At 71.8% G+C, this 115,343-nt stretch carries 93 protein-coding genes and 2 pseudogenes (1 of these 95 running past the window's edge); 53 read left to right on the top strand and 42 right to left on the bottom strand.

Translation table 11 applies throughout. The annotated features are described in order from the left end of the window. The 3 genes from galK to AB0M92_RS19990 form a co-directional block, all read left to right on the top strand. Positions 1-1,118, top strand: the 3' portion of a protein-coding gene (gene galK / locus AB0M92_RS20000) for a galactokinase (protein ID WP_366103559.1). 16 nt of this gene lie to the left of the window's left edge; the window shows 1,118 of its 1,134 coding nt (coding positions 17-1,134); the start codon falls outside the window, past its left edge; it ends in the stop codon at positions 1,116-1,118. Positions 1,119-1,227: 109 nt separating this feature from the next. Then, the gene (locus AB0M92_RS19995; RefSeq protein ID WP_366103558.1) at positions 1,228-2,034 is read left to right on the top strand and encodes a DeoR/GlpR family DNA-binding transcription regulator; all 807 of its coding nucleotides are present in this window, start codon (positions 1,228-1,230) and stop codon (positions 2,032-2,034) included. A 124-nt stretch (positions 2,035-2,158) separates the two neighbouring features. Beyond that, positions 2,159-3,910: a beta-galactosidase family protein gene (locus tag AB0M92_RS19990; protein WP_366103557.1), complete on the top strand. Its 1,752-nt coding sequence runs from the start codon at positions 2,159-2,161 to the stop codon at positions 3,908-3,910. Between the two features lie 98 nt (positions 3,911-4,008). Here AB0M92_RS19990 and AB0M92_RS19985 read toward each other — a convergent pair whose 3' ends face one another. Beyond that, positions 4,009-5,463: an RICIN domain-containing protein gene (locus AB0M92_RS19985; protein WP_366103556.1), complete on the bottom strand. Its 1,455-nt coding sequence runs from the start codon at positions 5,461-5,463 to the stop codon at positions 4,009-4,011. Positions 5,464-5,972: 509 nt separating this feature from the next. Between AB0M92_RS19985 and AB0M92_RS19980 the strand changes: the two genes are divergently transcribed. From AB0M92_RS19980 to AB0M92_RS19960, 5 genes are all read left to right on the top strand, one after another. Beyond that, complete coding sequence (locus AB0M92_RS19980; protein WP_366103555.1) at positions 5,973-6,893, top strand: sugar ABC transporter permease; 921 nt, start codon at positions 5,973-5,975, stop codon at positions 6,891-6,893. A 4-nt stretch (positions 6,894-6,897) separates the two neighbouring features. After that, the gene (locus AB0M92_RS19975) at positions 6,898-7,887 is read left to right on the top strand and encodes a carbohydrate ABC transporter permease (RefSeq protein ID WP_366103554.1); all 990 of its coding nucleotides are present in this window, start codon (positions 6,898-6,900) and stop codon (positions 7,885-7,887) included. Between the two features lie 64 nt (positions 7,888-7,951). After that, complete coding sequence (locus AB0M92_RS19970; RefSeq protein ID WP_366103553.1) at positions 7,952-9,283, top strand: sugar ABC transporter substrate-binding protein; 1,332 nt, start codon at positions 7,952-7,954, stop codon at positions 9,281-9,283. Positions 9,284-9,462: 179 nt separating this feature from the next. Beyond that, complete coding sequence (locus AB0M92_RS19965) at positions 9,463-10,452, top strand: aldo/keto reductase (protein ID WP_366103552.1); 990 nt, start codon at positions 9,463-9,465, stop codon at positions 10,450-10,452. A gap of 372 nt (positions 10,453-10,824) precedes the next feature. Further along, complete coding sequence (locus AB0M92_RS19960) at positions 10,825-11,607, top strand: hypothetical protein (RefSeq protein ID WP_366103551.1); 783 nt, start codon at positions 10,825-10,827, stop codon at positions 11,605-11,607. Positions 11,608-11,763: 156 nt separating this feature from the next. On the opposite strand, the gene AB0M92_RS19955 is transcribed toward AB0M92_RS19960, so the two are convergent. Both AB0M92_RS19955 and AB0M92_RS19950 read right to left on the bottom strand, forming a co-directional pair. Next, positions 11,764-13,005, bottom strand: a complete 1,242-nt coding sequence (locus AB0M92_RS19955; RefSeq protein ID WP_366103550.1) for an SLC13 family permease — start codon at positions 13,003-13,005, stop codon at positions 11,764-11,766. Beyond that, positions 12,990-14,228 carry a CaiB/BaiF CoA-transferase family protein gene (locus AB0M92_RS19950; RefSeq protein WP_366103549.1) on the bottom strand — a complete coding sequence of 413 codons (1,239 nt, stop codon included), beginning with the start codon at positions 14,226-14,228 and terminating at the stop codon, positions 12,990-12,992. The genes AB0M92_RS19955 and AB0M92_RS19950 overlap by 16 nt, the downstream gene beginning before the upstream one ends. Positions 14,229-14,426: 198 nt before the next feature. Here AB0M92_RS19950 and AB0M92_RS19945 point away from each other — a divergent pair, with 198 nt between their 5' ends. Both AB0M92_RS19945 and AB0M92_RS19940 read left to right on the top strand, forming a co-directional pair. Beyond that, positions 14,427-15,008, top strand: coding sequence for a MaoC family dehydratase (locus AB0M92_RS19945; protein ID WP_366103547.1), 582 nt, complete (start codon positions 14,427-14,429; stop codon positions 15,006-15,008). Between the two features lie 146 nt (positions 15,009-15,154). Beyond that, positions 15,155-16,794, top strand: a pseudogene (locus AB0M92_RS19940) (IS1182 family transposase). A 630-nt stretch (positions 16,795-17,424) separates the two neighbouring features. Here the strand turns inward: AB0M92_RS19940 and AB0M92_RS19935 are convergent. The 4 genes from AB0M92_RS19935 to AB0M92_RS19920 form a co-directional block, all read right to left on the bottom strand. Beyond that, positions 17,425-18,312 carry a CoA ester lyase gene (locus AB0M92_RS19935; RefSeq protein ID WP_366103546.1) on the bottom strand — a complete coding sequence of 296 codons (888 nt, stop codon included), beginning with the start codon at positions 18,310-18,312 and terminating at the stop codon, positions 17,425-17,427. Continuing rightward, positions 18,312-18,842: an ATP-binding protein gene (locus AB0M92_RS19930; RefSeq protein ID WP_366103545.1), complete on the bottom strand. Its 531-nt coding sequence runs from the start codon at positions 18,840-18,842 to the stop codon at positions 18,312-18,314. Before AB0M92_RS19930 ends, AB0M92_RS19935 begins: the two co-directional genes overlap by 1 nt. 103 nt (positions 18,843-18,945) lie before the next feature. Next, positions 18,946-19,839: a LysR family transcriptional regulator gene (locus tag AB0M92_RS19925; protein WP_366103544.1), complete on the bottom strand. Its 894-nt coding sequence runs from the start codon at positions 19,837-19,839 to the stop codon at positions 18,946-18,948. 63 nt (positions 19,840-19,902) lie between these two features. Beyond that, positions 19,903-20,856, bottom strand: a complete 954-nt coding sequence (locus AB0M92_RS19920) for a helix-turn-helix transcriptional regulator (protein ID WP_366103543.1) — start codon at positions 20,854-20,856, stop codon at positions 19,903-19,905. A 143-nt stretch (positions 20,857-20,999) separates the two neighbouring features. Between AB0M92_RS19920 and AB0M92_RS19915 the strand changes: the two genes are divergently transcribed. From AB0M92_RS19915 to AB0M92_RS19895, 5 genes are all read left to right on the top strand, one after another. Further along, entirely contained in the window at positions 21,000-21,635 is a 636-nt protein-coding gene (locus tag AB0M92_RS19915) for a YbhB/YbcL family Raf kinase inhibitor-like protein (RefSeq protein ID WP_366103542.1), read from the top strand. 177 nt (positions 21,636-21,812) lie between these two features. Further along, complete coding sequence (locus AB0M92_RS19910; protein ID WP_366103541.1) at positions 21,813-22,313, top strand: hypothetical protein; 501 nt, start codon at positions 21,813-21,815, stop codon at positions 22,311-22,313. Between the two features lie 482 nt (positions 22,314-22,795). Beyond that, complete coding sequence (locus tag AB0M92_RS19905; protein ID WP_366103540.1) at positions 22,796-24,322, top strand: MFS transporter; 1,527 nt, start codon at positions 22,796-22,798, stop codon at positions 24,320-24,322. 22 nt (positions 24,323-24,344) lie between these two features. Next, positions 24,345-24,875: a TetR family transcriptional regulator gene (locus AB0M92_RS19900; protein WP_366103632.1), complete on the top strand. Its 531-nt coding sequence runs from the start codon at positions 24,345-24,347 to the stop codon at positions 24,873-24,875. Between the two features lie 132 nt (positions 24,876-25,007). Continuing rightward, the gene (locus AB0M92_RS19895) at positions 25,008-25,298 is read left to right on the top strand and encodes a DUF1330 domain-containing protein (protein WP_366103539.1); all 291 of its coding nucleotides are present in this window, start codon (positions 25,008-25,010) and stop codon (positions 25,296-25,298) included. 122 nt (positions 25,299-25,420) lie between these two features. On the opposite strand, the gene AB0M92_RS19890 is transcribed toward AB0M92_RS19895, so the two are convergent. Next, positions 25,421-27,004 carry a prepilin-type N-terminal cleavage/methylation domain-containing protein gene (locus tag AB0M92_RS19890; RefSeq protein WP_366103538.1) on the bottom strand — a complete coding sequence of 528 codons (1,584 nt, stop codon included), beginning with the start codon at positions 27,002-27,004 and terminating at the stop codon, positions 25,421-25,423. 68 nt (positions 27,005-27,072) lie between these two features. Beyond that, positions 27,073-27,645 carry a hypothetical protein gene (locus AB0M92_RS19885; protein WP_366103537.1) on the bottom strand — a complete coding sequence of 191 codons (573 nt, stop codon included), beginning with the start codon at positions 27,643-27,645 and terminating at the stop codon, positions 27,073-27,075. A gap of 360 nt (positions 27,646-28,005) precedes the next feature. Between AB0M92_RS19885 and AB0M92_RS19880 the strand changes: the two genes are divergently transcribed. Together AB0M92_RS19880 and AB0M92_RS19875 are read left to right on the top strand one after the other, a co-directional pair. Next, positions 28,006-29,235 (top strand): hypothetical protein, encoded by a 1,230-nt coding sequence (locus tag AB0M92_RS19880; protein ID WP_366103536.1) that lies wholly within the window; start codon positions 28,006-28,008, stop codon positions 29,233-29,235. 363 nt (positions 29,236-29,598) lie between these two features. Then, complete coding sequence (locus tag AB0M92_RS19875; protein ID WP_366103534.1) at positions 29,599-31,491, top strand: FG-GAP-like repeat-containing protein; 1,893 nt, start codon at positions 29,599-29,601, stop codon at positions 31,489-31,491. Positions 31,492-31,655: 164 nt separating this feature from the next. Here AB0M92_RS19875 and AB0M92_RS19870 read toward each other — a convergent pair whose 3' ends face one another. From AB0M92_RS19870 to AB0M92_RS19860, 3 genes are all read right to left on the bottom strand, one after another. Continuing rightward, positions 31,656-32,228: a PadR family transcriptional regulator gene (locus AB0M92_RS19870; protein WP_366103533.1), complete on the bottom strand. Its 573-nt coding sequence runs from the start codon at positions 32,226-32,228 to the stop codon at positions 31,656-31,658. Between the two features lie 187 nt (positions 32,229-32,415). Next, positions 32,416-33,243 carry a prepilin peptidase gene (locus tag AB0M92_RS19865; protein ID WP_366103532.1) on the bottom strand — a complete coding sequence of 276 codons (828 nt, stop codon included), beginning with the start codon at positions 33,241-33,243 and terminating at the stop codon, positions 32,416-32,418. Between the two features lie 254 nt (positions 33,244-33,497). Then, positions 33,498-33,848 (bottom strand): prepilin-type N-terminal cleavage/methylation domain-containing protein, encoded by a 351-nt coding sequence (locus tag AB0M92_RS19860; RefSeq protein WP_366103531.1) that lies wholly within the window; start codon positions 33,846-33,848, stop codon positions 33,498-33,500. Positions 33,849-34,235: 387 nt separating this feature from the next. On the opposite strand from AB0M92_RS19860, the gene AB0M92_RS19855 reads away from it, so the two are divergent. The 6 genes from AB0M92_RS19855 (at position 34,236) to AB0M92_RS19830 (ending at position 43,161) form a co-directional block, all read left to right on the top strand. Then, positions 34,236-35,969 (top strand): GspE/PulE family protein, encoded by a 1,734-nt coding sequence (locus tag AB0M92_RS19855; protein ID WP_366103530.1) that lies wholly within the window; start codon positions 34,236-34,238, stop codon positions 35,967-35,969. A gap of 77 nt (positions 35,970-36,046) precedes the next feature. Then, positions 36,047-37,258: a type II secretion system F family protein gene (locus AB0M92_RS19850; RefSeq protein WP_366103529.1), complete on the top strand. Its 1,212-nt coding sequence runs from the start codon at positions 36,047-36,049 to the stop codon at positions 37,256-37,258. Then, positions 37,255-37,689 carry a type II secretion system protein gene (locus AB0M92_RS19845; RefSeq protein ID WP_366103528.1) on the top strand — a complete coding sequence of 145 codons (435 nt, stop codon included), beginning with the start codon at positions 37,255-37,257 and terminating at the stop codon, positions 37,687-37,689. The genes AB0M92_RS19850 and AB0M92_RS19845 overlap by 4 nt, the downstream gene beginning before the upstream one ends. Further along, on the top strand, positions 37,686-38,210 hold the full coding sequence (locus AB0M92_RS19840) for a prepilin-type N-terminal cleavage/methylation domain-containing protein (protein ID WP_366103526.1): 525 nt from the start codon (positions 37,686-37,688) through the stop codon (positions 38,208-38,210). The genes AB0M92_RS19845 and AB0M92_RS19840 overlap by 4 nt, the downstream gene beginning before the upstream one ends. Beyond that, entirely contained in the window at positions 38,207-42,073 is a 3,867-nt protein-coding gene (locus AB0M92_RS19835) for a hypothetical protein (RefSeq protein ID WP_366103525.1), read from the top strand. Before AB0M92_RS19840 ends, AB0M92_RS19835 begins: the two co-directional genes overlap by 4 nt. Beyond that, positions 42,070-43,161: a type IV pilus twitching motility protein PilT gene (locus AB0M92_RS19830; RefSeq protein ID WP_366103524.1), complete on the top strand. Its 1,092-nt coding sequence runs from the start codon at positions 42,070-42,072 to the stop codon at positions 43,159-43,161. The genes AB0M92_RS19835 and AB0M92_RS19830 overlap by 4 nt, the downstream gene beginning before the upstream one ends. Here AB0M92_RS19830 and AB0M92_RS19825 read toward each other — a convergent pair. The 3 genes from AB0M92_RS19825 to AB0M92_RS19815 form a co-directional block, all read right to left on the bottom strand. Continuing rightward, positions 43,158-44,609, bottom strand: a complete 1,452-nt coding sequence (locus AB0M92_RS19825; protein ID WP_366103523.1) for an amidase — start codon at positions 44,607-44,609, stop codon at positions 43,158-43,160. The two genes, AB0M92_RS19830 and AB0M92_RS19825, sit on opposite strands and share 4 nt — an antisense overlap. 84 nt (positions 44,610-44,693) lie before the next feature. Continuing rightward, positions 44,694-45,311 (bottom strand): hypothetical protein, encoded by a 618-nt coding sequence (locus AB0M92_RS19820; RefSeq protein ID WP_366103522.1) that lies wholly within the window; start codon positions 45,309-45,311, stop codon positions 44,694-44,696. A gap of 246 nt (positions 45,312-45,557) precedes the next feature. Further along, complete coding sequence (locus AB0M92_RS19815) at positions 45,558-45,695, bottom strand: hypothetical protein (protein WP_366103521.1); 138 nt, start codon at positions 45,693-45,695, stop codon at positions 45,558-45,560. A gap of 182 nt (positions 45,696-45,877) precedes the next feature. On the opposite strand from AB0M92_RS19815, the gene AB0M92_RS19810 reads away from it, so the two are divergent. Continuing rightward, the gene (locus AB0M92_RS19810; RefSeq protein ID WP_366103520.1) at positions 45,878-48,442 is read left to right on the top strand and encodes a tetratricopeptide repeat protein; all 2,565 of its coding nucleotides are present in this window, start codon (positions 45,878-45,880) and stop codon (positions 48,440-48,442) included. A gap of 295 nt (positions 48,443-48,737) precedes the next feature. Next, entirely contained in the window at positions 48,738-49,778 is a 1,041-nt protein-coding gene (locus tag AB0M92_RS19805; RefSeq protein ID WP_366103519.1) for an NAD(P)-dependent alcohol dehydrogenase, read from the top strand. A 153-nt stretch (positions 49,779-49,931) separates the two neighbouring features. Here AB0M92_RS19805 and AB0M92_RS19800 read toward each other — a convergent pair whose 3' ends face one another. Both AB0M92_RS19800 and AB0M92_RS19795 read right to left on the bottom strand, forming a co-directional pair. Beyond that, a complete protein-coding gene (locus tag AB0M92_RS19800; protein ID WP_366103518.1) occupies positions 49,932-51,530 on the bottom strand; it encodes an NAD(P)/FAD-dependent oxidoreductase in 1,599 nt (532 codons plus the stop codon). A gap of 209 nt (positions 51,531-51,739) precedes the next feature. Beyond that, positions 51,740-52,279 carry an EF-hand domain-containing protein gene (locus AB0M92_RS19795; RefSeq protein ID WP_366103517.1) on the bottom strand — a complete coding sequence of 180 codons (540 nt, stop codon included), beginning with the start codon at positions 52,277-52,279 and terminating at the stop codon, positions 51,740-51,742. A gap of 878 nt (positions 52,280-53,157) precedes the next feature. On the opposite strand from AB0M92_RS19795, the gene AB0M92_RS19790 reads away from it, so the two are divergent. The 5 genes from AB0M92_RS19790 to AB0M92_RS19770 are packed head-to-tail and all read left to right on the top strand — an operon-like array spanning position 53,158 to position 57,391. Further along, on the top strand, positions 53,158-54,597 hold the full coding sequence (locus tag AB0M92_RS19790; RefSeq protein WP_366103516.1) for an ATP-binding protein: 1,440 nt from the start codon (positions 53,158-53,160) through the stop codon (positions 54,595-54,597). Between the two features lie 20 nt (positions 54,598-54,617). Continuing rightward, a complete protein-coding gene (locus AB0M92_RS19785) occupies positions 54,618-55,007 on the top strand; it encodes a roadblock/LC7 domain-containing protein (RefSeq protein WP_048478946.1) in 390 nt (129 codons plus the stop codon). Next, positions 55,004-55,360 (top strand): DUF742 domain-containing protein, encoded by a 357-nt coding sequence (locus AB0M92_RS19780; RefSeq protein ID WP_366103515.1) that lies wholly within the window; start codon positions 55,004-55,006, stop codon positions 55,358-55,360. The genes AB0M92_RS19785 and AB0M92_RS19780 overlap by 4 nt, the downstream gene beginning before the upstream one ends. After that, positions 55,341-55,964, top strand: coding sequence for an ATP/GTP-binding protein (locus AB0M92_RS19775; protein WP_366103514.1), 624 nt, complete (start codon positions 55,341-55,343; stop codon positions 55,962-55,964). The genes AB0M92_RS19780 and AB0M92_RS19775 overlap by 20 nt, the downstream gene beginning before the upstream one ends. Further along, the gene (locus AB0M92_RS19770; RefSeq protein ID WP_366103513.1) at positions 55,961-57,391 is read left to right on the top strand and encodes a cytochrome P450; all 1,431 of its coding nucleotides are present in this window, start codon (positions 55,961-55,963) and stop codon (positions 57,389-57,391) included. Before AB0M92_RS19775 ends, AB0M92_RS19770 begins: the two co-directional genes overlap by 4 nt. A gap of 119 nt (positions 57,392-57,510) precedes the next feature. Here the strand turns inward: AB0M92_RS19770 and AB0M92_RS19765 are convergent, their stop codons facing one another. Then, positions 57,511-58,533 (bottom strand): hypothetical protein, encoded by a 1,023-nt coding sequence (locus AB0M92_RS19765; RefSeq protein ID WP_366103512.1) that lies wholly within the window; start codon positions 58,531-58,533, stop codon positions 57,511-57,513. Positions 58,534-59,105: 572 nt separating this feature from the next. Between AB0M92_RS19765 and AB0M92_RS19760 the strand changes: the two genes are divergently transcribed. Further along, positions 59,106-60,962 carry a copper resistance protein CopC gene (locus AB0M92_RS19760; RefSeq protein ID WP_366103511.1) on the top strand — a complete coding sequence of 619 codons (1,857 nt, stop codon included), beginning with the start codon at positions 59,106-59,108 and terminating at the stop codon, positions 60,960-60,962. A gap of 49 nt (positions 60,963-61,011) precedes the next feature. Here the strand turns inward: AB0M92_RS19760 and AB0M92_RS19755 are convergent, their stop codons facing one another. The 5 genes from AB0M92_RS19755 to AB0M92_RS19735 all read right to left on the bottom strand — a co-directional run bounded on the left by AB0M92_RS19755 (position 61,012) and on the right by AB0M92_RS19735 (position 65,338). Next, entirely contained in the window at positions 61,012-61,746 is a 735-nt protein-coding gene (locus AB0M92_RS19755; RefSeq protein WP_366103510.1) for a DUF1775 domain-containing protein, read from the bottom strand. 149 nt (positions 61,747-61,895) lie between these two features. After that, the gene (locus AB0M92_RS19750; RefSeq protein ID WP_366103509.1) at positions 61,896-63,083 is read right to left on the bottom strand and encodes a cytochrome P450; all 1,188 of its coding nucleotides are present in this window, start codon (positions 63,081-63,083) and stop codon (positions 61,896-61,898) included. Continuing rightward, positions 63,080-64,270 carry an MAB_1171c family putative transporter gene (locus AB0M92_RS19745; protein WP_366103508.1) on the bottom strand — a complete coding sequence of 397 codons (1,191 nt, stop codon included), beginning with the start codon at positions 64,268-64,270 and terminating at the stop codon, positions 63,080-63,082. Before AB0M92_RS19745 ends, AB0M92_RS19750 begins: the two co-directional genes overlap by 4 nt. Beyond that, on the bottom strand, positions 64,267-64,794 hold the full coding sequence (locus tag AB0M92_RS19740) for a regulator component (protein ID WP_366103507.1): 528 nt from the start codon (positions 64,792-64,794) through the stop codon (positions 64,267-64,269). The genes AB0M92_RS19745 and AB0M92_RS19740 overlap by 4 nt, the downstream gene beginning before the upstream one ends. An 88-nt stretch (positions 64,795-64,882) precedes the next feature. Next, positions 64,883-65,338, bottom strand: a complete 456-nt coding sequence (locus AB0M92_RS19735) for a helix-turn-helix transcriptional regulator (protein WP_366103506.1) — start codon at positions 65,336-65,338, stop codon at positions 64,883-64,885. A 376-nt stretch (positions 65,339-65,714) separates the two neighbouring features. On the opposite strand from AB0M92_RS19735, the gene AB0M92_RS19730 reads away from it, so the two are divergent. Continuing rightward, positions 65,715-67,127, top strand: a complete 1,413-nt coding sequence (locus AB0M92_RS19730) for a diacylglycerol kinase family protein (protein ID WP_366103505.1) — start codon at positions 65,715-65,717, stop codon at positions 67,125-67,127. 94 nt (positions 67,128-67,221) lie between these two features. Then, positions 67,222-68,552: pseudogene (locus tag AB0M92_RS19725) on the top strand (MFS transporter). Between the two features lie 30 nt (positions 68,553-68,582). On the opposite strand, the gene AB0M92_RS19720 reads toward AB0M92_RS19725, so the two are convergent. Further along, positions 68,583-69,197 (bottom strand): TetR/AcrR family transcriptional regulator, encoded by a 615-nt coding sequence (locus tag AB0M92_RS19720; protein ID WP_366103631.1) that lies wholly within the window; start codon positions 69,195-69,197, stop codon positions 68,583-68,585. A 112-nt stretch (positions 69,198-69,309) separates the two neighbouring features. Between AB0M92_RS19720 and AB0M92_RS19715 the strand changes: the two genes are divergently transcribed. Next, positions 69,310-70,251: an alpha/beta fold hydrolase gene (locus AB0M92_RS19715; RefSeq protein ID WP_366103504.1), complete on the top strand. Its 942-nt coding sequence runs from the start codon at positions 69,310-69,312 to the stop codon at positions 70,249-70,251. A gap of 41 nt (positions 70,252-70,292) precedes the next feature. On the opposite strand, the gene AB0M92_RS19710 is transcribed toward AB0M92_RS19715, so the two are convergent. Then, complete coding sequence (locus AB0M92_RS19710; protein WP_366103503.1) at positions 70,293-70,982, bottom strand: NADP-dependent oxidoreductase; 690 nt, start codon at positions 70,980-70,982, stop codon at positions 70,293-70,295. 410 nt (positions 70,983-71,392) lie between these two features. Here AB0M92_RS19710 and AB0M92_RS19705 point away from each other — a divergent pair, with 410 nt between their 5' ends. From AB0M92_RS19705 to AB0M92_RS19690, 4 genes are all read left to right on the top strand, one after another. Beyond that, complete coding sequence (locus AB0M92_RS19705; protein ID WP_366103502.1) at positions 71,393-71,929, top strand: MarR family transcriptional regulator; 537 nt, start codon at positions 71,393-71,395, stop codon at positions 71,927-71,929. Positions 71,930-72,025: 96 nt separating this feature from the next. After that, a complete protein-coding gene (locus AB0M92_RS19700; protein WP_366103501.1) occupies positions 72,026-72,589 on the top strand; it encodes a 2Fe-2S iron-sulfur cluster-binding protein in 564 nt (187 codons plus the stop codon). Continuing rightward, positions 72,586-74,694, top strand: coding sequence for a xanthine dehydrogenase family protein molybdopterin-binding subunit (locus tag AB0M92_RS19695; RefSeq protein ID WP_366103500.1), 2,109 nt, complete (start codon positions 72,586-72,588; stop codon positions 74,692-74,694). Before AB0M92_RS19700 ends, AB0M92_RS19695 begins: the two co-directional genes overlap by 4 nt. Next, entirely contained in the window at positions 74,691-75,677 is a 987-nt protein-coding gene (locus AB0M92_RS19690) for a xanthine dehydrogenase family protein subunit M (RefSeq protein ID WP_366103499.1), read from the top strand. Before AB0M92_RS19695 ends, AB0M92_RS19690 begins: the two co-directional genes overlap by 4 nt. Positions 75,678-75,682: 5 nt before the next feature. On the opposite strand, the gene AB0M92_RS19685 is transcribed toward AB0M92_RS19690, so the two are convergent. Beyond that, positions 75,683-77,128, bottom strand: coding sequence for a serine/threonine-protein kinase (locus AB0M92_RS19685; protein ID WP_366103498.1), 1,446 nt, complete (start codon positions 77,126-77,128; stop codon positions 75,683-75,685). A 172-nt stretch (positions 77,129-77,300) separates the two neighbouring features. On the opposite strand from AB0M92_RS19685, the gene AB0M92_RS19680 reads away from it, so the two are divergent. The 5 genes from AB0M92_RS19680 (at position 77,301) to AB0M92_RS19660 (ending at position 85,769) form a co-directional block, all read left to right on the top strand. Next, a complete protein-coding gene (locus AB0M92_RS19680) occupies positions 77,301-79,238 on the top strand; it encodes an FHA domain-containing protein (protein ID WP_366103497.1) in 1,938 nt (645 codons plus the stop codon). A gap of 189 nt (positions 79,239-79,427) precedes the next feature. Then, positions 79,428-80,678: a cytochrome P450, cyclodipeptide synthase-associated gene (locus tag AB0M92_RS19675; protein ID WP_366103496.1), complete on the top strand. Its 1,251-nt coding sequence runs from the start codon at positions 79,428-79,430 to the stop codon at positions 80,676-80,678. Positions 80,679-80,754: 76 nt separating this feature from the next. Continuing rightward, complete coding sequence (locus AB0M92_RS19670) at positions 80,755-82,746, top strand: ATP-binding protein (protein ID WP_366103495.1); 1,992 nt, start codon at positions 80,755-80,757, stop codon at positions 82,744-82,746. Positions 82,747-82,859: 113 nt separating this feature from the next. Next, on the top strand, positions 82,860-84,371 hold the full coding sequence (locus tag AB0M92_RS19665) for an MFS transporter (protein ID WP_366103494.1): 1,512 nt from the start codon (positions 82,860-82,862) through the stop codon (positions 84,369-84,371). 33 nt (positions 84,372-84,404) lie between these two features. Next, complete coding sequence (locus AB0M92_RS19660) at positions 84,405-85,769, top strand: carotenoid oxygenase family protein (protein WP_366103493.1); 1,365 nt, start codon at positions 84,405-84,407, stop codon at positions 85,767-85,769. A 110-nt stretch (positions 85,770-85,879) separates the two neighbouring features. Here AB0M92_RS19660 and AB0M92_RS19655 read toward each other — a convergent pair whose 3' ends face one another. The 10 genes from AB0M92_RS19655 to AB0M92_RS19610 all read right to left on the bottom strand — a co-directional run bounded on the left by AB0M92_RS19655 (position 85,880) and on the right by AB0M92_RS19610 (position 98,010). Further along, positions 85,880-87,229: an AMP-binding protein gene (locus tag AB0M92_RS19655; protein WP_366103492.1), complete on the bottom strand. Its 1,350-nt coding sequence runs from the start codon at positions 87,227-87,229 to the stop codon at positions 85,880-85,882. Positions 87,230-87,427: 198 nt separating this feature from the next. Further along, positions 87,428-87,784, bottom strand: coding sequence for a UBP-type zinc finger domain-containing protein (locus AB0M92_RS19650; RefSeq protein ID WP_366103491.1), 357 nt, complete (start codon positions 87,782-87,784; stop codon positions 87,428-87,430). After that, complete coding sequence (locus AB0M92_RS19645) at positions 87,781-89,238, bottom strand: ATP-binding protein (RefSeq protein ID WP_366103490.1); 1,458 nt, start codon at positions 89,236-89,238, stop codon at positions 87,781-87,783. Before AB0M92_RS19645 ends, AB0M92_RS19650 begins: the two co-directional genes overlap by 4 nt. Further along, positions 89,235-90,911: an FAD-dependent oxidoreductase gene (locus AB0M92_RS19640; protein ID WP_366103489.1), complete on the bottom strand. Its 1,677-nt coding sequence runs from the start codon at positions 90,909-90,911 to the stop codon at positions 89,235-89,237. Before AB0M92_RS19640 ends, AB0M92_RS19645 begins: the two co-directional genes overlap by 4 nt. A 231-nt stretch (positions 90,912-91,142) precedes the next feature. Beyond that, positions 91,143-91,934, bottom strand: a complete 792-nt coding sequence (locus AB0M92_RS19635) for a class I SAM-dependent methyltransferase (protein WP_366103488.1) — start codon at positions 91,932-91,934, stop codon at positions 91,143-91,145. 54 nt (positions 91,935-91,988) lie between these two features. Further along, positions 91,989-93,188 (bottom strand): aminotransferase class V-fold PLP-dependent enzyme, encoded by a 1,200-nt coding sequence (locus AB0M92_RS19630; protein WP_366103487.1) that lies wholly within the window; start codon positions 93,186-93,188, stop codon positions 91,989-91,991. Position 93,189: 1 nt separating this feature from the next. Continuing rightward, positions 93,190-94,509: a pyridoxal-phosphate dependent enzyme gene (locus tag AB0M92_RS19625; protein ID WP_366103486.1), complete on the bottom strand. Its 1,320-nt coding sequence runs from the start codon at positions 94,507-94,509 to the stop codon at positions 93,190-93,192. Next, the gene (locus AB0M92_RS19620) at positions 94,506-95,990 is read right to left on the bottom strand and encodes a Y4yA family PLP-dependent enzyme (RefSeq protein WP_366103485.1); all 1,485 of its coding nucleotides are present in this window, start codon (positions 95,988-95,990) and stop codon (positions 94,506-94,508) included. The genes AB0M92_RS19625 and AB0M92_RS19620 overlap by 4 nt, the downstream gene beginning before the upstream one ends. 130 nt (positions 95,991-96,120) lie before the next feature. After that, on the bottom strand, positions 96,121-96,672 hold the full coding sequence (locus tag AB0M92_RS19615) for a GNAT family N-acetyltransferase (protein ID WP_366103484.1): 552 nt from the start codon (positions 96,670-96,672) through the stop codon (positions 96,121-96,123). Positions 96,673-96,786: 114 nt separating this feature from the next. Next, complete coding sequence (locus AB0M92_RS19610; RefSeq protein ID WP_366103630.1) at positions 96,787-98,010, bottom strand: MFS transporter; 1,224 nt, start codon at positions 98,008-98,010, stop codon at positions 96,787-96,789. A gap of 259 nt (positions 98,011-98,269) precedes the next feature. On the opposite strand from AB0M92_RS19610, the gene AB0M92_RS19605 reads away from it, so the two are divergent. The 6 genes from AB0M92_RS19605 to AB0M92_RS19580 are packed head-to-tail and all read left to right on the top strand — an operon-like array spanning position 98,270 to position 104,001. Further along, on the top strand, positions 98,270-99,292 hold the full coding sequence (locus AB0M92_RS19605) for an ABC transporter substrate-binding protein (protein WP_366103483.1): 1,023 nt from the start codon (positions 98,270-98,272) through the stop codon (positions 99,290-99,292). Continuing rightward, positions 99,282-100,325 (top strand): iron ABC transporter permease, encoded by a 1,044-nt coding sequence (locus AB0M92_RS19600; RefSeq protein WP_366103482.1) that lies wholly within the window; start codon positions 99,282-99,284, stop codon positions 100,323-100,325. The genes AB0M92_RS19605 and AB0M92_RS19600 overlap by 11 nt, the downstream gene beginning before the upstream one ends. Then, complete coding sequence (locus AB0M92_RS19595; protein WP_366103481.1) at positions 100,322-101,134, top strand: ABC transporter ATP-binding protein; 813 nt, start codon at positions 100,322-100,324, stop codon at positions 101,132-101,134. Before AB0M92_RS19600 ends, AB0M92_RS19595 begins: the two co-directional genes overlap by 4 nt. Positions 101,135-101,181: 47 nt before the next feature. Continuing rightward, on the top strand, positions 101,182-101,991 hold the full coding sequence (locus tag AB0M92_RS19590; protein ID WP_366103629.1) for a DUF364 domain-containing protein: 810 nt from the start codon (positions 101,182-101,184) through the stop codon (positions 101,989-101,991). Then, complete coding sequence (locus tag AB0M92_RS19585; RefSeq protein WP_366103480.1) at positions 101,988-103,001, top strand: GHMP kinase; 1,014 nt, start codon at positions 101,988-101,990, stop codon at positions 102,999-103,001. Before AB0M92_RS19590 ends, AB0M92_RS19585 begins: the two co-directional genes overlap by 4 nt. After that, on the top strand, positions 102,922-104,001 hold the full coding sequence (locus tag AB0M92_RS19580) for a pyridoxal-phosphate dependent enzyme (RefSeq protein ID WP_366103479.1): 1,080 nt from the start codon (positions 102,922-102,924) through the stop codon (positions 103,999-104,001). The genes AB0M92_RS19585 and AB0M92_RS19580 overlap by 80 nt, the downstream gene beginning before the upstream one ends. Here the strand turns inward: AB0M92_RS19580 and AB0M92_RS19575 are convergent. After that, positions 103,973-105,460 (bottom strand): SulP family inorganic anion transporter, encoded by a 1,488-nt coding sequence (locus AB0M92_RS19575; protein ID WP_366103478.1) that lies wholly within the window; start codon positions 105,458-105,460, stop codon positions 103,973-103,975. The genes AB0M92_RS19580 and AB0M92_RS19575 overlap by 29 nt on opposite strands. Before the next feature lie 222 nt (positions 105,461-105,682). Here AB0M92_RS19575 and AB0M92_RS19570 point away from each other — a divergent pair, with 222 nt between their 5' ends. Then, positions 105,683-108,118 (top strand): SpoIIE family protein phosphatase, encoded by a 2,436-nt coding sequence (locus tag AB0M92_RS19570; RefSeq protein WP_366103477.1) that lies wholly within the window; start codon positions 105,683-105,685, stop codon positions 108,116-108,118. 42 nt (positions 108,119-108,160) lie between these two features. Here AB0M92_RS19570 and katG read toward each other — a convergent pair whose 3' ends face one another. Beyond that, positions 108,161-110,350: a catalase/peroxidase HPI gene (gene katG, locus AB0M92_RS19565; RefSeq protein ID WP_366103476.1), complete on the bottom strand. Its 2,190-nt coding sequence runs from the start codon at positions 110,348-110,350 to the stop codon at positions 108,161-108,163. A gap of 255 nt (positions 110,351-110,605) precedes the next feature. Between katG and AB0M92_RS19560 the strand changes: the two genes are divergently transcribed. Next, positions 110,606-110,881: an isoamylase early set domain-containing protein gene (locus AB0M92_RS19560; protein WP_366103475.1), complete on the top strand. Its 276-nt coding sequence runs from the start codon at positions 110,606-110,608 to the stop codon at positions 110,879-110,881. A gap of 459 nt (positions 110,882-111,340) precedes the next feature. Here the strand turns inward: AB0M92_RS19560 and AB0M92_RS19555 are convergent, their stop codons facing one another. From AB0M92_RS19555 to AB0M92_RS19540, 4 genes are all read right to left on the bottom strand, one after another. Beyond that, the gene (locus AB0M92_RS19555; protein WP_366103474.1) at positions 111,341-112,336 is read right to left on the bottom strand and encodes a cation diffusion facilitator family transporter; all 996 of its coding nucleotides are present in this window, start codon (positions 112,334-112,336) and stop codon (positions 111,341-111,343) included. Positions 112,337-112,433: 97 nt separating this feature from the next. Beyond that, positions 112,434-112,943 (bottom strand): hypothetical protein, encoded by a 510-nt coding sequence (locus tag AB0M92_RS19550; protein WP_366103473.1) that lies wholly within the window; start codon positions 112,941-112,943, stop codon positions 112,434-112,436. 1 nt (position 112,944) lies between these two features. After that, on the bottom strand, positions 112,945-113,487 hold the full coding sequence (locus tag AB0M92_RS19545) for a hypothetical protein (protein ID WP_366103472.1): 543 nt from the start codon (positions 113,485-113,487) through the stop codon (positions 112,945-112,947). A gap of 61 nt (positions 113,488-113,548) precedes the next feature. Continuing rightward, the gene (locus AB0M92_RS19540; RefSeq protein WP_366103471.1) at positions 113,549-114,112 is read right to left on the bottom strand and encodes a type 1 glutamine amidotransferase domain-containing protein; all 564 of its coding nucleotides are present in this window, start codon (positions 114,110-114,112) and stop codon (positions 113,549-113,551) included. A 267-nt stretch (positions 114,113-114,379) separates the two neighbouring features. On the opposite strand from AB0M92_RS19540, the gene AB0M92_RS19535 reads away from it, so the two are divergent. After that, a complete protein-coding gene (locus tag AB0M92_RS19535; RefSeq protein WP_366103470.1) occupies positions 114,380-114,853 on the top strand; it encodes a DUF6328 family protein in 474 nt (157 codons plus the stop codon). Positions 114,854-114,960: 107 nt separating this feature from the next. Next, positions 114,961-115,230, top strand: coding sequence for a hypothetical protein (locus AB0M92_RS19530; RefSeq protein ID WP_366103469.1), 270 nt, complete (start codon positions 114,961-114,963; stop codon positions 115,228-115,230). Positions 115,231-115,343: the final 113 nt, after the last annotated feature.

Raw genomic sequence — 115,343 nt, 5'->3', positions numbered from 1 at the left:
GGCGCATCTACGGCACGGACCCGGAGGGTGTCTGGGCAGCGCCCGGCCGGGTCAACCTGATCGGTGAGCACACCGACTACAACGACGGGTTCGCGCTGCCCATCGCCATTCCCCAGCACACGCTGGTCGCGGCGCGGCGGCGCCAGGACGGCCGCCTGCGGCTGCACAGCGCCCAGGGCGACGGCCCGGTCACCGACCTCGACCTCGCCCGTCTCACCCCCGGTGCCGTCACCACCTGGGCCGCCTACCCGGCGGGGGTCGTCTGGGCGCTGCTGGAGGCCGGACACCGGATCGGGGGCGCCGACCTGCACATCGAGAGCACGGTCCCCACCGGCGCGGGCCTGTCGTCCTCCGCCGCGCTCGAATGCGCGGTCGCCTTCGCCTACAAAGATCTGTACGGGCTGGGTCTGAGCGCGCCCGCTCTCGCACTGCTCGCCCAGCGGGCGGAGAACGGATTCGCGGGCGTACCGTGCGGAGCCATGGACCAGTTGGCCTCCGCCTGTTGCGCCGCCGGCGCGGCCCTCCACCTGGACATCCGCGCCGGTGCCCACGAGCAGGTCCCGTTCGACCCGCAGGCACACGGGATGAGCCTGCTGGTCGTCGACACCCGCGTGAAGCACGACCTCGGGGACGGATCGTACGCGGCTCTGCGTACCGGGTGCGAGGAGGCCGCCCGCCGGCTCGGGCTGGCGGCACTGCGCGACCTCACGCCCGCGGACCTGCCCCGCGCCGCGCGGACCCTTCCGGCGCACCTGGTGCCGCTGGTCCGGCACGTCGTGACGGAGAACGGACGGGTCGCCGAGGCGGTTTCCCACCTTCGGGCCGGGCACGTGGCGGCGCTGGGACCGATCCTCACGGCCGGCCATGCCTCGCTGCGCGACGACTACAGGATCTCCTGTGCGGAGAGCGACCTGGTGGTGGACACGGCTCTGGCACACGGAGCGCTCGGGGCGCGCATGACCGGTGGCGGCTTCGGCGGCTCGGTCATCGTGCTCGTGCGGGAGGGCCGGTTGGAGGCCGTCCGCCGCGCCGTCACCGCTGCGTTCCGTGCGGCCGGCCACCAGGATCCGGACCTCTTCCCCGTGTCCCCGGCCGCCGGCGCCCGGCGCATCGCATGAGAACCCGGTGAGGCCCGGGCCCCGCGACGTAGACTGTCCGTTTGTGAGGAACGCCGTGCCATTTTGACGGCGCACACGGACGGCGCACAGAGAAGCGGGGACGAGAAGCGTGACCGAGGCAGCACGTCTTGCACCCCAGCGGAGGGCTGTGATCCTCGACATCGTGCGCCGCGACGGTGCCGTACGCGTGGCTGATCTCGTCGAACAGCTGGGCGTCTCCGACATGACCATCCGCCGTGACCTCGACGTGCTCGCCCGCACCGGCGCCCTGTCCAAGGTGCACGGAGGTGCCATCAGCGCATCCGCCACCACGGGTGACGAGCCGGCCTTCGAAACCAAAGCCGGTCTGGAGTCGCGGGCCAAGTCGGCGGTGGCCGAGGCGGCCTCCGCTCTCGTGAAACCGGGCAGTGTCGTCGCGATCTCCGGCGGGACCACGTCCTACGCGGTGGCCGCCCGGCTGGGGGACGTGTCCGGCCTGACGGTGGTGACCAACTCCCTGCCGGTCGCCCAGCTGCTGCGGCCCACCGGGGCCGAGCTCAGCCCCGCGGGTCCCACGCTGCTCCTGACCGGTGGCGCTCCCACGAAATCGGCCTCCTTGGTCGGGCCCCTGGCGGATCAGGCGATCCGCTCCCTCCAGGTCGACCTGCTCATCATCGGCGCCCACGGCGTCTCCGAACGCGCCGGTGCGACCACGCCGAACCTCGCCGAAGCACAGACCAACCGCGCGCTGATCGACTGTGCCCATCAGGTGGCCGTGGTCGCGGACCACACCAAGTGGGGCGTCGTGGGTCTCAGCCGGTTCATCGCCCTCTCGGAGATCGACTACTTCGTCTCCGACGACGGCCTCGACGCCGAGGCGTGCTCCGTCCTGCGCGATTCGGTGGGTCAACTGATCCTGGGTACCACTCAGCCGTAGCGCACCCAGAGCGTGGTGCACACGGGGGACTTGCCATCTCACTGATGTTTACGCAAACATTCAGGAGTTGGCGACAGTTCCATGGCGCGATCAGCGCATCCCCGTTCAGCTGAGGAGCACGCGCATGCCCCTTCTCCAGATCGAACACGACGGATTCAGGCTCGACGGCGAGCCCTTCCGCATCCTCTCCGGCGGCCTGCACTACTTCCGGGTCCATCCCGACCTCTGGCGCGACCGGCTCCACAAGGCCCGCCTCATGGGGCTCAACACGGTGGAGACGTACGTACCGTGGAACCTCCACCAGCCGCGGCCCCACGAGTTCCGCATGGACGGCGGCCTCGATCTGCCCCGCTTCCTCGATCTCGCCGCCGCCGAGGGTCTGCACGTACTCCTGCGGCCCGGCCCGTACATCTGCGCCGAATGGGAAGGCGGCGGCCTGCCCGCATGGCTCCTGGCCGATCCCGCCATGAGGCTGCGCAGCCGCGACCCGAACTTCCTCGCCGCGGTCGACGACTACTTCAGCCGGCTCCTGCCCCCGCTGCGCGACCGGTTGGCCACCCGGGGCGGGCCGGTGCTCGCCGTACAGGTGGAGAACGAATACGGGGCGTACGGAGACGACACCGCCTACCTGCAGCACCTCGCGGAGTCCCTGAGCCACCACGGGGTCGACGTACCGCTCTTCACCTGCGACCAGCCCGCCGACCTGGAGCGGGGCGCCCTGCCCGGAGTGCTCGCCACCGCCAACTTCGGGAGCCGCTCCGCGCAGCACCTCGCCGCGCTGCGCAGCGCCCGGCCCTCCGGACCACTGCTCTGCACGGAGTTCTGGATCGGCTGGTTCGACCGCTGGGGAGCGAACCACGTCGTCCGCGGCGCGGAGCAGGCGTCCCACGAGCTGGACGAGCTGCTCGCGACCGGAGCCTCCGTGAACTTCTACATGTTCCACGGCGGCACGAACTTCGGTTTCATGAACGGCGCCAACGACAAGCACACCTACCGGCCGACCGTCACCTCCTACGACTACGACGCCCCCCTCGACGAGGCCGGCGATCCGACCGAGAAGTTCGGCGCCTTCCGCAAGGTCATCGCCAAATACGCGCCGGTGCCGACGGAGTTGCCGCCCGCACGCTCCCCGAAGTTCAGCCTGGAGACGGTGGAGCTGACCGAGAGCGCCGGCCTGCTGCGGAGCGCGCCGGCCCTTGGGGACCCGGTGGTCTCCGGCCGTCCCCTGACGATGGAGGAACTCCGCCAGGACTACGGATTCGTGCTGTACGAAGCCGATCTGCCGGATGCCGGACCGGCCTTGCTCGAACTGGAGCAGGTACGGGACCGTGCGCAGGTCTTCCTCGACGGCCAGCCCGTGGGGGTACTGGAGCGGGAGGGGCACGAGCACTGCCTCACCTTCACGGTCCCGCGGCCCGGCAGCGTCCTGACCGTCCTCGTCGAGAACCAGGGGCGCGTCAACTACGGCCAGGGCATTCACGACCGCAAGGGGCTGCTCGGTGGCGTCCTGCTGAACGGGGCCCCGCTCGACGTATGGACCAGCCGTCCGCTGCCGCTCACCTCGCTCGACGACGTCCCGTTCGGCACCGGGCGGGCCACACCGACCGGACCGGCCTTCTACCGCGGCACCTTCGAGGCGGACCGGACGGCCGACACCTTCCTCCACCTCGACGGGTGGACGAAGGGCAACGCCTGGGTCAACGGGTTCGCCCTCGGACGCTATTGGTCGCGCGGCCCGCAGCGCTCGCTGTACGTACCCGGCCCGGTGCTGCACGAGGGCGTGAACGAAGTCGTCGTCCTCGAACTGCATGCACCCGGCCGCGACAGGAAGGTCGCCTTCCGGGGCGTGCCCGACCTCGGGCCGGTGGAGGACTGACCGCCCCGGCGGCCGTGTGCGGCCGGGACCCACGTCGTGGGTTCGCGCGGCCGCACCGGTGCCGGGTCGGGACGGGGCGGGACGGGTGCGGGGCGGGGTCAGACGGCTGAGCGCCGCCACTTCTGGTTGTCGCCGCCGTTGCACGTCCACTGGACGAGGGGGGCGCCGTCGTTGCGCGACTGGTTGGTGACGTCGAGGCACTTGCCGCTGTGCTGGGCGACGAGCCGCATGCCGCTCGCGTCGGCCTGGGCCGGCTTCCACCTCTGTCCGGGGGTGTCGCCGCAGGTGGTCTGGATGACCTCGGCGCCGTCGTCGGGGGACGCGTCCCGGACCGCGAGGCACTTCCCGCTGTGGCGGAGCATGATCCGCACCGTGCCGGCTCCCGCGCCCTGGAACCACACCTGCTGGTTGACGCTGCCCGTCGCGCAGGTCCACTGGATCAGGCGGGCGCCGTCGCTCACCGACCAGTCGGCGGCGTCGGCACACTTGCCGCTGTGCAGGGCGGTCAGGGTGTTCCAGTCGCCGGTGCCCCGCACGGTGCCGGCTTCCGTCGAGACGATGATCTGCGGGTAGTAGTCCATCGACAGCGTGGTCTTGGTCGGGAACTTCAACGGGAGCCAGATGTACTGCGAGTCGTTGACCGTACCGCCCATGGAGTTGCCCCAGCGGTCGCCCATGTACAGGTAGTCGGTGACACCGGACGTGCCCTCGACGGGCAGCACGAAGGCCGTCTGCGAGCCGTAGGTCCTGCTGTCTCCGAGGTCGCGCAGCGAGCTCCAGGTGCCGGTGATGCTGGAGGCCGTGCCGTACTTCTGCTGGTTGGGGGACCAGCCTGTGGCGCCGGACGTCACCAGGAAGTAGACGCCGTCCCGTTTGAACATGGCCGGCGCCTCGCGCCACTGGCCGGCCCACAGCTTCTGCACCTGGCTCTCGATGCCGGTGTAGTCCGCGGTCAGGCGGTAGACGTGGAGGTCGGCGTTCTCGTTGGCGGCCGAGATCATGTAGCCGGTGCCGTCGGTGTCCACGAAGGTGGTGATGTCACGGGACATGTGGCCGAGCGGCCGGAAGCTCCCGCGCCACGTGTAGTTCCCGTCGACCGTGGCGGAGACGGCCACGGCGGCCTGGGCCTCGCTGTAGTCGGTGGCGCTGCCCTCCTTGTGCATCCACATGACGAACTGCTGCGTGGCGCGGTTGTACATCACCTTGGGACGCTCGATGTTGGCGGTGGCCAGCTGGGGGTCCGTGGCCTGGGAGAGGACGTGGCCGCGGAACTCCCACGTACTGAGGTCGAGGGAGCGGTACGCGGAGACGTACCTGAAGCTGTTGTCGGGATTCCGGTCCTCTCCGAACCAGTAGTAGTACTCCTCCACCTTGATGACCCCGCCGCCATGGGCGTGTACGGGCCGCCCGGCGGGATCGGTGAACTGCGTCGCGTTGGTGACGGTGACGGGCGCGGGTGAGGCCGCGGCGGTTCCGAGGCCGCCGAGGAGGCTCGCGAACAGGGCTGCCACGAGGGCGAACAGGACGGTGAGACGCGGGGGGTGACGGCGCATGGGTACCTCGTTGCTGGCTGGCGGGTGGGAGAGGTGGGTGCGGGTGCGGATGGGCGTGCCCGGCCGCGGAACCGGCGGGCATACGGACGGGCGCCAGTGAAGCGGGTGTTTCACCGCTGTGATGTTTACGTAAACATCCAGTGGTTGGCTGAGAGTCTGGGAGCCGCGCCGGGGCGTGTCAAGCATGCGGACGTGAATCGCCGCAACCGGGTCCGAGCGTCGGCCCCCCGGACAACTGCGGCAGTACCGGCCCGGGTTGAGCGGGTGCCTGAGCATCGGGCTCCTCGCGCCGCCCGTCCCGATGTGGGGGCGAGCGCGGTGGCGCGGCTTATTTTTCGGCCGGCGGTGGCAAGATGCTTGACGCTCCCGAGGGGGAGTGTCACGATCGCGCTAACGATGATTACGTAAACATCTCTCATCAGGTCCTGCCCCATGAGGCCGATTCCGGCCCCGGAGGCCGTCGCTTCCCTCCGTTGCGGACCTGTAGGTCACTGACGCAAGGACCCACCATGACGCTCCTGCCGGCACCGGCAAAAGCAGTCTCTCCACCCCGTTCCCGGTCACGCGGACGTCGCAACGCCCTCGTCGGCTGGGGGTTCGCCGGACCGTTCGCGGCGGTGTTCACCCTCGTCTTCCTGGCTCCGATCGGGTACGCCTTCTACCTCAGCCTGATGCGCGACCGCCTCATCGGGGGCACCTCCTTCGTCGGCGCTGACAACTACGTACAAGCGCTGAGCGATGCGCGGTTCTGGGAGGGATCGGCCCGAGTCGGGCTCTTCCTGCTCATCCAGGTGCCGCTCATGCTGGGGATCGCGTTGCTCGTCGCGCTCGCCATCGACAGCGGCCGGCTGTACGGCAAGGCCTTCTTCAGGGTGGCCGTCTTCCTGCCCTACGCCGTTCCGGCCGTGGTGGCCAGCCTGATGTGGGGGTTCATCTACGGCGCCAGGTTCGGCCTGGTGGGCAATCTGAACGACGCCTTCGGCCTCGCCCTGCCGGATCCGCTCTCCCCGTCCCTGGTGCTCGCCTCCATAGGAAACGTCGTGACCTGGGAGTTCGTCGGCTACAACACCCTGATCTTCTATGCCGCCCTGAAGGTGGTTCCGCGCTCGCTCTACGAAGCGGCGGCCATCGACGGAGCCGGGGAGTGGCGCATCGTCACCGCGATCAAACTGCCGGCCATCCGCAGCGCAGTGGTGATCGCGACGATCTTCTCGATCATCGGCAGCTTCCAGCTCTTCAACGAGCCCAACATCATGCAGAACCTCGCTCCCAACGCCATCACGAGCGACTACACCCCGAACTTGTACACGTACTCCCTGGCGTTCGCCGGGCAACAGCACAACTACGCGGCGACCATCGCCATCGTGATGGGCGTCTTCACCGCGGTCATCGCCTACGCGGTGCAGCTCCGCGGCATGCGGAAGGGCTGAGGACATGATCACGGACCCCACCGGCGACACGATGGAGCGCACCGTCCGCGACGCGGACGCGGGTACCGCTCCCGCCGCGTCGAAGCGGACCCGGGCCGCCGCGACGTCCGGAGCGGCGTCGCCGCGGCGCCGCCGGCCCCACACCCCTCTCAACCCCCGGCCCAGCATTCCGCTGACCCTGCTGACCGGGCTGGTCCTCGCCTACACCCTCCTTCCTCTCGTGTGGCTGGTCATCAATGCGACCAAGAACCAGGAAGACCTCCTCGACTCCTTCGGCCTGTGGCTCGGCAAGGACTTCCAGCTCTGGGACAACGTCTCCCGCACGCTGACCTACGACGACGGCGCCTTCGTCCGCTGGACGCTGAACACGCTGCTGTACGTCGCCGCCGGCGCGGGCGGCGCGACGCTGCTGGCCGTCCTCGGCGGATACGCGCTGGCCGTATACGAGTTCCCCGGCCGCCGTGCCGTCTTCGCCGTCGTCATCGGTGCCGTGGCCGTGCCCGGCACGGCACTCGCCGTGCCCACCTTCCTGATGTTCAGCGGCATGGGCCTGGCCAACACCCCCTGGGCGGTGATCATCCCGTCGCTCGTCTCGCCCTTCGGGCTCTACCTGATGTGGGTGTTCACCGCGGAAGCGGTACCCACCGAACTGCTCGAAGCCGCCCGCATCGACGGCGCGGGCGAGCTGCGCATCTTCTTTCGAATCGCCCTGCCGCTGCTGATGCCGGGAACGGTGACGGTGCTGCTCTTCTCCATGGTCGCGACCTGGAACAACTACTTCCTGCCGCTGATCATGATCAAGGATCCGGACTGGTACCCCCTCACCCTCGGCCTCAACGCGTGGAGCGCCCAGGCCAGGACCGCGGGCGGCGAGCCCGTCTTCGACCTCATCATCACGGGATCCCTGCTCACCATCGTTCCGATCGTGGCGCTCTTCCTCCTGCTCCAGCGCTACTGGCAGTCAGGTCTGGCCGCCGGCAGCGTCAAGGAGTGAAGAGCCCCGGCTCCGGCCTCGCCCCGACCCCCCTCATCCGCACACCGAATCAGGAGCTCCACCGATGAGAACGAAGAACCCCCGACGGATGTTCGCCGCCGTCGCCGCGACGTACGCCCTGGCCCTCGGTGCCACGGCCTGCGGTTCGCCGGACCAGGGAACCGACGGCAGCGCCAAGGACGTGGCGTCCGCACTCGAAGCCGGCGGCAAGGTGACGGTGTGGGCCTGGGAGCCGACCTTGAAGAAGGTGGCCGCCGACTTCGAGAAGAAGTATCCGAAGGTGGACGTCGAGCTCGTCAACGCGGGGACGGGTGACAAGCAGTACACGGCCCTGCAGAATGCCATCGCCGCCGGCTCGGGAGCCCCTGACGTGGCCCAGGTCGAGTACTACGCGGTCGGCCAGTTCGCCATCGGCAAGTCCCTGGAGGACCTCTCGGGCTACGGTGCGTCCGCCCACGACCGGGCCTTCACCACCGGTCCCTGGAGCGCGGTCAAGTACGGCAAGGGAATCTACGCCCTGCCCATGGACTCCGGACCCATGGCGCTGTTCTACAACAAGAAGGTCTTCGACCAGCACGGCATAGCCGTCCCCACGACCTGGGACGAGTACGTCGAAGCGGCGCGAGCCCTGCACAAGGCGGACCCGAAGCTCTACATCACGAACGACACCGGGGACGCGGGCGCCACCACCAGCCTGATCTGGCAGGCGGGCGGGCGCCCGTACAAGGTGGAGGGGACCGAAGTCGGCATCGACTTCGGTGACACGGGCACGGCCCGGTACACGGGGACCTGGCAGAAGCTGATCGACGAGCGACTGCTCGCGCCGGTCACCTCTTGGAGCGACGAGTGGTACAAGGGTCTGTCGGACGGCAGCATCGCCACCCTGTCCACAGGGGCTTGGATGCCCGCCAACTTCGTCTCGGGTGCACCGGCCGCGTCGGGGGACTGGCGCGTCGCGCCCCTCCCGCAGTGGACGAAGGGCGCCACGGTGGGCGCGGAGAACGGCGGCAGCTCCCTCGCCGTGCCGAAGGCCTCGAAGAACAAGGCGCTGGCCTATGCCTTCATCGAATACGCGACCACGGGAGCCGGGGCCACGGCCCGCGCTTCCGAGGGCGCCTTCCCCGCCACGCGTGCGGACCTGGAATCGCAGGCCTTCCTGGACACCCCGTTCCCCTACTTCGGGGGGCAGCAGGCCAACCGGATCCTGGCCGACGCGGCCCGGAACGTCGGCACGGGCTGGTCGTACCTGCCCTACCAGGTGTACGCGAACTCCGTCTTCAACGACACCGTGGGCAAGGCGTACGTCTCCTCGACGACCCTTGCGCAAGGGCTGGAGGCCTGGCGGGCGACCAGCGCCAAGTACGGCGCCGATCAAGGGTTCACCGTGACCGAGTAGTGCGCGGGCGGCGGGGGTCGGCGGCGGACGTGCCGCGCCTCCGCCGCCTTGTCTGCCATGCCCGGTCGTACGGCATGGCAGCATGCCGGCATCCCGGCATCCCGGCATCCCGGCATTACCGCCTGTTGAATTCTGTGCAGTTACTTTCGATTCTGATGGAAACTGGGCAGAATGGGGGCATGAGTCATCAACCCCGGCATGACCGCTACGCGTCCATGACCTACCGTCGCCCCGGCCACAGCGGGGTGCGGTTGCCCGCGGTCTCGCTGGGCCTGTGGCACAACTTCGGTGACACCCGGCCGTTGGAGGTGCAGCGTGCGGTGCTGCGCCGCGCCTTCGACCGGGGCGTCACGCATTTCGACCTGGCGAACAACTACGGGCCGCCGTACGGGAGTGCGGAACGCAACTTCGGCCGCCTGTTCGCGCAGGACCTCAAGCCGTACCGGGACGAGCTGTTCATCGCGTCCAAGGCCGGCTACGACATGTGGCCGGGGCCGTACGGGGACGGCGGCAGCCGCAAATACCTGCTGGCGAGCCTGGACCAGTCGCTGCGGCGGATGGGCCTGGAGTACGTGGACGTGTTCTATTCGCACCGCTACGATCCCGAGACCCCGCTCCGGGAGACGATGGGGGCGCTGCACACGGCGGTGCGCTCCGGCCGGGCGCTGTACGCCGGCATCTCCAACTATCCCGCCGAGCGGCACCGCGAGGCGGTGGAGATCCTGCGCGATCTGGGCACGCCCCTGCTGTTGAACCAGGCCCGCTATTCGATCCTCGACCGCGCGCCGGAGGGCGGGCTGCTGGACGCCGTGGGTGACACCCGAACGGGTCTGATCGCCTATTCGCCGCTGGCGCAGGGCCTGTTGACGCATCGCTACCTGTCCGGTGAGGTGCCCGCCGGGTCGCGTATGTCCGTCGGGCACTTCCTCAAGGAGGAGGCGCTGTCCGACTCCAAACTGGAGCGGTTGCGGACGCTGGCCAGGCTGGCGGAGCGGCGCGGGCAGAGTCTGGCGCAGCTGGCGCTTTCCTGGGTGCTGCGCGACGCGCGAGTGGTGTCGGTGATCATCGGTGCGAGCGGCGTGGCCCAGCTGGACCAGAACCTCGACGCGCTGAATGCCGGGCCGCTCTCGCGGGAGGAGCTGGCGGAGATCGACGTGGTGAGTCGCTGAGCCGGCCGCGACGGTGGGCGGGAGCCGGCGGCGATGGCGGTGTTGGGCCAGCGCATCGTCGACGAGATCGAGCCGATGTGTGGCCGAAGCCGGCGGGCTCGGGCGTGCGGTGCGGGGGCATCGTCCCAGCTCGGGCCCGAAGCCGGCCGAGGAGGCGGCGCCGCGCCCCCTTGACGCCAGGCTCCCGCAACGGACAGCCTGCTTCCGGCTCGTGGTTGATATTGTTCAAATGCGTTGGAGTATGGTCGCTTCCGCCGTGCCGGCGAAGCACGCCGCTCGCTCGGTAGCCGCGCTTCTCGGCCCGGCTCGCATCACCTGAGGTCAGCCAAGTTCGAGCCTGTCGACGTCCCCCAATGCCCCAGGAGGCACCCCATGGACAAGGCCACCCACCGCACCATCGCCGTCATGGCGGCGATGATCGGCATCACGCTGGGGCTCACCGGCCCGGCGGGCGCAGCGCCCCACACGCGACCGGCCGGCAACGCGTCGGCGGGCACGTTGGTCAGCAGGACCGGCACGTCCGTCACCGTCACCGCCGCAGTGGGCGTGAGCAACACGATCTCCTTATGGCGCACCGGAGACGTGATCCGGGTGAGGGACACGGGCGACTTCGTGGTCGGCACGGGAGGCTGCACGGCGGTCGGTGCCCATGAGGCCGTCTGCCCCGGAGCCGGCGGCCTCACCGAGCTCGTCGTCGACGCGGGCGACCAGTCCGACGACATCACGTCCTCTCTCGCGACTACGGGTGCGACGCTCACGGGCGGCTCGGGCGACGACAGCCTCTACGGCGGGGACGCGAACGACACGCTGGAAGGCGGTGAAGGCGCCGACTTCCTCTCCGGTGGAGCCGGTAACGACACCCTCATCGGCTCCAGCGGCCGGGACCGGATCCTCGGAGGCGACGGAAACGACTCGATCGAGGGCCGGAACGGCTCCGACTTCATCGACGCGGGCGCGGGCAACGACGTGGTCGACGGTGGCAACGGCAACGACCAGGTGACCGCCGGCCCCGGCAACGACTTCGTCGACGGGGGGACGGGCCGGGACAGCCTCGACGCCATCGACGGGATCGGCGGCAACGACCGCATCCAGGGCGGAGCACAGACCGACACCTGCCGAGCGGACCGGGGTGACAGCGTCACCGCGTGCCCGTGACGGGTCCGCACGAAAGCCCGGGACCAGTGTCGAGGGGTCGGGGTCCGCATCGTTCGGGACCCGCAGGCCCCGGCTGAACCGGTGTCCCGCCGGGGCGAGGACGTTCCCGGGACACGAGAGGGGCCCGAGCCGCGGGGCGACGGCTCGGGCCCTCGCTCACAGCACCACGAACGCGAACCAGGCCGCGCCCGGGGCGATCACGCACACGCCCGCGCCCCAGCGCAGCAGACCGCTGTACGTCTGCGTCCGCACGGGCTCCGGTGCATTGGCCACCACCAGGGCGCCGTTGGTGGAGAACGGGCTCGCGTCGACGATGGTGGACGCCGAGGCGAGCGCGATGACCAGGCCCGTGGCGGGGATGGAGCCCGAGGCGAGGAACGGGGCCGCGAGCGGCATCAGGGCGCCGAGGATGCCGGTGGTGGAGGCGAAGGCCGACACCACGCCGCCGACGTAGCAGATCAGCAGGGCGGCCAGCAGCGGGACACCGACCGCGGCGATCGTCTCGCCGAGGGAGTCGACGACCCCGAGCTTCTGCAGCAGGGCGATGTACGTGACGATCCCGCAGACCAGCAGCACGACCGGCCAGGCGATCTCCTTCGCGGCCCGCTGGGCCGTCGTGCGGAACACGACGGCCAGGGCCGCGGCCAGCGTGAGCGCGAGCAGGCCCGTGTCCAGCGAGAGGACGGTGGTGCCCAGGACCAGCAGCACCATCGCCACCAGAGTGGCCACCTGCTCGGCACCGAGTACCGGGTCCGGTGCCGCGGTGGAGTCCGCCTCCTGTGCCAGGGCGGGCGCCGTCCCGCGTCGGCGGCCGAAGACGAGCCATGTGATGAACGCGGCGGCCAGGTTGATGCCGAAGGTGCCCCCGAACAGGGCGGCGCCGTCGACGTGCAGGTGGTTCGCGGCGAGGGACGAGTGCACGATGCCGCCCAGGATCCCCGTCGGTGCGAAGCTGCCCGCGGCGGCCCCGTTCACGGCCATCAGCCCGGCGTACAGCGGGCTCATGCCGTTGCGCACGGCGAAGGTGATGCCGATGGGTGCCACGATCGCGACCGCCGCCGGGGAGGCCGCGCCGGTGGCGCACAGCAGGGTGGCGAGCAGGAACAGCAGCCATGGCACCACCGCGACGCGGTGGCCGGCGGCCCGGACCGCGGAGTGGACCAGCCAGTCCACCGTGCCGTTGGTGCGGGCGATGCCGAACAGGAAGGTGACGGCGACGAGCACGACGAACATGTCCGCCGGAAAACCCGCCAGCACCTCCTTGGCCGGGTGGCCGAGCCACACCACTCCGAGCAGGAAGGTGGCGGCCAGTGCGAGCACGCCCATGTTGAGGCCGGTGACGGAGGCCAGGACGAAGATGGTGGCCAGGACCAGCACGCCTATCAGTTCCGTGGACATGAGGTTCTTCCTTCGGGTGAGTGCTCAAGGGGCGTGTCGATCCAGGCGAGGACCGATGCGGTGTGCTCGCCCAGTGCCGGTACGGACCGCAGCCGTGCGGGGACGCGTCCGGCCACCGTGACGGGAGGTACGAGGCCGGTCAGTTCGCCGACCGGGCTGTCGAACGAGGCCCATCGGCCCCGTGCCCGGAGCTGGGTGTGCTCGCTGAACTCGCTCATGGTGCGCTGCCGCGCGTGCGCGATGCGTGCCTCGTCCAGCCTGGCCACGAGCTCGGCGGCGCTCAGGCCCTCGGTGGTGTCCCGCACGATGGCGTCGAGTTCCTCCCGGTGGGCGACGCGTTCGGCGTTGCCCAGGAACCGGGGGTCGTCCGCGAGGCGCGGCAGGCGGAGCACGACCCGGCAGAAGGCGTCCCACTCGTGGGCGTTCTGGAGGCCGAGCATCACGCTCTGCCCGTCGTCGGTGGGGAACGGGCCGTAGGGGGCGATGGTGGCGTGGCTGGCTCCGGTACGGGCGGGGGAGGTGCCGCCGTAGCGGGTGAAGTACTCGGCGTAGCCCATCCATTCGCCCAGTGCCTCCAGCATGGAGACCTCCAGCGTGGCTCCGCGGCCGGTGCGGGTGCGCTCCAGGAGCGCCGTGAGGATGCCGGAGTAGGCGTACATGCCCGCGCAGATGTCGGCGATGGACAGGCCCACCTTGGAGGGGCTCTGCGGGGTGCCGGTGATGGAGAGCAGCCCGGCCTCCGCCTGCACCAGCAGGTCGTAGGCCTTCCGTTCGCGGTGGGGGCCGGTGCTGCCGTATCCGGAGATGTCGCAGGTGATGAGTGTGGGGCGGCTCGGGGCGAGTTGTGCGCTGCCGATGCCGAGGCGGGCGGCGGCTCCGGGAGCGAGGTTCTGGACGAGGACGTCGGCCCGGTCGACGAGCGCCCGCAGTTGCCGGTTCCCCTCGGGCGAGCGCACGTCGAGCTGGACGCTCTCCTTGCCGCGGTTGAGCCACACGAAATGGCTCGACATGCCGCGCACGGTGCGGTCGTAACCGCGGGCCAGGTCTCCGGTGCCAGGGCGTTCGATCTTGATGACACGGGCGCCGAGATCGGCCAGCTGACGGGTCGCGAACGGTGCGGCGACCGCCTGTTCGAGGGAGACGACGACGAGGCCGCGCAGTGGTTGGTCCTCCGGTCCGTCGCAAGGTTCGTCGAGGCCGTGCGGGGGATGCGGCTCGGGCATGGAGTGCCTCCGGAGGACGGTCGGGGATGTGTGGGGAAACTGTCCGCCGTCCGTGAACCGGTGTGAAATGACGAAAGGAACGCCGCCTCATGCGCGCCGTGCATGGGACGAGACGACGGCAAAGTCATGCCCGCCGCGCATGGCGCATGACGCATTCGGTCATTTCACAACTCCGCGCGGCATTCCGAAGATGAGAGCATGACGAACGAGAACCTCAGCCGCCCCGACCCCCACCACCAGTACCGCGCCCCGGCAGGAGGCTGGCAGGGCCGCTACTTCGAGGACTTCGAGGTGGGGGACGTGTACCGGCACCCCCTCGGCCGGACCGTCCTGGAGACGGACAACTCGTGGATGACGCTCCTCACGCAGAACACCGCACCCCTGCACTTCGACCGGCACTACTCGGCGCAGACGGTGTGGGGCCGGCCCCTGGTCGACTCCACCTTCACGCTGGCCCTGGTGACCGGGCAGAGCGTCACGGACGTCTCCCAGCACGTGATGGCGAACCTGGGATGGGACCGGGTGCGCCTGCCGAACCCGGTGTTCGAAGGCGACACCATCTACTCGCAGTCGGAGGTGTTGTCCGCACGGGCCTCTTCCAGCAGGCCGGACGTCGGCATCGTCCGCGTGCGCACGATCGGATTCAACCAGGACGGCGTCATCGTCATCACCTTCGAGCGGACGCTCATGGTGTACCGGCGCGGGCAAGGGCCTTCGTTCGATGCCGTGCAGCCCGTGTGGGACGAGCGCTCCAGGGCCGCGGCGGGCCTCGACGGCTGACATGCCCGTCGCGCGGAGGGGAGCGGCGGGGAAGGGGCGCGGCACACGGACTCTGTTGGTTAATGCCTGGCCCCTCCGCGTGACGTTGGCCTTCACCGCCCTGTTGTGGGTGGTGAAGGCCAATTTCGCGTCCGGGGAGGGCGTCGGTGTCGTTGCGTGTGGTGGGGTTGGGGAAGATTCCGGCGGAGACCGAGCGGGTGGCGCGGATGGTGTGTCCTCGTGGTTCTTTCGCGATGAGGTTGCGGGACGAGTTCGGCGAGGTCTTCTCGGGGGAGGCGTTCGCCGTCCTGTATCCCGAGCGGGGGCGCCCTGCGGTCGCACCCGGGGTGTTAGCCCTGGTCACGGTGTTGCAGTTCGCCGAAGGGTTGTCTGACCGGCAGGCGGCGGACGCAGTGCGCACACGGATCGACTGGAAGTACGCGATCGGCCTGGAGCTGACTGACGCCGGGTTCGACTACTCGGTACTCAGCGAGTTCCGGTCCCGGCTGCTGGCAGGAGAGAAGGCCGGCGAGGTCTTCGACCTCGTCCTGCGGCTGGCCAGGGAACGGGGCCTGCTGAAGACAGCGGGGCGGCAGCGGACCGACTCCGCGAAAGTGCTGGGGGCGATCACGGGCCTGAACCGGCTGGCACTGGTCGGGGAGAGCCTGAGGGCTGCCCTGAACGCGATCACGGCCGTGGCGCCGGAATGGCTGGCCGGCAGGGTGGATCTGGAATGGTTCGACCGCTACGGCCACCGGGTCGAGGAGGCTCGGTTGCCCAAGAGTAGGGACAAGCAGCGCGCCTGGACGGTGCAGGTCGGCGCGGACGGTATGCGGTTGATGGCCGCGGTCTTCGCGCCTGACGCGCCACGCGAGGTGAGGATGCTTGGGCCGGTGGAGACCCTTCGGCAGGTCTGGGTGAAGAACTACCAGGTCAGTGAGGGTCAGGTGTGTTGGCGGGAGGAGAAAGACCTGCCGCCGGGAAGATTTCAGCCCTGTTCGCCCTACGACCTGGATGCCCGCCGAGGTTCCAAGGCCGGTTCCGGGTGGGCCGGCTATCTGATCCAGCTGACCGAGACCTGCGAGCCGGACGCGCCGAACCTGATCACGCACGTCGCGACCACCGACGCGTCAGTCAACGACTCCAAGATGACCCAGAGCATCCAGGCAGACCTGGCCGCCCGCGGGATGCTGCCCGCCATCCACCTGGCCGACGCAAACTACATCGACGGCAGCAACATCCTCGCCGCCGAGAACTGGGTGTCGAACTGCGGGACCAATTCAGAAGAACACCACGGTCCAGGCGAAAGGAAGGTTCGCGACCGACGCCTTCAGCGTCGACTGGAACCTCCAACAGGTGACGTGTCCCAACGGGGTCACCACCGGACAGTGGTATCCACGCACCAACTCCAGCGGCATTGAAGTCGTCCGGGTCCGCTTCCGTCACACCGAGTGTCGCCCCTGCCCCGACCTGCGTTCATGCGTCGGATCGGCCACCGGCCAGCGCCGCGAGATCATGTTGCGGCAGCACGACGAACACCACGCGATCAAGCAGAACCGCGCCGCCCAGCAATCCCACGAGTGGCGCGAACGCTACAAACAGCGCAACGGCATTGAGGCCACCGTCCCAAGGAGTACGCGCCTACGGCATGCGCCGGTCCCGCTACCGCGGCCAGCCCAAGACCCACCTTCAGCACTTATTCGCTGCCGCAGGGATGAACCTCTCACGGTTCAACCACTGGGCCAGCGGCACACCACGAATCGGCACCCGCATCTCCCGCTTCGAAGCGCTGAGGCCCACCGCCTGACGGCGACGGGCCTCACCCAAGGAGCCAGGCATCAACCAACAGGGCTGCCACTGCCTGGCGAAATGACGTTGAGCAGCGCCCCAAGAGTCTCCTGGAGAGCCTCGCTGATGACGTCGACGTTGCTGGGGGAGGGAACGGCTCGGGTTGCAGCCTGGGCCGGGATCGCTGCTGACGACATCAGGGCCAGCGCCATAGCGCCGACGCTTACACACTTGATGAGTGATTTCTTCACACAGTGATCAACTATGCAGGGCTTCCAGAGTTACGCCCCTTCGGTCATCGTGCACCGGCTGGAGTAGGCCGCTACATGGGCCCCGGCAGCTCGGGCTCATCACAAGGCGCCTTGGAAGGCAAGCCGTTGCACTTCTGAGGCACACCACGAATCGGCACCCGCATCTCCCGCCTCGAAGCACTGAGGCCCACCGCCTGACGGCGACGGGCCTCACCCAAGGGGCCAGGCATTAACCAACAGAGTCACACGGCCGCGCCCCTTCGCGCACCGGCCCTCCACGGCGCGGCCGGTCATCCCCGGCGCGGCGCCGGTCATCCCGGGCGGTCACCCGTCGTACGTACCGACCGTCGATCCCCGGCCCCGCCCACAGCGGGTGCCGGGGCGCCGGGGGGACCGCCCTACGCGCCCGCCACCCCGGCGAACTCCAACAGGTCGCGGGCGTACTCCAGACGGGGCCGGTCGATCATCTCCCCGTCCACGCGGACAGCGGCGCCCTCGCTGTGGGCGGCCTGGTCAAGCACCCGACGGGCCCAGGCGAGCTGCTCCGGCGCGGGGCCGTAGGCAGCGTTCACGGCGGCCGTCTGCGCCGGGTGGATGCAGAGCTTGCCGGTGAATCCGCCCGCCCGGCTCGCGTCCGCTTCGGCGCGCACCGCGGCGAGATCGTCCAGGTGCATGGCGGGTCCGTCGATGGGACCGCGCAGCCCCGCCGCCCGGCTGGCGATCACCAGCCGGGTACGCGGGTAGGCCCACGCTTCGGGCGCGTCGCCCAGTCCGGTCTCACGGCGGAAGTCGGCGACGCCGAAGGCGAGGGCGAAGGTCGCCCTCGCCTGGGCGATGGCGAAGGCGTTCTCCATGCCGAGCGAGGTCTCGACCAGGGCGACGACGGGTGTTCCCGCCGGCAGCAGGGCAGCCGTCGCGGAGACGTGCTCGGCGTGCTCGGCCTTGGGCAGCATCACTCCGACCAGGGACGGCAGGCCGGCGACGGCCTCCAGATCGTCGCACCAGTGTTCACTGGTGCGGTCGTTGATCCTGACCCATACGGGTGCGCCGACGGCGCCGCGCCGGGTGAGCCGGTCGCGGGCGAACGCCTTGCGGCCCGGGGCGACGGCGTCCTCCAGGTCGAGTACGACCGCGTCCGCTCCGGGCCTGCCCGGGCGCGTGTTCGGGAGGCTGTCCGGGTGGCTGTCCGGGTGGCTGTCCGGGTGGCTGTCCGGGCGCGGGTAGCGCTCGGGGCGGTCCGCCGGGGTGAACAGCCACGAGCGGGCCTGCCGGGGTCCGAGGACCATCACATCCCCCCGCGGGTGCCGGGGGTGGTGAGCCGCAGGTCGGCCCGGACCGCGTGCCGTCCTTCGGACAGCGTGGTCTCGACCCGGTCGGCGAGCAGGCCGACGATCGCGAGTCCCCGACCGCATTCCCCGGTCGGCCGGTTCGCCGATGCGGACCGCCGGACGGCGGAGAGGCCGCCGAGGTCGCATACGTCGATGCGGAGCGTCGCGCCCTCCAGGGAGAGCCGCATGGCCAGCTCGGCGCGCCCGTACTGGGCCGCGTTGGCGCCCAGTTCACCGATGATCAGGACGGCGGACTCGCGGTCCGAGGCGGCCACGCCCCAGGAGCCCAGCAGGGCCGAGGCGAAGTGACGCACCTCGGAGACCATGTTCTTCTCGGCGGCCACGCAGACCACACCCTGACGGGACGCGGTGCGCGCGGGCGCCGATGTGCGGGCCGCCTCGGGAGTGCCCGCCCGGAGCGCCGGACCCGTTGCCGGGTGGCGGTTCCCGCAGGATCGCGAAGCGTCGACGGTGCTGTTGGTACCCATGACGCAATCCTCGGACCGCCGCCTCGCCCTGTGAAATGACGCGTTTCCGGCGACTTCATGCGCTTCACGCATCACCCCAGGTGACGGGGTGGTGCCGAGCGGTTCACTCCTCGCCGTGCTCCGCGGTGGAGCGGATGTAGTCGTAGAACCGAGCCACCACCTCCGCGCGCGGCCCCCCGGCCGGCACGATCACTCCGATCGTCCGGAACGCCCCGGGGTCGGTGAGCGGTACGGACACGGTGCGCCCGTGGTGAGCGGTCACGTCACCGGTGGCGGGCACCACGGCGACCCCGAGCCCGGAGGCCACGAGTGAGCGCAACGTGCTGAGCTCCGTGGACTCCATGACGATCCGCGGCGTGAAGCCCGCCGCCTCGCACAGCCGGTCGGCCACCTGGCGCAGGCCGAATTCCGGTTGCAGTGCGAGGAACGACTCGGTGGCGAGCTCGGCCACCTGCACGCGGTCGCGGGACGCGAGTTGGTGGTCGGCGGGCACGAGGAGGACCAGCCGCTCGTCCCGGAGCGGTGTCCAGTGCAGAGAGTCGTCCGCGGGGCGCGGGCTGGTGACCCCGAGGTCCAGCCGGCCGCGCCGCACCCCGTCGACGACGGCGTCCGCAGCGCTCCCTCTCAGTTCGAACGTGGTCGCGGGGGCGATCCGGTGGTACCCGGCGAGCAGTCCGGGGACCAGCCAGGTGCCGTAGGAGTGAAGGAAGCCGAGGGCGATGGTGCCGGTGTCGGGATCGATCAGCGTGGCGATGCGCTGTTCGGCGCGGTCGATCTCGCTGATGGCGCGCACGGCGTGCGCCCGGAACACCTCGCCGTACTTGTTCAGGTGAAGCCGGTTCTGGCGGCGGTCGAACAGCGGCACGCCCACCCGCTTCTCCAGGCGCGCGAGCGCCCGGGACAGGGTGGGCTGGGCGATGTTGAGGCGCTCGGCCGCGGAGGTCACGTGCTCCGACTCGGCAAGAGCCACGAACCACTGCAACTCTCTGATCTCCATGAGGCACACCCTATGTGCGGTACGGGATCCGGCCGTGGCAGCCGCCGGACACGAGGACCGTGTTCACCGCCGGCCGCCGGGCCACAGGCGCTGCGACGTCCCCGGCCGGGCGCTGCCCGGCGCGACCTCGGGGGAGTGGGCCGGCGCAGCGAGGGTGTGCAGACCGGGGCCGCTGAGGGAACCGGCGCGGTCGACCATCAGTACGCGCAGGCACCGCTCGGCGGCCGCGTCGGCCGGTGTGACGACGACCAGGCACTGTTCGGCCCCGTCCAAGGTGGCCAGGGTGTCGTAACGCACCGCCAGGTCGCCGACGGAGGGATGTCTGATCCGCTTGGCCCCGTGGGCCCGTTGCCTGACCGTGTGGTCGTCCCACCACTGCGCGAACTGCGAGCTGCCCGCACGCAGTTCCCCGATCACCTCCACCAGCCGGGGGTCCTCGTGGTGGCGCCCGAGAGTGGCTCGCAGATTGCCCACCGTCTCCCGGGCCACATGAGCCCAGTCCAGCTGCATGTCCCGCACGCGGGGCGACAGGAAGAGCATGCGGGCCACGTTGTCCGTGTCGCCGCTGCCGAAGTCCTCGCCGAACAACGCGGCGGCGGCGCTGTTGTGGGCCAGGACGTCGAGCCTGAAGTCGACGACGTAGGCGGGAAGGAGCGGGATCCCGGCCAGCAGGACGCGCAGCGACTGGCTCACCGGCAGACGCACGGGGCGGGGCCGGGGCGCCGGTACCCGGCCCCGGGCGATCACGTGCAGGTGCTCGCGTTCCACGGACGACAGGCGCAGTGCCCGCGCCAGGCCGTCGAGCACCGCCGTGCCGGGCTCGCCCGCCCGACCCTGTTCCAGCCGGACGTACCACTCCACGCTGACGGCCGCCAGCTGGGCGACCTCCTGGCGCCGCAGTCCCGGTGTGCGGCGACGCCCCAGGCTCGGCAGGCCCACGTCGTCCGGCCGCAGCCGCGCCCGCATGGCACGCAGGAACTGTGCCAGCTCCTCGTTCCGCTCTGTTCGACGATCCACCACACCCCATCATCACCCGACACCACGGCCCGCTGTCCACGGCGCAGCATGGCACCGCGGATACCACCATCCGCACGGCCTTCCAGGGTGCCCGCCCGGGTGCGGACCATCGATCCACCACTCACCGTCTCCAGGAGGAACCGATGAAGAAGTCCCTGCTCACCGGCGCTGCCGCGGCCGTCGTCGCGGGTGTCGCACTCACCGCGGGCGTGGCCTTGACCGCTCCCGAAGGACACAAGGCCGCCGGACCCGCGACCGTTCGGACGGCCTATGGCTACTCCGAGATCCGCAAGGGCGTACCCGATTCCGCGCAACGATTCACGGTGACGAGCCCCGACGTGAGCGACGGCGGGGAATTCCCGGCCGACACCTGGGCCGACGCCTTCGGCTGCACCGGAGGCGACCGGCAGATTCGGCTCTCGTGGAGGGACGCGCCGCGGACCACCCGCAGTTTCGCGATCACCATGTTCGATCCGGACGCGCCCACCGGAGCCGGATTCTGGCACTGGCTCGTCTGGGACATCCCCGCCGACCGGACCGGTGTGGACTCCGCACTGCCGGCCGGGGCGGTGGCCGGCACCGCGGACTCCGGAACGAGCGGGTATCTGGGACCCTGCCCACCGAGCGGCGACATCGCGCACCACTACGAGATCAACGTCTACGCGCTGGACGTGCCGACGCTCAACCTGGCCGCGACCACGCCGCCCACCGTCGCGGCCTTCACCATGTCCGGCCACGTCATCGGGCAGGCGCGGATCACGCCCACCGCCCGCCGCTGACCACCCCCGAACTCGCCTCCCTGAGGCAGGGGGACGGGCGCGGAGGTTCGAGGCCGCGGTGGTCGCCGCGCCCCTTCCGCGGCATGGTGCAGGGCGTCGGGGGCCTGTGCCGGGTGTGGTTCGAGGTTCAGCCGAATCGGGATGCGCTGCTCTGCGCGACAGTTGCATACTCGCCGGATGGCCTTGTTCTCCGGTCGGTTCCGGGATCCGCGCAGCAGCGAGTACGACTTCATCAGCTCGATCATGGTGCGATGCCCCGGTTGCGCGAAAGCCGCTCGTGTCGTTCCGGCGCCCGAAGACTCCGATCCCGGCGGTCGGATGCTGTTCAGGCCGCGACGTCTGGTCTGCGGTGGCTGCGGGCTGTCACGGGTGTGGAGCGGTCGTCTCGTCACGCTCTCCCGTGGAACAGCTCAACCCGCGACGGATCCGTACTTCGGCATCCCGCTGTGGCTCCAGGTTGAAACCCGGCATGGGTGGTTGTGGGCCCATAACCTCGAACATCTCGACCTGATCCGCCGTTTCGTGCAGGCGTCGCTGCGAGAGCGGGCGCCCTGGTACGACACGAGACAGAAGATGACGTTGGTGGCCCGCCTTCCGGCATGGATCAAGCGGGCGAAGAACCGGGACGAGGTCCTGCGTGCCGTCAGTCGGGTCCACGCCTCACTGGCTACCGACTGAGCTGCTCAAGAGCATGGGTACGGACGCAGGCTCGTCGCGCACGGAGCAGGGTAAGGACTGGCGCTGCTGGCCGTGACTTCGTGCACGGTGGCTTCGCCACCGGGACCTGCGCCGCCGAAATCGCAGCCGGCGCAGGCCTCACCCACAGCGTGGCGAGCCGTATCAGGAGAAGCCAGGCGAGCAGCCCCGCCTGTTCGTCTTCCTTGCCGTCGTCATCCCGCAGCCCGCAGCCCGCAGCCCGCAGCCCGCATCCCGCAGCCCGCAGATCAGAGCGGTCACCGCCCGAGGCGAGGCCGCGCCGGTGCCTGACCTCGCGGCTTCGACGCCGATACGCGCCCGAAGGCCCTTTGTGGCAGGCGGCGTCCACGGAACCGCATTGCGAGGTGAATGGCGTTCACCTATGGTGGTGAACGCCATTCACCTTCAAGGGGGGTTTCGCGGTGCCCACTGGTTCACCATCCCCATCCACCGATCGCCGCGTCATGGCCGTTCTGGCGGCGGGAGGCATCGTCACGACGCTGGTGCAGACCGCCGTCGTGCCGCTGCTGCCCCAGTTGCCTCGGCTGACCGGCGCGGCGCCGGTCGACGTCGGGTGGGTGGTCACGCTCACGTTGCTGACCGGGGCGGTCGCGACGCCGTTGCTGGGGCGGGCCGGGGACATGTACGGCAAGCGGCGGATGCTTTTGGTCGCGCTCGGTGCGCTCGCCGCCGGGTCGCTGGTGTGCTCGTTGGCCTCCACCCTCCCTTGGCTCTTGGCCGGCCGGGGGTTGCAGGGGGTGGGGGCCGCGGTGGTGCCGCTGTCGATCAGTTTCCTGCGGGGCGTGCTGCCGCCGCATCGGACGGGTTCGTCGGTGGCGCTGATGAGTTCGACGGTGGGGATCGGTGCTGCTCTCGGTCTGCCACTGGCCGCGCTGCTGGTGCAGTTCGCGGACTGGCATGCGATGTTCTGGGCGATGACCGTGCTCTCGGCGGCGGTGCTCGTGCCGGCGTGGTGGGTACTGCGGGAGGAGCCGGTTCGGTCGCCGGGGCGCTTCGACCTGATCGGGGCGTGCGGGCTGAGTGCGGGGCTGGTGCTTCTGCTGCTGGCGTTGTCCAAGGCGGGTGAGTGGGGGTGGGGCAGTCGGCGGGTCCTGGGCCTGTCGGGGGCGGCGCTGCTGATCCTGGCGGGGTGGACCGTCCAGCAGCGCCGGGTGTCGCGGCCGCTCGTGGACGTGCGGCTCGCGATGCGTCCGGCGGTTCTGCTGCCGCATGTGGCCGCGTTGTTGGCCGGGTTCGCGTTCTACGCCAACTCCCTCGTGACCGCGCAGCTCATCCAGACGCCCCGGGCCACCGGGTACGGTCTGGGACTCTCGGTGGTGGCGGCGGGTGCGTGCCTGCTGCCCAGCGGTGTGATCATGGTGTTGTGCGCCTCCTTGTCCGCCCGCCTGTCCGCCGCCCGTGGGGCCAAGGCCACGCTGACGCTGGGCACGGTGGTCATCGCGGCCGGGTACGGGCTGCGCTTCGCCGACAGTCGGCAGTTGTGGGCGGTCATCGCCGGTGCGGCCGTGGTGTCGGTCGGCACGGCGCTCGCCTACTCCGCGCTGCCCATGCTGATCATGCGGGCGGTGCCGCTGGAGCAGACCGCCGCTGCGAACGGCCTCAACGTCCTCATGCGCACCATCGGGCAGGCCCTGTGCAGCGCGGTGATCGCCACCGTGCTGGCGCAGCACACCCGCGTGTTCGCCGGCGCTTCGGGCGAGGCGGTGGCGGCGCCTACCCTGGACGGGTACCGCGTGGCCTTCGCCGCGGCGGGGGCGGTCGCGTTGCTGGCCTGTGCGGCCGCCCGCCTCATCCCGCGCCGACCGAGACCCGCGCCGTCCCCCCTCCAGGAGGCTGAACACGATGCCCGGCCCGAGCTCCGCCTCCCCCCGCAGCGGCCGCCCGCGAAAGACGTCCAGGAATCCGCCGGCACCGGCGCCGGCACCGCCGACGCCCGTCCCGGCACCGGACCGGGCGGCACGACCGCGTGACGCCGACGCGCGGCGCGCGGAGATCCTCGCCGCCGCCCGGCGCGCGTTCGCGCGCCATGCCTACGCCGACACGACCATCGGCGCCATCGCCGATGACGCGGGCGTCAGCCCGGCGCTCGTGATGAAGTACTACGGCTCCAAGGAGCACCTTTTCAACCAGGTCTTCACCTTCGACGCCGACGCCACCGCCCTGTTCGACGCCCCTTTGGACGGGCTCGCCCGGCACATGGTCCTGCACCTGCTCGCTACCCAGCGCGGCCAGACCCGCGACCCGATCCTGCGCATCGCCTTCTCCCGTCACCACCTGGAACTCGGCGGACAGGCCCGGGCCAACTTCCGCACGCAGGTCATCGACGCCCTCGCCGCCCGACTTCCGGGGCCGGACGCCGCGCTACGAGCCGAACTGGCCATCGGCGTCCTGCTCGGACTCGGGGCCCTGTACGCGACCGTCCAGGCCGACCGACTGACGGGCCTGGCTCCCGACGAAGTCGCCGATCTGTACATCCCGCTCCTGCAACCCCTGCTCGACGGCGAGGCTCCGGCGCGTCGCTGACCGGTACGTTCCGTGAACCACCCCGGTGATCTTCCGCCGGGTACGCTCGCTCGCAGCATTGAATCCGGCGTCAGAGGTGCACGCTCCGGCGTGCGTTCCCGGACGCGCGCTTTCCGAACACTGGAGGTTCTCGTGGCCAAGGGCTACTGGGTCAGCGTCTACCGCACCATTTCCGATCCCGAGAAGCTGGCTGCCTACAACGAGCTGGCCGCTGCGGCCGTCAGCGCCGGAGGCGGACGGACCCTCGCCCGCGGCGGGCGGGTCGTCGCCCACGAGGACGGCGTCGCGGAGCGCGTCATCCTGGTCGAGTTCGACAGCTTCGAACAGGCCGTCGCCGCACACGCCGGTGAGGCGTACCAGCAGGCGCTGCACGTCCTGTCCGACGCCGTCGAGCGCGACTTCCGCATCATCGAAGGCGTTTGAGGTGAGTCGGTCGCCGGTGGGGACGCCTACGTGATCACGCCGGTCCGGGCGAGGACAGGCACGCCGACCGGCTCTCCGGCCATCCGGGGAGCCGGCCTCGGTCACCTCCTAGGGGGTGACTGCTAGGCCGATCCCGTCCGAAACACCGCGACCGTCCCGTTCGCCGTATCGACCGCGTACACCTTCGCCGTGGTGTTGTTCGCGGCCAGCGCCCCGAACTGGCGAGACGTGCCGAGCGGAGCCCCCGTCAGCAGCGTGCTGCCGTCGACGATCCCGACGCCGCCCGGCGGCGGGCCGGCACCGACACCCTGTTGCGCGACGAAGATCCTGTTGAAGTTCTTCAGCGTGGTGAGCTTGTGCGCCTGGTTCCCGATGGCGGTCGACGCTCCGCAGACCGGTGCCTGCCCCGCGACCGTCGTTCCGACGATCTTGTCGATGCGGCCCCCGGTGCCGCCGCAGTTCGCACCACCGCTCACGTGGACGTAGACCGCCCCCGCCGCTGAGTTGTACACGGCGGAAAGGGTCGAGGTGGGCGTTCCCACCAGGTCGTTGATCGCTGTCGAACTGCCGTCGCCGGGATTGATGACGATCGTGGTCGCAACGCTCTTCCACGGGCCCGAGGGCTTCTCGGGGTCCGGAACGCACCTCTTGGCGAGGAGGTAGACCAGGTTGCGGCCGGGGTCGACGGCGACGCTGCCACGAGCGCTCTGTCCCACGAGGACGTTCCCGCCGCCGCTGCAGCCCGACTTCGTCGGGAACCACGTCACGACGGAGGCGGCGCGGGCCTGCGCGTCGATGCGGAAGAGGCCGATGCCCGCCGCGCGGCCGTCGCCGGTACCGAGATTCATCTTTGCGAGGTACACGGCGTGGTGCACGGGGTCAAAGGTGAAGTCCACGCCGATGCTCTGGCCCACGAGTCCCCCGTCGGGCAGAGGGATCGCGGTCGCCGACGAGCTGCCGGCCGGGATGTAGGCGACCGCCGAGTTGCTTCCGGTGCCGCCGGCGACGTAGACGTCGCCGTTCTCGGGGGAGACGGCCAGACCGCTGACGGTCGTCGTGTAGCCGCCGACGTAGGTCACTTGGTTGGCCCGGGTCGTGTCGATGACCGCGACGCCGCCCGTACCGCCGACGTAAACCTGGCCCGTGCCGGGGTTGACCGCGATGCGGCTCGGGTTCGACACGACGCCGGAAACGCTGATCGGAGGACCGATCGGGGCGTCGGTCCTGCCGTCGATCACGGTCACGTCGTTGCTGCCGCCGGCCACGACGTACACGCGATCTGCCTTCTCGTCGACCGCGAGGTCGGTCGGGTTGGTGCCCGCCGGGATCGCGTCCGCCGCGCGCTCCGTCGGTGTGGAGTTGTCGTACAGCGTGAAGGACGACTTCTCGCCCCGGCCGCACTTGTTCTCCTCGCCGACCACCACCGTGTTGTAGACCGGTTCGCCGGCCAGCAGCCCGTCGGCCTTCAGGTCATCGACCGTCCCGTAGTGTCCGCGCTTCGCGCAGTAGGACTCCTGCGCTGTGCGCAGGGTGGCCGCGTCCGCGGCGATCGCGTTCTCGCGGCCCTTGTCGCCGATGCCCCTGACGGAGAACACCACGATGAGGGAGAGTACGCCGAGGATCACGATGACCACGAGCAACTCGATGAGCGTGAAGCCGTCCTGGCGTCCGGCGCGCAAGGGGAACGGGCGATGGTCCGATGTCATGGCAGTGGGGGCTTCCTTCGATCGATGGGTCACGTTCGGCCCGAGCGCACGCGCGAGCCCTTGCCGCGTCACGGTGTTCCCCGTCGTACGGGCTTGACGTCCTTCGGTCCCGGCAGGTCCGGGCACGCGATGCCCTTCCCGTCGCCGTCAAGGCGATTCGGGTCGTCAGGCTGGAAACGCAGGACGGCCTGTGCGTCCGCCTGGCTCGCGAAGTCCGGGCAGTCGTAGGCGTCGTTGCCGTAGCGCAGGAAGTAGCGCGCGTCGAAGGACCGCTCCGGTTGCGGGCAGCCCGCGCTGCGGGTGTCGCCGGGACCGCATGCGACCTTGCGCGTGACGCCGGCAACCCGTTTGGTGTCGCGCGGTTCCGGCAGCCCGCGGCAGGCGATGCCGGCTCCGTCGTCAAGGTGGTTCGGATCGCCGGGGTCGGCCCGCAGCACCGCCTGGGCATCCGCCTGACTGGCGAAATTGATGCACTCGAAGGCGTCGCCGTGGGTGGCGTACTCCTTCGCGTCGAACACCTTGCCGTGGGGGCAGAGCGCGGTGCGCTGGGTGCCCGGCGTGCACCACGCGGGGTCGGAGTTCCGGGCCGAGGCGGCCGTACCCGACCCACCGCGCACAAGCGTCACGGCGACCAGGGCCACCGCGGCCACCCCGAGAACCAGCACACCCCACCTGATCGCGCGCGAGCGCGAGAGTCCCCTCAACCGTGCCATGTCTCGTCTCTGCCCCTCGTGCCGCCAGCCCTTCCTTGCGTCATGCAGCGGGCCGACGGCACTCGGCCGCCGGCCCGCTGCAGGCTGGATGTGTGCATTACATACAGAGCCAGCACGGTTGTCAATCATTGACTACTTGGTGGCTGGGTGAGCACCATCTAGCGTGTGCGGCACCTTCAGGCCGGGAAACCACGCAGATGCCCAGGAGTTCCCGGACATTCGCTCACTCCCACCAGCGGGGTGCCCTGTGCGGCAACCGCCGCCCATCAGATTCACGAGGAGTAGCAAATGCAACGAAAGTTCAGGCGCAGCGGGAGCCTTCCGAACCCCGGCCGCACTGCGATGCACCGGGTGCGGAGCGCGTTCGCGGTGGGTGCCCTCGCGACGGCGCTGATCGCCGCCGCGGCGCCCGCCGGGTTCGCCACGACGGGTTCGGAGGTCGGCATCGCGAACAACATGTACCCCGCGGTCAAGCAGATGAAGGGTCAGGTCGAGTCGCTCGGATCGTTCACGGCGTTCACGGCGAACGGCGCATCGCAGATCGGCGGCTTCTGGAACAAGCCGGCGATCGATACGTCCACGATGCGGGGGATCACGTCGGGGAGCCTGCGTCAGCAGCTGAAGAGCGCCGGCCCCTACACCACGTGCAATCCGTCGTCGTCGAACAACTGCGTCAACGGGCCGTTGCACATCGACGCGTTCCTGTCGGCGGACCAGGCCAACGTGGACGCCGTGATCCCGACCGCGGATGGCGGGACGTGCACGGCGAGCGGGAGCGTCGAGTGCAACGGCACCATCGACAGCAAGCACGCCGTGGCGATCGGGCACCTGGCGATCTACAGCTGCAGCGGCAGCTGGGCGGGTTCGACCAAGGGCGATGACCCGTCCAACGCCGGCAGCCCCCCGCTCGCGTTCGGCGCGGACGTCAACGGCAGCGGCAACGGCAAGGCGCAGTCGCCCCGGTGCGATGCGTCGGCGATCGCCGGCGGCGCGCCCACGACGATCTCGGGCGTGGTGAGCTGGCTCGCGACGAGCGGGCACCGGATCGCGGTGGCCGACCCGGCGTCCGCCCCGTTCGGTGCGGCGTCCAAGCAGGCCCTGATACAGAACGGGTTCACGTGGGTCGCCAGCGGGGCGGGTCAGAACGTGTTCACGGGGAGCGCGTGCGACAGCGCGGGTACGGCGTGCAAGGTGCGCCTTGAATCGGGGATCAGCCAGGTGCGCGGCGCGGTGACGGCGAACGCGGGCGGGAACACCCAGCTGGGTCTCGTCGCGAAGTCGAACATCGTGAACGTGAGCTGGACGTCGAGTTCGCTGAACGGCACCACGGGCAATGATCCCAACACGTGGACCGAACTCGATTCGAGCGCGTACTCCGGCTACGGAGACATCGAGCAGTACGGCGTCGCCCTGAGCGGCGGCAACGCCGGCGCGGCGGCCGCCTGGGAGGCCTTGTTCACCAACACCTGGGACACGGACTCCACCATCCAGTCGACCCTGGCCGCCTACGGCTACTAGGCGACCCGGAGCACTGGGCAACGGACCGCCGGCGGGCGCGGACACCGCCCGCCGACGGTCCCGGCCCGCCCTTCCGAGGCGGCTGGACCATGCGCAGCGCGTACGTCGCAGAGGTTGTCGACTGCTAACTCGCTCAGTCATCAATCGCTGACCACCAGGCCCGGTTCGCATCGGTACCGGCCGGCTCGTCACTGTGCGCTTCGGCGGTCCCACGGCCGGAGCGCCTCACCCACTCTCATTCATCCAGCCCTGAGGAGGGCCCCGCCCATGAACAGATCGACACGTCGGTGCCTTGCGCCGGACGGCCGCTCGGCCACAGTCACGCACGGCCGCCCAAGACGGGTTCCCACGCTCGTCCTCGCGGTGGCGACCGTCGTGCTGGCCGCCAGTCCGGCCTCGGCGGCCGTCAGCGATCCGACCGCCTTCGGCACCGCGGTGAACCTCGACAACGACGGCCGCGGCAGCTCCGCCGTCGCGATCGGAGATCTCGACGAAGACGGCACACCGGACCTCGTGACGGCGATCCGTGCCGAGGGCCTGGGCGTGTTCCTCGGCTCCGGCGGCGGCAGCTTCGGCGCCGTGACGAAGTACGCGGCGCCGCGCACCGTGTCGAGCGTCTTTCTCGGCACGGCAGTGATCCGCGACGTCAACGGCGACGGTCACGAGGACGTCATCAGCCAGGAATCGCGCGGCAGCGTCGCCCTGGTCTGGCTCGGCGACGGCTCCGGCGCTCTCGGCGCCGGAGCGGCGGTGCAACTCAACCCCACGCCCGGGTGCGACACCTCGGGCGACAACCCTTGTGTCGCGCGCTTCCCGACGGACGTCGCCGTGGGCGACTTCGACGGGGACGGCACGCCGGATCTCGCGACGTCCAACGCGAACACGAACAACGTCTCGGTCGTGATCGGCGACGGCGACGGGACGTTCGGCGCTGCGACGCAGTTCGCACTGGGCGGGGGTGCCGGCCCGCAGGGCATCGCGGCCGCCGATCTCGGCGGAGACGGGCACCTGGATCTCATCACGTCCAACTCGTCGACCGGCACGCTCTCCGTGCTGTCGGGTGACGGACACGGGGGCTTCGGCGCCGCGTCGAGCGTCTCGGCCGGTGTGGCGCTGCCGTCCAAGCTGCGGCTCGCCGACGTCAACGCCGACGGCAGACCGGACGCGGTCATCGTGGCGCCCGGCACGCCAGGACGCGTCGCCGTTCTGCTCGGCGACGGCACGGGCGGGTTCGGCACCGCGAGCGTGCTGTCGGCGGGGAAGAACCTCAGCTCCGCGTCGGTGTCCGACCTGAACGGTGACGGCCACGCCGACCTGCTCGTGTCCAGCACCGTCTCCAACGAGGTCGTGGTGCTTGAGGGCGACGGCACGGGTGCGTTCGCCGGCCCTCTCGCGTTCGGGCTGGGCGCCGGTAGCAACCCGCAGGCCACGGCGGCAGCCGATCTCGACGGCGACGGGCGTCCCGATGTGGTCACGGCCAACAGCAACAGCTCGGCGACTTTCGTCAACGACGCGTCGGTGCTGCTCAACACGACGAACCGGCCGCCGGCGGCCGCGAACGAGTCGTACGGCCACATCGGGGCGGACACCCCGCTCGTCGTCGGTGCTCCCGGCGTCCTCGGCAACGATACGGATCCCGACGGCAACACGCTGACGGCGTCTGTCGTGAACGGGCCGGCGCACGGCACCCTCACGCTCAACCCGGACGGCTCGTTCGCCTACCAGCCCGCCGGCGCCTACGTCGGAAACGACAGTTTCACGTACGAGGCGACTGACGGCACGGACGACTCGAACGTCGCGACCGTGACGATCGGCGTCTCGGCGGGCTGCCACGGTCTCCCCGCCACGATCACCGGCAACGGGGTCCTGAACGGCACGAGCGGCGCCGACGTGATCGTGACCGGCAACGGGAACGACAGCGTCAGCGGGAACGGCGGCAACGACACGATCTGCACGTTCGGTGGCAACGACGCCGTCTCGGCCGGAAGCGGCGACGACCACATCGACGGCGGTGACGGCAACGACGCCATCAGCGGCGGTGACGGCAGCGACGTGGTCTCCGGCGGGACCGGCAGTGATGCGCTCTCCGGCGGCGCCGGCAACGACACCGTGGTCGGCGGCGCCGACAGTGACACCCTCGCCGGCGGTAGCGGCACGGACGTCTGCGCCGGCGACGCCAACGGAGGTCCGACGCTCCCGGGCACGGATGCGATCGCGGCCGGAGGCGCCTGCGAGACCGTCATCGAGGTGCCGTAGCCGTAGCCGTAGCCGACGAGCCGGTTACGGCGGGGCGGCTGCTCACGAGACGCCGACGTGCGTCGAGGGCTCGGCGATCGTGATGACGCGATCGCCGAGCCCGTCTCGTTGGCACACGGCCGTCGGTGAGGTGGTTGCCGCGTTCAGGACGGCCGCGAGCGACGTCAGCCGGCCTTGGCGGCCGGCCGCGCCGAATCGACGTCGAGGCCGACGGTGACGTCGTCGAGGAACCGGCTCGCGGCGCGTACGTGTTCCAGCCGCCATGAGTAGATCGAGCGGACGAGACGGTCGCCGGCGTGCTCCTCCTTGGCGCGCAGCGACTCCTCGATCTCGTCGATGACGGTCCGTTGACGTTCGACCAGGCGAGCCGGGCTGGCGTCGCGACGCTGGAGCAGCAGGAGCTTGATCGTGAGGTCGGCGCGGACGTCGAACAGCTGGGTCACGGGTTCGCTGAGCCACCGGCTGACCGTCGTCTTCGCCGAGCGGGTGGCGGCGTAGATCATGCGCTGCGGTCCGCGGTCGCTTTCCTCTGCGCCGACCGGAGTGATCAGTCCGCGCTCGGCCAGCCGCGTGATCGACCGGTAGACCATGGGCCGGGAGATGTACCAGAACTCACCGATTTCTGCGCTTTCCGCGGTGAGGGCCGCGATGGCGAAGCCGTGGCTCGGCCGTTCGGCCACGAGTGCGAGCACGATCCACTCGGCCAGTGGCAGATCAGGGCGGTCAGGTTTCTCCATGGTAACCAGCCTACCAATCGGTCCGGCAGGCGGTTGTGCGATAAACCAGGCCGCGGTGCCCATGCGGCTCGCGCCGCTGTAGGTAGGCCCAGTAGCGCCGTCCCGGGTCCGCTGGTAGCCGGCAACCGGCAACCGGCCGCCGGCCGCCGGCCGCCGGCCCGCGACCGACCTCCGGCCCGGGTGGTGGTCACGGTCGGTGGCGGACGATGGTGAGCGTCGAAGTGTCCGCCGGATACGGGCTGCTCACGCTCTCGTACCAGTCGACGGCGGGAGCGCCGGCGAGGATGGCGGCGATGGCGCCGGCGGCGAGGAACAGGCCGAAGGGGAGGCGGGTCCGGCGGGTCGCTCGCCCCGCCGCCATGAGCGCGAGGCCCACCAGCAACCCGGCGAAGCTGCCGGCCAGCACCGCGAGGACGAGATACCACGGACCGAGCCAGCCAAGACCGGTGCCGAGCAGGCCGGCCAGGCGCACGTCGCCGAATCCGAGCCAGGCCGGCCGCACCTGGTGCAGGGCGAAGAAGACGGCGAATCCGCCCACTGCGCATGCCGCGCTCACCCCGAGCCGGTGCCACTGGCCGGTGGCCGCGGCGGCCGCGAGCAGGCAGGCGGCGGTGAGCCCGAGCGTCGGGTAGATCAGCCGCCGGGGGAGCAGGAACTGTTCGGCGTCGCAGGCGGCCAGGGCCAGGAGCCCCGCGGTGAAGACGAGCGCGGCCGGCAGCGTTTCCGACCGGCCGAAGCGCAGTGCCTCGGCGAAGAACAGGGTCGCGGTGAGCGCTTCGACGAGCGGATAGCGCGCGGGGATGGGAACGCGGCAGGTGCGGCAGCGCCGGCCCAGCAGGAGCCAGGACACGAGGGGGATGTTGTCGCGGGCCGCGATCGGCGTGGCGCACCCCGGACAGGCGGAGCGGGGCCGGACCACCGAGCGGCCCGCCGGCACCCGGGAGACGGCGACGTTGAGGAACGACCCCACCGCGAGCCCCAGCAGGCCGATGACGAAGGCGAGTGTGGTGGGCATGGACACAATGGCTCCTTACCGTGCGCGCCGGTCGCCACCGGCGCGATGCGAGAGGTGCAGGGCAGTACTCCAGGCCTCTGCGACCCCGCCGCGCTCGACCTCGCCATCCGCAAGGCGGTTCAGGAACGGGCCCATTCGGGCGGTGCCGCGGGTCGCGGGCCGCGGCCCGCCGGGTGGCGCTTGCGATGCCACCCGGCGGACTCGATCCTCTGACGACCGCCGTCCGCCGGCGTCCGGGTGAGGATTTCCCCGTATCAGACGCTGCTGCAGGGGTTCGTCTGGCCGGCCGGGAAGGTCTTCAGCACGACGTCGTACGTGGCGCCGGTGGAATTGACCTCGTACCAGAGGGAGGCGGAGGACAGGAACCCGCCGTTCACCAGCTCGGTCATGCTGCCGTACGTGTTGCGGTTGTCACTGGCGAAGTACGCCTCTTCCGCGGTCTGGATCGTGGACTTGTCGGTCTTGCACGCCGAACCCTGGCCCTTGTCGTTGATGCCGCGGACGGAGAAGACGACGATGGCGGACAGTATGCCGAGGATCACGATGACCACGAGGAGCTCGATCAGCGTGAAGCCGGCTTCCGCCGTCTCGTTCCGTGCACGCATGCGCTGGCGCAGCTTGCCTGGCAGGTAAGTGAACATCTTTCTCCATCTGCGGCGACCGGTGAAGCAAAACCGGGCGATAGTAACTGCTTGATTAATCAGCGGCAGACTACGTAGCAGGTACTGGACATACAAGGGGTGACCGTCGCGGAGATGGCGCGGATGGCAGTGTCGCGGCGTGCTGTAGTATCCGGCTGACTAATCAGTGGCTGACAACACCGCGGGGGTGCTCGCGACGGATGATCGGCCGCTGTTCCGGATACGCGAAAGGGGCGGGGTTCCTTGTCGAATCACCGGTTTCTCCGGCGCCGCGCGGCGCCGACGAGCCCTGTGGGCGAGGACGGCACCCTGCCCGATGGAGCACGGGGCCCGGCGCCGTCTCCGGTCCCGGTGGACGAACCGCTCCGGAACCCACCGCCCGGCGCGGCGAAGTCGTCGCCCACCGGGCAGGAGCGGCCGCGCATCGGGGAACTGCTGGTGCAGCGCGGGCTGCTCACCCCGACGCAGGTGGACGAGGCGCTCCTGCAGCAGTCGGCGTCGGGCAAGCGACTCGGCGCGCTGCTGGTCGAACTCGGCATGGTGGACGAGCGGCCCCTGATCGAGGCGCTGTCGGTCCAACTCGGCGTTCCGGTCGCAGACCTGCGCCAGAGCGAACCCGATCCCGAGGCGGCGGCCCTGGTGCCGGAGGCACTGGCCCGCTCGCTGGGCGTCGTCGCGGTGCGGCGGGCCGAGGGCGCGCTGCTGATCGCGGCGGGCGACCCGGGAGACCCGCGCGTGCTCGACGAGGTCGGCCGGGCCGTCGCGCCGGATCGGGTGCGCTTGGCGATCGCGGCTCCCTCCGACATCCGGCGCTCGATCGACAGCGCGTACCGGGCGTTGTCCGGCGTGAGCAGCCTGGTCGAGGCCTTCGAGGCGACGGAGACCGGCCGGGGCGCCGCCTCCGGGGCCAGGGTGGTGAGCGAGGACGCGCCGGTCGTGCACCTGGTCAACCTCATGCTGACCCAGGGCCTGCGCGACCGGGCGTCGGACATCCACATCGAACCGCACGGCGACCGGGTTCGGGTCCGGTACCGCATCGACGGCGCGCTGCACGACGTGCTGAGCCTGCCGGAGAACATGGGCCCGTCCGTGGTCAGCCGGATCAAGATCATGGCCAACATGAACATCGTCGACCGGCGGCGCCCGCAGGACGGGCAGATCGCCACCGAGATCGACGGCAGGCCGGTCGACATCCGGGTCGCGACCACCCCCACCATCTGGGGCGAGAAGGCGGTGCTGCGGCTGCTCGACAGCAACCGCGTGCTGTTCCGGCTGGGCGAGCTCGGCATGCCCGCCTCGACCTACGAACGGTTCTCGTCCCTGCTGCGCTCCCCGTACGGCATGGTCGCCTGCGGCGGACCGACCGGCAGCGGCAAGACGACCACCCTGTACGCCACGCTCGGTGAGCTGAACCAGAGCGAGCGCAACATCACCACCATCGAAGACCCGGTGGAGTACGTGTTCCCGTCGGTCAACCAGATCCAGATCAACGACCAGGCGGGCATCACGTTCGCGACCGGGCTGCGCTCGATCCTCCGGCAGGACCCCGACGTGATCCTGGTCGGCGAGATCCGGGACGCCGAGACGGCGCGGATCGCGGTCGAGTCCGCTCTCACCGGCCACTTCGTACTGTCGTCCATCCACGCCGCAGACGCCTGCTCCGCGCTGCACCGGTTCACCGACATGGGCATCGAACCGTTCCTGATCACTTCCACGGTCGCCGGGGTGGTCAGCCAACGACTGGTGCGGCAGATCTGCGATCAGTGCCGCGAGCCCTACCGGCCGGGCGTGGACGAACTGGCCTTCTTCGCAAAGGCCGGAGGGTCGACCGGCACCGAGTTCTGGCAGGGCCGGGGCTGCAACTTCTGTTCCCGGACCGGCTACCAGGAGCGGATCGGCGTCTTCGAACTGCTCGTGATGAGCGACGCGGTCAAGCGGCTGCTCGTCGAGAAGGCGCCGATCGGCAGCCTGCGCAAGGCCGCCCGCGAGCAGCACATGGACACCCTCCTGGACGGCGGCGTCCGTCTGGTGGAGGAGGGGGTCACCACCATCGCCGAGATCATGTCCAGCGTGTACGTGGTCTGAATCGCGCAGTCCCCGCACGACGCACCCGAACACTCACGACGCGAACCTCTGACACCGGAAACCGGGAGGGCACCGGCATGGCCACCTTCAAGTACGTCGCGCTCGGCCCGGACGGGAAACGGGCCACCGGCGTGCTCACGGGCTCCAGTGTCGACGGCGTGACCGACAGCCTGACCCGGCAGGGCTACGACGTGCAGTCGGTCAAGGCCGCGGGCCGCAACCTGCTGCAGCTCGAACTCACCGCGGAGAAGGTGAACCTGGTGGAGCTGAGCAACTTCTCCCGCCAGATGGCCGCCTTCATCAAGGCCGGAGTGCCCATCCTGGACGCCCTGGAGATCATCCGCGCCGAGACCAAGGACAAGAAGCTCGGCAAGGTGCTCGTCGACGTCATGGATTCGCTGCGGTTCGGCGAGAGCTTCGCCGTCGCGATGTCCGCCCACGGCGCGGCGCTCCCGCCGTTCTACATGTCCGTCCTGCGCTCGGCAGAGGCCACCGGTGAGCTCGACGTCGTGATGGCCCAGCTGGCCCGCTACATCGAGCGCGACGTCGAGGGCCGGCGCAGCATCCGCTCCGCCCTGACCTATCCGAGCCTGGTGATGGGTCTGGCCCTCGCGGTCGTCCTCGTCCTCGTCATCTTCGTGCTGCCCCGCTTCAAGCTGTTCTTCGACTCCTTCCACGCGCAACTGCCGCTGCCGACCAGGATCCTGCTGGGCTTCACCGACTTCGTCGCGGCCTGGTATCCGATCATCGTCGGCGCGCTCCTCGTGCTCGTCGCGGCACTGCTCGCCGCTTTGCGGACCGAGCGGGGGCGGGTACTGCGCGACCGCTTCCTGCTGGCGATGCCGGTGGTCGGCGACGTGGTCCGCTTCATGGTCATCGAACGGTTCTGCCGCATCCTGACCTCGATGATCAAGGCCGGCGTGCCCATCCCGGAGGCACTCAGCCTGGCCGGCGCGGGCGCCAACAACCGGGTGTACGAGCGGTCCATAGGGACGGCCCGGACGCAGATGCTCGAAGGCGGCGGCATCTCCCGGCCGATCGCCCGCACCGGGCTGTTCCCCGGGGCGGTCACCCAGATGATGCGCGTGGGGGAGGAGACCGGAACCCTCGACGACCAGCTCGACAACGTGTCGGAATTCTACGAGAAGGAACTGCAGCACAAACTCAAGCGGCTGACCAGCCTGTTCGAGCCGACCGTGGTGATCATGGTCGGGGTCGTCGTGGGGTTCGTGGCCGTCGCCCTCATCTCGGCGATCTACGGCGTCTACAACCAGGTCGACGTCCAATGACCGACCTGGCACGCCGCCCGCGGGGCCGCCGCGGCGAAGAGGGCGAGACCCTGGTGGAGGTCCTCGTCGCCGTCGTGCTCATGGGCGTTGCCTTCGTCACCGTCCTCGGGGGCATCGGCACCGCGATCATCGGCTCGGTCGCACAGCAGAAGGTGACCGGCGCCGACTCGGTCATCCGCAGTGCCGCCGAGAAGGTCGTCAGCGCCCCGTACGCGTCCTGCGCCGACGGTTACGAGACTCCGGCGCCGCCCGCCGGGTACACCGTGACCGTCACGATCGAGTACTGGGACGGGGCGGGGACTTTCGGGCGGTCCTGCCCGACGGCCGACACCGGAGTCCAGAAGGTGACGCTCACCGTGCGTTCGACCGGCCCGCACCCCGTCAAGGACGCCACGCTCGAAGTGGTCAAGCGGGAGTCGATGCCGTCATGACGAGGCAACGGCCGCCCGGGCGTTCGGAGTCGGGGTTCACCCTGACCGAGCTGCTGGTCACGATCGTCATCCTGGGCGTCATCGCGATACTGCTGCCCAAGGCCATCATCCTCGGACTGCGCTTCACGGCGGGCACCGAGAAACGAGTGGCCGCCACCAGCGCGTTGGGCACGCTGGGCCGCTACTTCTACGGCGACGTGCAGAGTGCGGACAGGGTGACGACCGACCCCGCATGCGGCGTTGCCGACGTGATCGTCCACCTGAGCCGGCCCGGCGCCGACGTCGTCTACACCTACGACCGGCCGACCGGCGCCCTCAACCGCGTGAAGTGCACGGACGCAGGCGTCGTCACCACGCTGCTGGGCCGGTTCGACCACGCCACATCCACCCATCCGGTGACTCTGAGCTGCGGTGCCGAGACCTCGTGCACCCCGCCCATGGAGGTAACGCTGACCGTGCAGAGCGACCCCGCCGCGCCCCCGACGGCCCTCACCGCCGTCCGACGATCGAGCCCGTCATGACCGGCCACCCGAATCCGCGCCACCCGAATCCGCGCCACTTGAGTCCGCGCCGCCTGCGCGACGACGAAGAGGGCGGGACCCTGATCCTCGCGCTGGCCTTCGTCCTCGTTTTCAGCCTGGTCACCGTGTCGCTCCTGTCCTTCGTCGGCACAGGACTGAAGGCCGCGGGCGTGTACGTCGACCAGGGCAGGCGGGGCTACAGCGCGGACGGTGCCACGCAGCTCGCGATCAAGAACTTCTCGCAGGGCAACCCGTGCGCCCCCTACACCGCCCCGCCGATCAACGGCCGGCAGATGATCGTCCACTGCGACCCCCTCAACGCGTCTCCCGCGACCGCGCGCGCCACCCAACCGCCGGACGCACTGCGCAGCCTGGGCAAGGCGCCGCAGGACGGCATCAACGTGACCACGCGCGGCCTGCGCGTGCAGGGCAGCGTGTTCTCCCACTCCAACGTCACCACCGGAGCCGGTGCCTCGATGGTGGTGTCGGGCGACGTGTCCGCCGTCGGTGACTGCTCGCGTGCCGTGTCGCAGACCCGGCTGGCCCCGACCCAGGCGCCGTACGTGCACGACTGCGCCGACGACACCCCGTCGGCTCCCGCCGACGAGGCCGTGGGCGGCGACCCGGACCACACCCCGCCCGCCACGGCCGTCCCGGTCCGGCGGAGCGTGCCCGCGTGCCCCGCCCCCGCTTCCTGGCTGGTGCGGCTGCAGCCCGGTTACTACGACGACGCCCGCGCCCTCACCCGCCTCACGGGTGGCGAATGCCCGGGCGCCGTCGTGTGGCTACAGCCGGGCATCTACTACTTCGACTTCACCTTCACCGGCGGCACGGCCGTCTGGACGGTCGACGACCCCTCGGTCAGCGTGGTCGGCGGCACGCAGGCAGGCTGGGATCCCGGGGCCCGCACCCGCCCGACCATCCCCGACCAGGGCGGTTGCGATAAGACGCGGCCCGAGGGCGTCGAGGTCATGATGGGCGGCGGCAGCCAACTCCAGGTCAACCGCGGACACGTCGAACTGTGCGCCCCGGTGACCCCGGCCGGGCAGCAGGTGGCGGTGTACGGGGTCCGGCCGCCGAAGCCGTCACACACGCTGAAGCCGACAGCGGTGGTCACGAACACCGGCTTCGCCAACCCGGGCCATGCCCTGACCAGTGGCGAACGGCCGACCCTGCCCGGATGTCCGCAGCCAACGGACACCGCGGGCTGCACGGCCGACGCCGTCCTTGAACCGACCAAGCGTCGGTCGGCCTCGATGCAGTTCGCCGGCTTCACCCCGCAGGTGCCGCCCGGCTCGCTCATCACCGGCGCGACGCTGCGCATCAGGCACGGGGACGGCGGAGATCTGACCGCCCCCGGCGCGGTGACGGTCACCACCGCCGTCGGCGCGGAAACCTGCCGCACCGACAACCTGACCCGGCACACGGCGCTCGCCGAGGATCCCCCGATCGACCTGCTGGGCGCGTGCGGGCTCGCGGACCCGGCGCGGCTCACCGGCCTGACGGTGACCTACGCCGCCACCCTGGACCCCGACGGAACCACCGCCACCGAACGCCTGGACGGCATCTGGCTGGAGGTCGCCTACCGCACGCCGACCACGTTCAAGCCGACCGCCGTGACCGCATCGAGCGGGTTCACCGCCACCGGCACCGACCCCGGCAACGCCCTGGAGATCGGTGAACAGCCGGGACCGGCGGTGGCCGGCGCCGATCTGACCAAGGCAGCCCCGTCAGCGTCGATCACCCTGGCCGGGTTCGTCCAGCTGCCCTTGCCGCCGGGGTCGACGATCGGCTCCGCCGTGCTGCGGGTGGCCCATCAGGAGACCGGTGACGCGGCGGCGCCCGGAATCGACGTCACCACCGCGGGCGGCGGTGGCCGTTGCAACGGCCAACGGCTCACCGTGCGGGCCGGCCCGGGCGAGGACCGCGTCGACCTGAAGGCCTGCGGCATCACCGACCCCGCACAGCTGACCGGCCTGACCGCGACCTACGCCGCCGGACTGAACGCGGGCGGCACCACGGGCGCCCATTTCCTGGACGGCGTGTGGCTCGAAGTCGTCTACGACCCACCACCGCCCCGGCCGGCGATGAGCGCGCAGTCGACGACGTTCGTCTCACCGACCAACGCCCAGGCGATCGACGGCGCCGACACGGCCCGCGCCACACTCGACCCGGGCACCAGGCCGAGCGCCACCATCGTCCTCGGCGGTTACGACACCCCCGCGGTGCCGTCCGGCTCGGTCCTGGACGCAGCCCTGCTGCACGTCGCGCACCGCGACGATCCCGGGGCCACCGGAGGAACGCCGCCGACGGCCGCGGTCACCCTGTCCGGGCCCGGCATGCCCCGCTCCTGCACCACTTCGCAGAAGCTCGCCGCGCGCCAGGACGCCCTGGCCACCGACACCCTGGACCTGGTCGCCACCTGCGGGCTGACCGATCCTTCCCAGCTGGCCGGCCTGGTCGTGACCTACACCGCCACCCTCGGCGCCGCAAGCACCGCCGCCACCGATCAGCTGGACGGCGTCACCCTGGAACTGGCCTACCGGGCTCCGATCTCGGTACGGCCCACCAAAATGGTCAGCACCGCGGCGCCCACCGCCGCGGCGTTCCTCAACCCGGCGAACGCGGGGGCGATCGACACCACCCCCTCGACCGCGACGCTCGCCGCGGCCACCCCGTCTGCGTCGATCCGGCTGGGCGGGTTCGCGACGCCACCCCTGCCTGCCGGGGCGGTGATCGACAAGGCCGTGCTGCGCGTATCGCACCAGGACGACGACACCACCCCGGCACCGCCCTCGCCGGCCAAGCCGCCCACGACCGCACTGACCGTCTCCGGCACCGGTACCGCCTGCGACGCGAACCACGCCCTGACCGCCCATGAAGGTGCACTCGGTGTCGACGTGGTCGACCTCGGAGCCTGCGGGGTCAGCAAGGCGGACCAGTTGTCCAAGCTCGCCGTCGACCATGCGGCGATGCTGGGAGGCGGCAGTACCGGCGCCGTCGCCCGGCTCGACGGCGTCGAGCTCGACATCGTGTTCCGGGCACCGTCCATCAGGGCCCTGTCCGGATGCCTCACCGAGGGCAACCGCTGCGCGGTGCTGAAGTCGACCGACGACGCCGACACGGCCACCGCTCACAGCCGCCTGGTGATCAACGGCACCGTCTACGCGCCGACCGCTGCCGTCGACCTGTCGATGAGCCAGGTCGGATCGCAGGTCGTCACCCGCGGCATCATCGCCCGGACGATCGCTCTCGGCATCAGCCCGACCACCGCATACCTCCGCCCGGTGATCGGAATCCCACCGGAGCCGGTGCTGTTCACGACCTACCCGTCCGTGGTCGCGAAACCGGCGTCGGTCACCGCGATGACCGGGTTCACGCCCCGGGCTCCCGGCGCACCCGTCGACGTCACGGACGCCGTCGTCCCCGGCGGTGGCCGGGCGTCCCTCACGTTCGGCGGCTACGCCCAGCCGGCACCGGCACCGGCACCGGTTGCGACCGCACCGCTCGACCACGCCGTCCTGCAGATGGCGCACCACGAGGACGGCGAGGTGCAGTCGGTGAAGATGTCGGTGGACTTCACCGGCAGCACCTGCACCGGCGTCAACTCACTGACCGTCCCGGTCCGTCTCGGCTCAGGCGGCCCGGTGACCGACCAGGTCGACCTGGCACCGTGCGGCCTGACCGCGGCCTCCCAGCTGGCGGGTCTCACCGTGACCCACACCGTCACCGCCGGGAGCGGCGGCGCGACCGAACACCTCGGCGGCATCGGGATCGCCCTGCTGTCCGGCCCGCTCGTCCAGGCCGCCGTGTCCTTCGACGGCCACGCCGGCACCGTAAAGCAGTGGAAGGTCCTGCCATGAGCGAGCACGCCACCCCGGAGGCCGCCCTGTCCGGGTCGGGTTCCGCGACCATCGAGCACCTACTCGGTGAGCTGTGGGAGCGGGGCGGCAGCGACCTGCTGCTCACCGCCGGATCGGCGCCGTTCCTCCGCGTCGACGGCGCCCTGCGACCGGTCGAGGGGGCCGCGCTGAGCGAGCCTGAGGTCGATCGCCTCGTGACCGGGGTGCTGGGCAGGGAACTCACGGACCGGTTCCGCCGGGAGAAGCAGGTGGATTTCGCGTTCAGCTGGGGGGAGAAGGCCAGGCTGCGCGGGAACGCCTTCGTGCAGCGCGGCGCGTCGGCGCTGGCGCTGCGGATCATCCCGTTCGACGTGCCGTCGTCCGAGCAGCTCGGGCTTCCCCCCGTCGTCATCGGGTGGGCGGGCATGCCTCGCGGGTTCGTGCTGGTCACCGGGCCGACCGGGTCGGGGAAGTCGACGAGCCTGGCGGCGCTCCTCGACCACGTCAACACGTACCGGTCGGTGCACATCCTCACCATCGAGGACCCGATCGAATACCTGCACCAGCACAAGCGCTCGGCGGTCAGCCAGCGCGAGGTCGGCACCGACACCGACTCGTTCCCCGCCGCGCTGCGCGCGGCCCTGCGCGAGGATCCCGACGTCCTGCTCCTCGGCGAGATGCGCGACCCGGAGAGCATCTCCGCGGCCCTGACCATCGCCGAGACCGGGCACCTGGTGTTCGCCACCCTGCACACCAACGACACGTCGCAGACGCTGGACCGCATCGTCGACGTGTTCCCGGCCGCGCAACAACCGCAGATCCGGCTGCAACTGGCGCACACCCTGGTCGGCATCCTCAACCAGACGCTCATCCCCCGGATCGGCGGGGGCCGGGTGGCCGCCTTCGAGGTGCTGGTGGGCACGCCGGCGATCCGCAACCTGATCCGCGAGGGCAAGAGCCGCCAGATCCGCAACATGATCTCGACCGGTCACCGGGACGGCATGCAGACCCTTGAGACCGGCATCAACGCCCTCGTCGCGGCAGGCGCCATCGCCTACGAGGAGGCCGTACTGAACACGGCCCACCCGGAGGACATCCAGCGGGCCTAGGCCGGTGCCTCGAAGCCGCCGATCGCTTCCTCCAGGAGTTCGGCCAGCCGCAGCGGGGTGCGGTCCTCGAACATCGGACCGAGGATCTGTACTCCCACCGGCAGACCCTCGGGGGAGCGGCCCGCCGGTACCGCGGTCGCGGGCAGTCCGGGCATGGTGGCCAGACCGGCCCAGACGAGCTGGTCCAAGTACGGGTGGCCGACGCCGTCGATGTCGAGACGGCGTCCCCTCAGGTCAGGGTCTTGGTCGTGCGGGAATGCCGGAGTGGGCGTGACGGGGCACACCAGGGCGTCGAAGTCCGCGAAGAGCTGCCGCCAGCCGTGACGGTGCACCTCGCGGCGGTCGTTCGCCCCGATCCAGTCGCGGTGGCTGAGCACCAGGCCGCGCAGCCGCGCCGCGTCGAGGCTCCGGTCGTCCGGGCCCAGCGCGGCGGCGAGGGTGCGCAGCTGCTCGTACGCCTCGTCGGGGAAGCGCATGGCGGAGCCCGAGAACAGCAACTGCGTGTAGATCAGCGCCGCTTCGGTCGGATCGGGCAGCAGCGGACTGTGCCGCTCGACGCGGGCGCCGCCGTCGGCCAGCGCGTCGGCCACCCGGTTCACGGCCGCCCGCACGGCGGCCCCGGTGGGAATGAGCGGATGCTCGTCGAGGACCAGGACCCGGAAATCGCGGAGCCGTTCGTGACGCGCCGGCGGCAGCGCCACCTGGTGCGCCACTCCGTACGTCAGCGGGTCCGGTCCGGCCATGACGTCGAGCAGGAGCGTCAGGTCGCGGGCCGTGCGCGCCATCGGCCCGACGACGGCGAGGTCGGAGTCGGCCGGCAACGCCGGCGCGTCGGGCGGGGTCATCCCGCGGCGCGCCGCCAGCCCGAGTGTCGGCTTGTGCGCGTAGACACCGCAGAAGTGGGCGGGGGTGCGCAAGGAACCGCCGATGTCGGAGCCGAGGGAGAGCGCGCCGAACCCGGACGCCAGGGCCGCCGCCGATCCCCCGGAGGAGCCGCCCGGCGTGCGACCGTGATCCCACGGGTTGTTGGTGGTGCCGTAGATGTCGTTGAAGCTCTGTACGTCCTGGAGCCCCAGGGGGACGTTCGTCTTGCCGAGCACCACCGCGCCCGCGGCCTTGATCCGCGACACCTGCACCGCGTCCTGGGCGGGCACGTGGTCGCGGTACGGCGGCATGCCCCAGGTCGTGGGCAGTCCGGCGATGTCGTAGGACTCCTTGACCGTCACCGGAATGCCCAGCAGCGGCCGGTCCTCGCCGCGGGCGCGCGCCCGGTCGGCGCCGCGCGCGGTGGCCCGGGCCCGCTCGAAGTCCGGCACGCAGATCGCGTTGACCGCCTTGTCGTCCCGCTCGATACGGGCGATCGCCTCGTCGGTCAGCTCCGCCGAGGTCACCTCGCCGGCACGCAGTGCGGCCATGAGTTCTTCGGCCGTCCGAAAGCTCCAGTCCATGGATCCGACCGTAGCGGCCCCCGGGAAGGTCCACGAGGCGCTGGGCCGCGGGGCCGGGAGGACGGATCGAAGTCCGTCAGGTTTTCAGTACAGCTTGTTCACCGCGGTCCGCAGGGTCGTCTTCCAGGCGGTCACGGGCGGCTCGCCCCAGTAGCTCGACCACAGGACCAGGGTGACCGTGTCCCCGTCGCGGCCCACGCCCCACAGGTAGTTGAAGTCGGGGCGCTCCGGGAGGTTCGCGTTGACGGTGTGCATCCCCTGGAGGGTGGCGCCCTCCTCCACGTCCACCACGCCGTGGTCGAAGGCGGTCGCGGTGATCCCGGGAGCCTGCGGGCCGTTCGCGCAGGCGGTGTAGTTCTTCCGGGCCGCGTCCGCGAACGCGATGGCCTCCGCCTCCGTGGCGAAGGCCACCACCTTCTGCTGGGCGAACGCGGTCTCCGCGGTGGTGAAGTCCCGGTTCCATACGTTGATCCCGGGCTGCTGCGCGGGCCAGCCCGCCAGACAGTCGTACGCGTCCCCCCAGCCCCGGGCGACCTGAGCGCCGCGCCAGGACTCGGTCTTGGGCAGATCGGACAGGAACAGGGTCCCCGGCCTCGGCCGCCACTGGTCGGCGCCCATGGCGGGGCCCGATGCCACTGCGACCGCCAGCACCGCACTCCCCAGCACGACGGAGCCGCCTCGCAGCCGTGTACGCACCCCCACGGTGTTCCCCTTCCCCCGGTGTGTCCCGATCGCGATGTCCCGGCCCGGAAGGGGCGGGAGTCCGTTCCAGCGTGAGGTGTCTTCGTCCGTGCGGCCGGAAGCTTCGAGCACGATGGCCTGTAGTCGTCCTTGGCTGACCTGAACCGCTGAATGAGGACAAACGGGAGTCTTGCCCTCCGGCTGACGGTGGCCGCCCACGGGCACCCGGTGGCGCCCGGGAGTCGGCCGCGCGGAGGTGGCGGACCGTCACCGGTCGCCGAGCAGCCAGTCGCACAACGAGCGCGCCGCCCCCGATGCCGCTCCGGCGGCGAGGCGGCCGACGAGGGCCAGGACGTTCTTGAGGCGGTCGGTGGTCGGCCGGTCCGCGGATCCGCTGCTCGCCATGACGGGTGCCTCCAGTGAGTGGGTCCGACGGCTGGGCGCCACCGGACGACAGGGCCATGAAGGCGCTTCCCGGGGGTTTCCGGCGAACTGCCGCGGCCGCGGCGGGGGATGACTAGCCTGGTGAGGAGGCGCGTCCGGACTTTTCCCGGACCGCGCTTCGCCGGAACCCGGGGGGAGGGTCGGTGGGAGTCGCAGGTCGGCATTCGAACGAACTCTGGAATCTGATCCAGGAGTTGCACGTGGCCGCCGGGGAGCCCTCTCCGCTGAAGCTGGCGTCCCGTCTGCACATCGGTAAGACCACGCTCTACGCCTGGCTCTCTCGCTCGGCCGTGCCGGCCAAGACGATGGACGACGTCTGGCTGCGCCTGGTGGCGGAGCTGGAACGCGAGGCGGCCCGGCAGGGACACCGTCCGCCCCGTCGTGAGGCGGCCTGCTGGAAGCGCCTGTTGTCCGCCGCGCGGGAGGAGCACCCCCGGGGCGGCCGGCCCCGTACCTCCGCCGCGGCGAGACGGATGGAGGGTCCGGTGAACCTGCCCCTTCCGCTGACCGCCGGGCTCACCGGCCGGGCCGAACCCCTGCGGGAGATCCGGGACTGGCTGGATCCGGCCGAGGACACCTCGACCGGCGGGCCTGAGCAGGAGCAGGGGCAGGAGCGGACTCGGTCGCAGGCGGAGGGCGAGTCCGTGGTCGTGGTGTCCGCCGTCGAGGGGATGGGCGGCGTCGGCAAGACCGCACTCGTCCTGGAGGCGGCGCATGTGGCGAAGCGGCGCGGGTGGTTCCCGGGAGGCATCCTCTTCGCCGATGTACGCGGATACAGTCCGGACGGTGAGCTGGAGACGGGGGCGCTCGCGGGCCGGTTCCTCGCCCTCCTGAGCGGCCGGCCCAAGGACGTACCCGCGACAGCGGAGGAGCGACTGGACGCCTGGCGCGCGATGCTGCACGATCTGGCGCGGCGGAAGCGGCCGCTCCTCCTCGTTCTGGACAACGTACGGACGACGGGACGCATCGCCGCACTGCTGCCTCCGCCGCCGCACAAGGCCCTGGTCACTTCCCGCAGGAGCCTGTCGGGTCTGCCCGCCCGGGGCGTCCGGCTGAGTCCGCTCACCCCCGCCGAGGCGGTCACCGTCCTGGAGCGCTCACTGACCGCAGGCGGTGCCCGGGACGACCGGGTCGCCACTCACCCCGAGGCGGCACGGCGGCTTGCCGATCTGTGCGGATGCCTGCCCCTGGCACTGATGATCATCGCCCGGCTGCTGTGCGACGAGCGGAGCCGGGCCCTGGAGGACCAGGCCGACGAACTCGCCGACGCCCGTACCCGGCTGGACGTGCTGGAGTACGACGACGTCGACGAGCAGGGGCGCCCGCTGGCGGTCCGGGCCGCCTTCGAGCTCTCCTACCGGCACCTCGGCGATGACCAGGCGCGGGCGTTCCGCCTGCTGGCCGCGGCCCCCGGACCGGACGTCTCCACCGCCGCGGCCGCCGCGCTGATCGGACGGCCCGACGCCCGCCGGTCCCTGAGCCGCCTCGCCTCCGCGCACCTGGTGCGTCAATCGGGCGGCGACCGTTGGTCGATGCACGACCTGGTGCGACTGTTCGCGGATGACCACGGACGTGCGCTGGCCGAGGCCGACGGACGTGAAGGCGCGGTGGCCCGGCTGCTGGACTGCTACCTCACCACCGCCACGGCGGCGCTCACGCACCTGCGTCACGGAGCGGGAGCGGACCGCGCCCGCCGCTTCCCGGACCGTCCCGCCGCACTCCGATGGCTCGACGGCGAACACCCGAACCTGGTGGCGGCCGCCCTGTGCCCGCAGGCACGGTCGCATCCGGCGGGCGTCGGCCTGGGACTTCGCCTCGCCCCCTACCTCAGCGATCGCAGGCACTTCGACGACGCGATCGCCCTGTGCACCCGGGCCGCCGAGCTGTTCCACGCAGCCGGGCACGGCCGTGGGGAGGGAAAGGCCCTGAACAACCTCGGGCTCATGTTCGGGGAGACGCGCCGGTTCCAGGAGGCCATCGCCGCCCACCGGCAGGGCCTCGCGATGTCCGAGAAGACGGGTGACCGGCACGGCCGGGCCACGGCGCTGAACAACCTCGGTCTCGCCCTCCGGGGAGCTAAGCGGTTCATGGGCGCGGCGAACGTTCACGACCAGGCGCGCGAGATCTTCGCCGGCACGGGCGACCGCCATGCCGAGGCCCAGACCCTGAACAACCTCGGCCTCGCCCTGCAGGGACTGGGCCGGCACGAGGAAGCCGTCGCCGCCCACACCGCGGCCGTACGGATGTTCGCGGAGACGGGTGACGGCCGACTGGAAGCCGCTGCCCTGACCAACCTGGGGTCGGCCCTGGGCCGTGCGGGCCGTTTCGAGGAGGCCGTCGCCGCCCACGGCAAGGACGTGGAATTCTGCCGCCGGTCCGGAGACCGGCACGGCGAGGGCCAGTCACTCCTCGCGCTGGGCCTGACCTTGCAGGCAGCCGGCGCCCTGGAGGACGCCGGGCGCGCGTACGTGTCCGCCGCGAGCGCCTTCCGGGAGACGGCCGACCCGCACCGCGAAGCGGAAGCACGGGGGAACCTCGGCACGGTGCTGGCCCGCCTGGACCGCCCGGAAGAGGCCGCCACCGCGCTCACCGAAGCCGCCGCCCTGTTCCAGGACTGCGGTGCCCGGGAGGACGAACAGCGAGCCCTGACCTACGCGTCCGACGTGAGCAAGCACGTGGGCACCGGCCACCCGCGTACGGACGGATGACGCGCCGGAGGCCACGGCGACCACTCGGCCACCTGCCGCGCGGCCGCCCCGGTCGCCGCTGACGTCCGCGATCACACCTCGCACTGTTCGCGTCACCGACCGTGGTGTGCGGATGCTCTCGCCCGCTCGGGCCGTCCCTGCGGATCCCCGTCTCTGACCTGCGGGTACGCGAGTGTCATCCCCGCAGAGGCCGCTGCGCGGAAGACATGGATGGGCCGGGCATCGACAATGAGGGGGGAGAGAAGACCGCGCTGAATCAGACCCTGGACAGCCCTGGGAAAGGGGACGCACTCCGATGACCACCGTTGCCGCCTATGCCGCACCCGCCGCCAAGGCTCCCCTGGAGCGCACGACCGTCGATCGCCGCGCCGTCGGGGAGAAGGACGTACTGATCGACATCGCCTTCGTCGGCATCTGCCACTCCGACATCCACCAGGTCCGCGAGGGCTGGGGCAAGGCGATCTTCCCGATGGTCCCCGGGCACGAGATCGCCGGCGTCGTGGCCGAAGCCGGTTCCGGCGTGACGAAGTACGCGGTCGGCGACCGGGTCGGCGTCGGCTGCATGGTCGACTCCTGCCGCGTGTGCGTGAACTGCCGCGCAGGGCTGGAGCAGTACTGCAGCGACGGCCCGGTCTGGACCTACAACGCCGTCGGCAAGGACGGACGCCCCACGTACGGCGGCTACTCGCAGAAGGTCGTCGTCGACGAGAACTACGTGGTGCGCGTCCCCGACGCCCTGCCGCTGGACGCCGCCGCCCCCCTGCTGTGCGCGGGCATCACCACGTACTCGCCGCTGCGGCACTGGAACGCCGGCCCCGGCAAGTCGGTCGCCGTCGTGGGGCTCGGAGGGCTCGGCCACATGGGCGTGAAACTCGCACACGCGCTGGGGGCCGACGTCACCGTGCTCTCCCAGAGCCTGCGCAAGAAGGACGACGGCATGCGGCTGGGGGCCGACCAGTACCACGCCACCAGCGATCCCGCCACGTTCACGGACCTCGCCGGCAGTCTCGACCTCATCCTCAACACCGTCTCCGCGCCGCTCGACTTCGGTGCGTACTTCTCGCTGCTGCGCACGGACGGGGCCATGGTCAACCTCGGCATGCCGGAAGAGACGGTGGGGATCGACCTGCAGTCGTTGTTCGGCCTCCGGCGGAGCATGAGCAGTTCGGGGATCGGCGGCATCGCCGAGACCCAGGAGATGCTGGACTTCTGCGCCGAGCACGGGGTGGCGGCGGAGATCGAGATGATCCGGGCGGACGAGATCAACGAAGCCTACGAGCGGGTCCTCGCCAGCGACGTCCGCTACCGCTTCGTCATCGACACCGCCACCATCTGAACGACCGCCGACCGCCGACCGCCGACCGCCGACCGCCGACCGCCGACCGCCGACCGCCGACCGCCGAACGGCGGGGCGGATCCCACCCGCTCGGGCCGGCCGTCGCCGCGCGGGCGGGCGGGCGGACGGTGACGGCCGGCCCGAGGTCCGTGGTCAGAACCCGCAGGACACGCGTGCGTCCTGGAAGCGCTCGGGGTGCCGCCGCCGGTACTCGACCAACGACTGGGCCACCGCAGCGCCTTCGCCCACCGCGGCGCCGACCCGCTTGACGGAACCGGAGCGTACGTCGCCCACGGCGAACACCCCGGGCAGGCTGGTCTCCATCGGCAGCGCGTCCGGGGCGGCTCCACCGCTGCCGGTCAGGACGTAGCCGCGGTCGTCGAGCTGGAGCGTGTCGCCGAGCCACTTGGTCGACGGGCGGCCGCCGATCAGGACGTACAGGCAGTGCGCGGCAACCGTGCGCTCCCCGCCCTGGCGGTCCCGCAGCGTGAGCCCGGTGAGTGTCGACCCGCCGAGGCACTCCGCCACTTCCGTGCCCAGCAGGACCTGGAGGCCCGGGGTGCGCTCGATCCGCTGCACCAGGTAGTTCGACATGGAAGCGCCGAGGTCGCCGCCGCGGACGAGCAGCGTGACGGAGCGGGCGTAGCGCGCGAAGTAGAGGGCGGCCTGGCCGGCGGAGTTGCCCGCGCCGACCATGTACACGTCCTCCCCGGCGGTCGAGGGTGCGTCGGACAGGCACGACCCGTAGTACACGCCGGAGTTGAGGAGGCGATCGACGCCGGGGGCGGTCAGGCGGTTCCAGTCCACGCCCGTGGCGACCACCACGGCGGCCGCGCTCACCGACGCCGACTCGTCGGTGCCGGCCTTGACGAAGTCGACGGTGTGGCCGCCGGTGCCGGTCGGGGTCACCCGGCCGGCCACCCGCGTGGGCTGCCACTCGACGCGGGCCCGCTGCGCCTGCTGCAGGGCGCGCTGGGCCAGATCGGCGCCCGTGAGCCCGACGGGGAATCCGAGGTAGTTCTCGATCCGCGACGTCGTGCCCGCCTGCCCGCCGGGCGCGTCGTCTTCGATCACCACCACGCTCATGCCCTCGGCGGCGGCGTACACCGCCGCGGACAGGCCGCCGGGACCGCCGCCGATCACCGCGACGTCGTAGTGGTCCTGCCCGGCCGGCCGGATGAGGCCGAGCCGCTCGGCCAGCGCACTGATCGAAGGGTCCACCATCTCGGTTCCGTCGCCCAGCCGTACGGTCACCGGGGCCTCCCGCACGTCCTCTTCGGGCAGCCACCGGAAGAGCACGCCGCTGCGTCCGAGGAAGTCGCGCACCGCGTACGCCGCGGGTGAGAAGCGGCTGCCGCGCACCTCGGCGGTGGGCAGACCCCCCTGGCAGTCGGCGCTCCACGTGCACAGGGAGTCGTCGAGCGCGTCCCGAAGGTGCTCGGCCGGGCTCTCGCCGCCCGGGGCTGCCTCGGTACGGGCGCCGGGCACGGCGCCGGAGGGCCCGGCCAGCGGCAGCCAGCGCACGCCGGGATGCGCGGCGCCGGAGTCGGGGGCCTCGTCCGCGAGGACGGCCGCGACCGGTACCTTCCGGTCGGCCAGCGCCCTCAGCGTCCGGACCACTTCTGCCGGTCCTCCGACCTGAAGCACACGGAACGAGTTCCGGTACCAGCCCTGCACCAGCGCGGCCGTCTCGTGCCGGCGGAGCGGATCGGGGTCGGAGAGAACGATGACCGGCAGTGCGGCATTGACCATCAGGGGTCCTCCAGTGGGTCTCGCGTCCCCGCTCGCGGTCGACGAGCAGGGACGTGACACGCGTCGATGCGGTTCTGTGGGTGCGGGCGGGTGCGGGCGGGTGCGGGTCGAAAGGGCGACACGGCGGCCGGCCGGTTGGCCGGGCGGGCGCGCGGCCGACCCCGGTAGGGGGTGCGGGGCACGGGGTTCCCTCTCCGTGCCCCTGCTGTTCAGAGGCGGCCGAAGAACTGGTTCCCGCGCGCCGCGTAGTTCTCGCTCGTGTAGTACTCCTTCATCGCGGAGCTGATCTCTTCGCGGCTCAACTGCCCGTCGCCGTCCAGGTCCAGCTGGTTGAAGGCCTCTTCGAAGGTCTCCCGGGGCAGGCGGAACATGCCGTGCAGCAGGTCGGTGTACTCCTCGCGGCTCAGCATGCCGTCGCCGTCGCGGTCGCCGAGCTCGGTCCAGGCGTTGCTCATGTTCCTGATCCGTTCCCAGATCCGGTTCTGGTCCGTGACGATCCGCGCCCGGAACGCCGCCCGGAACTCCGTCCGGTCGACCGCTCCGTCGGCGTTCTTGTCCATCTGGTGGAAGACGGTGTCCCACAGGTCGGCCAGCGAATTCCGCAGCCCGTCCACGGCGTCCGGGGCGCAGCCGAGCGACTCGGCGAGCTTGTCCGAGAGGCCGATGACGTCCGACTTCACGAGCCGCCCGTCGCGGTCCGAGTCGAAGACGTCGAACGCCCGCTCCAACTTGATGTCCAGAACGCTCACGACACCATCCCCTTACGTTGCGTGGTCGTCTCGTTACGGTACGAGACCGGGTCCAGGAAACCACATGCCGAGGTCGTGACGTAGGTGTCGTTCGGGCCGGGTGTCGGGGGGAAGGCGGGCGGACCGTGTCGTCAGCGTCCCGCCGTCCCCGGTCACGGCCCGCCGCGGGCGGTACGTCGGCGCCGGCCGGTTCTCGGGCGTGGACGAGGGGGCGGTCGTCAACGCAGGTTCGCGGGCGTCACTTGAACGGGGGGACCGCGGGGGCCGGTCGTTGACCGCTGCCGCACGGCTCCCGGCCGGTGCCGCGAGGAGCGTCCGCCCCGTCGCGCCGTCCGGCCGGCGCCCCCGGGTGCCTCGCGACCGCGCGATGACGAGAGCGCATGGCCGGATCGGCCTCCGCGCCGACGGGCCTCCGCCGTGGACGTCCCGCAGGAGGCGGCGGTCGACGTCCGGGGCCGGGAGCCGTGGCCGCCGCCCTGCCAGATGCGGTCGATTCCATGCGTCGGCGGTGTGCGTCCTGACAGGGATCGATCAATTGCGGGCCCAGGTCGGTCAACGCGGACGTTCCCGTTCCAGCAAGGTCACATGGTGTACCCGAACTGACTATTCTCCCCTGCGTGTTGCGCTGCACTCACAGCGAGTAACCGAGTGCCGTGTCACGCGCGGAGGACAGGCCCGGCCGCAGGGAAGGCGTGAGTACCGATGCGATCTCGAACCGACCCGTCGGAGGCACCCGTGACATCACTCGCGCTCGGCCGGGTGACCTCCCGACCGCTCCCGCCGCCGCACCGCCCCACCCCCAGTCCACTCATTCCAGACTGTTTAGGGACCCCCCGATGGTTCGTACCGGTTCAACCCCTGGAGGCCTGCCACGTGCAATGGCTCCGGCATGGCTCATCCCTCCCGGCCTTCTCGCCGGGGCCTGCGGCATAGCGCTGATCTTCGTCCCGGCGCACATACGGACGCCGGTTGCCTGGTGCGGTCTCATCGCGGTCGTCCTGACGGTCGTCACCTCGGCCGAGACGGCACGCCGGGCGCGCGCGGCGGAGCAGGCCCGGTACGCGCGGGTGACCGCCGATGTGCAGCAGTACTACGCGCAACGCGAGGCAGCACTGTTCGGGCGCCTGTCGGACCAGCGGGCCACCATGGTGTGGCTCGCCGAGGAGCTGCTCCCCGCAGCCGTCGGCCGCATGAAGAAGGGTGACCCTGCCGCCGAGGTCCTGCAGGCCGTCAGGTTCGGGGAGCATCTCGACGGCGACTTCGCGGAAGCCCTCCGGGCGGCCCTGCGGACGCTCCTGGAGGCGGTGGAGGCCGAGGAGCAGACGCGGGATTCCTCCCAGCGGGCCCTGGTGGCCATCGCGCGCCGGGTCCAGGCGATCGTGCACCAGCTCGCCAAGGACCTCCGCGACATGCAGATCCTGCACGGCACGGATCTCGTGGTCTCCCACGGTCTGCAGGCCATCGACCACCGCAACGCCCTGATCGGGCGCCTCGCGGCCAGCGTCGCGGTCCTGGGCGACGCCCGGCCCGGCCGGCAGTGGTCGAAGGCGATCCCGCTCTACGACGTCCTGCGCGGCGCCATGTCCCGCATCGTGGACTATCCCCGCGTGAAGCTGCAGTCGGTGACCGAGGTCGCCGTCATCGGTCCGGGAGCCGAGCCCTTGATCCACCTGCTCGCCGAACTGCTCGACAACGCCACGACCTTCTCGCCCCCGCACACCCCGGTCGAGGTGAGCGCGAGCGAGGTGCCGTCGGGCATCGCCATCGAGATCGAGGACCGCGGGGTGGGACTCACCGAAGAGGTCCGGCAACGCATCGACCGCGTGATGGCCCAGGGGGCCTCCAGCCTGGAGCTGGCCGACCTCGGTGAGGCGACGCAGCTCGGCCTGCCCGTCGTCAGCCGCCTGGCCCGCGAGAACGGCCTGGAGGTCGATCTGCGCCTCTCCGCCTACGGAGGAGTACGGGCCGTGGTGCTCGTCCCGCGGCGCCTGATCACCACCATCGAGCAACAGCCCCAGAAGGTACAGCCGTTCGTGCCGAGGCGCACAGCCCCTCCGATCCGGCCGCTGCCGACGGTGGCGCGGGAGACCGTCGAGGTCAGGCAGACCACGAACGGACTGCCGCAGCGCCGACGGGAGTCGCCCGTCCCGACACCGGTCGTCCGCACGGCGCCCCAGCCCCCCGTGGTCCCGACCGTCTCCCCCGGAACGGCCGGCACGGCCCGGCAGCCGGGCCTGATGTGGGAGGCGTTCAACGGTGAGAAGAGATCGGCCACCGGCCCTTCCATCCAGCCCGAGTCATCAGATGAGGATGAGTGACCGTGACGCCACTGCCCAACATGGACTGGATGCTCAAGGAGCTCGCGTCCAGCGTCCCTTACGTGCGACACGTCGTCGCGCTCTCGTCGGACGGTCTGTGCATCGGTCAAGCGAACACGGAGACCGACACCGCCGACGCGATCGCCGCGGCCTGCTCGGGGATGCAGAGCCTGGCGCGGGCCATCGCGCAGAAGTTCCCGCACGGGGACGGCTCGACGCGCATGGTCGGGATCGAGGTCGACGGCGGCTACTTCTCCCTGATGGCGGCCGGACCCGGGGCCTACCTGGCGGTACTGGCCGATGAGGAGGTGGACGCGGGGCTGCTGGGCGACCGCATGCGCACGCTCGTCTTCAGGATCGGCCAGCACCTGACAAGCCCCCCTCGTGATGACGTCGGGCAGGCGATGTGACGTCAGAGCACCACGGGGCTTGGGACGAAGGCAGTCCCGTTCCGCTTTATGTCATCTCCGGTGGTCCCGGTTCCTCGGCCAAGGCCTTCAACCTGGTCACCCTCATCACATCGAGGTCCGCACCCGAACCCGCGATGCAGCCCGAGCAGGCGGCGATCCTCTCCATGTGCCAGTACCCGCTGTCGGTGGCAGAGATATCCGCGTATCTCACGCTGCCGTTCAGCGTCCTCACGGCGCTGCTCTCGCAGCTCGTCGAGGACGGGCGGGTCGAGGCCATCGCCCCGGTCCCTGTCGCCGCGGTCCCCGAACTCGGCCTTCTGGAGGCGGTGATCCATGGACTACGCAACCTCTGAAGTACCCGCCGCCGGCCCCCGCGGCACCGACATGCTGCTGCCGCACGGCGCCAGGGGAGTGAAGGTGGTGATCGTCGGCGGCTTCGGCGTCGGCAAGACGACGATGGTCGGGGCGGTGAGCGAGATCTCGCCCCTGACGACCGAAGAGACCATGACGCAGGCCGGGATCGGGATCGACCAGAACCCCGGTGCCGAGGGCAAGAACACCACCACCGTCGCCATGGACTTCGGCCGCATCAGCATCAACGAGGAGCTGATCCTCTACCTCTTCGGAACACCGGGCCAGGAGCGCTTCTGGTTCCTGTGGAACGGCATCTTCGAGGGCGCGCTCGGGGCCGTGGTCCTCGTCGACACCCGCAGGATCGAAGTCTGCTTCGAGATCATCACCCGCCTGGAAGACCGCCGCGTCCCCTTCGTCGTGGCCGTCAACTCCTTCCCCGGGGCCCCGCAGCACCCGCTGTCGGTTCTGCGGACCGCTCTGGACCTCAACGAATCCGTGCCCATCGTCACCTGTGACGCGCGCGACCGGTCGTCATGCCGTGACGCCCTGCTCTCGCTGATGGGCTACCTGTGCACCCTCGCTGCCGCCCAGGAGTCCGCATGACCGTCCCGCCCGCCGACCGCAGCACGACCGAACCGGGGCTGGTGCCGCCCCCGGGCTGCCCGGCCCACGCCGCCCACTCCGCCACCGGCGCCGGGGGAGCGACCCGGCTCCACGGCGTCGCCGCCGAGACCGACCCCATGGCCCTGTACGAGAAGCTGAGAGCCGAACACGGGCCGGTGGCGCCCGTCCTGCTCGAAGGGGACGTACGCGCCTGGCTCGTACTGGGGTACCTCGAAAACCGCGACGTGGCCACCCGCTCCACCCAGTTCTCCCGCGACCCCCGCACCTGGCACGGGTGGCGGAGCGGCGAGATCGACCCCGAGACCTCGCCGCTCGTGCCGATGATCGGCTGGCGTCCCGACTGCGTGTGCGCGGACGGCGAGGAGCACCAGCGTCTGCGCGGCGCCGTCACCGCCGGACTCAACCAGTTCGACCAGCGCGGCATCCGGCGTCACATCACCCGCTTCGCACACCAGTTGATCGACAATTTCAGCGAGAACGGCAGGACGGAGCTGGTGGGCGAGTTCGCCGAGCCCCTGCCCATGCTCGTCCTCACCCGCCTGCTCGGCATGGCGGACGAGGACGCGCCCCAGCTCGTCCACGCCGCCCGGGACCTCTTCAAGGCCACCGAGACCTCGCTCGCCAGCAACGCCTATGTGCTGGAGACCCTGAAGCAGCTCGTCGCCGCCAAGCGCGTCCGGCCCGGACAGGACATCGCATCCGTGCTCATGGCCCACCCGGCCGGTCTCAGCGACGAGGAGGTGCAGCACCACCTGCGCCTCATCCTGCTCGCGGGCTATGAGACCACCGCCAATCTCATGGCCAACGTGCTGCGGATGGCGGTCACCGACCCGCGGTTCCGCGGGTCGCTGGCCGGCGGTCAGATGACCCTGCCCGAGGCGGTGGAGCAAGTGCTCTGGGACGAACCGCCGTTGATGGTGTGTCCGGGCCGCTGGGCGACCGGCGACACCACGCTCGGAGGACAGGAGATCAAGGCGGGCGACATGCTGCTGCTCGGCCTGGCCGCCGGCAACGTCGACCAGACGGTCCGCCGGGATCCCTCGACCCGCGTGCACCACAACCGCGCGCACCTGTCCTTCAGCGCCGGCGCCCACGAATGCCCCGGCCAGGACATCGGCCGTGTCATCGCGGACACCGGCATCGACATCCTGCTCACCCGGTTGCCCGACATCAGCCTGGCCGTTCCCGGCTCCGAGCTCACCTGGCGTTCCTCGACCTGGGCCCGGCATCTGACCGCGCTGCCCGTGAAGTTCGCCGCCCGGCCCCGCGAGGCCCGTGAGCTGCTGACGGCGCCGCTGCCGGCGCCGCCCCCGCCGGCCGTCGGCATGCCCATCGCCCCGCGCATGCCGGATTCCGTACCCCGTCTCTCGTGGCGGGCGCGGCTGAGGCGGTTCCTGGGCATGTGACGGGCCCGGAGCGGCCCGGACCGCCCCGGCGTCCCGGCGTATCGGCGCCGAGGCCGGGGCGGATGCCGGGGCGGACGTCACGGCCGGGGGGCTGCCGGACGGCACGGTTCGGCGGCCCCTCAGTTCGCACCGCTCCCGGGGGCGTAGCGCGGTGCCCCGGTGTACCAGGCGTGGAGCCCGGACAGGAAGCTCCAGGCGCCGCGGAGCCAGGCCTCCAGCTCGATCCGTTCGCCCTGGTCCAGTCCGGCCCGCTGGACGAGCGGGGGCAGTTCGTTGCGTATGAGGTGCTCGAAGTGGCGCAGCCGGGCGGAGACCAGGTCCGCGGCGGCGTGCATCGCCTCTTCGACGGTGATGCCCAGGGACGTCTCCAGTACGACGACGAGGTTGTTGACGTCGTACTCGTCGTGGACTTCCCGCTGGTAGGAGGCGATGTCGTTGGCCAGGCCCATGTAGTCCATGAAGGCGTCGAGGAGAGCGCAAACGGCACCGCTGTGCCGGATGCGCTCGGGTATCCGTGCACCGGTGGCGAGTTCGACGGAGTACGGGGCGGTGTACGCGGCGAAGCTCTCGCGGCGGAACTGGGCGTACTCGATGAGGTCGGGGACGCGGCCGGCACGGCTGTTGACCAGTTCCTGGACTCCGGCGTCCACGTAACGGGCCAGCGCCCGGTTGAGCCCCTGCCGCCAGTGCGCGAGTCTCGGCGGGAACAGGCGTCGCTGGAGGTCGGCCATTCCCCTCTCGATCGCGTTGGCCGGCTCGGGCAACCGGGCGTCCGGCTCCGGAGGCAGGAACTCGTGGAGACGGGCGGTGAAGGTCTGCGCGCCCGCGAGGTCGCCCGTCTGCTTGAAGGCGGAGGCGAAGTAGTCGTCCCAGGCCAGAGCCCAGAGGTTGAACCGGTGATTGAGCCGGAGGCTGACGAGGGAGGCGTCAGGAAGCGTCCATGCGGTCAACTCGTCGACGGCCATCGCGCGGAACTGGGGCCGGGTCCAGATCGGCCGGGCGGACGGAGCCGCATCGTCGGCCAGCATGCCCATCTCGCGCGCCCACGTTTCGGTCTCCTTGCGCAGAACTGACAGGTACGGATTCAGCCGCACCGGGTACGGCATCCGCAGTACGGGAAGTTCGATGTCCTGCACTTTCATGGGATCCCTACCTCCCTTTGGGCGCACATCGGTGTGCGGACCACACGTGCGAGCGGGCTGTCGTTGGAAGGAAGCCCCAGGCCAGGGGGTATGAGCGACCGGTCGGGGACTCGCTGCGTCGTACGAGGGCGTGAACGCGCTGCACATTCGGGAACGGTGGGGCCGGGCCGGCTCGGCGCCGGGGTGTGACGATGCACTACGGGGACGGATGTCGACTAGTTCTCGCCATTTGGCGCACCAACCCTTCCCACTGCGGCCGATCTGCAACCCCATGCGGTTGTCTTCGGCCACGATCAGAGCAGGATTATGCGAAGGAAACGATCACTCTGGTCGGGTTTGGCTCAAATTCGATCCCGAGGGGCGTCGTCAGGAGGCGATGCACCACGAGGGTTTCTCCGCGCTTTCTTTAGCCGAAGTTGCTTAAACAGGTCGGCCCCCCGGACGCCGGCACTATCGTCCAGGTCTCTCGATCAGTACGAGCCCGCCAGAGTCCGCCCCCGTCGCCCCAGGTGACACGCCGTTCGGGAGACCGTGCCCTCATGCCCAGTGGATCGCCCCCCACGAGGAGGTCGTTGGCCCTCCTGGCGCTGGTCGCCTCCCTGTTCGCCCTGCTCCTGGGGGGAGCGGGACCGGCCTTCGCGCATGCGGGTCTGAGCGGCACCGATCCCGCGGACGGCTCCGTCCTGAAGACCGGGCCGCAGTACGTCACGCTCACCTTCACCGAGTCCGTCGGCTTCTCCGACGACTCGCTCAGGGTCCTGTCGCCGAAGAACGAGCGCGTGAACCCGCGTCCCGCGCAGCACGTGGACGGCAAGGACGACACCGCACGGGTGGAGTTGTCCGGCAACCTGCCCCAGGGCAGCTACACGGTGGCATGGCGGGTCGTCTCCGCCGACGGCCACCCGATCTCCGGCGCCTTCGTCTTCTCCGTCGGCCAACCGTCCGAGACCGCCGCCGTGGTGGCGACCGGCTCACCGGACGAGACGGCGGTCGGCCGCCTCTACGGCGTCTTGCGGTACGTCGCCTACAGCGGTCTGGCCCTCCTCGTCGGAGCTGCCGCGTTCGCCTCGGTGTGCTGGCCCGCGGCGGGGTCGGTCCGTCCGGTGCGCAGAACGCTGGCACTGGGGTGGGTGGCGCTGACGGCGTCCACGGTGGCCCTGTTGCTGCTGCGCGGCCCGTACGAGGCTGCCGGTCCGCTGACTTCGGCGTTCGACGTGGCCCTGTTGGGCCGGACCGTGACCGGGAGGCCCGGCGCCGCACTGGTCGCACGGCTGCTGCTCCTGGCGCTTGCCGCGGTGTTGTTCGGGCGGTGGGCCCGACGGCCCGGCGCCGGCGACCCCGGGGTCCGCGTCCGGATGGCCGGCGCGCTGCTCGCCGCGGCCCTGGCGGTCACGTGGGCCGCCGCGGAACACGCCTCCGCCGGTATCCAGGTGGCACTGGCCATGCCCGTCGCCGCTCTGCACCTGCTGGCCATGGGGGTCTGGCTGGGCGGACTGGTCACCCTGCTGCTCCTCCTGCGGCGCCGGGGTTCCGAGGGCCGGGAGGTCCCGGCGTCCGCGATCGGCCGCTTTTCGGCGCTGGCCTTCGGCGCCGTCGCGGTACTGGTCGGCACCGGGGTGTACCAGTCCTGGCGCCAAGTCGGCTCCTGGCAGGCGCTGTCCACCACCTCGTACGGGAAGACCCTCCTCGTGAAGGTCGCCGCCGTGGTCCTGGTGTTGTGCGTGGCCTCCTTCTCCCGCCGCTGGACCGCCCGCCTCGTCCACGAGGCGCCGGCCACGAAGACGCCGACCGTGCCCGCCACCGAGCGGGTGCGGGTGGCCCAGACGGTGGGGGCGCCCGCTCCTCCGGCGCGAGAGGACCGCGACACCACGTCCGGTGCGCCTGCCGGGGAGGGGCCGGGCGAAGACACGGAGCCGCCCCTCTCCGAAGCCGTCGCGTACCGGCGCGGCCTGCGCCGCATGGTGACCGCCGAAGCCGTGCTCGGCGTCGTCGTCCTGGTGATCACCACGGTGCTGACCGGCACCCAGCCCAGCCGCGCGGCCGGCGAGCGGGACTCGACGGCCTCCGCGCAGGGACCGCAGGTGAAGGTGGTCACCGTCCCCTTCGACATGGGCACGGCCAACCACCAGGGCACGGTACAGATCACGCTGACGCCGGGCCGCGTCGGCGAGAACACGGTCGAAGCCGTCGTCTACACCGCTGACGGCGGCCTCGCCACCGTCCCGGAACTGCGCCTCGCGCTCACCCAGGACGAGCTGGGGATCGGCCCGCTCGACGCCAAGCTCAAGGACCAGAAGGGGTACTGGGCCACGTACGACCTGCGGCTCCCCATGCCCGGCGTGTGGACCCTGAACGTCACGGTGCGCACCACCGACATCGACCAGGTCACCGTGCGCGACACCGTCCGCATCACGCCGGTACCGAGGTAGGGGGCCACGGTCCGGCTCGCCCCGGCCGTCCGGTGCCCGATCGGTCCGGTCAGGCCTGGCGGCGGTTGCGGCGCATCCACCAGAAGCTGCCGGCGGCGGCGGCGAGGAGGAGCAGGGCGGATATCACCCCGGCGACGGTGCCCGTGCCGCTGCCGGCACCGCCGTCACTCGCCGCCTTCGCGCTCGCGGACGCGGCGGGCGCCGACGCGGACGCCGCGGAGGGCTGGACGGAGGGGGCGGCGGGGCTCGGCGTGGGGGAGGGGCCGGCGGCGATCGCCTTGGCTCCCGGGGCCGCGGCCTCCAGTGCGAGCAGGGGGGCTGGGTTGTCGACCTTCTCGCCGTCCGCGGGAACTTCGATCCAGCGGGCGACCTCTCCGTCGCCGTACGTCTCCAGGGTCTTGAAGGCCAGGGACTTCTCGTCGGGCAACTGGCGTACGGTGACGCTGTACTCCGCGTCGGTGCCGGTCGCCAGAGCCGGGCCACCGATCGTGTATCCGTCCGCAGTGGCCGTCAGTTTCCACTCCTTCGGAGCGTCCTTGAGCGTCAGGGCCTCCGCAGCGATGCCCTTCGGCAGAACCACCCGCAACTCCGAGATGCCCGCGCTCTCCGATTCGGCCTCGGAGGTGAACGACAGCGTCACGTTCTCGGCGAGGGCACGCGGGTCGGAGGCCGTGACCTCGGCGTGCGCGGCGGCGGGTCCGGCCGCCACGCCCACGACCACCAGGGCGCCGACGGCCGCGATGCCCAGCCCGCGGAGCTTCGGGCGAGTGCGTGATGTGTGCATGATGGAGCCCTCCCGGTACGCGGGGCGGGGGAACGTCCCCCGCACCATGTCGGGCCCATCATCGACCGCCCCCGATCGCCCACTGCGCCAACTGTCAATTGCGGAGCAGTTTTCCCCGATCACCGCGCCAACCGGCCTGGGCCTGGACCTCAGAGGGCCAGGGGGAGGGCGGCCAGGCCCCGGGTGAGGCGGGTCCGGCGCCAGGTCAGGGACTGCGCGGGGACGGCCGTGCGGGCGTTCGGAAAGCGGGTCACCAGCGCGCGGAGGGCGATTTCCGCCTCGGCGCGGGCCAGGGGGGCTCCCGGGCAGCGGTGGATGCCGTGGCCGAAGGAGAGGTGGCCGCCGGCGTCGCGGTCGAGGTCGAGGCGGTCCGGGTCGGGGAAGGCCGCCGGGTCACGGTTCGCGGCCCCGGGGGCGATGAGCACGGGGACGCCCGCGGGGATGTCGACCCCGCCCACGCGCAGGCCCTCGGTGCTGTGACGGAAGGTGGCCACGCTCACCGGGGAGTCGAAGCGCAGCAGTTCGTCCAGGGCGCCGGGGATCAGATCCGGGTCCCGCCGCAGCCGGTCGAACGCCTCCGGGTGCCGGAGCAGGGCCAGCACGGCGTTGCCGATGAGGTGGGTGGTGGTCTCGTGCCCGGCGACCAGGAGGAGGGCGGCCAGGGAGACGGCCTCCTCCCGGTCGAGTCCGCCCGCGTCGCAGTCGCGCAGGAGGGAGTGGAGCGGGCCTTCGCCGGGGATGGTGCGGGCCGTGTCGACGAGATGGGTCAGGTAGCCGCCGATCCGGTGCGAGGCGGCGTCGATCCGGCCGTTGTCGGTCGCGTCGAAGAGGTCGTGGGACCAGCCGGCGAGCGTGGCGCGGTCGGATTCCGGCACCCCCAGCAGCTCGCAGACCACGGTGACCGGCAGGGGTACCGCCAGTTCCGCCACCAGGTCGACCTCCGTGCCCGGTCGCCACCCGGCCATGAGGTCGTCGACGACCCGGGTGATGTACGGGCGCAGTTCCCGGACGCGGCCGGTGGTGAACAGGGGCGTCGCCACCCGCCGGTGGCGGGTGTGCGCGGGCGGGTCGCTCGCCAGCATGTTGCGGGAGATCGCCGGGTGCAGGTCGCGGTTCGAGGGCCGGTCGGCGAAGAAGCGGGCCGTGTCCTTGGACAGGCGGGGGTCGGTGAACGCCTCGCGGGCCTCGGGGTGGCCGGTGACCAGGTACGCGTGGTGCCCGCCGGAGCCGGTGGGGATGCGTTGCACCGGGCAGCCTTCGCGCAGCGCTTCGTAGGTGGGGTAGGGGTCGGCGAAGAAGCGGGGGTCGCGCAGGGGGTCCTGCCGCGGGGCGCTCACGAGGCCACGCCCGTGTCCTGTCGTGCCGGGCGGCGCTTACGGGCGTCGGCCACGAGGAGCAGCCACGCGGTCTCCGCGGGAAGGTCGCCCTTGCGCGAGCGGGTGCCGGCGGCGGGCGGGGCCTCGTCGCCGTCGAGGGGGAGTCCGGAGCGCTTCGCCTCGACCGCCGCGGCGATGACCGCGGCCTCCACCTCGGCGTCGCCCTCGGGGGTGTCGGCCGTGCCCCGGCGGGCGACCTCGGCTGCCGCGGCGTCCCGTACCGATGCCTGGCGGTACCGGCGCAGGGCCAGCACGCAGTCGTTGATCTCGATGACCCGGCGGTGCAGGTGGAAGTCGAGGTCGTGGGTGTCGGCCCCGGTGTTGCCCGGGTCGAGCACGACTTCGGGGACCGCCGAGGTGACCTCGCGCCACAGGGGTTCGAGCGCGGTGAACGAGTTCCGTTCCCAGCGGCGGCGGCGCAGTCGGCTGAGCGGCCACAGCAGGGCGGGGAGGGTGAGCCCGGCGGTGATGAGGAGCACGGCGACGGCGGGCGCGGTCACGCTGAACGTGCAGCGGAAGGGGGTGAGCGGCGTCGCGCACCGGGCGTGGTCGGGGACGAGCCCGAGGCCGAGGCCGATGGACACCAGGGCGAAGAGCTTGTACGCCGCGTAGACGAGGGCGAAACCACAGCCCACCGAGGTCGTGCGCAGGCCCCAGCGCTGACTGCGCCGGGTCGAGCGCCGGGACTGGGCCCAGGTCTGCAGCAGGAAGTCCTTGGCCGTGTACCCCAGGTAGGAGACGTAGATGAGCACGTAACACGCGTACAACACCGGATTTCGGCCGGTGATTTGTTCGGCGGAGAAGAAGGCGGTCATGCCGGCGACGCAGATCGCGAGGGCGATGACGCGCAGTCGGATCTGCCGGTGCGCGCTTTCGCGCTCCAGGTTGAGCTGGAAGAGGAAGGCGAGGACCGAGGTGGCCGCCGTCAGGGTGAAGGTGTTGCTGAGGAGCCGGGCGCCGTGCGGGACCACCGTTTCGACCGCGCGCTCCACCGCGGGCGCGTACGAGGCGAAGGCGAGGGCGAACGAGGTCAGCAGCGCCGCCATCGCCCACGTGCCCGTGGGGCGGTGTCCGCCGCGCCCGCGCACCCAGTAGGCGGCGAAGCACAGCAGCACGACGGCCGTGCCCGTGAACAGGATGTTGATCATTTCCGGTGGCGATTCTTCCTGTGTGGCTCGGCGAACAGTGCATCCCAGCTCTCGGCGCCGCTGGCGGGCCGGCTCGACGGGCTCTCGCGTCCCCGGTACATGAGTTGCCGGATCACGCTGGCCATCACCTCGGCCTCGCGTTCGTCCTCGCTGGTGTAGCTGGTCCGGCCGGACATGCGCTGTACGAGGGTGGGGTTGAACCCGATCGCGCGCAGGGTGTCCCGGTCGAGTTCGAGACTGCCCGGGTGGTCGCAGATGACGTGGCTGATCTCGTGGGCGAGTATGTGGTTCTGGTGGAGGGGGGAGGTGGCTTCCTCATAGAACAACAGGTCGGCGTCCGGGGTCTCCAGGCGGATGCCGCACGGAGCGTCCATGGCGCCCAGGGTGCTCAGGGGGCGCAGGACGATGGGGCGTCCGCGCTGTTCGGCCACGGCGTCGCGGAGGTCGCGGGTGCTGAAGCGGTGCGGGAGCCGAAGTGCCTCGACGCGCGCCTCACACGTGGCGCGAAGCTGCTCAAGGTCCATGTCCTCACTCTGGTGACGCCGGTCGCGGGCCCCCAATGTTGGCATGTCCGCGACGCCACTTTGAGGGCGGGTGCAGCCGCGGCCGGGGTCAGTCGTCCAGGTCGAGGTCCTGCGCCGGGTCGTCGGTGGGGAGTCCTTCGAGTCTGCGGGCCTGTTCGATCACGGTGGACAGCATCTTGAGGCTGTCGACGCTCAGGCCGTTGGCGCGCAGGGCCACCTTGCGGACGTCCCTGTCGCGCATGGCGGCGAGGAGGCCGATCTCCGCCTTCGTGCGTTCGGCCGCCGCGCTGTCGACGAAGTAGCCCGCCGGTACGCCGAAGAAGTCGGCCAGGGCCTTGATGGTGTGCCGCGTCGGGTTCCGCTTGGTGCCGGTGCGCAGCTGCTGGATGGCGCTCGCCGTCACCCCGCGCCCCTCTCCGGTCGCGGCCTCGCGGATTCCCTCGGCAACCTCCGCGTACGTGTAGGGCCCCCGGGAAGGGGGGTGTACCTCGCGGAAGAGGTGGTCCAGGAGTTGGGCGAAGGTGGGCGACTGTTCATCCTCCACGTGCACGGCCTCCTTGGCGTGATGCCGAGATTTTGTCCACCACAGTGTTTTTCGAAACCCCTCGGGTCGGCCCCGGCAACACTTTGGTTGACGCCGGATGGTCACTCTGGTGTACGTTACCAACGCTTCGCCGCCACTGAAGTATCGAGGTGGGAGTGGTGGCGGTGCCGTCCGGGTCGGGGTCGAGCTTCACGGGGGTGAGCTCGGCCGGCGACCCGTAACGCCGTGGCCGCGCCGGACGGATCCGCCCGGTCGGCGCGCGGCGGCGCCGGTGGCCGCGGTCGCGGTGGACGGGCCCCGCGGGGTCTGCGCTCGTAGCCTGAGGTGGGTGCCCGATTTCTGTCCGGCAGCCGGCGAAGCGGCGGGAGGTGGTCCCATGAGCAGGCGCTGGACCGCGCGGCTGGCCCTGGCGACGGGCCTGGCGGCGCTGGTGGTGCTGGTGCTGTTCGGCGGCCTCGCGAGCCTCCTGCTGATGGCCGTGGGCTGGGCGGGACTGGTCCTCACGGCGGCAGGGGCGTGGTGGATGCTGACCCACACCGGCTGGATCAGGGTGCTCGCCGGGCTGCTGGTGGTCATCGCACCACTCGCCGTCCTGCTCCTGTACTCGGCCGCCGGGCTGCTGTGGGTCGTGCTGGTCTCACTCGCCCTGTGGGCGCTGGCCGTTGCCGCGGGCAGCGCCGCCCTGACCGAGGACGCCCCGGGCATGCCGGAGCACTCCGCGGCCCGGGCCGAGCGGCCCTTCGTGATCATGAATCCGCTCTCGGGTGGCGGAAAGGTCGGGAAATTCGGCCTGGCGGAGCGGGCCAGGGCCCTGGGCGCCGAGGTCGTCCTGCTGGACCCGGACCGCCGCCAGGACGTGGCCGAGCTGGCGCGGCGGGCCGTCGAGGACGGGGCCGACCTGCTGGGCGTCGCGGGCGGCGACGGTACGCAGGCCCTGGTCGCCGCCGTGGCCGTGGAGCACGACATCCCCTTCATGGTGATCAGCGCCGGCACGCGCAACCACTTCGCCATGGACCTGGGCCTGGACCGGCAGGATCCCTCCCGGTGTCTGGAGGCCCTGACCGACGGCGTCGAACTGCGCGTCGACCTCGGCTACATCCACGAGGGAGGCTCGGAGGACAGGACCACGGGCAGCACGCGCAGCGGGGGGCGTACGGGCCGGGTCTTCGTCAACAGCGCCTCGTTCGGCGTGTACGCGGAAGTCGTGCAGAGCCCGGCCTACCGCGACGACAAAGCCCGCACCATCCTGGAGATGCTGCCGGCTCTGCTGACCCACGACAGCGGATCACGGCTGAGCGTCCGCGCGGATGCGCTGGTCCTGGACGGTCCCCAAGCCGTGCTGGTGAGCAACAATCCGTATCAGAAGGGCGATTCGGCGGGGCTCGGGCGCCGGGAGCGGCTCGATTCCGGTGAACTCGGGGTGCTCGGTGTGGAGGTCTCGACCGCCGCCGAAGCGGCGGGGTTGCTGCTGCACGGCAGGCAGGGCCGCGGGCTGACCGTCGTCACCGCCCGCGAGGTGGTCGTCGACGCCGATGTACCCGCCATCCCGTGCGGTGTCGACGGCGAAGCCCTGGTGCTGTCCACTCCCGTGCGCTGTCGCATCGCCTCCGGCGCCCTGCGCGTGCGCGTGCCCCGGCACCGTCCCGGCGTGCCGCGCACCCCGGCTGCGACGGACTGGCGCCGGGTGCGGCGGCTGGCGCTGACGATGGGACGGGCCGCGGCGGGGCGCACGGTGCAGACCCGCGCCGAGCACCCCGACAAGCCGGAGCGGGGTGGCTCCGGTGAGTGACGCCGCCCCGGCCGCGCGGACGCCAGGCGGTCTGCGGCGAGTCATCGCGCCGCTGGCCCTCGCCCAGTTCATCTGCAGTTTCGCCGGCTCCAACATGAACGTGATGATCAATGACATCAGCGAGGACCTCGACACCACCGTGCAGGGCGTCCAGATCGCGATCACGTCTTCCTGCTGGTGATGGCCGCCCTGATGATCCCCGGTGGCAAACTGACCGACCGCTACGGCCGCAAGCGGTGCCTGCTCGCGGGCCTCGTCGTGTACGGCGTGGGCGCGCTGCTGAGCGCCGTGGCACCGGGCCTGGGCGTCCTCATCCTCGGCAACTCGATCCTCGAAGGCGTCGGCACCGCCCTGCTCATCCCGCCCGTCTACATCCTCACCACACTGCTCTTCACCGACACGACCTCGCGCGCCCGCGCGTTCGGGACGATCATGGCGCTCGGAGGAATCGGGGCCGCGGCCGGGCCGCTGATCGGCGGGCTCATCACCTCGGTCCTCAGCTGGCGTGCCGCGTTCGTGTTCCAGGCCCTGGTCATCGTGGTGATCGTCGTCCTCAGCCGCCGCATCGAGGACCCGCTGCCGCCGGATCCGGCCCGCCCGTTCGACGTCGTGGGCACCGTCCTGTCCGCCATCGGGCTCATCCTCGTCGTCACCGGCATCCTCGCCGCCGACGACAACCTCTGGCTGATGCTCGCCCTGCTCGTCCTCGGCGCGCTCTTCCTGGCCGGCTTCTTCGCCTGGGTCCGCGCCAGGGAACGGGCCGGCAAGGAGCCGCTGCTGTCCACGAGCCTGTTCCGCAGCCGCACCTCGAACCTCGGACTCGCGACCCAGAACGCCCAGTGGCTGCTCCTCATGGGGGTGTCCTTCACCGTCGCCTCCTACCTCCAGGTCGTCCGCGGCTACGACGCGATCCAGACCGGGGTGATCTTCACGGCGGCCACCCTCGGAATCCTCGTCTCCTCGCTCGCGGCCGAACGCCTGGCCGAGCGCCGCGCCCAGCGCACCCTCATCGTCACGGGATTCGTCACCGGTATCGCCGGCATCGTCGTCCTGGTCCTCGTGGTCGCAGGCTCGCCCAGCCCCTGGGCCTTCGCGCCGGGGCTGCTCCTCATCGGCCTCGGCCTCGGCGTCATGCTGACCCCCTCCGTCAACATCGTCCAGTCCAGCTTCGCCGAGGACCAGCAGGGCGAGATCTCCGGCCTGTCACGCAGCGTCTCCAACCTCGGCTCGTCCCTCGGCACGGCGGTGGCGGGCACCATCCTCGTCGCCGGTCTCACCAGCCACGCCTACGCCGCCGCCATGATCACCCTGGCGGCCGTCGGCCTCATCGGCCTCGCCGCCGCGGCGCTCCTGCCGCGGCGCCCGCCACCCGCCCTCGCCTCCACGGGCCGACGAGGGCCACCGAGCCCGGGCGGCGACGCATGAGGCGGACGCATCCGCGGTGAGGGGCGGCGATCAGCGGCGATCCGTGGCCGTGAAGATCCGGTCCAGGTGGTGGCGCAGGACCTCGACGGCGGACTCGGGCCCGCGCTGGCCCACCAGGACGCTCGTGCCCATCGCCGCCGCCATCGCGAGGAGGCTGATCGCCTCCGTGCGCGCGTCGACACCGGGATCGGCCGCCCCGCGTTCCTGTGCCTGCCCGATCAGGCCGGCCACCGCGTCCTCGGCGGCGTTCGGGTTGTCGATGAACGGCTGGGCGGCCAACGCCTCGTCGGTCACGGACAGGATCGAGTAGGAGCTGTAGAGGAGGTGGAAGGTCCGGCTCTCCTCGTCGGTCGGCAGGGAGGCCAGCAGCAGCGCTTCGATCGTCGCGCGCGGGCCGGGATCCGGGCCGATGGCGGCGAGGCGGGCGCCCACCCGCGCCGTGAAGCGCTCGGTCAGGTGCTGGAGCCCGTAGAAGAGCAGGTTCTCCTTGGTCTGGAAGTAGTACTGCACCAGGCGCAGGGACACCCCCGCCTCGGCCGCGACATCGCGCATTCCGACGGCGTGCAACCCCCGCCGTCCGGCGACACGGACGAGCGCTTCGGCGATCTGGGTACGGCGTTCCTCGTGGTCCACGCGCTTGGGCATCGGTGGGGTCTCCGGCCGGGTGAGGGGGCTGGGTGGGCTCTTCATGGTACCGCCGTATCAAGAGCATGGTACGGTCGTATCACGAACAACGGATCTTTCCCGGAGGTGCCCCGTGCCCGAGAACACGACCCGAGCGCGCCGCGACATCGGCCGCTACGTCAACGACGAACTGCGCGACCGCTACTTCGCCGCCTGTGACGCGCTCTACGCGATGGGCGCGCCGATCCGCTCCGAGACGGACGTCGAGACCAGCTTCGGCACCACCCACGTCTACCGGTACGGCCCCACGGACCCGGCAGCCGGGTCACGCACGCCCGTCGTCCTGATCCACGGCTCCGGCGGCTGCTCCGCCCAGTGGTACCCCAACACCCACGCGCTCAGCGCCGAACGCCCCGTCTACGCGCTCGACACCCCCGGAGACCCCGGCCGCAGCGTCCAGCGCGAACCCATGTGGCAGCCCGAGCGCGCAGCCCAGTGGATGGACGAGGCCCTCGACGCCCTCGGCCTCGACCGCGTCCACCTCGTCGGCTCCTCCTACGGCGGCTGGCTCGTCATCAACCAGGCCCACCTGAAGCCCGGCCGAATCGCCTCCGTCACGGCCCTCGACCCCGGCGGCCTGGAAAAGGTCGGCCTGCGCTTCTTCGTCTGGATCTTCGCCAGCCTCTTCGCCACCTACGCGCCCAAGGCGCTGCGCCCGCGCCTCGCCGCCTGGCTGGAGCAGCCGGTGATCATCGTTCCCGAACTCCGCGCCATGATCCAGGCCAGCGTGCGGGCCTTCCGGATCCGCCGCCCCGCGCCACTGCCGCTGTCCGACGCCGAACTGGGTTCCATCCGGACGCCGTTCTACCTGATCATGGGCAAGCGGAGCCTGCTGGTGCATCCGAAGCGGCAGCTGGAACGCGTTCCGCGCGTGATCCCCGGGGCCCGTGCCGAGGTGGTCGCCGCGACCGGGCACGGACCGCAGATCGACCACCCCGAAATGGTCAACACCCGGGTGCTGGACTTCATGGAGGACGTGGACTCCCGCACTCCCGCCACAGGCCCCGGCGCCTGACGCGTGCCGTGCTCCGCGGAGCGCGGCCGGTGTGGGCGGGATCAGTCGCTGGTGATGACGAGCTTGCCGCGGACGTGGCCCGTGGTGGACGCGGAGTGGGCGTCGGCGATGTGTGAGAGGGGGTACGAGGTGGTGTCGGCCACGCGCAGCTTCCCGGTGGTGACGAGGTCGGCGAGACGTGTCATGTCCGCGGGCGTGGCCCGGTAGAAGAAGTTGACCGCCTTGACGTCCCGGGCGGCGAGGGCCTCGGGGTCGGCCGAGAAGACGGTGCTGACCACGCGCGCCCCGGGCCGCAGTAGCGGTGCGAGGCGTACGTTCAGTGCTTCGGCGGTGCCGGCGAGGTCGAGGACGGCGTCGATGCCGTCGGGATGGGCCGCCGCGACAGCCCGGGCCGGGTCGGTGGTGCGGTGGTCGATGGTCTCGGCCGCTCCCAGGCCGCGGGCGTAGCCCTGGTCCTCGGCGGCGGCGGTGGCGATGACGTGGACGCCCGCGGCGGCCGCGAGCTGGATGGCGTACGAGCCGACTCCGCCGGTCGCCCCGACGATCAGCAGCGTCTCGCCCGCCTTGAGGTCCAGCCAGGCCAGCGTGGCCAGGGCGGTGCCGCCGGTCATCGGCAGGGCGGCCGCGGACACGGGGTCGAGGCCGCCGGGCCGGGGGGCCAGGGCCGCGTCCTGCGGGGCGGTCATGTACTCGGCGAACGAGCCGTGCCGGAACGTGTGCGGCCAGGCCATGCCGAAGACCTCGTCCCCGGCGGTGAAGGTGCCGACGCCCTCGCCGACGGCGGTGACCCGGCCCGCGACATCGATGCCGAGGGTGAGGGGGGAAGGCGTGCGGGGCGCCGGAGTCGGCCAGCGCCCCCGCGGCGATCTTCCAGTCCAGCGGGTTGACGCCGGCGGCGCGGACCTTGATCTGGATCTCACCCGGGCCGGGCAGCGGGGTGGGGAGATCGCGCAGGGCGGGAGTGTCGTCGAAGCCGTCGATGGCGAAGGCGTACATGGCGGGGTCCTTCGGGGGAGGGGGATGAGAGCGGCCGGCGGGTGGGTCTCGGCCACTCCATAGGTAACTATCTAATTCGAGCATAGTTAGCTATGGGATGATGTCAAGCAGAACGCAGCGGCCATGGAAGAAACGGGGATCCACTGTGGAGCGTGACCGCGAGATACAGTCCCGGGCGACGGCGACGGCGACGGTGCCCGGCGCGGAGCCCATGGTCTGCGCGGTGGTCAATTACGCCGCCCGGCTGCTGAGCCAGGCCATCACCGCCCGCCTCGCCGAGCTGGGAGTCAGCCTCGGTCAGCTCCCCACCCTGCTCGCGCTCTACGAGCAGGACGGTCTGACCCAGAGCGAGCTCGCGCGCCGGACCGGTGTCGAGCAGCCGACCATGGCCCTCAACCTGCGCCGCATGGAACGCGACGGCCTGATCGGGCGTACCCCCGACCCCTCGGACGCCCGCCGCGCCCTGGTCACCCTCACCCCCCGGGCAGCGGAGCTGCGCGAGCCAGTCCAGGAGCTGCGCTCCGGCATCGACGCGGAAGCGCTCACCGGATTCACCCCCGAGGAGCACGCGCGGCTGCGGGACTTCCTCGACCGCATGACCGCCAACCTCGACGCCATGGTGAACGGCCCGGCCGGCCCGCCCAGAGCGGCTCCCGCCCCGCCGACCACGGCAGGCGCATGATCCAGTAGCGGCGTAGAGTGAAGCGGAGGGGCAAGAGAGCCTGCGCTCTCGGTGCGGGCCGGGCCCCGCGGCGCGTCGGAACGGGGGTCGTGCCCCATGCGCAGTGCACCGTCACCCGAGATCGTCGAGGACGGCCCAGCCGTCCTCGCCGACATCGCACTGAACGTCAACGGGCAGGACCGCCGTCTGACGATCGACACCAGGATGTCCCTCCTCGACGTACTGCGTGACTGCCTCGGTCTGACCGGAGCGAAGGCCGGCTGCGACCGGGGGCATTGCGGTTGCTGCACCGTGCTGGTCGACGGCCGACGCGTCTACGGCTGCCTGACGCTCGCCGCGGCGTGCGGCGACGCGCGCGTCGTGACGGTGGAGGGCCTGGGCGCAGCGGCGGCGGACCTCCATCCGCTGCAGGAGGCCTTCGTCGCGCGAGACGCGTTCCAGTGCGGCTTCTGCACTCCCGGGCAACTGTGCTCCGCCATCGGAATGCTCGACGAGGTCGCGCGCGGATGGCCCTGTACCGGATCGGCGACCGGAGGGCCGGGGCCCCCGGTCGTGCCGGCGCTGACCCAGGAGGAGATCCGCCGGCGCATGAGCGGGAACCTCTGCCGTTGCGGTGCGTACCAGAACATCGTGGCCGCGATCATGGACGTGGCGCCGTGACGCCCGACTCCGTCGGCGCCGGCCTTCCGCGGCGGGAGGGCCGGGAGAAGGTCACGGGCCGCGCCCGCTACACCGGGGACGTGACCCTGCCGCACCTCGCGTACGCGGCGGTGGTTCCGGCGGGGGTCGCTCACGGGCGGGTCACTGCCGTCCATCCCGAGGAGGCCCTCGCCCGCTCCGGAGTGCTGGCCGTGCTGCACGGCGGCAACTGCCCGCGCCTGAACCGGACCGGCAATGCCGACCTCGCCGTCTTCCAGTCGCCTTCCGTCGGCTACCGCGGCCAGTTCGTCGCCGCGGTCGTCGCCGAGACCCCGCAGATCGCCCACGAGGCGGCGCGGATGGTGGGCATCGACTACGCCGCGGACCCGCACAGGGTCGGCCTCGACATCGCGTGCGACGGATTCCGGCCGGCGCCGGACCACGGGGCCTTCTTCCCGACCGACTGCTCGCACGGCGACGTGGAGTCGGCCCTCGCGGACGCCCCGGTGCGGATCGAGGCCACGTACACCACTCCTCCGTACCACCATCACGCCCTCGAACCGCACGGGACGGTCGCGTACTGGCACGGCGGTGCGCTGACCGTGTACGACACCACGCAAGGGCCGTCGGGGACGCGCGACATCCTCGCGCACCTCTTCGGCATCGACCCCGACCGGGTGCGCGTCATCGCCCGGCACGTCGGGGGAGGGTTCGGTTCCAAGGCCGCGCCGAGAGCCCAGCTGGTCGTCGCCGCGATGGCGGCACTCGTCGTCGGGCGACCGGTCAAGACGGCCTTCACCCGGGAGCAGCTCAGTGCCGTCGCCGGATACCGGACGCCGACCATTCAGCGGATCCGGCTCGGGGCCGAGGACGACGGCCGGCTGTTGGCCGTGTCCCATGTGTCGTTCGAACAGGCCTCCCTGACGAGTGACCACTGCGAGTACCCGGCCGCCCCCACGCGCACCATGTACGCGGCGCCGAACCGCGAGACCAGGCACTGGAGGGTGCGGCTGCACGTTCCTTCGCCGACGTGGATGCGCGCACCCGGTGAGTGCCCGGGAATGTTCGCGCTGGAATCGGCCATGGACGAGCTCGCCTTCGCCTGCTCGCTCGACCCGGTCGAGCTGCGCCTGCGCAACGACACCGCGAACGATCCGCACAGCGGCCGGCCGTTCAGCACCCGGAACCTCGCCACCTGCCTGCGCCTCGGCGCGCAGCGGTTCGGCTGGGACGAACGCGACCGCCTCCGTGCGGCGTACGGCCGGGGGCGCCTGCGCATGGGCATGGGCGTCGCCGCCTCCACCATTCCGCAGTACCGGTTCCCCTCCCGGGCGGCCGTGCGCACCGACGGCCACGGCCACTACACCGTGCGCATCGCGGCCGCGGACATCGGCACGGGGGCGCGTACGGCACTGGCCCAGATCGCCGCCGATTCCCTGCGCGTCGACGTGGACCGGGTTACGGTGGAGATCGGCGACAGCGCGTACCCGTCGGCCAGTTGGGCCGGCCGGTCCAGCGGAACGACCTCGTGGGGGACGGCGGTGGTGCGCGCCTGCGAGGCGTTGCGGACCGCCATCCGCCGAAGCGGCGGCCGCCCGGTGCCGGACGGCGGCCTCGAAGCCACGGCCGACACCCTGGAGGAGCTCTCGGTGCCGCGCGCCCACTCCCAGCACGCGTTCGGCGCGCAGTTCGCCCGCGTGACCGTGGACACGTCGACCGGGGAGATCCGGGTTCCGCGCATGCTCGGCGTCTTCGCCGTCGGCCGAGTGATCAACCCCCTCACCGTGCGATCCCAGTTGGTCGGGGGCATGGTCATGGGCCTTTCCATGGCCCTGTGCGAGGAGGGGGTCATCGACCGGACGTACGGGCACTTCCAGAGCCGCGACCTGTCCGCCTACCACGTCGCGACGTTCGCCGACGCTCCCGAGATCGAGGCGCTCTGCATCGACGAGGAGGACTTCCACACGAGCCCCATGGGGGCCAAGGGCGTCGGCGAGATCGGCATCGTCGGAACGGCGGCGGCCATCGCCAACGCCGTCCATCACGCGACCGGTCTCCGCATCCGCGACCTGCCGCTCGGCGTGCGCCGCGTGAGGGAAGCGGTCGTTCCGGGAGACGGGACATGAAACCCTTCCGCTACGAGCGCCCCGACAGCGTGGGGGAGGCCGTGGCGCTGGTCGCGGGGGATCCGGGGGCCGTGTTCGTGGCCGGCGGCACGAACCTGTTCGACCACCTCAAGCTGGGAATCGTCCGTCCGCGGCTACTGGTGGACGTCACCGGACTGCCCCTGGACGGGGTCGAGGTGCTCCCCGAGGGCGGTATCCGCATCGGGGCCACCGTCCGCAACGCCGACCTCGCCGCCCACCCCGAGGTGCGCGAGCGCTATCCGCTCGTCTCGCAGGCGCTTCTGGCCGGTGCCTCACCCCAGTTGCGCAACATGGCCACCCTGGCCGGGAACCTGCTGCAGCGCACGCGGTGCCCCTATTTCCTGAACCAGGAGACCCGGTGCAACAAGAGGCGTCCCGGATCCGGCTGTTCGGCCGTGGAGGGGCAGGGCGAGCAGACGGCCCTGCTCGGCGCGTCGGCGAGCTGCGCGGCCGTGCACCCCTCCGACCTGGCGGTCGCCCTGTGCGCGGTGGACGCGATGGTCTGCGTACGGGGCGACGCGGGCTCCCGACGTGTTCCCGTCACTTCCCTGTACCGGTCACCCGGGCACCGGCCCGAGCTCGACACCGTCCTCGAACACGGTGAACTCATCACGGCGGTGGAGCTGCCCGCGCTGGCGATGGCGGCCCGCTCCCGCTACCGCAAGGTCGGGGACCGGGCCTCCTTCTCCTTCGCGCTGGTGTCGGTCGCGGCGGCGGTCGACCGCGAAGGCGGCGAGGTCCGGGACGCGCGCATCGCCTTCGGCGGCATCGCGACCACGCCGTGGCGGGCGCGGCGGGCGGAGGCCGTCCTGCGGGGCGCGCCGGCCACCGCGGACCGGTTCGCCGACGCCGCGGACCAGGAACTCGCCGCCGCCCGCACCGTCCCGGCCACCGCGTACAAGCTTCCGCTGGTTCGCGACCTCCTGGTGGCCACGCTCGGAGACCTCTGCGGGGAAGGCTGACCGGTTCAGCCGGTGCAGGTGACCGAGAAGGGGACAGGGTTGGAGGTGGTGCGGGTGGGGCTTCGGAGTTCCACGGCCATGCCGGTGGTCAGAGTGCCGGTCTTCGCGTAGGTGGTCAGGCGTACGGTGTCGCGCCCCGTCGGGTCGGGTTCGTTGCCGATGGACAGGGTGCGCCAGTGCGGGTCCACCACCGAGCCGTCCCCGGACACCCAGCGGTAGGAGATCAGCGTCGGCTCGGACGCGGTGAACGTCGCGGTGAACGCCGGGGCCCGGTTCGCGGGGACCGGGCAGCCGCCGGTGTAGACGGTGTTCGCGCCCGCCACCGAGATCCGTACTCCCGGACCGGGGGCGGCGCCCTGGTCGCCGGCGCCGCCGTCGCCGGTTCCGTTGCCGGTGAGGGCGTAGGCCAGCCCGCCGGCGGTCAGGACGCAGGCCGCCGCGCCGGCCGCGACGAAGGCCGCCGTACGACGCCTGCGGGGGAGGGCGGGGGCCGAGGCGGGGGCGGGCCCCGGACCCGCCAGGGTGCGGGCGGCGGCCGTGGTGGCTCCCGGGTCGCGGGCTATCTCCCGCAGGGCCCCGGCGACCTCGGCGGCCAAGGTCCGCTCGGCGGGCTCCTTGCGCAGCAGACCGGCGATGACCGGGGCGAGCGGACCGGCCCGGGTCGGGACCGGCGGTTCCTCGTCCACGACGGCCCGCAGGGTGGCGAGCGCGCCGTCCTGCCGGAACGGGGAGACCCCCTCCACGGCCGCGTACAGCATCACGCCGAGCGACCACAGGTCCGACTCGGGGGCCGAGGGGCGGCCCAGCGCCCGCTCCGGCGGCAGGTACTCGGGGGAGCCGACCACCTCGCCGGCCATGGTCAGGGCGGTGCTGCCCTCGACCGTCGCGATGCCGAAGTCGCCCAGCACCACCCGTCCGTCCGCGGCGAGCAGCACGTTCGCCGGCTTCACGTCCCGGTGCTCCACCCCGGCGGCGTGCGCGGCGCGCAGCGCGGCCAGCACTTCCGCGCCGACGTGCGCGGCGTACCGGGGCGTGAGCGGCCCCTCGGCACGCAGCAGGTCGGCCAGCGACTGCCCGCGGACCAGCTCCATCACGATCCAGGGCCGGTCGTCGTACGAGACCACGTCGTAGACCGTCACCACATTGCGGTCGGGTATCCGGGCCGCCGCCCACGCCTCCCGCTCCAGCCGGCCGTACATCCGCGCGACGTCCCCAGCCGACAGGCCGGCCGGGGCCCGTACCTCCTTGACGGCGACCTCGCGCTGCAGGATCTCGTCGCGGGCCCGCCACACGATGCCCATGCCCCCCTCACCGAGCCGGGACAGCAGCCGGTAGCGGCCCGCGACCAGCCGCACCCCGTCCGGCCAACCGGGCGCACCCGGCACCGCCGCGGCGGCGGCCGCGAGCGAGGTCTCCGTCACGGTCTCGGTCTCGCTGTCCTCGTTGTGCATGGGGGCGGTTCTCCCTCTCAAAGCCGGCCGACGTGAGCATCACGTACGGGCCGTGACCCCGGTTCAGCGGGTGAGAGGAAATTTTCGAAATTGGTTGAACCAAATATGTTCTCGATCGCGTGATGGCAGACGTACGAACAGTCAGCAGCAGCGTCGCTCACAAGGAGTTGCAGTGCCATCGGTCATCGTCGGGCGCACGGGTCCGTTCACCGGGCAGAGCGTGGTCCTGGGCAGCGAGCCCCTCAGCTTCGGTCGCAAGAGCGACAACGGCGTCGTGATCGTCAGCCCCAGTGCCTCCCGGCTGCACGCCGAGATCCTCGCGGAGGACGCCGGACACGTCCTGCACGACAGGGACAGCCGCAACGGCACCTTCGTCAACGACCAGCGCATCACCCGGTACGTCCTGCGCCCCAACGACTGCATCAGGATCGGTGACGAGACCTTCCTCTACGAGGCGCAGGACTCCATGGAGACGGTCATCGACCTCTCCCTCCTGGACGTCCCCCGGCCGAGCGCGGCCGACCCCGGCACTCTGCGGGTCACCATCACCGGCGGCGGCCCGGTGGGCCTCGCCTTCGCCCTGGCGCTCGACGAGATGCTGCCCGGCCGGACCGCCATCACCCTCTACGACGGCCGCTGGACCAGGAAGGGCCCCGAGATCGTCTGGAAGGACGAGACCCAGGGCAACTTCCGCCGCCAGCAGGTGGTGACCGTCCAGAGCCGCCAGTACCTCGCCCTGTCCGAGGAGGTGCTCTCCGCGCTGTTCGACGACGACGGCGCCTACTGCGAGATGTGGCCCGTCGGCCCGGACTCGGTCGACGGCCGCCCGCCGCGCAACATCCGCATCGCCCACATCGAGGACCGGCTGCTGGCCCTGGCGAACCGGCGACCGGCGATCCGCCTCGTCCCGAAGCGCTTCGACGTGGAGCAGCAGCAGAACCGGCTGAGCCAGGAACACGTCCTGGTGGTCGCCGAAGGCGGCCGCTCCCGCACCCGCGAGCACTACGCCGACCGCTTCGGCGCCGCCGACGCCTCCATCTACTCCCTCGACGGCGAGCACCTCCAGGACATCGTCCTGGGGCTGCGCGTCACATCGAAGCTGCCGGACCCGATGAGCGTGCTGCTCACCGTGTCGCAGAACCGGTTCCTGCTCAACTCGCTGCGTGGCGAGGGCTTCCTGAACATGAGGCTCACCCGGGAGGAGGCCAGGAACGTCATCGGCATCGACCCGGTCCGCCAGGTCTTCGAGGAGTGCATCGCCACCCGCCCCTGCCTGATGAGCCGGCAGGAGGAGGACAACGAGTTCCGCTGCCCCACCCACGGCACCCTCTTCCTGCCCGCACTGCTGCGCAGCTCCCCGCTGTGGAAGGAGATCAGGCAGGGCCTGAGCCTGTTCGGGGTGGCCGAGGAGGACCTGTCCGCCATCACCTCCTTCCGGCTGGACATGGTCCAGCGCCCGCGGTTCACCGCGCAGCTGCGGCGCCCGACCGCGAGCAGCCCCGGCACGTACGGCTTCCTGCTGGGCGACGCGGCCAACGCCATCCACTTCTGGCCCGGCCGCGGCCTCAACAGCGGTCTCGCCTCCGCCACTTCGCTGGCCCGCTCGCTCAGCCGCGCCTGGCGGGGCAAGCCGCTGCGCGACGCCGATTTCATCCGGCACGAGGCGGCGATGTCCATGCTCCAGTACCGGCACAAGAGCCGGGCCTGGAACGCCATGGTGACCACGGACGAGCAGGGCGTCACCCGCGCCATCAAGGACATCATCGCCCGCAGCGCGGAGGCGGGCGCGGGCGCGGGTGCCGGTACGGCCGCCGCGTCCGGTCCCGCGTCCGGCGCCGCGGGCGGGAGCGACCTGGACGCGCTGCTGGAGCGGATGGCTGGGATCCGCGACCGGTTGGGCTCCCGGCTGCCCGGCCTGCCCACGGACGAGGAACTCCGTTCCCACCTCGCCCCCATCTCCCCGCTGACCCTGCGCACCCTGCGGGAGAGCGGCGCCTGGGACACCCTGATCGTCGGCGGCGAGGAGGCCGACATCGACCTCTTCTACCAGTCGGACTCCCCGGTCTACGTCCCCCGCCCGGCCGACCCCCGAGCCCTCCCGCTCTCCTAGGCCGTGTGCGAAAGCACGGGCCGAGCGGTCATTTCCGGACACACCGGTGCCCCGGCGGGCCTTCCCGCCGGGGCACCGCCGGACCGGCCGGGCCCGTGCCCCGACGGGCGCAACCTGTACCGCCATTCCCTCGTCTTGCAGCGCGTCTTGTGATGTTTCCCCGCGCCGCGTTTTCGAGAGGTCCGTACCGTGCCCGTCGCCAGTACCCGTTTCAGCGTCCTGTCCGAGGAATTCGCAGCCGACCCCTACCGCCATTTCGCGCCCTTGCGGGAACAGGACCCGGTGCACTATGAGCCGGCGATCGACAGCTACTTCCTCTCGCGCCACGAGGACGTGAAGCGGGTGCTGACCGACCACGAGGCGTTCACCACCGAGATGCTCCAAGTGCGCGCCGAGCCGGTGATGCGGGGGCGGGTCCTCGCCCAGATGACCGGGGCCGAGCACACCGCCAAGCGCAAGATCGTCGTACGGGGCTTCACCGGCCCGGCGCTCCAGGAGCAGATCCGTGCCGTCCGCGCCAACGCCGCCGAACTCATCGCCCCCTTCCTCACCCGGGGCCGGATGGACCTCGTGGCCGACTTCGGCAGGCCCCTCGCCATCCAGGTGACGCTCGACGTCCTCGGCCTGGAGAGACGGGACTGGCGGCAGGTGGCCGCCTGGCACGGCGGGGTCGCCGAGTTCATCACGAGCCTGGCCCTCACCCCCGAGCGCCGCCGGCACTGTCTGGACTGCGCCGAGCAGCTGGAGGCGTACCTCCTCCCCGTCATCGGACAGCGGCGCCGTCAGCCGGGCGACGACCTGATATCGAAGCTCTGCACCTCCGAGTTCGACGGCATCGGCATGAGCGACCGCGATGTCACCGCACTGATCATCAACGTCCTGGTCGCCGCCTCGGAACCCGCGGACAAGACCCTCGCCCTGCTCTTCAAACACCTGATCGACCGTCCCGGGCAGTTGGCGCAGGTCCGCCGGGACCCGGAACTGCTGGACGCGGCGATCGCCGAGACCCTGCGCTTCACCCCGCCGGTCCAGCTCGTTCCCCGCCAGGCGAAGGAGGACGCGGTGTTCGCCGGTGCCACCGTCCCGGCCGGTGCCACGGTCTTCTGCATGATCGGCGCGGCCAACCGGGACCCCGCCGCCTTCACCGACCCGGACTCCTTCGACATCCACCGCCCGGACCTCGGCGCCGCCCGCTCCTTCACCGCGGCCGCACAGCACCTGTCCTTCGGCGCCGGACTCCACCAGTGCGTCGGCGCGGCCTTCGCGCGCGCCGAGATCGAAACCGTCGCCGCGATGCTCCTGCCCCTGCTCGACCAGGTCCGCCACAGCCCGGGCTCCCGCTACCGGGAGGCCGGCCTGTACACCCGGGGCCCCGTCGCCCTGCCGCTGGACTTCACCCCCGTCCAGGCCGGTGAACGGCACGTCGGACCCACCCTCTGACCTCTCCATTAGGATCTCCGTTCGACCCGGCGAAGCCGGGTCGCGCACAAGGAAGTTGGGAGCCGCCATGGTGTCCGTGGGGGAAAGACTGAGCAGGGCGCGCGTACAGGCCTTCGTCGGCCGGGACGAGGAACTCGGGCGTTTCGGGGAGGCTTTGGCCGGCGATCCGCAGGCACCCTTGGCGTTCTACGTGTGCGGACCGGGCGGCATCGGGAAGTCGACGCTGCTACGGCGCATGGCGGACCACGCCCGTGCGGCCGGCCGGCTGCTCGTCGAACTCGACGGCCGCTTCGTCAGCCGGGACCCGGCCGATTTCGAGCGCGCCGCCGGTCCGTTCCTGGACGTTCCGGGAACGGTCCTGTTCGTGGACTCCTTCGAGTACTGCCAGTGGCTGGAGAGCTGGCTGTGGCACCACTTCCTGCCGCGTGCCGCGGAAGACACCCTCGTCGTACTGGCCGGCCGGCGTGCCCCGCAGCCGCAGTGGACCGCCGACCCCGCCTGGTCCCCGCTCCTGCACGTCACCGAACTGGAGCCGTTCTCCGAGGAGCAGGCCCGCAGCGTACTGGCGTCGGCGCACATCCGGCCCGAACTGCGCGACCGCGTACTGCGCTTCGCCGGAGGCAACCCGCTGGCCCTCTCCCTCGCCGCCGCGGCGGGATCGGACGGCTGCGGCCGGGAGGAGATCTGGGCCCCGACGGCGGACGTCCTGCGCACCCTGCTGGCGGGGCTGATCGGCGAGGTGCCCACGGCGGCCCACCGCCGCGCCCTGGAGGTGGCCGCGCAGGCCCACTCCACGTCCGAGGAACTGCTGACCACCGTCCTGCCCGGAGAGGACGCCCATCTGCTCTTCTCCTGGCTGCGGGAGCTCCCCTTCATGGAGTCCACCCACCGGGGGCTCCACCCGCACGACGCCGCCCGCGAAACCCTGGCCGCCGATCTGCGCTGGCGGGCCCCCAACGCCTTCGAGACGATGCGCCGGCGCCTCGCGGACGAGTACCTGCGCATCCTGCGCGAAGCACCCGAGGAACGGGTGTGGACCGTCACCGACGAGCTCTTCTACCTCTTCCGGGAGGGCGTGACCCTGGCCCGGCTGCGGTCCTGGTCCCGCGAGGAGGAGGTGCACGACCGACCCCTGCACCCCGATGACCTCGACGACGTTCTGCGCATGACCGAGGAGACGGAAGGGGCCGCCTCCGCGGAGCTGGTCCGTTACTGGGCGCAGCGCCAGCCCCAGGCCTTCAGCGTCTACCGGCTCGTGAGCACCGGCCGGATCGTCGCGTTCACGGCCCGGCTCGTCCTTCCGGCCCCTGCCGACCCCGAGGACCTGGCCACCGACCCCGTCGTCGCCGCCGCGTGGCGGTACACCGATGCCGCCGAGCCGGTGAGCCCCGGCGAACACATCGGCGTCAGCCGCTTCACCGTCTACCCCGAGCGATACCAGGTCCCCTCCCGCGTCATCGACCTGAGCAGTTCCCGGGCCCAGGCGGAGGCGGCCCGGGCCCGCGGGCGGGCGTACGGGTTCGCCGTCTTCCGGGACGCCGACACCTGGGCGGAGCGCGTCAGGGGAACCCTCGCCGACACCGGTGCGCGCCCGCGCGTCGGCGCTTACACGTACGGGGTGTTCGGCGTCGACTGGCGTCAGGTGCCCGTGGAGGCATGGCTCATGCGCTTCATAGCGCCCACCGAAGAGCCGGTGCGGTCCGGGCCCTCGCCCGTGTCGCGGACGTCGTTCGACCAGGCCGTGCGCGAGGCACTGGCCCACTGGCGCGATGCGGGCGCCTTCGCGGCCTGCGCCCTGATGCGCACCCGCCTCGCCGCCGACTTCGGCGACCCGGTGGCGGAGCTGCGCGCCCTGTTGCGCCAGGCCGTCGACGACCTCGCCCGCGACCCGCGCGGAGCACGCGCCCGCGAGGCCCTGACGGCGGGCTACTTCTCCGGCGCGCCCACCCAGGAGGCCGCCGCCCGCCGCCTGGGCCTGCCGTACGGCACCTACCGCCGCCACCTGCGCCAAGGCCTGGACCTGCTCTGCGAATCCCTGTGGCAGCAGGAGCTGCACGACCCCCGGTAGCGGCCGTCGCGGGCTTGCGGCGGGACCGGGTGGACAGGCGCGGACAGGAGTGGACAGTTCCCGTCCGCGCCGGGCCTGGAGAGTGGACAGCGCTCGGGCCGAGTCTGTGCGTCATGAACGTCGCACGCACACAGACGGACCGGGCAGTACGTCGGCCCGCCGGCCCGGGAGCGGTCCTCGCGGCACTCGCCGCCGCCCAGTTCACCGTCATGCTCGCCACCTCGATCGTGAACGTTGCGCTCCCGCAGATCAGAGCCGGGACCGGGCTCACGGACGGCGGAACCACCTGGGTGGTCAACGCCTACGGCCTCGCCTTCGGGGCGCTGCTCCTGGCAGGCGGCCGGATCGCCGACCTCCTCGGCCGCCGCCGGGTGCTGATCGCCGGACTGGGCCTGTTCGCGCTGGCTTCGCTGGCGGCGGGGGCGGCCACCTCGGCCGGCGTGCTGATCGTGGCCCGTACGGTGCAGGGACTCGGCGCCGCCGCCATCGCCCCGGCCGCCCTCGCCCTGGCCATGGACCGGTTCCGGTCGGGCCCCGAGCGCGGCAGGGCCCTGGGCGTGTGGGGGGCGGTCTCCGGCGGGGGAGCGGCGGGAGGCGTCCTGCTGGGAGGCGCGCTCACCCAGGTCTGGGGCTGGCCCTGGATCTTCCACTCGGTCGCGCTCGGGACGGCCCTGGTCATGGCCGCGGTGGCCGTGTACGTGCCGCGGGATGCCGGACGCGAGCCGGGTCGGTTCGATCTCCCGGGCACCGTCACCGTGACCCTCGCGCTGACCGGCCTGGTGTGGGGTCTGACCACCGCGCGCGCGGCGGGCTGGACCGACGCCCGGGTGCTGGGCGCCCTCGGCGCCGCCGCCGCGCTGCTCTTGGCCTTCGTCGTGATCGAGTTGCGCCGGCCCGACGCCCTGGTGCCGGCACGCCTGTTCGCCACCGGCCGGGTGGCCGCGGGCAACGTGCTGATGGCCCTGCTGGGCTCCGTGTGGATCGCCCTGTTCTTCTTCCTGCCGCTCTACCAGCAACAGGTCCTCGGATCCGGCCCCTTGGCCACCGGCGCGGGTCAGCTTCCCCTCGCATTCACCCATATGCTGGGATCGTCCCTCGCGCCCCGTATCGCCCGGCGCCTCGGAGCCACCGCCACCGTGACCGCGGCCCTGCTGACCGAGGCCGCCGGACTGCTGTGGCTGTCGAGGATGAGCGCCGACGGAAGCTACGTCACGGACGTACTCGGCCCGAGCATCCTGATAGGCCTGGGCCTGAGCATCGCCTTCGTCCAGCTCACCGCACTCGCCGTGGACGGGGTCCCGAGGCAGGACGCGGGTCTCGCCGGCGGACTGGTGAACACCACCCGGCAGGTCGGCGGAGCGATCGGTCTCGCCGCCCTGGCCACCCTGGCCGGCTCCGTCACCGCCCACGCGTCCGCCGGTACGCCCCCACTGGAGGCCCTCACGGCCGGCTACCGCACCGCGTTCGCCGTCTCGGCCGCGGTGCTGGCCGCCACCGCCCTGCTCGCACTGATCCTCGCCCGCCGCGCGAGGGCGCGTACCCAGTCCACCCCCACCCCGCAGTCCACCCCCACCCCGCAGACCACCCCCTCCCCTCTCAAGTCCCCTGCCGATCACCTCGCCTGATCACGCATCACCACAACGAAAGAGATTCGAGCCATGACCACTGCCAAGCCGTACCTGAGCGGTCACTACACCCCCGTCGCCGACGAGATCACCGCCACCGCCCTGACCGTCGAGGGCTCCCTGCCCCCCGAGCTGACCGGCCGCCTGCTGCGCAACGGACACAACCCCAAGCCCGGAGTCACCCCCACCCACTGGTTCAAGGGCAGCGGCATGGTCCACGGCATCCGCCTGCGTGAAGGCCGGGCCGAGTGGTACCGCAACCGCTGGGTGCACACCCCCGCCTTCGACGGCGCTCCCTACATGACCGAGCACGGCCCCGACTTCACCGCCAGCACCGCGGGCACGCACGTCATCGAACACGCCGGACGCCTCCTCGCGCTGTGCGAGTCGAACCTTCCCTTCGAGCTCACCAGGGATCTGGAGACGATCGGCGCCCACGACTTCGACGGCAAGCTGCGCAGCGCGATGACCGCGCACCCCAAGGAGGACCCGGTGACCGGGGAGCTCCACTTCTTCGGCTCCTCACCGTTCCCGCCGTTCCTGACCTACTACGTCGCCGACGCCAAGGGCGCGATCGTCCACAGCGCCGAGGTTCCGGGGGCGACCGCCTCGCTCAAGCACGACTTCACCATCACCCGCCGGCACGTGGTGTTCGTCGAGGGGAACGTCACCTTCGACCCCACCGAAGGCTCCGGCATCCCCTACGCCTGGAGCGACCGGCAGCCCGCCCGCATCGGGATCATGCCCCGGGGCGAGGACGGCGCCCGGCACATCCGCTGGTTCTCCGTCGAACCGGGCAACATGCTCCACGTCTCCAACGCCTATGAGGACGGCCAGGGCCGCATCGTCCTGGAGGGCCCCACCGTGGACCGCGAGGGCTTCCGGCTCTCCTGGAACTGGTGGATCGGCGCGCCCGACCGCGGCAGCGAGCCCGGCTCCCGTTCGTACACCCGCCGCTGGGTGATCGACATGACCGACGGCACGGTCGGCGAGCAGATCATCGACGACCTGCCGGTGGAGTTCCCCACCCTCAACGAGGACTACCTGGGCGCCGAGAACCGCTACCAGTACGCCATCTGCTTCCCCGACGAGAAGGGTTTCGGCGGCTACGGCGTCGTCAAGTACGACCGGACCACCGGCGCCCGCCGCATCCACCAGGTGGGCGACGCCCGGATGCCCAGCGAGGCCGTCTTCGTCCCTGCGGCCAATGCCACGAGCGAGGACGACGGCTATCTGCTGACCGTGGTCTCCGACCTGAAGCAGGACTCCTCCCAGCTGCTGGTCCTCGACGCCTCCGGCCTCGACCGGGTCGCCACCGTCCACCTGCCCCGCCGGGTGACGGCCGGAGTCCACGGCTCCTGGGTGCCCGACAGCGCCCTGGACGGCATCACGGACTGACCCGGAGCACGGAGCCGCCGGACGCCGGAGCCGCGGGGTACCTCCCGCGGCTCCGGCGGCGTACGGGAGAGCGCCGCGGCCGCGGCGCCGGCCGAGGCGGGGATCCCGGATCAGCCCTCGACGCGGCCGGCCAGGACCAGACTGCCGTCCGGGGCGCGCCGGGCGAGTTCGCCGGTGCGGAAGTAGCCGTCGGCGGTGAAGGCGCGGGCGTTGTGGCCGGGGGCCCGGTAGTAGCCGCGCGGGGTGGAGGGGCCGCGGGCGAGGAGTTCACCGGGCTCCCCGTCGGGCACGTCCTCTCCGTCGGCGCCGACGATGCGGATCTCGTCGTCGGGCGAGAGCGGGCGGCCCTGCGTGGTGAGCACGCTCTCGTCCGGGTCGGCGGGCCGGGTGAGCGTGAGCGGGCCCTCGGCCATGCCGAAGAACTGCTGCGGGCGGCAGCCCCATTCGCTGCCCATGCGTGCGGCGGTCGCCCGCGGCAAGGGCGCGCCGCCGACCTGCACGAGACGCAGACTGCTCACGTCGGCCCCCGCCGCGGGGAGCGCGTCGAGCCACAGCCGGGCGGTGTCGGGCGTCACCGACGTGAGGGTGACCCCCTCCCGTGCGATGGCCGCGAGGCACCCGGCGGGTTCCGGGTCCTCGACCAGGACGACGGTGCCGCCGACGGAGAGGGTGCCGACGATGCCGGGGCAGCCGAAGGCGAGGTACAGCGGGGCGGGCGGCGCGGCCAGGTACACGTCGTTCCCGGTGAGCGACACCAGTTCGGCGCAGGCCCGTGCCTGGTAGGCGTAGTCGTCGTGCGTGCGCGGAACGAGCAGGGGCGCACCGGTGGCGGCTGCGGACAGCAGGAACAGCGCGACCTGGTCGGCGCGGTGTGCGAGCGTCGGCCCGGGCGGGGAGTCGAGGGAACCCAGCGGGAAGTAGTGGCAGCCGGCCGGGTCCGTCGAGAAGCCGCCGTACGGGGAGGACTCGCCCGGCGCCTCGAAGGTGAACACCCGCCGCAGGAACGGACCCTGGGCGGCGATGTCCGCGGCCATCGCCGTGTGGTCGAAGCCCCGGTACGTCGAGGGGCCGACGTAACCGACTGCCTCGGCGACCCGCACGACGTGCGACACCTCGGCCGCGCCGTGGGAGACGGGACAGAGCACCGGGAGCGCGCCGGTGCGCATCAGCGCGAACACGGTGGTCACGAACTCGGGGACGTTCGGCAGCTGGACGACGACCCGCTGCCCGGGCCGCAGGCCCCGCAGCCGGAACCCGGCGGCCATCCGCTCCACGCGCCGGTTCAGGTTCGCGTAGGTGACGCGGGTGCCGCCGTGTACGAGCGCGGTTCGCGGTCCGTACTCCAGGGCCCAGCCGCGCAGCAGGTTGTCCAGCGTGTTGCCCCGCCAGTGCCCCGCCGCCCAGTAGCGGTCGACGAACTCCTCGGGCCAGGGCGTGCATCCGGCGAGCATCGGTGCCATTCGCTTCCTTCAGTACCGGTTTCCGGAACCGGAAGCCCAGCGGATCGTGACCTGGCAAGCCAATCCCCCACCACCCCCACGGGCAATGCGCTTTCCCCACCATCGCCGCAGGACCACCTCGGCGGAAAGTCCAAGGAAGGTCCCCCCAGGACACGGGACGGTGGACCCCGGACCGGCGGCGGCAGCCGGTCGGGGGGTTCACTGGTGCAGGTGCCTCGTCCAGTCCAGGGGAATTTGGTCGGCCGGGCCGGGGGCCGACTGGTCCGCCGGATGCGCGGACGGCGGGGTGAGTTGCGGGCCGGACTCGTACAGGTCGTCGGTGTCGTAGTTCCAGAACCACTCCTCGCCGGGCTCGAAGCTCTGTACGAGCGGATGGCCCGCGGACTTCCAGTGGGCGGTGGCGTGCTGCGCGGGCGAGGAGTCGCAGCAGCCGATGTGGCCGCACTGGGCGCAACGGCGCAGGTGGAACCACCAGCCGCCCACCGCGTCGCAGTCGGCGCAGCCGGTTCCGGCGGGCGGGACGCTCGGGTCGATTCCCTTGATGTCTTCGGTCATGCCGGCTCCTCGGAACTCTCGGATTCGGGGTCGGTCAGCGGCAGCAGCACCTGGAACCGGGTGTCGCCCGGTGCGGACTCGACCTGGAGGCTGCCGTGGTGCTTGTTGACGACGATCCGCCAGGAGATGTCCAGGCCGAGCCCCGTCCCCTCGCCGACCGGCTTGGTGGTGAAGAAGGGGTCGAAGATACGGCTGCGGATGTCCGCCGGGATGCCGGGCCCGGTGTCGCGGAACTCCACGAGCAGCCGATCGCCCTCGCGTGCCGTGCGGACGGTCAGCGTGCCCTCGCCGCCGGTGGCGGCGATGGCGAAGACGGCGTTGTCGATGATGTTCGTCCACACCTGGTTGAGCTCCGCCGGGTAGGCGGGCACCTCCGGCAGGGAGCGGTCGTAGTCCTTGACCACGCGCACGCCCCGGCCCATCTTTCCGGACAGCATCAGCAGGGTGCTGTCGAGGAGTTCGTGGACGTCGACCACCCGGTGCGGTGCGCGGTCGAGCTGCGAATACTGCTTCGCCGCGTCCACGAGGTGGGAGATGCGGGTGGTGGAGTCGTTGATCTCGTCCATCAACAGCTCGGTCTCGACGGTGTAGTTGAGCCAGCCGATGGCCCCCGCCAGGATGTCCTCGGCCACGGTCGCCGCGACCTGCTCCAGCCAGTCCGTGTCCAGCCCGGCCTGTACGAAGGTCGGCGCGATCCGCCACCCCTCCTGGATGCCGTGGTCGTCGAGCCAGTCGGCGAGCTCGTCCTCCCGGTCGGCGGCCTCCAGCGGGCTCAGCACCGGCGCCTTGGCGACCCGTTCGGCGGTGCGCTCCTGGATCTCGATGAGCTCGGCGAGCGCCTCGCGCGAGTAGGGACCCTGGGCGATGATCGCGAGCTTGTGCCGCATCTTGCCCACCCGTTCCCGCAGCGTCGCGGTGGCCCGTACGGCCGCCGCCGCGGGGTTGTTGAGCTCGTGGGTGAGACCGGCGGACAGCGAGCCCAGGGCCAGCAGCCGTTCACGCTGGCCGATCGCCCGCTGGGTGTTCCTGGAACCGAAGAACAGCCCTTCCAGCAGGTGCGAGGCCATCGGGAACCAGTCGCGCATGACGGCCGCGAAGGACTCGGCGGGCAGGACGAAGAACCGCGTCGGCTCCGTCACCCGCATGGAGTTGACGTACGTCTGGGGCACCTGGTCGCCCAGGTACGCCTGCATGGCGCCCGCGTACACGCCCCGCTGCGAGGTCCGGCTCACCTCGACGTCGTCGCCGCCGACCCGGCGGGACAGGACGACGGTGCCCTCGACCATCACGTAGAAGCAGGTGGCCGGATCTCCCTCGGTGTACACCGGGCCGGCCTCGAACCGCTCCACCCGCCCCTCCGAGCAGAGCCGGCCCAGCTGCTCCGGCGAGAGCTTCTCGAACAGGAACAGCGAGGCGATCTCCTGCGGGCTGCAGGGCATGGCCCGCCCGCTCATGACTGCTCCAGGTACCGGTGTACGAGCATCACGGCCATGGCTCCCTCTCCGACGGCGGAAGCGACGCGCTTCGCGGACTGGGCGCGTGCGTCGCCCGCCACGAACACGCCGGGAATGTTGGTCTCCAAGTGGTAGGGCGGCCGGTCCAGTGCCCACTCCGCCGGCGGCCGTCCGTCCGCGGTGAGGTCCGGTCCGGCCAGGATGAACCCGTGCTCGTCGCGCAGCACCGTACCGTCCAGCCAGTCGGTCAGCGGTGCCGCGCCGATGAACACGAACATCCACTGGCAGCCCACGAGTTCGGTGGCGCCGCTGTCCGCGTCCCGCAGCGTCAGCTGCTCCAGGTGCCCGTCGCCGTGCGCCTCCTCCACGACGGTCCGGGTCCGCACCGTGATGTTCGGGGTCTCCTCGATCTGCTGGATCAGGTAGTACGACATCGACGCCCTCAGGGACTCGCCGCGCACCAGCAGCGTCACCGACTTCGCGCCGCGCGCCAGGTACATCGCCGCCTGCCCGGCGGAGTTGGCGCCGCCCACGATGTACACGTCCTGCCCCTGGCAGGCGGCGGCCTCGGTGAGCGAGGAGCCGTAGTACACCCCGCAGCCGGTCAGCGAGTCACAGCCCGGGGCGAGGAGCTGGCGGTACGAGACACCCGTGGCCAGGATGACGCTGTGCGCGGCCACCGCCGAGCCGTCGGAGAAGCGGACGACGCGCGCCGCGCCGTTCACCTCCAGCCCCGTGACCTCGCGCGCCGTCAGGATCTCGGCTCCGAAACGGCCGGCCTGGCGCCGCGCGCGGTCGGTGAGCTGCGCGCCCGAGACGCCGTCGGGGAAGCCGAGGTAGTTCTCGATGCGGGAGCTCTGGCCGGCCTGCCCGCCGGTCGCCGACCGCTCTACCAGTACGGTGCGCAGCCCCTCGGAGGCCCCGTACACGGCCGAGCCGAGCCCGGCCGGGCCGCCGCCGATGACCACGAGGTCGTAGAAATCGGCGGTCGGGGTCGTCGCGAGCCCCACGTGGGCGGCCAGCTCGGCCGGCTCCGGCTCCGTCAGCGCGGTGCCGTCCGGCGTGACCACCAGCGGCAGCCGCTGCCCCTCCGCCCCGGCGGCCTCCAGCAGCCGCTGCCCTTCCGGCTCGTCGGAGGAGTACCAGCGGTACGGCACCTGGTTGCGGGCCAGGAACTCCCGCACGAGCGAGGAGCGCGCCGACCAGCGGTGCCCCACCACCTTGGTGGCGGGTACGGGCCGGTAGTCGCTGGAGCGCCACGCCGACAGCAGGTCGTCCACGACCGGATAGAGCTTCTCCTCCGGCGGATCCCACGGCTTGAGCAGGTAGTGGTCGAGGTCGACGACGTTGATCGCGTCGATCGCCGCGTTGGTGTCCGCGTACGCCGTCAGCAGGACGCGCCGGGCGCCCGGGTAGATGCCGAGGGCCTGCTCCAGGAACTCGATCCCGTTCATCTGCGGCATCCGGTAGTCCGCGAGGATCACCGCCACCAGGTCGCCCCTCAGCTTCAGCTCCCGCAGCGCATCCAGCGCGGATTCGCCGGACTCCGCGCGCACGATCCGGTAGTCGGCGCCGTAGTGGCGCCGCAGGTCACGGGCGATCGCACGGGAGACTCCCGGGTCGTCGTCCACCGTCAGGATGACGGTCCGCGCCGTTTCGGCGGCCTGTGCCATGACGTCTCCACCCCGAGTGTTCTGGGCGGGCCGCATGGCGAGCTGCCCGCGCCGGTTTCCCGCCCATCGTATGTTCGATGGCCCGGGAACGCTTCGGGAAGCTCCGGAACACCGTCATTCGGGCGCGACCACTGATATCCCCACCCCGGCGGGCGGGCGGGCGTGCTCCGGCGCCGCGCGGCGGAGCGGCGGCGGTTGCCCCGAAGGGCCCACGGCAGGCTCGCGCCGGGCTCAGCGGACCGCCACCACCACATGGCTGCTGCCGAACTGCCAGACCGTGCCGACGTGCTCGAAGCCCGATTCGCGCAACAGTGCGAGGTGGTCGGTGAGGGTCAGCTTGTTGCCCTCGCAGTGCGGGTGGGTGCGGCGGTCGCGGGCGGCGAGGAGGGGGGTGAGCTCGGGGTCGGCCCGTACGCCCGACCACCACGACTCCCAGTCCTCGTGCCCGAGGGCCTGCTGGCGCTCGGCGCGCCGCCGGCCGATGTCCACGGCGAGCTCGTGGACCTTGGGGGAGTCGGGGTCGAGGTGGTCGCCGTTGACGAGGACCCCGCCGGGGCGGATCCGCTCGGCCAGCTCCCGGTACGTGCGCCGCAGCGTGGCCTCGCCCAGGTAGTGCAGGGCGGTCGTCGAGACGGCGGCGTCCACCGGGCGCTCCAGCAGGAGGGCGTCGAGCCAGCCCGGCTCCCCGATGCGGGCCTCGGCGAAGCGCAGGGCCGTTCCGTGGTGGGCCCGACCCAGCTCCAGCAGCAGGGGGTCGGCGTCCACGCCCACGACCTCGGCGGCGGGCATCCGCGCGGCGAGGCGCGCGGCCAGCGACCCCGGCCCGCAGCCCAGGTCGAGCAGGAGCGGAGCGCTCTGGCCGCCGCCCGCCGTGACGCGCTCCACCACGTCCGAGATGACCGTGAACCGCTCCTCGCGGTCGATCGCGTAGCGCTGCTGCTGCCGCTCCCAGCGCTCCACCCACCGGCTGGCCGCCGGCACGGTGCCCACGCCGCCCATGCCGTTCGCACTGCCCACGTTCATGTCGCTGTCCGCTCGTGCTCCGCCGTTCTCACGGCTCCGAACCCCACATGAAAATCATTGCAGATTGCTGAGGGTGTCGACCAACCTCTCGATCTCCTCCGACGTGTTGTGGACGTGCAGGCTGACCCGGACCGAGCCGTCCGCCTCCTGCGCCCCCGCCTGGCAGTGGCCGTCGGAGCGCACCATGAACCCGTGGCCGTAGAGGATGAAGCCGAGGTCGCGCGAGGGGATCTCGCGGTGCCGGAACGTCACGAGGCTGCGCCGCCGCTGCACCTCGGAGCCGGCCGCCAGGCTGGAGCGGCAGCCGAGCACCTCGTACGCGTCCAGCCGGCTGAGCCCGTCGGTCAGCCGGGCCGCCAGCGCCACCGTCCACGCCTCGATCCGGTCCGTACCGGCCGCATCGAGCCAGTCCAGGGCGGCCGCCAGGCTCACGATGCCCACCGTGTTCGGCGTGCCGGCCCACCCGCCCGGGCGAAAGCGCGGCCCCCGCCGCCCGCGGGCCCACACGGCGCCCGTACCCGGCAGCGCCATGGCCTTGTGCCCGGAGAACACCACGAAGTCCACATCGAGCCCGGCCACGGAGAACGGCAGGTGCCCGACGCTCTGCGCGGCATCGAGGCAGATCGGCACGTCCGGCCCGACCACCCGGCGTATCCGGTGCACGTTCATGTCGACGCCGTACACGTGGTGCACATGGGTGGCCGCCACGAAGCGGGTACGGGGGCCCACCGCGGCGGCGAGAGCCGCCGGATCGTAGTCGCCGGACCCGGCCTGGTACGGCAGTTCGCGGACCCGGATCTTGGTGCCCTGCCGCTCCAGCAGCTGCCTCAATTCCAGCCACGGCGCCAGATTCGCCTCGTGATCGGCGAAGGGGACGACGATCTCGTCACCGTCCGTGAGCAGGCCCGCCAGCCAGTCCCGGGCGACGGTCCGCAGCCCCTCGGAGGTCCCGCCGGTGAAGTGCACGGACGAGCGGTCCGGCGCCGGGTCGCCCAGGAACTCCTTCACCCGGTCACGGGCCCGCTCCAGCGCCGCCGTCGTCGCGTTGGCCCAGGGGTACGAGCCGCGGCCCGCGTTGGCGTTGGACGTGGCGAGGTAGTGCTGCACGGCGTCCAGCACCGCCCGAGGCTTCTGGGCGGTGGCCGCGCTGTCCAGGTACGCCAGCTCCGGATGGGCCACGATGATCGGGAACTGGGCGCGCAGCCTGCGCTGCCACGGGCCCAACTCCGCCAGGACGTCAGCCGTCTCGGCCATGTCAGTCGCGCACCAGCGGCGCGCCCGCGTCCCGCCACGCGATGATGCCGCCCGCGAGGCTGCGTACGTCGGGATGCCCCATCCGGGTCAGCAGCGCGGCGTAACGCGCCGACTGCTCGCCGACCGGGCAGGCCAGCAGCACGGGTTGTCGTTTTCCGAACGGCAGCCCGCCCCGGACGAGTTCGTCGAAGAGCTCGTCCACGATGTTGACCGATCCGTCGATGTGCAGCGCGGCGTACGCGAACGAGCTGCGGAGGTCGATCACCAGCGGCCGCTCCGCCGCGATCCACTTCTGCGCGTCCGCCACCTCGATGACCTGCGCCGCCCGGACCTCGGCGCCGGTCAGCGCGGACACGGAGTTGCGGGCCGGCGGGCGGCCCAGCAGTTCGGGGCGGCGTTGTTTGACGTAGCCGAGATAGCTCTCGACCCGGTCGCAGACGATGAAGACCGCGGTCTTGCGCTCCCGCAACTGCGCGTCGACGGAGCGCAGATGGCGCACCGTCCCGTGGTAGGCAGCGCCGCCGGTGGGGCCGGCGAGGATGCCGCAGCGCCGGACCAGGGTGAGCATGCCGTCGATCGCGTCGTCGGCGCCGACCGACTCGATCGTGTCGTACGTCGCCGGGTCGAAGAGGCCGACCTCGTGGACCTCGTCGACATTGCGGATGCCGGGGATGAAGTCCGACTTCTCGCCCACCAGCCCGATCACCCGTACGGCCGGATCGTGCGCGCGCAGGGCCCGGGCCACGCCCGTGGAAGAACCGGCCGTGCCGACGCAGGCGAGGAACCAGTCCGGGGCCCGTCCGTCCAGGTCCGCGACGATCTCCGGGCCCGTACCCGCCTCGTGCGCCTCGGTGTTGAGCGCGTTGAAGTACTGGTCGGTGTGCAGGTGGGCGCTGCCGGACCCGTTCAGCCGCTGGTGGAAGAGGGTCAGCGGATCCTCGGTGTCCGTCGGGTCCAGGCATTCGCTGCGCCCCGGCAGCTCTTCGATCTCGGCGCCCAGCAGCAGGAGCAGGTCCTTGACCTCCGGGATGCGCATCCGGTTGGTGACGCTCTTGAACGACAGCCCGTGCATGCCGGCGATCACGGCCAGCGCCTTCGCCGTGTTGCCGCTCGACAGCTCCACGATCGTCTCGCCGCGCTCCCGCGCGCCGGGCAGTTCCGACCGGGCCATGTTCCAGGCGGCCCGGTCCTTGACCGAGCCGAAGGGGTTGAGCATCTCCAGCTTCGCGTAGAGATCGATCTGGCGCAGGCCGTGCACGGCCGGATCGATGCGCACCAGCGGGGTGTTGCCGATGACCTCGGTGATGCTGTCGTACCTCATGCCCGTCCCCCCGAATCGGTGATCGGCCCGTACTCGTCGACCGGCCAGTACTCCTCGTCCAGACACCAGCGCCAGCAGCCGCTCGCCGACTGGCGTACCGCCACTTTCCTCGCCACCGGCTGCTGTTGGGCCTGCGTGGCACTGAAGTCCATGCAGTACCCGGCGGTGTTGGCGAAGCCGAGCAGATCGCCCGGGCGCGGCAGCCGCGGCAGGAACACCGTTCTGCGGGTGACCAGATCGGCCTCCAGGCAGAGGTTGCCCATGAGGTGCACGCCGGCCGGCTCCGGGGGGCCGGCGCAGTGGTGGTCGCGGGAGACGAGCACGGGGTCCATCAGGATCCCGTGGTCCTCCAGCGCCACGTCGTGCGCGTTCAAGGCGAGGCGTACGAGCGCGGGGCCGGTGTCCGTGCGGCGCACCTCCAGCACCCGGGCCAGGGACAGCCCGCACTGGTCGGCCAGGGCCCGGCCCGGCTCCGTGTACAGGTCGTACAGGCTCTCCAGCAGCAGGGTCCCCAGGGCCCGGCCCAGGGTGGGGGCGGGTCGTGAGAGGAGCGCGTCGAGGTAGTCGGCTCCGGCGACCGGGCGGTGGGCGGGGTAGAGGCTCAGGGCGCCGCGCAGCGTACCGCCCTCGGCGTGCAGACCGTACCCGTGCCCGCCCCAGGTCAGCGGCGGGCGCCGGCCCATCACCGCGGCGGCGAGCTCGCTCGTGTAGCGGTCCCACTGGGCGGCGTGCGCGAGGTAGCTGACGCCGAAGCCGCCGCCGATGTCCACCACGCGCGGCTGGAATCCCCGTAGGCGCAGGTCGTCCATGGCGCGCAGGCAGCCTTCGAGGGCGATGGCCTTCTCGTCCGGGCTGGTGGTGTCGAGGTGGTACGCGACACCGATCGGATCGACGAAGTCGCGGTGGTGTTCAAGCAGGTCCAGCAGCGGTTCGAGGGCCTTCACGGAGGTCCCGAACCGGCTCCTGCGGGAGAGCGTCCGAGGTCCCGAGGTCTCGAACTCGCCAAGTCGGAGCAGGACTTTGGGGCGGGGCAGGTCGTGGCGGCGCACGAGGCCCGCCAGGGACTCCAACTCGCGGGGACCGTCGGCGTTCACGGTCACCCCCGACCGCGCGGCGAGCCAGAGGAAGGCCGGGTCCTTGGGGCCTGTCGCCATGACGCGGTCCGCCGTGAAGCCGGCGCCGAGGGCGTGCTGGAGCTCGCCGACGGACGCCACGTCCACGGCGGCGTCCGCCGTGGTGAGCCGCCGGACGAGGGACCGGGAACGGTTGGCCTTGTGGGCGAAGAAGACCTGTCCGCCGAGCCGGTGGCGGCGGTAGACGGCTCGGAAGGCCTCGGCGTTCTCCGCCATCTGGTCGGGCACGAGGACGTTGAGCGGCGAGCCGAGGGCGTCCACGAGCGTGTGCAGGAACGCGGCCGAGCCGAGCAGCGAGGCGAGCCGCGGCGCCAACCGCGGCTCCAGGTACAGGGGGCCGGTGTCCATACCAGCTGCTCCTCCCGCGCGCCGATCGTACGACGATATCTTTCGCGGTCCTGTTCATGCCCTGCTGGCACGGTTTGGACGCCTGGCGGGAGGAGATGGCCGAAACGCGATGGCGCTGCGCGCGTGCTGTTCAGAGGGCCAGGTACATGAGGATCTCGTCGCGGTCGTCGCCGGGCGCGACCCGCAGGCCGCCGGGCCAGCGCCCGATCTCGTGCCAGCCCAGACGGCCGTAGAAGTCTTCGAGCCCCAGCCCGGCCCGGACGCCGATGTGCAGCTGCTCCAGCCCCATCTCCTGCCGGGCGAGTTCGCGGACCCGGCCCATCAGTGCCGTGCCGATGCCGCGGCCGCGGAAGTCGGGATGGGTCATGACGTGGTTGACGGCCCCGCAGTGTGCGACGAGCGGATGGGGATCACGGCGCAGAATCAGCCACCCCGCGAGACTGCCTCCGACGGTGGCGATCAGCAGCCGGGCCCGCCGCGGGTCGAGCGCGCCGACGAGCCGGCCCAGGGCCGGGTCGGCCTGGCCGGTGTCCACCGGAGGCATGGGGAGCCCCCGGGGGACGACGGCGCCCCCGGCATTGATCACTCGTACCCAGCAGTCGACGAGCTGTTCCCTCAGTTCGGCGGAGAGTTCCCGGGGGCGGGTGATCTGCGTGAAATCGGGGGGCTGTTGCGCGGTCATGGACCGCAGCTTGTCAGACGCGGCACCGGCCGGTGGCGGCACCGGCCGGACGGGGCGGACCGGCCGGCCGGGGGCGGTCCGCCCCGCCGGGGTGCGGGCCGTGACCGGAGGCGGTCAGTCCGCCGTCGGCGCGGCCGTACGCTCGAAGTGGCGCGCGGTGGGCACCAGCGCCGCCGCCGCCGGTACGAGGAAGCACGCGCCGGCGCAGGCCCCGAGGACGGCCGTGACCCCGAACGCCTCGATGGCGGGTGCGATCAGCGCGAGCCCGACGGGTGCCAGGCCGTACGACACCAGGAAGTCCAGCGAGGAGACGCGGGCCAGCTTGTCCGGGGCGACCTCGCGCTGGGTGGCCGTGAACCACGGCACGTTGAACAACTCGATGCCGATCCCGGCGACGGCGTACGCGGCGACGACCACCACCGGGTGGACCGGCAGCATCAGACTCAGCGGGGCGAGGCCGTACGCCGCCAGCCCGGCGAAGGCCGCCCGGCCCGGGGAGCGCGGCCGCCACCGGGAGATGACCAGGGCCCCGCCGAGCGCGCCCACGGTGAACGCGGTCACGGCGGCGGCCAGCACCCACTCGGTGCCGTAGCGGTCCCGGCTGATCAGCGGCAGCGCGACGCTGGTCGCGGAGTAGCCGAGGGCGACGACGGCGACGAGCGCGGCGAGTCCGGCGAGGAACCAGGGGTGTCGGCGCGCCTCGCGTACGCCCTCCAGGAACTCCGTACGGAAGCCGGCGCGCGGGGCGGGCTCCGCGGCGGGGGCGGGGTCGGGGGCGCCGGCTGTGGCTCGTGCGGCTGCCGTGGCTGCCACGGTGCCCGCGCCGGGCACCACCGCGGCCACCAGCCACAGCAGGCCGATGCCGAGCAGCAGTGCCCCGACGTCGAGGAAGGCGGCGAGCAGGGCGGTGAGGGCGGGCCCGGCGAGCGTGGAGCCGCGGACCGACATGGTCATGGCCGCGTTGGCCTGCTGTCGGCGTCCGGGTTCGACGCTATCGGCGGTGAGGGCCTGGAACGCCGGGCGGCAGGCGCCCTGTCCGGCCCCGGCCAGGACGGCGGCGGCCGTCATCAGCGCGAGTGAGCGGCCGAGGCCCGCGGCGAGCAGCGGCGAGGCGACCGCCGCCGCGAGGGCGGACCAGAGCACGACGGCGCGGCGGGAGTGCCGGTCCGCCAGTACGCCGCCCACGGCGACGGCGGCGAGGAAACCGACGGTGCGGGCGGCGAGGACCAGGCCCAGGCCGGCGGCGCCGAGATCGCGGTGGAGCACCGCGAGCCCGAGGACGAAGGGCAGGGCCCAGGTCGCGAGTCCGGAGGCGGTGGTGCCCGCCCAGAGCCTCAGGAAGACGGGGTCGCGCAGGATCGAACGCGGGGGCGGGGTGGCGGACTTGGCCGTGGTCGTGGCCGTGGCCGGCGTGGGTGTGGTCGCCACGTGTCGGTGCTCCTTCGGGGGCGGGGGCGGGGGAGCGGCTCGGAGGATCGCGCTGCCCGCTGTCGTTAATGAAAATGAATACCATTACAGTACTCTTCGAACGCGGCGATCCTGCCCGGTGCACGACCACACCCTTGCCAACATTTCGCCCTCCCAGACCGGAGAACCCATGCGCCACCCCACCCGCCTCGGTATAGCCCTGACCCTCACCCTCGCCACCGCGGGCTGTTCCGCGGCGGCCGGTGGGGGTTCCCGGACGGAGTCCGATCCCGACGGCCGGGCGGTCTCCGTCAGCAGCTGCGGACGTCAGGTGTCCTTCACCGCGCCGCCCCGGCGGACCGTCGCCCTGGACCAGACCTCCACCGAAACCCTGCTCGAACTCGGGCTCCAGGACCACATGGCCGGGACCGCCAACCTCAAGACGAAGATCCCCGCACCGTACGAGGCCGCGTACGCCGAGGTCCCGGTCATCTCCCCGAAGATCGCCACGGGCGAGCAACTCCGCTCCGCCACACCCGACTTCGTCGTCGCCGCCTCCGCCGACCTCTACACCGGGGACCGCGCCGGCACCCGCGAGGAGCTGGACGCCCTCAAGGTGCCCACCTTCGTCAGCGCCGTCGACTGCCCGAGGCGGAACCCGGCCGGCACCACCCCCTTCGAACTGCTCTTCTCCGACTACGAGAACCTGGGCAGGCTCTTCGGAGTCCGGGAACGGGCCGGAAAGCTCGCCGCCGCCCAGCGCGCGGCGGTCGCCGAGGCGGGGGCGAGCGCCTCGAAGGCCCCCCGGGGCACGGACCGGCCGACCGTCGTCTACCTCTACTCCGTCTTCAACGGCATGCCGTACGTGGCGGGCGGTTCCGGCCTGCCCAGCGAGATGAGCCGGATCGTCGGTGCGAGGAACGCCTTCGACGACGTCGACGAGGACTGGCCGGAGGTCACCTGGGAGGAAGTCGCCCGGCGCGACCCGGACTTCATCGTGATCGGCGACCTGTCCGAGCGCGGGCGGCCCGGCGACAGCGCGGCCGAGAAGCGCGCCGCGATGACCGGGCACCCGGTGATCTCGAAGCTTGCCGCGGTCCGCGACGGCAGGGTCCTGGAGGTGCCGGGCATCGAACTGGACCCCTCCGTGCGCTCCGTGCACGCCCTCGGGCTGCTGGCGAACGGGATGAAGGACCTCGGGCATGTCCGCTGAACCGGCCACCCCCAGGGGTCCCGGCGGTGCGGCCCACGCGCTCCTCCTGCTCCTCGCCGCCGGCGCGCTGGCGGGCTCGGTGGCCGCCGCCGCGCGCGTCGGCACGGCCGACGTCGGCTGGAGCGGCCTCGGTCGCGTCCTCGGCGCCCATCTCGGCCTGGGCGCGCAGCCGTTGGCCCCGCTCGTGGACTCGCTCGTCTGGGACCTGAGACTGCCGCGCGTGCTGATGGCCGCCCTCGTCGGCGCCTCGCTCGCCGTGTGCGGCACGGTGCTCCAAGCCGTCACCCGCAACGCCCTCGCCGACCCCTATCTGCTCGGCGTCTCCTCCGGCGCCTCGGCCGGAGCCGTCACCGTCGTCGTCCTCGGGATCGGTGCGGGCACGCTCGGAGTCACCGGCGGCGCGCTCGCCGGTGCACTGCTCTCCTTCGGCCTGCTCCTGCTGCTCCTGCGGCGCACCGGGCTGGATTGCGTCCGCATCGTCCTCACCGGCGTCGTGGTCGGCCAGCTCTTCACCGCCCTGACCTCGCTGGTCCTGATGGCCTCGGCGGACGCGGACACCACGCGGGCCGTCACCCACTGGCTGCTCGGTTCGATGGCCCCGGCCCGCTGGAACACCGTCGCGGTCTGCGCGATCGTCACCCCGCTCGGGCTGCTCGCGGCGTGGCTCTGCTCGAACGCCCTCGACGGACTCGCCTTCGGCACCGACACCGCGGCCTCCCTCGGGATCGGCGTACGGCGCACGCGGATGCTGCTGCTCGTGGTCACCGCCGCGCTGACCGCGGTCGCGGTGGCCACCGTCGGCGCCATCGGTTTCGTCGGACTGATCGTCCCGCACGGGGTGCGCCTCCTCGTCGGGCCGCTGCACCGCGTGCTGCTGCCGTACGCGGCGCTCGCGGGCGCGGTGTTCCTCGTGTGGACGGACGCGCTCGCGCGGATCGCCTTCGCGCCCCGGGAGGTTCCCGTCGGAGTGATCACCGCCCTGCTCGGCGTGCCGCTCTTCCTCCTGGTGCTGCGCAAGCGGGGCGAGCTGTGAGGATCACCGCCGAGAAGCTGAGCTGGTCGGTGGCGGACACGCCGGTCGTGCGGGAGGTCAGCGTGGACATCGCGCCCGGTGAGACGGTCGCGCTCCTCGGGCCCAACGGCTCGGGCAAGTCCTCGCTGCTGCGCTGCCTGGCCGGCCTGCGGGCTCCGGGCGCGGGTACGGTCCGCTACGGCGGCGAGTGCGTACGGGAGTGGAGCGCTCGGCGCATCGCCCGCCACGTCGCCTTCGTCGCCCAGGACCCGGGCGCCGACAGCGACCTGCGGGTCGCCGACGTCGTGGGCCTGGGACGGACCCCGTACCGGGACCGCTGGCGAGGACCGGACGCCACCGACAGGGAGGCGGTCGCCGACGCGCTGGAGCTGGTCGGACTCGCCGCGCACGCGGGGCGGTCCTGGAGGACGCTGTCGGGCGGCGAGCGCCAGCGCGCCCACATCGCCCGCGCCCTGGCCCAGCGCCCGCACGGGCTCCTGCTCGACGAGCCGACCAACCACCTCGACGTCAAACACCAGCTGGAGCTGATGGAACTGCTGGCCGGGAGCGGGCGGACGGTGCTGGTCGCCCTGCACGACCTGTCACTCGCCGCACGCTACTGCGACCGGCTGCTGCTCCTGCACCACGGCCGCCTGATCGCCTCCGGCGCCCCGGCCGCCGTCCTCACCGCCCAACGGCTCGCCGAGGTCTTCGAGGTCGACGCAGAACTCACCACCGACCCGCTCGGCCATCCCGCGGTCACCTACCGCGGACCGCTCGGCGCCACACCACCGGCATCCCGACCCGCCCCGTCGGAAGGAAACTTGTGAACCGCACCACGACCCCCACCCCCACCCCCACCCCCCTCGCCTCGTCCGTGGACGGACTCGTCGCGGCCGTCCTGGCCGGTGAACACGGCCCGCTCCCTTCCGGACTCGTCGCCACCAGCGTGTTCTGGATCCACCACGGCACCCGGCTGGCCGGCGGTGACACCACCTACCTCAACCAGTACGTCCTGGTCCGCCTCGGCGGCTCCTTCGGCGGCTGCGCCTTCGAACCCGGCGAGATCGACCCCGCGATCTGCCGCGACTCCTGCGGCACTCCGCTCGACGTCCTGCTGCGCGAGGCACCGCGTCCGCTGCGGATCGCCGCCCTCGACGCGTACCTCTCCGAGGCGCGCCCGCACCGCGTGGCCGCGGCCGCGGGCGAAGCCGAGCCCGTGGTCCTCCCCGCCGGTACCCCCGAGACGCGCGCCCGGGCCCGCGACGCGGCCATCGCCGGCCTGCTGGACATCGCGGGAGGAGCCCGGGTCGGTCTCATCGGCGTCGTCAACCCGCTCGTCGCGGCGATCCGCGAGCGCGGCGGCGAACCGCTGCCCTGCGACTTCAACCTCAAGGCCACCCGGTGGGGCGACCCCGTCACCGACGACATGCACGCGGTGCTGGAGCGCGCCGAGGCCGTCGTGGCCACCGGAATGACCCTGAGCAACGGCTCGTTCGACACCGTCCTGGAGCACTGCCGCTCCCGCGGGATTCCGCTCGTCGTCTACGCGCAGACGGGCGGTGCCGTCGCCCGCGCCTTCCTCGGCTCGGGTGTGACCGCCCTGTCCGCGGAGCCGTTCCCCTTCTCCCAGTTCAGCGCCGAGGAGAGCGCCCTGTACCGCTACCGGGCGGTGGGCCGCGCGTGATCCGCACCGGTACCGGACACGCCACCTGCCACCACGGCGAGATCCTCCAGGGCGTCTTCCTCGACAGTGACGGCCGCCGGTGCGCCGGCCTGGTCACGCTCCCCATGGCCGGTCCGGGCAGCCGCGCCGAGTTCGTCCGCCGGCCCGGTACGCCGCCCGGGGCGATCACCGCCGTGCCCGCAGGCCGCACAAAGGCCGTGCGGGCCGCGGCCCTCGCGGTGGCGCACTGCGCGCGGCGGTCCGCAGGACCCGCCTGTGGAGGGGAGTTGAGGCTCGCGGGCGACGTACCGGTGGGCCTGGGCATGGGCAGCTCCACCAGCGACGTGATCGCCGCCGTACGCGCGGTCGCGGACTCGTACGGACTGCGGCTCGCCCCCGAGTCGGTCGCCCGGCTGGCCGTGCGGGCCGAGCTGGCGTGCGATCCGCTGATGTGGGACGGCCGCCCGGTGCTGTTCGCGCAGCGGGAGGGCCGGGTGCTGGAGGCCCTCGGACCGGCGCTGCCGCCGCTGGTCGTGGTGGGGTGCGCCCTCGGTGGAGGGGCGCCCGTGGACACCCTGGCCCTGCCCGGACCGGAGCCGGACGAGGACGACGTACGGGCCTTCGAGCGGCTGCGCACGCTGCTGCGCCGTGCGGTGGCCACCGCAGACGCCCGGCTCCTCGGCGAGGTGGCCACCGCCAGCGCCCGGCGCGGTCAACGAAGGCTCCGACACCCGGAGTTCGAGGAGTTGATCACCCTCTCGCGGCGGGTCGGGGCGGTCGGCGTGCAGATCGCGCACAGCGGCGCGGTGGCGGGCGTGCTCTTCGACCCGGCCGCACCGGGCCTGCGGCGCCGGGTGCGCGGCTGCCTGCGCGCCCTCGACGCCCACGGCATCCCCGCCACCAGGACCTTCACGACCTTCACCACCACCACCACCAGCAAGGAGCTCCCGCATGGACCAGCACATCGCCGAGGCGATCGGCCGGCCGGACCTGATACGGCTCGACGACCGGCTCGTCTGCCTGCGCTTTGAGACGATGAAGGCGGTCTCCGCCCTCGCCGCGGTAAGGCATCTGCTGGACACGGGAGCGGTGCGCCGCGGTGACACCCTGCTGGACAGTTCCAGCGGCATCTACGCGTACGCCCTCGCCCTGGCCTGTCACCAGTACGGGATGCGCTGCCACATCGTCGGCTCGACGACGGTGGACCACACGCTGCGCACCCAGCTCGCCGTACTGGGGGCGACGCTGGAGCAGACGGAGCCGTGCAGTGACCTCAAACTGGACCAGAAGCGGAGGGTGGAGCGGATCCACGAGATCCTCGCCGAGCACCCCGAATACCACTGGATGCGGCAGTACCACGACGACGTGCACTACCTCGGCTACCGCGCGGTCGCCGACCGGATCCGGGAGGCGATGGGCGGCGCTGCCGGTGGCGCGGCCGGGCTCACCGTCGTCGGCGGCGTCGGATCCGGGGCCTCCACCGGAGCCCTCGCCCGCTACCTGCGCGGGGCGCACGCCCGGGCCGGTGCCCCGGCCGACGGCCCGGCCGACGTCGAGCTCGTCGGGGTCCAGCCGTACGGCAGCGTCACCTTCGGCGCCGAGCACGTCCCCGACCCCGAGATCATCATCGCCGGGATCGGCAGCTCCATCCCGTTCGGGAACGTCGCGCACGAGCTGTACGACACGCTGCACTGGATCTCGTTCGACGCGGCGCTGGCCGGCAGCGTCGACCTGCTGCGCCGCCACGCGGTCTTCGCGGGGCTCTCCACCGGGGCCGGCTACCTCGCGGCCCGCCACGAACGCGAGCGCGCCCCGGAGCGGACGGTCCTGTTCATCGCCGCCGACACCGGGCACCGCTACGTCGACACCGTCTACGCCCGGCACCGCGAGGCGGCGGCGCTCGCGGAGCTCGCGCCCCGGGAGATCGCCCACCAGGGGCAGCTGGCCCTCCCGTGGTCCCGGATGCGCTGGAACCGTGCCCCGGCCGTCGCCGCGGCCGGGGTCATCCCGCCGCGGTCAGTTCCCCGCTGAGCGTCTTGTGCAGGTGGGCGCTGGGGCCGTTCAGGCCCACGATCTCCACCGTCTTGCCGCGCTGGGCGTAGCGGTGCCCGATCGCGTCGAGCGCGGCCACCGACGACGCGTCCCAGACGTGCGTGGCCGACAGGTCGATGACGACCTTGTCGGGGTCCCCGGCGTAGTCGAAGCGGCCGACGAGCTCGTTGGAGGAGGCGAAGAACAGCTGGCCGCTGACCGCGTAGACGACCTGGCCGCCGTCGGGGTCGACGACCGCCGTGACATCGGCGAGCCGGGCGACGCGCTTCGCGAAGATGACCATGGCGGTGACGGACCCCGCGACGACGCCCACGGCGAGGTTGTGGGTGGCGACCACGCAGGCCACGGTGACGACCATGACGGTGATCTCGCCCGCCGGCATCCGCCGCAGGGTCCCCGGCGCGATGGAGTGCCAGTCGAAGGTGGCGAAGCAAACCATGATCATGACGGCGACGAGGGCCGCCATCGGGATGTCGGAGACGACCGGCCCGAAGACGATGCACAGCACCATCAGGAACGCGCCCGCCAGGAAGGTGGAGAGCCGGGTCCGGGCACCGGAGACCTTCACGTTGATCATGGTCTGGCCGATCATGGCGCAGCCGCCCATGCCGCCGAGGAAACCGGTGACGATGTTCGCGACGCCCTGCCCGACGGACTCCCGGGTCTTCGACGAGGGGGTGTCGGTGATCTCGTCGACCAGCTTCGCCGTCATCAGGGACTCCATCAGCCCGACGAGGGCCATGGCGAAGGCGTACGGGGCGACGGTGGCCAGCGTGTCGAGCGTGAACGGTACGTCGGGCAGTCCGGGGACCGGGAGCGAGGACGGCAGCGCGCCCTTGTCGCCGACGGTCGGCACGGCGATGCCGGCGGCGACGGTGATCACGGTCAGGATCACGATCGACACCAGCGGGGCCGGGACCGCCGCGGTGATCTTCGGGAACAGCACCATGAGCGCCAGGCCGGCCGCGAGCAGCGGATAGACGGCCCACGGCACGTCGCTCACCTCCCGCACCTGGGCCATGAAGACGAGGATGGCGAGGGAATTGACGAAGCCGACCATCACCGAGCGCGGGATGAAGCGCAGCAGCTTGGCCACGCCCAGCGCGCCGAGCACGATCTGGAACACACCGGCCAGGATGACGGCGGCGACCAGGTACCCGAACCCGTGCTCGCGGTTCAGCGGGGCGATGACCAGGGCCACGGCCCCGGTGGCCGCCGAGATCATCGCGGGCCGCCCGCCGACGAGGGCGATGGTGACGGCCATGGTGAAGGAGGCGAACAGCCCGATCGCCGGATCCACCCCGGCGATGATCGAGAACGAGATCGCCTCCGGGATCAGCGCCAGCGCGACCACGAGCCCCGCCAGCACCTCCGTACGGAGGACCTTCGGCGAGAGCCAGGACGGCCGGAAGCCGCGCAGGCGCGCGGGCAGGGACACGGCGGAGAGGGACAAGGGGGACCAGACCTGTCGGGCGGGCACACCGCCAACCGGCAGGCGAGCATACGAAGCGAAGAACCAACCCCCAAAGGTACCCCGCGCCCCCGCGGCCCCCGCGCGCTCGGCCCCGCCCCCGGCCGCCCGCCGACGACCGGCCCGCGGATGAGGGCCGTTCTGCCCGGGGGGCAGCCCACGGCACCGCCGACGTGCCATCCTCGAAGGGTGAAGACGGATCCGATGGCCGGGGCGGACGACGCCTCGCCCGAGGTACTCGCCCTGGCCAAGGTCGTGGCCAGGCTCCGGGCCGAAGTGGCGGAGCTGGAAGGCCTCGCCGCGACCACGGCCGTGCTGGAGCGCGCCAAGGGCGTGCTGATGGCCCGGGACGGCCTGACGGCGGAAGCGGCGTACGAGACGCTGACCGCGGCGGCCGCCCTGCGGGGCAGGACCCTGATGGAGGAGTGCTGGATCACCCTGGGCGGGATCCGGTCCCGGTCCCGCGCGGCGAAGGCGGCGCCCGCCGCGCCCGTACCCCCCGCACCCCCGGCGGTGAGTGCCGATCCGCCGCCGGAGGGCGACCGGTCGGTCTTCGGCTCCGGCCGCCACGTCGCCGACGGCCGCGTCGACGGCTCCTTCCACGGGGTCCTGGCCGGCCTGGCCGCCTCCCTGGCGGGCGCCCGGAGCCCGCAGGACACCGCAGGGATCCTGCACGCGGCGCTCCGCGACCCGCTCGGGGTGGACGGGGTGATGATCTACAGGCTGGACGAGGCGGGGCGGCTGGGGCTCCTCGGGCACGCCGGGATCGACGCGGTGCTGGCCGCACAGTGGCAGGACATCCCCCCGGTGACCGGCGTCGTCGCCGTGGAAGTGATCACCTCGGGCCGGCCGCGCTGGCTTGAGGACCCGGAGCGGGACGCCGAGGACTACCGGCTCATCGGCCCGCCCCGGCGCTGGCCCACCCGCGCGTGGCTCCCCGTACCCGGCGAGGAGCGCGTCAGCGGGGCCATCGGATTCTTCCGGTCCGTCCCCGGCCCCTTCGACGCGGCCCACCGGGAGCTGCTGCTGCGGGCCGTGCAGCTGTGCGGCGGGTCCCTGCGCGTCCTGGAGCACCGCGAGGGCGCTCCGGCGGACGAGGAGGTGGCCGCGGTCCAGAAGATCCTCGACGTGCTGTCCGGCGCGGCGATCCTCCTCTCGCCCCTGCGCTCGCCGACGGGCGAGGTGGAGGACTACCGGATCGAGGCCGCGGCCCCGGAGTCGGTGGACGTGGCGGGCCGTCGCGGGAAGGAACTCGTGGGCCGGCGGGTCCTGGAGACCTATCCCACCGTCGCCGGAACCCCCCTGTGGCACGGCTACCTCGACGCGCTGGAGACCGGGAGCGCGTACGAGGGCGAGCCGTTCTCGTACCGCGAAGTGGTGGCAGGCGTTCCCGAGACGTCCGTCTACTCCGTACGGGCGACACGGCTGGCCGGCCGGCTGGTCGTCTCCTGGGTCCGCCACGACGCCGGTGCGCGCGAGGCGAGCCGCCTCGCCGCCGTGCAGCGCCTGGGCAACCTCGGCTGGGCGGACTGGAACCTGACCACGGACACGATCAACTGGTCCGAGCAGGTGTACGCGATCTTCGACCGACCGCCCGAGCAGGGCCCCATGACGCTGGAGGAACTCCCGCGCCATCTCGTACCGGACGACCTGCCGGCACTCGCCGAGGCCGTGCGGCGGCTGCTGGGCGAAGGGGCTCCGATCGACCAGCCCTTCCGGATCACCACCGACGGCGGTGTCCGTCACCTGCGCATCGTCGCCGAAGCCGAGACGGACGCCTTCGGCGCCCCCGTGGAGGTGCACGGCTTCTTCCAGGACCTCTCGCCCCAGCGGGACGCGGAGCTCGCCCTGGGGGAGAGCGAGCGGGCCATCCTCGTCCAGCGAGGCGTGCTCAAGGCCGAACGGGCCATCGCCGCCCGGCTCCAGCACGCACTGCTGCCGGTCCCGGAGCAGTCGATCGAGCTGGTGGGGCTGCGCGTCGACATCGCGTACATGCCCTCCGACAGCGGGGTGAACGTCGGAGGCGACTGGTACAGCGCCATCGAACTCCCCGACGGAAGCGCCCTGTTCGTCGTCGGGGACGTCGCGGGCCACGGACTGGACGCCGTCGGGACCATGGCCCAGCTGCGGTTCACCGCCAAGGGCATGATCATCACCGGCTCGGCGCTGCCGGATGCCATGGCCCGGCTCAACACGCTGCTCCTGCACACCGCCGCCGGTGTGTCCTCCGCCGCCACGGCCACCATGATCATGGCCCGCTACTGGCCCGCGGAGCGGCGCCTGGCCTGGGTGCGGGCGGGGCATCCGCCGCCCCTGCTGGTCCGCGGCGGTGAGGCGCGCTTCCTCCCGCCGCCGGAAGGGATCCTCCTCGGCGCGTGCGCCGACTCCGTGTACGGGCAGGAGACGCTGGAGCTGGAGCCCGGCGATCACCTGCTCCTGTACACCGACGGGTTGATCGAGGTGCCCGGGGAGAACATGGACCGCGGTCTCGGCCGGCTCGCCGAAGCCGCTGCCGAGGCCATGGGCGGGGCGTGCCGGGAGCCGCTGGCGCGGCTGCTGGCGGAGCTGCGGCCCGCCGGGCGGGACGACGTGTGCGTCCTGGACATCCGGGTGCCGCCGTGCTGAGGGCCCGCCCCCGGCCGACCGGGGGCGGGGGCGGGCCCGGGCTCAGCGGAGGTCGAACCGGTCGAGGTTCATCACCTTGTCCCAGGCGGACACGAAGTCGCGCACGAACTTCCCCTGCGCGTTCTCGCTCGCGTAGACCTCCGAGAGGGCGCGCAGCTGGGAGTGCGAGCCGAAGACGAGGTCGACGGCGGTGGCCGTCCACTTGACCTCACCCGAGGCGTGATCGCGGCCTTCGAAGACGTTCTCGTCCGAGACCGACGCCTTCCACTGCGTGCCCATGTCGAGCAGGTTGACGAAGAAGTCGTTGGTCAACGTCTCGGGCCGATCGGTGAACACGCCGTGCCGGGACCGCCCGAAGCCGGTGTCCAGGGCGCGCATGCCGCCGATCAGGACCGTCATCTCGGGGGCGGTGAGCTCCAACAGGTTGGCGCGGTCCAGCATGAGGGTCTCCGGGGCGAGCTTCTCGCCCGCCCGGAGGTAGTTGCGGAACGCGTCGGCCCGCGGTTCGAGCACGGCGAACGACTCCGCGTCGGTCTGCTCCTGCGAGGCGTCCGTACGCCCCGGTGAGAACGGGACCGTGATGTCGTGTCCCGCGTTCTTCGCGGCCCGTTCCACGGCGGCGCACCCGCCCAGGACGATCAGGTCGGCGAGCGAGACCTTCGTGCCACCGGTCGCCGAGTCGTTGAACTCCTGCCGGATCCGTTCGAGGGCCTCCACCGTCCCGGTGACCTCGGGCAGCGCGTTGCTCTCCCAGTCCCGCTGCGGCGCGAGCCGGATCCGCGCCCCGTTGGCCCCGCCGCGCTTGTCGGTGCCGCGGAAGCTGGCGGCCGAGGCCCAGGCGGTGGTGACCAGTTGGGGGACGGACAGTCCGGAGGCCAGGATCCGCTCCTTGAGGGCGGCGACGTCCGCGTCCGAGACGAGGGCGTGATCGACCGCCGGAACCGGGTCCTGCCACAGCTGCGGTTCGGCGACCCACGGGCCCAGGTAGCGCGGCAAGGGCCCCATGTCGCGGTGCAGCAGCTTGTACCAGGCCTTCGCGAACGCCGTCGCGAGCTTGTCCGGGTTCTCGTGGAAGCTCTTCGCGATCGGCGCGTAGACCGGGTCCATCCTCAGCGCGAGGTCCGTCGTCAGCATCATGGGTGCGTGCCGCTTCGACGGGTCGTGGGCGTCGGGCACCGTGTCCCGGGCCGCCGGGTCCGTGGGGGTCCACTGCCTGGCTCCGGCGGGGCTCGTCGTCAGCTCCCACTCGTATCCGAACAGGTTGTCCAGGTACCCGTTGTCCCACGTCGTCGGCTTGGTGGTCCACGCGCCTTCGAGCCCGCTCGTCAGCGCGTCGACGCCCGATCCGCTGCCGTGCGCGTTCTTCCAGCCGAGCCCCTGCTGCTCGATGGGGCCCGCCTCGGGTTCCGGGCCGATGTAGGACGGATCGACGGCGCCGTGGCATTTGCCGAACGTGTGGCCGCCGATGATGAGGGCGAGCGTCTCCTCGTCGTTCATCGCCATGCGCGCGAACGTCTCACGAATGTCCCGGCCCGCCGCCACCGGATCCGGATTTCCGTTGGGGCCCTCCGGATTGACGTAGATCAGACCCATCTGCACGGCGCCCAGCGGGTTGGAGAGGTCCCTCTCACCGCTGTAGCGCTCGTCTCCCAGCCAAGTGTCCTCGGGTCCCCAGAAAATCTCCTCGGGCTCCCAGATGTCCTGGCGGCCGAAACCGAATCCGAACGTTTTGAGTCCCATGGATTCGATGGCGCAGTTGCCTGCGAAAACCAGCAGATCGGCCCAGGAGATCTTCGCCCCGTACTTCTGCTTGACCGGCCAGAGCAGACGGCGGGCCTTGTCCAGACTCGCGTTGTCCGGCCAGCTGTTGAGCGGGGCGAAGCGCTGGGCACCGGCGCCGCCACCGCCCCGGCCGTCCGCGATGCGGTACGTGCCCGCCGCATGCCAGCTCATCCGGATGAAGAGCGGCCCGTAGTGGCCGTAGTCGGCGGGCCACCACTCCTGGGACGTCGTCATCAGCTCGAAGACGTCCCGCTTCAGCGCGTCCACGTCGAGGGTCGCGAATTCCTTCGCGTAGTCGAAGTCCTCGCCCATCGGATCGGACAGGGGCGAGTGCTGGTGGAGAACCTGGAGATCCAGCTGATTCGGCCACCAGTCCCGGTTCGTCCGGGGGCGGGTCGGCGCGGGGGTCGGGGAGGGGATTGCTGGGTTCTCGCTTTCGCTTCCGGACACGTGCGCCCTTCTTCCTGTCTCGTGATTTTCCGCGGCTGACTGCGGGGCGTCCGTATGGTCGCGCACCGCGGAGCGCGCTGCCACGAGAACACGCAGAACTCTCCCGGCCTCCGCGGAATTCGGGAAAAAGGGTTTTCGGATCAACGCGATCGGCCCGGACGGGTGATGCTCCGGGCATTGCGGCGGGTCGCGGCGCGGCGGTGGTCCGGACCGCCAGGATGGCCCCCTCCCGACCCTGAGAAGGAGCTGTTGTCCGTGCTTGAAAGACAGCGTCGAAAGAACGCCACCGAGGTCACCTTCGTCCTGCCCGACGGGGACCCGCCCGGACCGGTCAGCGTCGTGGGGACGTTCAACGGCTGGCAGCCCGGCTCCCACGTACTCGAACCCCGTCCCGACGGCACGCGGGCGGTGACCGTCGCCCTCCCCGCCAAGGTCACCCACTCCTTCCGCTATCTCGCGGCGGGCGACTACTGGTTCGACGACGAGGCAGCAGACGGCCACGACGGCTCCAACTGCCGCCTGCAGACCTGACCCCGCCCCCGCCTGCCCCGCCCTGAGTCCGCCGCCTCAGGATGCGGGGCCTCAGGTGACGGGTTCGGGGGCCGGGACGGGGCCGGGCAGGGGACCGGGTTCGGGATGCGGCTCGGGCCGCGGGCCGGGAGCCGGCTGGGGATCGGGCCCGGGCCGCGGCGGCGCCGGCGGCACCGGATCGGGTCCGGGAGCGGGAACGGGGCCCGGGAGGGGACCCGGCGCAGGACCCGGACCGGGGCCGGGGGACGGCGTCGGGCTGGGGGGTACGGGATCGTTCGGCGGGGTGGCGGCGGTGATCGCCGTCCCGGCTCGCAGATCAACGCTCTCGGCCCGCATCGCTGCCTCCTCCAGTGCCCTGCGTGTGGATGCCTTGCCCCCGGCGGCTACCCGGCTCCGTACGGATGATGCCCCTGCGATGCCCCTGCGCCGGCGCGATGTCCGTCGCCGCCGGCTTGCCGTTCAGGTGCCCGTGGCGCCCTGGCCCCGGGCACTCGCGCGGCGCGCCGCCGCGGCGTCCGTGACGTCGAGGAACACCTGGTCCAGTTCGGGCCAGCGCGTCTTCAGCTCCTTCTTGATGCGGACCATGGCGTCCTCGACGGTCTCGCTGTCGTACCCGGGCGTCAGGTCGATGCTCGCGGCCAGCAGCGCCGAATCCGGGCTCAGGCGCATCGACAGCAGCGAGGTGACCGAGTCGATCTCCGGCTGCTGCCGCAGCAGCTCGCGCACCGCGCGCTGCACCCCGGGATCGGCCGCCTCGCCGATCAACTGGGTGCGGGCGCCCTTGCCGAGCGTGTACGCCACGTACACGAGCAGGACGCCGATCAGGATGGAGGCGGACGCCTCGTACGCCACCTGCCCGGTCGCCAGGTGCAGGCCCATCCCCGCCATGGCCAGCAACACGCCCGCGCAGGCCGTGCTGTCCTCCGCGAGGACCGTCCGCAGGGCAGGGTCCCGGCCGGTCCGGATCTCCTCGCCCATGCCGTGGCCGGCGGCCGCGGCCGCCCCGCGGACCTGGCGGACGGCACGGGCCAGCGAGGCCCCCTCGGCGAGCAGCGCCACGAACAGCACGACGAAGCCGATCAGATACCCCTCATGGGACTCGGAAGAGCCCGAACGGAGCGCCTCGATGCCCTGGAACACCGAGAAGCAGCCTCCGGTGACGAAGATGCCGACGGCGGCGAGCAGGGACCAGAAGAAGCGCTCCTTGCCGTACCCGAAGGGGTGGCGCCGGTCGGCCGGCCGGCGGCTGCGCTTGACCGAGGCCAGCAGGAACACCTCGTTCAGGCTGTCGGCGACCGAGTGGGCCGCCTCGGACAGCAGCGCGGGAGACGCGGCGACGATGCCGCCGAAGGCCTTGGCGACGCAGATGACGAGATTGGCCGCGAGGGCCACCCACACCGTGAAGCGGGTCTCGCTGTCCTGTGTGCGTGCCGACTGTGCACGGGAGTCGCCCATACCCACCGCTTGCCCACGGCCCGGCCGCGTAAGCGAGCGGCGGCGGTCCTGTCGCAGGACCGCCGCCGCGCACCACGTCCGCGAACCCTTGCCGGAGTCAGGTGTTCAGCAGACGGTTGAAGAACGAGCGGTAACGCTGCAGCGCCAGGCGCAGGTCCTCCGTGGCCACCTCCTCGCCGCGGCCCCACTGATCGACCAGTGTCTGCTTGTGGTCGGCGAACGAACGGGCGAGCGTCTGCATCACCTCCGCGACCAGGGTGTCCGCGGAACGGACCGCCTCCTGCGGGTCGTCCACGAAGCGGCCCTGGATCTCGCGCCACGTCGTGCGGTACTCCTCCGCCTCCTTGCCGTCGAGCAGGGGCTGGTCCACGCCTTCGCCGGGAGCGCCCCGCTCCCCGGCGGGGGTGCCCCCGTCGCCCCGGGCGGCGCGGTCCCCGTCCCCCTCCGCCGCCATGTCGGCGGTGGCCTCGCCGGGGTAGACCGCCGTGTCCCGCCCCCGGCCGGGGTCCGCCAGGTCCTGCGTGCTCAGTGCGCTGCCGCCCGGACCCTCCCCGCCCTCGGCGCGGTCATCGAATCCGCCGTTGTCGCGCGTGGCGTCGTCGCTCATGTCATCGACCTCCTCGGTCGCTCAGCAGCTCGTCGAACAGGGCGCGGTAGTGCACCATCGCCCCCCGGAGCTCCTCCGTCGTGGCTTGTCCGTCGGCGCTGCGCACCTTCACCGAGTGCGCCGCGCGGTAGTGCTGGAGGGTGCCCGCGTGACTCACCGAGAGTTCGCGGACGTTCTCGTCGTACTCCGCGGTGGGGTAGCCCCGCTCCTTCATCAGCCGCGACACCAGTTCGTCGGCCTGTGTCACCGACCCTTCGGGCCGGTCCACGAAGTGCTCCTGCACGTCGCTCCAGTCCTGTGCGTACGCGCGGCGGCGATCCTCCGGGAGCTCTTTGATGTCGAGCTCGGCGTGCCGCTCCTCGCGGGCGCGCAGCTCCCGGTCGGCGGCCAGCCGGCCGCCCTCCTGCTCGACGGTGCGCTCGTACTCCGGTCCGAAACGGTCCTGCAAGCGGCGCCGTCGCGACAGCATCGCCAGTCCGACAGCGATGGCGATCAGTACGACCGCCACGGGCACGATGATGGCGATCAGTGTCCCTGTTGACATGGTGGGCCTCCTGCCCGGGGGCTCGTCGAGGTGGGGTTGCGCGCATGCCCGCTCGCGCGCGTCAGGTGCGACCGGAGCCGGCCCGGGCGCCGGACGCGGCGAACTCCCGGACGAGCGCGGCGCAGAAGGCGTCGAGGTCGTCCGGCTTGCGGCTCGTGATCAGCGTGGCGGCCTCCGCGTGGCAGACGTGCGCCTTCTCGTCCACCCAAATGCCGCCCGCATTGCGGATGTCGGTCTTGAGGCTGGGCCAGGACGTGAGGCTCCGGCCGCGTACGACGTCCGCCTCGACCAGGGTCCAGGGGGCGTGGCAGATCGCGGCGACGGGTTTGCCCGCCGCGAAGAAGTCGCGGGTGAAGCCGACGGCCCGCTCGTTCATGCGCAGGGCGTCGGGGTTGGCGACGCCGCCGGGCAGTACGAGCGCGTCGAAGGCCTCCGAAGTGTCGCCGGCCAGGACGTGGTCGACGCCGAAGGTGTCACCCTCGTCGAAGTGCCGGAACGCGCGGACGCGGCCGGCCTCGGGGCATACGAGCCGCGGATTCCATCCGGCGTCGAGCACGGCCTGCCAGGGCCGGGTCAGTTCGATCTCCTCGACGCCCTCGGGCGCCGTGAGGAAGGCGATGCGCATCGGGTGTCCCCTCCTTCGGTTTCTCGTGCCCGTCTCGTTCGGTGAGCGCCTGCCCGGCCGGGAGCGTCTCAATCAGGGCCCGCGTTCCCCGCCGGGCGGCCGGGGACGGGGCCGAATGGCCCCGCCACCGCCGCGCGGCCGCCCCGGCGTCGCACTAGGGTCGGGGAACGGGCGCCGTGCGGCAGGCGGAATGCGAACCGGACATGATCCACCCGGTCGCGGGTACCCGCACCTGGCCGTGTCCCCGTGCGGAGGAGGTCCGCGCCCATGACGAACGATCGGGACGAGACCCCGGACGAGCGGGCCGACCGCCGCTGGAACGAGACGCTCCAAGAGGTCCGCGTCGCCCAGACGGGCGCCCAGATCCTCTTCGGGTTCCTGCTCAGCGTCGCCTTCACGCCCCGGTTCGCCCAGCTGGGCCCCTTCGACCGGGGCCTGTACGTCGTGACGGTGGCGCTGGGCGCCCTGGCGACCGGGACCATGATCGCCCCGGTCGCCTACCACCAGCTGCTGGCCGGGCACCACCTCAAACCGCAACTCGTCAGGGCGGCGGGCCGTCTGGTCTCCATCGGCATCGTGCTGCTCGCGCTGACCGTGACCTTCTCGGTGCTGCTCCTGCTGAGGGTCGCCACCTCGCACTGGATCGCCTGGCCGGTGACGGCCTGCGTCACGGCCTGGTTCGTGATCTGCTGGCTGGTCATGCCGACCATGCTCCTGCGGGGCAGGTCCAGGAACGGATGAGCTCCGGGGCGGGCAGGTTTTTCCCGTCCGCGGCCGGGCAGGCGCGCGGCGGGGGCCCGGGGGACCGATCAGGCTTTTCCACCACGTCCTCCAAGGAGGGACACGCCATGGAAGACCAAGGCGGCGCAGGAGGCGTCCCCCTGCACGGTCACGACGACAAACTGCACGGTCACGACGGAAAGGCACGGCGTCGCGCCCCGCACGCCGAGCGGTCCGGGGCCGACGAGGAAGGGCACGCCGTCCGGGCGGCCGACACCGATGAGGCGAGCCGCCTCGACCGGGTGGGAGGGGCGCCGAAGAAGGGCCCCGGCCCGGTCCGCGAGATCCCCCACGAGGAGTCCGGAGGCTCCGCCGGAGGCCGCGGGCGCGCCTCGTAGGTCATGCCGCGGCTCCGCCCCCCGTCAGACGCCCCGCGCCTGCGCGCGGGGGGCGGGGGGCGGCGCCCCGGCCCCGCGCGGGGTCGGAGCCGGGGGCGACACCCCACCCAGCG

Source organism: Streptomyces sp. NPDC051582 (assembly GCF_040681715.1).
Lineage (GTDB): Bacteria > Actinomycetota > Actinomycetes > Streptomycetales > Streptomycetaceae > Streptomyces.
Note: the sequence above shows the minus strand (reverse complement) of the source record. Positions and strands in the feature narration are given on the sequence as shown.

What these genes read in the sequence shown, in the direction of transcription:
- AB0M92_RS19990 (WP_366103557.1), top strand. Translation starts at nt 2,159, where the DNA reads ATGCCCCTTCTCCAGATCGAACACGACGGATTCAGGCTCGACGGCGAG.
- AB0M92_RS19985 (WP_366103556.1), bottom strand. Translation starts at nt 5,463, where the DNA reads ATGCGCCGTCACCCCCCGCGTCTCACCGTCCTGTTCGCCCTCGTGGCA.
- AB0M92_RS19980 (WP_366103555.1), top strand. Translation starts at nt 5,973, where the DNA reads ATGACGCTCCTGCCGGCACCGGCAAAAGCAGTCTCTCCACCCCGTTCC.
- AB0M92_RS19975 (WP_366103554.1), top strand. Translation starts at nt 6,898, where the DNA reads ATGATCACGGACCCCACCGGCGACACGATGGAGCGCACCGTCCGCGAC.
- AB0M92_RS19970 (WP_366103553.1), top strand. Translation starts at nt 7,952, where the DNA reads ATGAGAACGAAGAACCCCCGACGGATGTTCGCCGCCGTCGCCGCGACG.
- AB0M92_RS19965 (WP_366103552.1), top strand. Translation starts at nt 9,463, where the DNA reads ATGAGTCATCAACCCCGGCATGACCGCTACGCGTCCATGACCTACCGT.
- AB0M92_RS19960 (WP_366103551.1), top strand. Translation starts at nt 10,825, where the DNA reads ATGGACAAGGCCACCCACCGCACCATCGCCGTCATGGCGGCGATGATC.
- AB0M92_RS19955 (WP_366103550.1), bottom strand. Translation starts at nt 13,005, where the DNA reads ATGTCCACGGAACTGATAGGCGTGCTGGTCCTGGCCACCATCTTCGTC.
- AB0M92_RS19950 (WP_366103549.1), bottom strand. Translation starts at nt 14,228, where the DNA reads ATGCCCGAGCCGCATCCCCCGCACGGCCTCGACGAACCTTGCGACGGA.
- AB0M92_RS19945 (WP_366103547.1), top strand. Translation starts at nt 14,427, where the DNA reads ATGACGAACGAGAACCTCAGCCGCCCCGACCCCCACCACCAGTACCGC.
- AB0M92_RS19935 (WP_366103546.1), bottom strand. Translation starts at nt 18,312, where the DNA reads ATGGTCCTCGGACCCCGGCAGGCCCGCTCGTGGCTGTTCACCCCGGCG.
- AB0M92_RS19930 (WP_366103545.1), bottom strand. Translation starts at nt 18,842, where the DNA reads ATGGGTACCAACAGCACCGTCGACGCTTCGCGATCCTGCGGGAACCGC.
- AB0M92_RS19925 (WP_366103544.1), bottom strand. Translation starts at nt 19,839, where the DNA reads ATGGAGATCAGAGAGTTGCAGTGGTTCGTGGCTCTTGCCGAGTCGGAG.
- AB0M92_RS19915 (WP_366103542.1), top strand. Translation starts at nt 21,000, where the DNA reads ATGAAGAAGTCCCTGCTCACCGGCGCTGCCGCGGCCGTCGTCGCGGGT.
- AB0M92_RS19910 (WP_366103541.1), top strand. Translation starts at nt 21,813, where the DNA reads ATGGCCTTGTTCTCCGGTCGGTTCCGGGATCCGCGCAGCAGCGAGTAC.
- AB0M92_RS19905 (WP_366103540.1), top strand. Translation starts at nt 22,796, where the DNA reads ATGGCCGTTCTGGCGGCGGGAGGCATCGTCACGACGCTGGTGCAGACC.
- AB0M92_RS19890 (WP_366103538.1), bottom strand. Translation starts at nt 27,004, where the DNA reads ATGACATCGGACCATCGCCCGTTCCCCTTGCGCGCCGGACGCCAGGAC.
- AB0M92_RS19880 (WP_366103536.1), top strand. Translation starts at nt 28,006, where the DNA reads ATGCAACGAAAGTTCAGGCGCAGCGGGAGCCTTCCGAACCCCGGCCGC.
- AB0M92_RS19870 (WP_366103533.1), bottom strand. Translation starts at nt 32,228, where the DNA reads ATGGAGAAACCTGACCGCCCTGATCTGCCACTGGCCGAGTGGATCGTG.
- AB0M92_RS19865 (WP_366103532.1), bottom strand. Translation starts at nt 33,243, where the DNA reads ATGCCCACCACACTCGCCTTCGTCATCGGCCTGCTGGGGCTCGCGGTG.
- AB0M92_RS19860 (WP_366103531.1), bottom strand. Translation starts at nt 33,848, where the DNA reads ATGCGTGCACGGAACGAGACGGCGGAAGCCGGCTTCACGCTGATCGAG.
- AB0M92_RS19850 (WP_366103529.1), top strand. Translation starts at nt 36,047, where the DNA reads ATGGCCACCTTCAAGTACGTCGCGCTCGGCCCGGACGGGAAACGGGCC.
- AB0M92_RS19845 (WP_366103528.1), top strand. Translation starts at nt 37,255, where the DNA reads ATGACCGACCTGGCACGCCGCCCGCGGGGCCGCCGCGGCGAAGAGGGC.
- AB0M92_RS19840 (WP_366103526.1), top strand. Translation starts at nt 37,686, where the DNA reads ATGACGAGGCAACGGCCGCCCGGGCGTTCGGAGTCGGGGTTCACCCTG.
- AB0M92_RS19835 (WP_366103525.1), top strand. Translation starts at nt 38,207, where the DNA reads ATGACCGGCCACCCGAATCCGCGCCACCCGAATCCGCGCCACTTGAGT.
- AB0M92_RS19830 (WP_366103524.1), top strand. Translation starts at nt 42,070, where the DNA reads ATGAGCGAGCACGCCACCCCGGAGGCCGCCCTGTCCGGGTCGGGTTCC.
- AB0M92_RS19825 (WP_366103523.1), bottom strand. Translation starts at nt 44,609, where the DNA reads ATGGACTGGAGCTTTCGGACGGCCGAAGAACTCATGGCCGCACTGCGT.
- AB0M92_RS19815 (WP_366103521.1), bottom strand. Translation starts at nt 45,695, where the DNA reads ATGGCGAGCAGCGGATCCGCGGACCGGCCGACCACCGACCGCCTCAAG.
- AB0M92_RS19805 (WP_366103519.1), top strand. Translation starts at nt 48,738, where the DNA reads ATGACCACCGTTGCCGCCTATGCCGCACCCGCCGCCAAGGCTCCCCTG.
- AB0M92_RS19800 (WP_366103518.1), bottom strand. Translation starts at nt 51,530, where the DNA reads ATGGTCAATGCCGCACTGCCGGTCATCGTTCTCTCCGACCCCGATCCG.
- AB0M92_RS19790 (WP_366103516.1), top strand. Translation starts at nt 53,158, where the DNA reads ATGGCTCCGGCATGGCTCATCCCTCCCGGCCTTCTCGCCGGGGCCTGC.
- AB0M92_RS19785 (WP_048478946.1), top strand. Translation starts at nt 54,618, where the DNA reads ATGGACTGGATGCTCAAGGAGCTCGCGTCCAGCGTCCCTTACGTGCGA.
- AB0M92_RS19775 (WP_366103514.1), top strand. Translation starts at nt 55,341, where the DNA reads ATGGACTACGCAACCTCTGAAGTACCCGCCGCCGGCCCCCGCGGCACC.
- AB0M92_RS19770 (WP_366103513.1), top strand. Translation starts at nt 55,961, where the DNA reads ATGACCGTCCCGCCCGCCGACCGCAGCACGACCGAACCGGGGCTGGTG.
- AB0M92_RS19765 (WP_366103512.1), bottom strand. Translation starts at nt 58,533, where the DNA reads ATGAAAGTGCAGGACATCGAACTTCCCGTACTGCGGATGCCGTACCCG.
- AB0M92_RS19755 (WP_366103510.1), bottom strand. Translation starts at nt 61,746, where the DNA reads ATGCACACATCACGCACTCGCCCGAAGCTCCGCGGGCTGGGCATCGCG.
- AB0M92_RS19745 (WP_366103508.1), bottom strand. Translation starts at nt 64,270, where the DNA reads ATGATCAACATCCTGTTCACGGGCACGGCCGTCGTGCTGCTGTGCTTC.
- AB0M92_RS19740 (WP_366103507.1), bottom strand. Translation starts at nt 64,794, where the DNA reads ATGGACCTTGAGCAGCTTCGCGCCACGTGTGAGGCGCGCGTCGAGGCA.
- AB0M92_RS19730 (WP_366103505.1), top strand. Translation starts at nt 65,715, where the DNA reads ATGAGCAGGCGCTGGACCGCGCGGCTGGCCCTGGCGACGGGCCTGGCG.
- AB0M92_RS19720 (WP_366103631.1), bottom strand. Translation starts at nt 69,197, where the DNA reads ATGCCCAAGCGCGTGGACCACGAGGAACGCCGTACCCAGATCGCCGAA.
- AB0M92_RS19710 (WP_366103503.1), bottom strand. Translation starts at nt 70,982, where the DNA reads ATGGCCTGGCCGCACACGTTCCGGCACGGCTCGTTCGCCGAGTACATG.
- AB0M92_RS19700 (WP_366103501.1), top strand. Translation starts at nt 72,026, where the DNA reads ATGCGCAGTGCACCGTCACCCGAGATCGTCGAGGACGGCCCAGCCGTC.
- AB0M92_RS19690 (WP_366103499.1), top strand. Translation starts at nt 74,691, where the DNA reads ATGAAACCCTTCCGCTACGAGCGCCCCGACAGCGTGGGGGAGGCCGTG.
- AB0M92_RS19685 (WP_366103498.1), bottom strand. Translation starts at nt 77,128, where the DNA reads ATGCACAACGAGGACAGCGAGACCGAGACCGTGACGGAGACCTCGCTC.
- AB0M92_RS19665 (WP_366103494.1), top strand. Translation starts at nt 82,860, where the DNA reads ATGAACGTCGCACGCACACAGACGGACCGGGCAGTACGTCGGCCCGCC.
- AB0M92_RS19660 (WP_366103493.1), top strand. Translation starts at nt 84,405, where the DNA reads ATGACCACTGCCAAGCCGTACCTGAGCGGTCACTACACCCCCGTCGCC.
- AB0M92_RS19655 (WP_366103492.1), bottom strand. Translation starts at nt 87,229, where the DNA reads ATGGCACCGATGCTCGCCGGATGCACGCCCTGGCCCGAGGAGTTCGTC.
- AB0M92_RS19650 (WP_366103491.1), bottom strand. Translation starts at nt 87,784, where the DNA reads ATGACCGAAGACATCAAGGGAATCGACCCGAGCGTCCCGCCCGCCGGA.
- AB0M92_RS19645 (WP_366103490.1), bottom strand. Translation starts at nt 89,238, where the DNA reads ATGAGCGGGCGGGCCATGCCCTGCAGCCCGCAGGAGATCGCCTCGCTG.
- AB0M92_RS19640 (WP_366103489.1), bottom strand. Translation starts at nt 90,911, where the DNA reads ATGGCACAGGCCGCCGAAACGGCGCGGACCGTCATCCTGACGGTGGAC.
- AB0M92_RS19635 (WP_366103488.1), bottom strand. Translation starts at nt 91,934, where the DNA reads ATGAACGTGGGCAGTGCGAACGGCATGGGCGGCGTGGGCACCGTGCCG.
- AB0M92_RS19630 (WP_366103487.1), bottom strand. Translation starts at nt 93,188, where the DNA reads ATGGCCGAGACGGCTGACGTCCTGGCGGAGTTGGGCCCGTGGCAGCGC.
- AB0M92_RS19625 (WP_366103486.1), bottom strand. Translation starts at nt 94,509, where the DNA reads ATGAGGTACGACAGCATCACCGAGGTCATCGGCAACACCCCGCTGGTG.
- AB0M92_RS19620 (WP_366103485.1), bottom strand. Translation starts at nt 95,990, where the DNA reads ATGGACACCGGCCCCCTGTACCTGGAGCCGCGGTTGGCGCCGCGGCTC.
- AB0M92_RS19615 (WP_366103484.1), bottom strand. Translation starts at nt 96,672, where the DNA reads ATGACCGCGCAACAGCCCCCCGATTTCACGCAGATCACCCGCCCCCGG.
- AB0M92_RS19605 (WP_366103483.1), top strand. Translation starts at nt 98,270, where the DNA reads ATGCGCCACCCCACCCGCCTCGGTATAGCCCTGACCCTCACCCTCGCC.
- AB0M92_RS19600 (WP_366103482.1), top strand. Translation starts at nt 99,282, where the DNA reads ATGTCCGCTGAACCGGCCACCCCCAGGGGTCCCGGCGGTGCGGCCCAC.
- AB0M92_RS19580 (WP_366103479.1), top strand. Translation starts at nt 102,922, where the DNA reads ATGGACCAGCACATCGCCGAGGCGATCGGCCGGCCGGACCTGATACGG.
- AB0M92_RS19555 (WP_366103474.1), bottom strand. Translation starts at nt 112,336, where the DNA reads ATGGGCGACTCCCGTGCACAGTCGGCACGCACACAGGACAGCGAGACC.
- AB0M92_RS19550 (WP_366103473.1), bottom strand. Translation starts at nt 112,943, where the DNA reads ATGAGCGACGACGCCACGCGCGACAACGGCGGATTCGATGACCGCGCC.
- AB0M92_RS19545 (WP_366103472.1), bottom strand. Translation starts at nt 113,487, where the DNA reads ATGTCAACAGGGACACTGATCGCCATCATCGTGCCCGTGGCGGTCGTA.
- AB0M92_RS19540 (WP_366103471.1), bottom strand. Translation starts at nt 114,112, where the DNA reads ATGCGCATCGCCTTCCTCACGGCGCCCGAGGGCGTCGAGGAGATCGAA.
- AB0M92_RS19535 (WP_366103470.1), top strand. Translation starts at nt 114,380, where the DNA reads ATGACGAACGATCGGGACGAGACCCCGGACGAGCGGGCCGACCGCCGC.
- AB0M92_RS19530 (WP_366103469.1), top strand. Translation starts at nt 114,961, where the DNA reads ATGGAAGACCAAGGCGGCGCAGGAGGCGTCCCCCTGCACGGTCACGAC.